82 protein-coding genes, 5 pseudogenes and 1 riboswitch (1 of these 88 cut by a window edge) are annotated in these 106,545 nt (G+C 70.4%); of the genes and pseudogenes, 53 read left to right on the top strand and 34 right to left on the bottom strand.

The genetic code is table 11. The features are described 5' to 3' along the window. Nucleotides 1–146 precede the first annotated feature (146 nt). The 6 genes from POF73_RS20165 to POF73_RS20140 all read left to right on the top strand — a co-directional run bounded on the left by POF73_RS20165 (nt 147) and on the right by POF73_RS20140 (nt 4,768). A complete protein-coding gene (locus POF73_RS20165) occupies nt 147–1,514 on the top strand; it encodes a condensation protein (protein ID WP_272117298.1) in 1,368 nt (455 codons plus the stop codon). Further along, nucleotides 1,511–2,263: a class I SAM-dependent methyltransferase gene (locus tag POF73_RS20160; protein ID WP_272117296.1), complete on the top strand. Its 753-nt coding sequence runs from the start codon at nt 1,511–1,513 to the stop codon at nt 2,261–2,263. Before POF73_RS20165 ends, POF73_RS20160 begins: the two co-directional genes overlap by 4 nt. A gap of 4 nt (nt 2,264–2,267) precedes the next feature. Next, the gene (locus POF73_RS20155; RefSeq protein ID WP_272117294.1) at nt 2,268–3,173 is read left to right on the top strand and encodes a DMT family transporter; all 906 of its coding nucleotides are present in this window, start codon (nt 2,268–2,270) and stop codon (nt 3,171–3,173) included. Beyond that, a complete protein-coding gene (locus tag POF73_RS20150; RefSeq protein ID WP_272117292.1) occupies nt 3,170–3,382 on the top strand; it encodes a Trm112 family protein in 213 nt (70 codons plus the stop codon). Before POF73_RS20155 ends, POF73_RS20150 begins: the two co-directional genes overlap by 4 nt. A 37-nt stretch (nt 3,383–3,419) precedes the next feature. After that, nucleotides 3,420–4,160, top strand: coding sequence for a TetR family transcriptional regulator (locus tag POF73_RS20145; RefSeq protein WP_272117290.1), 741 nt, complete (start codon nt 3,420–3,422; stop codon nt 4,158–4,160). Nucleotides 4,161–4,354: 194 nt separating this feature from the next. Further along, a complete protein-coding gene (locus POF73_RS20140; protein WP_272117308.1) occupies nt 4,355–4,768 on the top strand; it encodes a Zn-ribbon domain-containing OB-fold protein in 414 nt (137 codons plus the stop codon). Here the strand turns inward: POF73_RS20140 and POF73_RS20135 are convergent. The 3 genes from POF73_RS20135 to POF73_RS20125 all read right to left on the bottom strand — a co-directional run bounded on the left by POF73_RS20135 (nt 4,750) and on the right by POF73_RS20125 (nt 7,188). Further along, nucleotides 4,750–5,256, bottom strand: a complete 507-nt coding sequence (locus POF73_RS20135; protein ID WP_272117288.1) for a hypothetical protein — start codon at nt 5,254–5,256, stop codon at nt 4,750–4,752. The two genes, POF73_RS20140 and POF73_RS20135, sit on opposite strands and share 19 nt — an antisense overlap. A 468-nt stretch (nt 5,257–5,724) precedes the next feature. Continuing rightward, the gene (locus tag POF73_RS20130; protein WP_272117286.1) at nt 5,725–6,444 is read right to left on the bottom strand and encodes a GTPase family protein; all 720 of its coding nucleotides are present in this window, start codon (nt 6,442–6,444) and stop codon (nt 5,725–5,727) included. A 252-nt stretch (nt 6,445–6,696) separates the two neighbouring features. Further along, nucleotides 6,697–7,188, bottom strand: coding sequence for an RICIN domain-containing protein (locus POF73_RS20125; RefSeq protein ID WP_272117284.1), 492 nt, complete (start codon nt 7,186–7,188; stop codon nt 6,697–6,699). Nucleotides 7,189–7,454: 266 nt separating this feature from the next. On the opposite strand from POF73_RS20125, the gene POF73_RS20120 reads away from it, so the two are divergent. Together POF73_RS20120 and POF73_RS20115 are read left to right on the top strand one after the other, a co-directional pair. After that, nucleotides 7,455–9,416 (top strand): sensor histidine kinase, encoded by a 1,962-nt coding sequence (locus POF73_RS20120; protein WP_272117282.1) that lies wholly within the window; start codon nt 7,455–7,457, stop codon nt 9,414–9,416. After that, nucleotides 9,413–10,087, top strand: coding sequence for a response regulator transcription factor (locus POF73_RS20115; protein WP_272117280.1), 675 nt, complete (start codon nt 9,413–9,415; stop codon nt 10,085–10,087). Before POF73_RS20120 ends, POF73_RS20115 begins: the two co-directional genes overlap by 4 nt. A 250-nt stretch (nt 10,088–10,337) precedes the next feature. On the opposite strand, the pseudogene POF73_RS20110 reads toward POF73_RS20115, so the two are convergent. Further along, nucleotides 10,338–10,898 (bottom strand): annotated as a pseudogene (locus POF73_RS20110) (Gfo/Idh/MocA family protein); the annotation flags it as partial. A gap of 193 nt (nt 10,899–11,091) precedes the next feature. Between POF73_RS20110 and POF73_RS20105 the strand changes: the two are divergent. After that, complete coding sequence (locus tag POF73_RS20105) at nt 11,092–13,863, top strand: alpha/beta hydrolase family protein (protein WP_272117279.1); 2,772 nt, start codon at nt 11,092–11,094, stop codon at nt 13,861–13,863. Between the two features lie 26 nt (nt 13,864–13,889). Here the strand turns inward: POF73_RS20105 and POF73_RS20100 are convergent, their stop codons facing one another. Continuing rightward, nucleotides 13,890–14,276: a PPOX class F420-dependent oxidoreductase gene (locus POF73_RS20100; protein ID WP_272117277.1), complete on the bottom strand. Its 387-nt coding sequence runs from the start codon at nt 14,274–14,276 to the stop codon at nt 13,890–13,892. A 217-nt stretch (nt 14,277–14,493) separates the two neighbouring features. On the opposite strand from POF73_RS20100, the gene POF73_RS20095 reads away from it, so the two are divergent. The 3 genes from POF73_RS20095 to POF73_RS20085 are packed head-to-tail and all read left to right on the top strand — an operon-like array spanning nt 14,494 to nt 18,709. Beyond that, the gene (locus tag POF73_RS20095; RefSeq protein WP_272117275.1) at nt 14,494–15,018 is read left to right on the top strand and encodes a DUF2690 domain-containing protein; all 525 of its coding nucleotides are present in this window, start codon (nt 14,494–14,496) and stop codon (nt 15,016–15,018) included. Nucleotides 15,019–15,077: 59 nt separating this feature from the next. Further along, nucleotides 15,078–18,020 carry a hypothetical protein gene (locus tag POF73_RS20090; protein ID WP_272117272.1) on the top strand — a complete coding sequence of 981 codons (2,943 nt, stop codon included), beginning with the start codon at nt 15,078–15,080 and terminating at the stop codon, nt 18,018–18,020. 32 nt (nt 18,021–18,052) lie between these two features. Beyond that, nucleotides 18,053–18,709 (top strand): hypothetical protein, encoded by a 657-nt coding sequence (locus tag POF73_RS20085; protein ID WP_272117270.1) that lies wholly within the window; start codon nt 18,053–18,055, stop codon nt 18,707–18,709. A gap of 64 nt (nt 18,710–18,773) precedes the next feature. Here POF73_RS20085 and POF73_RS20080 read toward each other — a convergent pair whose 3' ends face one another. Next, nucleotides 18,774–19,112 (bottom strand): hypothetical protein, encoded by a 339-nt coding sequence (locus tag POF73_RS20080; RefSeq protein WP_272117268.1) that lies wholly within the window; start codon nt 19,110–19,112, stop codon nt 18,774–18,776. A gap of 33 nt (nt 19,113–19,145) precedes the next feature. Next, nucleotides 19,146–19,778, bottom strand: a complete 633-nt coding sequence (locus POF73_RS20075) for a TetR/AcrR family transcriptional regulator (RefSeq protein WP_272117266.1) — start codon at nt 19,776–19,778, stop codon at nt 19,146–19,148. A gap of 70 nt (nt 19,779–19,848) precedes the next feature. Between POF73_RS20075 and POF73_RS20070 the strand changes: the two genes are divergently transcribed. Both POF73_RS20070 and POF73_RS20065 read left to right on the top strand, forming a co-directional pair. Further along, entirely contained in the window at nt 19,849–21,243 is a 1,395-nt protein-coding gene (locus POF73_RS20070; RefSeq protein ID WP_272117264.1) for an MFS transporter, read from the top strand. After that, nucleotides 21,240–22,460: an FAD-dependent monooxygenase gene (locus tag POF73_RS20065; protein ID WP_272117262.1), complete on the top strand. Its 1,221-nt coding sequence runs from the start codon at nt 21,240–21,242 to the stop codon at nt 22,458–22,460. Before POF73_RS20070 ends, POF73_RS20065 begins: the two co-directional genes overlap by 4 nt. A gap of 36 nt (nt 22,461–22,496) precedes the next feature. Here the strand turns inward: POF73_RS20065 and POF73_RS20060 are convergent, their stop codons facing one another. Next, a complete protein-coding gene (locus POF73_RS20060; RefSeq protein WP_272117260.1) occupies nt 22,497–23,675 on the bottom strand; it encodes a MalY/PatB family protein in 1,179 nt (392 codons plus the stop codon). A gap of 25 nt (nt 23,676–23,700) precedes the next feature. On the opposite strand from POF73_RS20060, the gene POF73_RS20055 reads away from it, so the two are divergent. Together POF73_RS20055 and POF73_RS20050 are read left to right on the top strand one after the other, a co-directional pair. Further along, a complete protein-coding gene (locus POF73_RS20055; RefSeq protein WP_443049565.1) occupies nt 23,701–24,717 on the top strand; it encodes a hypothetical protein in 1,017 nt (338 codons plus the stop codon). Nucleotides 24,718–24,813: 96 nt separating this feature from the next. Then, nucleotides 24,814–26,181 carry a S1 family peptidase gene (locus POF73_RS20050; RefSeq protein WP_272117256.1) on the top strand — a complete coding sequence of 456 codons (1,368 nt, stop codon included), beginning with the start codon at nt 24,814–24,816 and terminating at the stop codon, nt 26,179–26,181. Nucleotides 26,182–26,312: 131 nt separating this feature from the next. Here POF73_RS20050 and POF73_RS20045 read toward each other — a convergent pair whose 3' ends face one another. Together POF73_RS20045 and POF73_RS20040 are read right to left on the bottom strand one after the other, a co-directional pair. Next, entirely contained in the window at nt 26,313–26,498 is a 186-nt protein-coding gene (locus POF73_RS20045) for a hypothetical protein (RefSeq protein ID WP_272117254.1), read from the bottom strand. Nucleotides 26,499–26,597: 99 nt separating this feature from the next. Continuing rightward, the gene (locus tag POF73_RS20040; protein WP_272117252.1) at nt 26,598–27,758 is read right to left on the bottom strand and encodes an ROK family transcriptional regulator; all 1,161 of its coding nucleotides are present in this window, start codon (nt 27,756–27,758) and stop codon (nt 26,598–26,600) included. A gap of 168 nt (nt 27,759–27,926) precedes the next feature. Between POF73_RS20040 and POF73_RS20035 the strand changes: the two genes are divergently transcribed. Genes POF73_RS20035 through POF73_RS20020 form a run of 4 tightly spaced genes read left to right on the top strand, consistent with a single transcriptional unit; the run spans nt 27,927 to nt 32,432 of the window. After that, a complete protein-coding gene (locus tag POF73_RS20035) occupies nt 27,927–28,892 on the top strand; it encodes a carbohydrate ABC transporter permease (protein WP_272117251.1) in 966 nt (321 codons plus the stop codon). Between the two features lie 17 nt (nt 28,893–28,909). Next, nucleotides 28,910–29,830: a carbohydrate ABC transporter permease gene (locus POF73_RS20030; protein WP_272117249.1), complete on the top strand. Its 921-nt coding sequence runs from the start codon at nt 28,910–28,912 to the stop codon at nt 29,828–29,830. Between the two features lie 11 nt (nt 29,831–29,841). After that, complete coding sequence (locus tag POF73_RS20025) at nt 29,842–31,185, top strand: ABC transporter substrate-binding protein (RefSeq protein ID WP_272117248.1); 1,344 nt, start codon at nt 29,842–29,844, stop codon at nt 31,183–31,185. 44 nt (nt 31,186–31,229) lie between these two features. Next, on the top strand, nt 31,230–32,432 hold the full coding sequence (locus tag POF73_RS20020) for a Gfo/Idh/MocA family protein (protein WP_272117246.1): 1,203 nt from the start codon (nt 31,230–31,232) through the stop codon (nt 32,430–32,432). 32 nt (nt 32,433–32,464) lie between these two features. Here POF73_RS20020 and POF73_RS20015 read toward each other — a convergent pair whose 3' ends face one another. Next, complete coding sequence (locus POF73_RS20015) at nt 32,465–33,166, bottom strand: L,D-transpeptidase family protein (protein WP_272117244.1); 702 nt, start codon at nt 33,164–33,166, stop codon at nt 32,465–32,467. 119 nt (nt 33,167–33,285) lie between these two features. Here POF73_RS20015 and POF73_RS20010 point away from each other — a divergent pair, with 119 nt between their 5' ends. From POF73_RS20010 to POF73_RS20000, 3 genes are all read left to right on the top strand, one after another. After that, nucleotides 33,286–34,698: a pyridoxal phosphate-dependent decarboxylase family protein gene (locus POF73_RS20010; protein ID WP_272117242.1), complete on the top strand. Its 1,413-nt coding sequence runs from the start codon at nt 33,286–33,288 to the stop codon at nt 34,696–34,698. Between the two features lie 128 nt (nt 34,699–34,826). Next, nucleotides 34,827–36,470, top strand: a complete 1,644-nt coding sequence (locus POF73_RS20005; protein ID WP_272117241.1) for a PucR family transcriptional regulator — start codon at nt 34,827–34,829, stop codon at nt 36,468–36,470. A 196-nt stretch (nt 36,471–36,666) separates the two neighbouring features. After that, nucleotides 36,667–38,127, top strand: coding sequence for an amino acid permease (locus POF73_RS20000; protein WP_272117239.1), 1,461 nt, complete (start codon nt 36,667–36,669; stop codon nt 38,125–38,127). Between the two features lie 97 nt (nt 38,128–38,224). Here the strand turns inward: POF73_RS20000 and POF73_RS19995 are convergent. From POF73_RS19995 to POF73_RS19985, 3 genes and pseudogenes are all read right to left on the bottom strand, one after another. Then, nucleotides 38,225–38,392: pseudogene (locus POF73_RS19995) on the bottom strand (SDR family oxidoreductase); the annotation flags it as partial. 46 nt (nt 38,393–38,438) lie between these two features. Next, a complete protein-coding gene (locus POF73_RS19990; RefSeq protein WP_272117236.1) occupies nt 38,439–38,795 on the bottom strand; it encodes an ArsR/SmtB family transcription factor in 357 nt (118 codons plus the stop codon). A gap of 208 nt (nt 38,796–39,003) precedes the next feature. After that, nucleotides 39,004–39,378 (bottom strand): hypothetical protein, encoded by a 375-nt coding sequence (locus POF73_RS19985; RefSeq protein ID WP_272117234.1) that lies wholly within the window; start codon nt 39,376–39,378, stop codon nt 39,004–39,006. Between the two features lie 259 nt (nt 39,379–39,637). On the opposite strand from POF73_RS19985, the gene POF73_RS19980 reads away from it, so the two are divergent. After that, the gene (locus POF73_RS19980; RefSeq protein WP_272117232.1) at nt 39,638–40,186 is read left to right on the top strand and encodes a hypothetical protein; all 549 of its coding nucleotides are present in this window, start codon (nt 39,638–39,640) and stop codon (nt 40,184–40,186) included. On the opposite strand, the gene POF73_RS19975 is transcribed toward POF73_RS19980, so the two are convergent. The 4 genes and pseudogenes from POF73_RS19975 to POF73_RS19960 form a co-directional block, all read right to left on the bottom strand. Continuing rightward, nucleotides 40,177–41,091, bottom strand: a complete 915-nt coding sequence (locus POF73_RS19975; protein ID WP_272117230.1) for an SDR family oxidoreductase — start codon at nt 41,089–41,091, stop codon at nt 40,177–40,179. The genes POF73_RS19980 and POF73_RS19975 overlap by 10 nt on opposite strands. Nucleotides 41,092–41,186: 95 nt before the next feature. Then, nucleotides 41,187–41,468, bottom strand: a pseudogene (locus POF73_RS19970) (DUF4180 domain-containing protein); the annotation flags it as partial. A 30-nt stretch (nt 41,469–41,498) separates the two neighbouring features. Next, nucleotides 41,499–42,128, bottom strand: a complete 630-nt coding sequence (locus tag POF73_RS19965; protein WP_272117228.1) for an MBL fold metallo-hydrolase — start codon at nt 42,126–42,128, stop codon at nt 41,499–41,501. Continuing rightward, nucleotides 42,128–43,216, bottom strand: a complete 1,089-nt coding sequence (locus POF73_RS19960) for an S-(hydroxymethyl)mycothiol dehydrogenase (RefSeq protein ID WP_272117226.1) — start codon at nt 43,214–43,216, stop codon at nt 42,128–42,130. The genes POF73_RS19965 and POF73_RS19960 overlap by 1 nt, the downstream gene beginning before the upstream one ends. Before the next feature lie 228 nt (nt 43,217–43,444). Here POF73_RS19960 and POF73_RS19955 point away from each other — a divergent pair. The 3 genes and pseudogenes from POF73_RS19955 to POF73_RS19945 all read left to right on the top strand — a co-directional run. After that, a pseudogene (locus tag POF73_RS19955) lies at nt 43,445–44,788 on the top strand (MBL fold metallo-hydrolase); the annotation flags it as partial. Beyond that, nucleotides 44,786–45,118: a rhodanese-like domain-containing protein gene (locus POF73_RS19950; RefSeq protein ID WP_272117306.1), complete on the top strand. Its 333-nt coding sequence runs from the start codon at nt 44,786–44,788 to the stop codon at nt 45,116–45,118. The pseudogene POF73_RS19955 and the gene POF73_RS19950, both read left to right, overlap by 3 nt. Nucleotides 45,119–45,235: 117 nt before the next feature. Next, nucleotides 45,236–45,985 carry a sulfite exporter TauE/SafE family protein gene (locus POF73_RS19945; RefSeq protein ID WP_272117225.1) on the top strand — a complete coding sequence of 250 codons (750 nt, stop codon included), beginning with the start codon at nt 45,236–45,238 and terminating at the stop codon, nt 45,983–45,985. An 18-nt stretch (nt 45,986–46,003) separates the two neighbouring features. Here the strand turns inward: POF73_RS19945 and POF73_RS19940 are convergent, their stop codons facing one another. Further along, complete coding sequence (locus POF73_RS19940) at nt 46,004–46,291, bottom strand: metal-sensitive transcriptional regulator (protein ID WP_272117223.1); 288 nt, start codon at nt 46,289–46,291, stop codon at nt 46,004–46,006. Nucleotides 46,292–46,356: 65 nt separating this feature from the next. On the opposite strand from POF73_RS19940, the gene POF73_RS19935 reads away from it, so the two are divergent. Further along, nucleotides 46,357–46,950, top strand: coding sequence for a rhodanese-like domain-containing protein (locus POF73_RS19935; RefSeq protein ID WP_272117221.1), 594 nt, complete (start codon nt 46,357–46,359; stop codon nt 46,948–46,950). Here the strand turns inward: POF73_RS19935 and POF73_RS19930 are convergent. Next, nucleotides 46,943–47,536 carry a transketolase gene (locus POF73_RS19930; RefSeq protein WP_272117219.1) on the bottom strand — a complete coding sequence of 198 codons (594 nt, stop codon included), beginning with the start codon at nt 47,534–47,536 and terminating at the stop codon, nt 46,943–46,945. The two genes, POF73_RS19935 and POF73_RS19930, sit on opposite strands and share 8 nt — an antisense overlap. A 174-nt stretch (nt 47,537–47,710) precedes the next feature. Between POF73_RS19930 and POF73_RS19925 the strand changes: the two genes are divergently transcribed. The 4 genes from POF73_RS19925 to POF73_RS19910 are packed head-to-tail and all read left to right on the top strand — an operon-like array spanning nt 47,711 to nt 53,100. Next, nucleotides 47,711–48,481 carry an isopentenyl transferase family protein gene (locus POF73_RS19925; protein ID WP_272117217.1) on the top strand — a complete coding sequence of 257 codons (771 nt, stop codon included), beginning with the start codon at nt 47,711–47,713 and terminating at the stop codon, nt 48,479–48,481. Continuing rightward, nucleotides 48,478–49,806, top strand: coding sequence for an FAD-binding protein (locus POF73_RS19920; protein ID WP_272117216.1), 1,329 nt, complete (start codon nt 48,478–48,480; stop codon nt 49,804–49,806). The genes POF73_RS19925 and POF73_RS19920 overlap by 4 nt, the downstream gene beginning before the upstream one ends. Then, nucleotides 49,803–51,317, top strand: a complete 1,515-nt coding sequence (locus tag POF73_RS19915) for a TIGR00730 family Rossman fold protein (protein ID WP_272117214.1) — start codon at nt 49,803–49,805, stop codon at nt 51,315–51,317. The genes POF73_RS19920 and POF73_RS19915 overlap by 4 nt, the downstream gene beginning before the upstream one ends. A gap of 28 nt (nt 51,318–51,345) precedes the next feature. Continuing rightward, complete coding sequence (locus tag POF73_RS19910) at nt 51,346–53,100, top strand: ABC transporter ATP-binding protein (protein ID WP_272117213.1); 1,755 nt, start codon at nt 51,346–51,348, stop codon at nt 53,098–53,100. A 42-nt stretch (nt 53,101–53,142) separates the two neighbouring features. Here the strand turns inward: POF73_RS19910 and POF73_RS19905 are convergent, their stop codons facing one another. After that, nucleotides 53,143–53,988, bottom strand: coding sequence for a (2Fe-2S)-binding protein (locus tag POF73_RS19905; RefSeq protein ID WP_272117211.1), 846 nt, complete (start codon nt 53,986–53,988; stop codon nt 53,143–53,145). 206 nt (nt 53,989–54,194) lie between these two features. Here POF73_RS19905 and POF73_RS19900 point away from each other — a divergent pair, with 206 nt between their 5' ends. The 9 genes from POF73_RS19900 (at nt 54,195) to POF73_RS19860 (ending at nt 65,536) form a co-directional block, all read left to right on the top strand. Further along, nucleotides 54,195–55,187 carry a FecCD family ABC transporter permease gene (locus tag POF73_RS19900; RefSeq protein WP_272117304.1) on the top strand — a complete coding sequence of 331 codons (993 nt, stop codon included), beginning with the start codon at nt 54,195–54,197 and terminating at the stop codon, nt 55,185–55,187. Then, on the top strand, nt 55,184–56,233 hold the full coding sequence (locus POF73_RS19895; protein ID WP_272117209.1) for a FecCD family ABC transporter permease: 1,050 nt from the start codon (nt 55,184–55,186) through the stop codon (nt 56,231–56,233). The genes POF73_RS19900 and POF73_RS19895 overlap by 4 nt, the downstream gene beginning before the upstream one ends. 145 nt (nt 56,234–56,378) lie before the next feature. Beyond that, complete coding sequence (locus tag POF73_RS19890; RefSeq protein WP_272117208.1) at nt 56,379–57,245, top strand: ABC transporter ATP-binding protein; 867 nt, start codon at nt 56,379–56,381, stop codon at nt 57,243–57,245. A 96-nt stretch (nt 57,246–57,341) separates the two neighbouring features. Further along, nucleotides 57,342–58,361: an ABC transporter substrate-binding protein gene (locus tag POF73_RS19885; protein WP_272117206.1), complete on the top strand. Its 1,020-nt coding sequence runs from the start codon at nt 57,342–57,344 to the stop codon at nt 58,359–58,361. 87 nt (nt 58,362–58,448) lie between these two features. Beyond that, the gene (locus tag POF73_RS19880) at nt 58,449–59,624 is read left to right on the top strand and encodes an ATP-grasp domain-containing protein (RefSeq protein WP_272117204.1); all 1,176 of its coding nucleotides are present in this window, start codon (nt 58,449–58,451) and stop codon (nt 59,622–59,624) included. Beyond that, nucleotides 59,621–61,300 (top strand): IucA/IucC family protein, encoded by a 1,680-nt coding sequence (locus POF73_RS19875; RefSeq protein WP_272117203.1) that lies wholly within the window; start codon nt 59,621–59,623, stop codon nt 61,298–61,300. The genes POF73_RS19880 and POF73_RS19875 overlap by 4 nt, the downstream gene beginning before the upstream one ends. Then, nucleotides 61,297–62,493: an MFS transporter gene (locus POF73_RS19870; protein WP_272117201.1), complete on the top strand. Its 1,197-nt coding sequence runs from the start codon at nt 61,297–61,299 to the stop codon at nt 62,491–62,493. The genes POF73_RS19875 and POF73_RS19870 overlap by 4 nt, the downstream gene beginning before the upstream one ends. After that, nucleotides 62,493–64,328, top strand: coding sequence for an IucA/IucC family protein (locus tag POF73_RS19865; RefSeq protein WP_272117199.1), 1,836 nt, complete (start codon nt 62,493–62,495; stop codon nt 64,326–64,328). Before POF73_RS19870 ends, POF73_RS19865 begins: the two co-directional genes overlap by 1 nt. After that, nucleotides 64,325–65,536, top strand: a complete 1,212-nt coding sequence (locus POF73_RS19860; RefSeq protein WP_272117197.1) for a type III PLP-dependent enzyme — start codon at nt 64,325–64,327, stop codon at nt 65,534–65,536. Before POF73_RS19865 ends, POF73_RS19860 begins: the two co-directional genes overlap by 4 nt. A gap of 74 nt (nt 65,537–65,610) precedes the next feature. On the opposite strand, the gene POF73_RS19855 is transcribed toward POF73_RS19860, so the two are convergent. Next, on the bottom strand, nt 65,611–65,871 hold the full coding sequence (locus POF73_RS19855) for a hypothetical protein (protein ID WP_272117195.1): 261 nt from the start codon (nt 65,869–65,871) through the stop codon (nt 65,611–65,613). Nucleotides 65,872–66,042: 171 nt separating this feature from the next. On the opposite strand from POF73_RS19855, the gene POF73_RS19850 reads away from it, so the two are divergent. Continuing rightward, complete coding sequence (locus tag POF73_RS19850; RefSeq protein ID WP_272117193.1) at nt 66,043–66,408, top strand: nuclear transport factor 2 family protein; 366 nt, start codon at nt 66,043–66,045, stop codon at nt 66,406–66,408. Nucleotides 66,409–66,465: 57 nt separating this feature from the next. On the opposite strand, the gene POF73_RS19845 is transcribed toward POF73_RS19850, so the two are convergent. After that, nucleotides 66,466–67,650, bottom strand: a complete 1,185-nt coding sequence (locus tag POF73_RS19845) for an alanine--tRNA ligase-related protein (protein WP_272117191.1) — start codon at nt 67,648–67,650, stop codon at nt 66,466–66,468. Between the two features lie 272 nt (nt 67,651–67,922). Beyond that, nucleotides 67,923–68,006, top strand: a riboswitch (ZMP/ZTP riboswitch). A 53-nt stretch (nt 68,007–68,059) separates the two neighbouring features. Here POF73_RS19845 and POF73_RS19840 point away from each other — a divergent pair. After that, nucleotides 68,060–68,422: pseudogene (locus POF73_RS19840) on the top strand (bifunctional 5,10-methylene-tetrahydrofolate dehydrogenase/5,10-methylene-tetrahydrofolate cyclohydrolase); the annotation flags it as partial. Here the strand turns inward: POF73_RS19840 and POF73_RS19835 are convergent. Next, nucleotides 68,423–69,418: a CU044_5270 family protein gene (locus POF73_RS19835; protein WP_272117189.1), complete on the bottom strand. Its 996-nt coding sequence runs from the start codon at nt 69,416–69,418 to the stop codon at nt 68,423–68,425. Continuing rightward, on the bottom strand, nt 69,411–69,944 hold the full coding sequence (locus POF73_RS19830; RefSeq protein ID WP_272117187.1) for an RNA polymerase sigma factor: 534 nt from the start codon (nt 69,942–69,944) through the stop codon (nt 69,411–69,413). Before POF73_RS19830 ends, POF73_RS19835 begins: the two co-directional genes overlap by 8 nt. 75 nt (nt 69,945–70,019) lie before the next feature. Between POF73_RS19830 and ctaD the strand changes: the two genes are divergently transcribed. Together ctaD and POF73_RS19820 are read left to right on the top strand one after the other, a co-directional pair. Continuing rightward, nucleotides 70,020–71,669 carry an aa3-type cytochrome oxidase subunit I gene (ctaD, locus tag POF73_RS19825; protein ID WP_443049564.1) on the top strand — a complete coding sequence of 550 codons (1,650 nt, stop codon included), beginning with the start codon at nt 70,020–70,022 and terminating at the stop codon, nt 71,667–71,669. After that, nucleotides 71,666–71,998, top strand: a complete 333-nt coding sequence (locus POF73_RS19820; protein ID WP_272117183.1) for a hypothetical protein — start codon at nt 71,666–71,668, stop codon at nt 71,996–71,998. The genes ctaD and POF73_RS19820 overlap by 4 nt, the downstream gene beginning before the upstream one ends. A 1-nt stretch (nt 71,999) precedes the next feature. Here POF73_RS19820 and POF73_RS19815 read toward each other — a convergent pair whose 3' ends face one another. Next, entirely contained in the window at nt 72,000–73,964 is a 1,965-nt protein-coding gene (locus tag POF73_RS19815; RefSeq protein ID WP_272117181.1) for a ricin-type beta-trefoil lectin domain protein, read from the bottom strand. A gap of 249 nt (nt 73,965–74,213) precedes the next feature. Between POF73_RS19815 and POF73_RS19810 the strand changes: the two genes are divergently transcribed. Together POF73_RS19810 and POF73_RS19805 are read left to right on the top strand one after the other, a co-directional pair. After that, a complete protein-coding gene (locus tag POF73_RS19810) occupies nt 74,214–75,422 on the top strand; it encodes a glycosyltransferase (protein WP_272117302.1) in 1,209 nt (402 codons plus the stop codon). A gap of 113 nt (nt 75,423–75,535) precedes the next feature. Next, nucleotides 75,536–75,865 carry a PepSY domain-containing protein gene (locus POF73_RS19805; protein ID WP_272117179.1) on the top strand — a complete coding sequence of 110 codons (330 nt, stop codon included), beginning with the start codon at nt 75,536–75,538 and terminating at the stop codon, nt 75,863–75,865. A gap of 35 nt (nt 75,866–75,900) precedes the next feature. Here the strand turns inward: POF73_RS19805 and POF73_RS19800 are convergent, their stop codons facing one another. Beyond that, nucleotides 75,901–76,566 (bottom strand): TetR/AcrR family transcriptional regulator, encoded by a 666-nt coding sequence (locus POF73_RS19800; protein ID WP_272117176.1) that lies wholly within the window; start codon nt 76,564–76,566, stop codon nt 75,901–75,903. Between the two features lie 207 nt (nt 76,567–76,773). On the opposite strand from POF73_RS19800, the gene POF73_RS19795 reads away from it, so the two are divergent. Next, the gene (locus POF73_RS19795; RefSeq protein ID WP_272117173.1) at nt 76,774–78,024 is read left to right on the top strand and encodes a YncE family protein; all 1,251 of its coding nucleotides are present in this window, start codon (nt 76,774–76,776) and stop codon (nt 78,022–78,024) included. 26 nt (nt 78,025–78,050) lie between these two features. Here POF73_RS19795 and POF73_RS19790 read toward each other — a convergent pair whose 3' ends face one another. From POF73_RS19790 to POF73_RS19775, 4 genes are all read right to left on the bottom strand, one after another. After that, complete coding sequence (locus POF73_RS19790; protein WP_272117170.1) at nt 78,051–79,250, bottom strand: glycosyltransferase; 1,200 nt, start codon at nt 79,248–79,250, stop codon at nt 78,051–78,053. Further along, a complete protein-coding gene (locus POF73_RS19785; RefSeq protein WP_272117166.1) occupies nt 79,247–80,035 on the bottom strand; it encodes a MerR family transcriptional regulator in 789 nt (262 codons plus the stop codon). The genes POF73_RS19790 and POF73_RS19785 overlap by 4 nt, the downstream gene beginning before the upstream one ends. A 65-nt stretch (nt 80,036–80,100) precedes the next feature. Next, the gene (locus POF73_RS19780) at nt 80,101–81,960 is read right to left on the bottom strand and encodes a cellulase family glycosylhydrolase (RefSeq protein WP_272117163.1); all 1,860 of its coding nucleotides are present in this window, start codon (nt 81,958–81,960) and stop codon (nt 80,101–80,103) included. Between the two features lie 74 nt (nt 81,961–82,034). Then, the gene (locus tag POF73_RS19775; RefSeq protein ID WP_272117160.1) at nt 82,035–84,056 is read right to left on the bottom strand and encodes an elongation factor G; all 2,022 of its coding nucleotides are present in this window, start codon (nt 84,054–84,056) and stop codon (nt 82,035–82,037) included. Nucleotides 84,057–84,332: 276 nt separating this feature from the next. Between POF73_RS19775 and POF73_RS19770 the strand changes: the two genes are divergently transcribed. The 5 genes from POF73_RS19770 to POF73_RS19750 are packed head-to-tail and all read left to right on the top strand — an operon-like array spanning nt 84,333 to nt 90,059. Then, on the top strand, nt 84,333–84,803 hold the full coding sequence (locus tag POF73_RS19770; protein WP_272117158.1) for a (2Fe-2S)-binding protein: 471 nt from the start codon (nt 84,333–84,335) through the stop codon (nt 84,801–84,803). Beyond that, nucleotides 84,800–87,160: a xanthine dehydrogenase family protein molybdopterin-binding subunit gene (locus tag POF73_RS19765; protein ID WP_272117156.1), complete on the top strand. Its 2,361-nt coding sequence runs from the start codon at nt 84,800–84,802 to the stop codon at nt 87,158–87,160. The genes POF73_RS19770 and POF73_RS19765 overlap by 4 nt, the downstream gene beginning before the upstream one ends. Then, on the top strand, nt 87,157–88,011 hold the full coding sequence (locus POF73_RS19760; protein WP_272117154.1) for an FAD binding domain-containing protein: 855 nt from the start codon (nt 87,157–87,159) through the stop codon (nt 88,009–88,011). Before POF73_RS19765 ends, POF73_RS19760 begins: the two co-directional genes overlap by 4 nt. A gap of 15 nt (nt 88,012–88,026) precedes the next feature. Then, nucleotides 88,027–88,902, top strand: coding sequence for an AAA family ATPase (locus tag POF73_RS19755; RefSeq protein ID WP_272117151.1), 876 nt, complete (start codon nt 88,027–88,029; stop codon nt 88,900–88,902). A 5-nt stretch (nt 88,903–88,907) separates the two neighbouring features. Further along, the gene (locus tag POF73_RS19750; protein ID WP_272117148.1) at nt 88,908–90,059 is read left to right on the top strand and encodes a vWA domain-containing protein; all 1,152 of its coding nucleotides are present in this window, start codon (nt 88,908–88,910) and stop codon (nt 90,057–90,059) included. 154 nt (nt 90,060–90,213) lie between these two features. Here the strand turns inward: POF73_RS19750 and POF73_RS19745 are convergent, their stop codons facing one another. The 3 genes in view from POF73_RS19745 to POF73_RS19735 are tightly spaced (at most 41 nt apart) and all read right to left on the bottom strand, a layout consistent with a single transcriptional unit that may run on beyond the window. Then, entirely contained in the window at nt 90,214–93,606 is a 3,393-nt protein-coding gene (locus POF73_RS19745) for a hypothetical protein (protein ID WP_272117145.1), read from the bottom strand. A 41-nt stretch (nt 93,607–93,647) separates the two neighbouring features. Then, nucleotides 93,648–101,012: a neuraminidase-like domain-containing protein gene (locus POF73_RS19740; protein ID WP_272117143.1), complete on the bottom strand. Its 7,365-nt coding sequence runs from the start codon at nt 101,010–101,012 to the stop codon at nt 93,648–93,650. 31 nt (nt 101,013–101,043) lie between these two features. After that, nucleotides 101,044–106,545 carry the 3' portion of a SpvB/TcaC N-terminal domain-containing protein gene (locus POF73_RS19735; RefSeq protein WP_272117141.1) on the bottom strand. The gene runs 2,319 nt beyond the window's last position, so 5,502 of the gene's 7,821 nt are visible here — the last part of the coding sequence; its start codon lies off the right edge, out of view — the gene reads right to left on this strand; it ends in the stop codon at nt 101,044–101,046.

The following is a 106,545-nucleotide window of genomic DNA, read 5'->3' as shown; positions in this document are numbered from 1 at the left end:
GGCGCGTTCGGCGCGGTCGCGCAGGTGCTGGCGATCGTGGCCCTGTCGGCGGCCGTGGTGACGACCGGCGCGAGTTGGCCGGGACCGCGCGGCCGTGAGCGGGCGGACGGGCCGAGAACCCGCGCCGGCCGGAAGGGGGGCGAGCGGTGACCGCGCTCCCGGCCGACCCCCGGGCCGGGCGCGGCAGGGTTCCGGTGCCGACGCGGCTGGCGTTCCCGACCGTCGACGAGGTGTCCCGGCACTTCCTCAGCGACGACGAACCGGAGACGGTCCACATCGAGGTCCATCTGCCCGGCCGACCGGAGCCGCGGCGGCTGCGGGAGGCGTTCCACCGGGCGCTGCTCCTCCACTCCCGGATCCTCGTACGCCAGGCGCCGCACCGCTGGTACCGGCGGTCCTACGAGTGGGAGCTGACCGGCACACCGGACGTGGATCCGGTGACCTTCGCCGGGCCGGGCCCGGACGCGCTTGCCCGTGCCCGCGCCCGGGCGCTCGCACTGTGCCCGCCGCTGTCGCAGTCGCCGCCGGTGCGTCTGGAGGTGGTGGCGGTGGAGGGCGTACGGTCCGCGCTGGTGCTCACCGTCCATCACACCGCGCTCGACGCACCGGCCGCGCTGCGGGTGCTCGCCACGACGGCCGCGCTCTACGGAGGGGAGAGCACGGCCGCGGGGCGGATCCCGTCCCAGCGCCGGGCGCACGACGGTCAGCAGGGGGACGGCCGGATGCGCTGGGCCCGGCCCGCACGGCTCGCCGCGTACACCGTCGCCGCCCGCCCGCGGCGCGCGGGCACCGCGGCCGCGGCCAACGGCATGCTGCTGCGGGAACTGCCCCTGCCGCAGCCGGATCCGGCGGCTCCCTGGACCGTGAACGACCGGCTCCTGGTCGCCGCCGCCCTGATGGTGGGCCGCTGGAACCGGTCCCACGGCAGATCCGGCCGCCCGGTGCGGATCACGATGCCCGTGGACGACCGTTCCCGCGACCTGGCGATGCCCATCGGCAACGGGACGCGGCTCGTCGAGGTGCCGGTGACCCCGCAGGACCGCTCCGACACGGAACTGCTCCTGGCCCGGCGTCCCGATCCGGCGGCCCTGGCCCGGCTGCTGCACACCACGGCGCGGCGCACCCGGGCACTGAAGGCACAGCCGCGCGCACCGCTCGGCGCGGGGGCGTCCCTGCTGACGGCGCCCGTGCTGCCGGTCGGGGTGCGCGGCGCGCTTACCCGTGGGGTGCGCCGGGCCGTCGCCCCGTGGACGTCGACGCTGCTGCTCAGCAACATCGGGCGGGTGCCGTATCCGCTGGACTTCGGTGATGCGGGGCGGGCCCGTGCGGTGTGGTTCTCGGCGCCCGCTCGCATGCCCCGCGGACTGAGCCTCGCGGCCGCCTCCACCGGAGGCCGGCTGCATCTGACACTGCGCTGGTCGCACGACCTGCTCGACGACGCGGCCGGCGCCTCCCTGGCCCGCCTCTTCGAGGAGTGCCTCTCCCTGACGTACGGCCTTCGGAGCGAGCCATGACCACCTCCCCCACGACCGCGCCCGCCCCCGCCCCAGGGCTGCGCGACTTCTACGAGAACCCCGCCGTCCCGGTCGCCTCCGGCGCGGAGCGCAGCCTGCGGCAGGCCCGGATGCTGGCCCGCGCACTCGGTCCCGTACGACCGGGCCGACAGCCCGCCGTCGTGCTCGACGTGGGGTGCGGGGACGGATCGGCGGCGGCCGTCGCGGCGCGTGTGCTGGACGGGCACCGGATCGTGGGCGTCGACTGGTCGCAGGACGCGCTGCGCCGGGCGGCCCGGCGGCTGCCGCAGGTGGTGCGGGGCGAACTGTCGGGCGGCGGGCTGCCGTTCGCGTCGGGCAGTGCGAACGCGGTGCTCTTCAGCGAGGTCGTCGAGCATCTCGTCGACCCCGACGGCGCCCTCGACGAGCTGCGCCGGGTGCTGCGGCCGGGCGGTCATCTGATGCTCTCCACGCCGAACCTCGCCGCCTGGTACAACCGGGCGCTGCTGCTCGGCGGCGTCCAGCCCGTCTTCTCGGAGGTGAGCCTGCGCCGGGTCCACGGCAGACCGGGCAGCCAGGTGGTGGGCCATCTCCGGCTGTTCACGCCGCGCGCACTGCGGGAGTTCGTGACCGCGTCCGGCTTCGACGTCGTACGGATGGAGGGTGCCCCCTTCCACGGGGTGCCGGGCCTGCTGCGCCCGCTCGACCGGCTGGCGTGCCGGCTGCCGTCGCTGGCCTCCATCCTGCTCGTGCACGCGCGCCGGAGGTAGCGCGATGGCGTGGGGAGTGGCCGCGGCGCTGCTGGCGAACGTCCTCTACAGCACCGGGTTCGTGCTGGAGAAGCGGGCGCTGGCCGGACTGCCGCCGCTGCACGCCGGACGGCCGGGCCGGGCGGTGCTCCTGCTCGCCGGCAGTCCGCTGTGGATCGGCGGCGCGCTGGCCCTGGCCCTGGGCTTCGCCGCTCAGCTGGCCGTGTACCGGGTGCTGCCGATCGCTGCCGCGCAGGGGCTGTTCGTCTCCGGCCTGGTGCTGCTGCTCCTGCTGTCCTCGCTGGTGCTCGGCGAGCGGCTGACGGCTGCCGAGCGGCGCGGTGTCGCCGTCATCGGGGTGGCGTTGCTGATGCTGGTGGCGTCCCTGTACGACGGTGGCGAGCCGGTCGCCCGCACCGCTCCGGCGGGCACGTTGCTCGCCCTGTGCGTTCCGGCGCTCGCCCTCGGCCTGTGGCTGTTCGGCACGGCCGAGCGGCGGGCGCGGCGCCGTCACCGGCCGCCGCCGACGGGTGTGGTGTACGCCGTGGCGATCGGTCTGTTGTACGGGGTGAGCTCGCTCGCGATCAAGGGCGTGTCGGGACGCCTGACCACCGCGGCGCCCGGCGAAGCGCTGCCGGCTCTGCTCGCCTCCCCCTACCCCTACCTGCTGCTCCTCACCGGAGCCTTCGGCCTGGTGCTGTCGCAGACCGCACTGCAGCGCTGCCGGGCCTCGCTGATCGTGCCCGTGTGCACCACCGTCACCTGTGTGTTCGCCGTGGCGGGCGGCTCGGTCGCGTTCGGCGAACCGCTCCCGCAGGACCCGCTGCGGCTCACCCTGCGCCTGGGCGGCACCGCGCTCGCCCTGGCCGTCGTACTCACCCTGCCGCGGCACGACACCCACCGCCCCGCCCACGAAGGGAACCGCTCATGAGGCACGACGACCCGCTGCTGAGGATCCTGGTCTGTCCGCTCGACAAGGGCCCGCTCGTCCTGGACGCACCGGGTTCCGCGCTCTACAACCCCCGGCTGCGGCGCCGCTATCCGGTGCTCGACGGCGTGCCGCAATTGCTGCCCGGTTCCGGGGAGCCGGTCACGGACGAGGAGATCGCAGCACTCAGTACCCCGCCTGGGGCGCACTGAGTGCCATCGGCCTCGCTCTGGTGCTACGTTCCCGTCCATGAGCTCCAGCAGTGCGGCGCCCGGTCGTGACGAGAAGACGGAGGCCGGGACGGCGAAGCCCCCGATGCGGGAGGCGCTGATCGCGGCGGCCTTCCAGCTGTTCCTGGAACGGGGTTACGAGCAGACCACCGTCGACGACATCGTGGCGCTGGCCGGTGTCGGCAGGCGGTCGTTCTTCCGCTACTTCCCGTCGAAGGAGGACGTGGTCTTCCCCGACCACGAGCGGTGCCTCGCCGACATGACGGCCTTCCTGGCCGCGAGCGACGAGGAGCACGAACCGGTGCGCCGGGTCTGCGACGCGGCGCGGCTGGTGCTGGGCATGTACGCGGAGAACCCGACCTTCTCGGTGCAGCGCTACCGCCTGACCAAGAAGGTGCCCGGTCTGCGCGCCTACGAGCTGTCGGTGGTGTGGCGCTACGAGCGTGCCCTGGCCGAGTATCTGCGCGGGCGTTTCGCCGGCCGGCGGGACGGGACCCTGCAGGCCGACGTGATCGCCGCGGCCGTGGTGGCGGCGCACAACAACGCGCTGCGTTCCTGGCTGCGCTCGGCCGGGAAGAGCGACGCGAGCGCCGGGGTGGACCACGCGCTCGGCTATGTGCAGTCCACCTTCGGTGTCACCCCTGCCGCGCACCCCGTTCCCGACGGGCCCGCCGACGACGTGGTGGTCGTGGTGTCCCGGCGCGGTGCGCCGCTGTGGCGGGTGGTCCAGGAGATCGAGACCACGCTCGGCCGCGACTGACCCGCACCCGCCCGCGGCGCCCCTCGTCACGAGATCCGGAAATCATTCGGAAATCCAGGGAACGCAGTGCCTTTACGAGTGGCACTCAGTGCCATACGCTGAGGCCGTGCGCGGTGGCACCTGGAACCGGGCACGTGCGTGCACGGACGACCCGCGCACGTGGGATTCCGGCCGAGCGCAGGGAGTTGATCAGCGTGTACCACCACTCAGGAAGCGTTGCTCGTCCGACCACCGGTTTCGCGGCCGGTCTCCTCGAACCCACGGCCCCGGACACCGAGGCCATGCTCTTCCAGCGCTGCACCTGGTGCGGCACCGCCATGTACCACCGGCTGCTGTGTCCGGTCTGTCAGGGCAGCGAGCTGCGCACGGAGCGCAGCGAGGGGGTCGGGACGATCCGCCACTCCACGGTGGTGCACCGCAACACCCCTGCCGCGCGCAATGTGTCGCTCGTCGAGATGGCCGAGGGGTTCGTCGTACGCGGCCGGGTCATGGGCCCGCCCATCGGCATCCACAGCGGGGACCGGGTCCGGCTCTCCACGGCGAAGGACCCGGTCCGGGGCGAGCCGGTGTTCCAGCTGGTCGACGAGCCCTACCGGGCCTGGACCTGAGCCACCCCCTGCGGACCGCCTGAGTCCTCCCACAACCCCGGCACCAACTCCCGCACGGCGACGGGCAGTCCCGTCTCGAAGCACCGGTTGGCGGCGAGCCCGACGACCAGGGCCAGCGCGCCGTCACGTTCGGTCGCCGTGGGGTGCTGAGCCGTACGTCCCTCGCCACCCGCCCCGGCCGGGTGCGCGGGATCGACCGGGCCGAACAGGGCGTCGAGCATGCGCGGATCTCCCCCCCCGTGCGCCTCGTGGGCGGTGACGAGCGGGACGTCCACCGGAGGCCGCCACAGCGGACGCAGCGTGAGCCGTGCCCCGCCCGCGTGCTCGGCCGCCGTGTCCCCGTGCAGCGCCCCGCTCGCGGCGCCGATCCCGGTCGTCGGCCGCTGCCAGCGGCTCTCCTCGACCTCCAGTTCCAGCCGTCCCGCGCTGCCGTTGAACATCACCCGGTAGCCCTCCCACGGGGAGTACGCGGTGAGGTGGTAGATCATCGTCGCGCCCTTGGCGTGGAGGGTGTCTGAGAAGCCCCGACTCGTGCACCAGCGAACGGTTCCCGCTCAGCAAGGCAGCCATCTCCTTCGCATCGCGACCGTGCAGAAGGTGTAGCAGGAGGTCGAGAGCAGCCGTTCCATGGACGGCCTACAGGGTGGCATTCCCATTCCAGGCCCCGGTCCTCGTCGAACATGACGGTCCACCCGTTCGGTCCCTGTTCTTGCCGGGCGTGATTCCGTTCACGTAAAGATCCTATAGTAGAGCCACTTGATACCGTCCCATGCCAAGTTGGCACTTTGAATTGATGCCGACAGCCACTCGAATCCCGCGGAATTCAGCCACCCACAGAAGGTGTCGAGGGCCCTTGCCTTTTCTTGGATTAGGGAGCCACTTGCCCTTGAGGCGGCCCGGACCAGTCGGCCCAGCTCGGCGTCAGTCAGACTGTCGATGTTCGGCACAGATTCCTCTCAATCATCGGTTCGCGCATCGATTTGCTCCATTACCCGACCTCGGACCCCCTCAGGGATAAAGTCGAATGGCCCGAAGGCTTTAATGGGATCAAAGATCCAAGCGCGCTTTCCGTCGGGACAGGATGCGATCATCCCGGAAAATAGCTCCTGAAGTCCGTAGAGATTTCCCGCAGAATACGGGTACATCTCGACAGCTCGCCCCAGGGTCGCTGAAATCTTCACGGATCGATCTTGAGCGATCTCCGCGATGATCTTCTCTTGATCTTTACTAGGCAGATTGAGGCGGCAATTCCAGTTCATTGGATCGACGAGATCGATCTGATTCAGCCCGAATACGATCTTCTCGTGATGATCGGCCAGGAGTTGCAGATAACCTTGGTCGAGCGCGATCGCGCGCTGGCGTGCGGCCATCACCCATAGCACGATGTCGCAGCGGCCCAGGTGAGCCTGATACATGTCGAGGTAGTCGGGATCGCGCGCCAAGTCTTCTCCGAGGCCCGGCGCGTCAACTACGCAAAGCTTCAAACTGTCACCTGTGATCGATGTGGATGTCGCCGTTACATTCAGGTCGACGTTCAGGAACTCTTTCGTGCAGGCCATCGCATGACTGATCGGCAGATTCGTCTTGAACATCGCATTGATCGTCGAGGACTTTCCCGTCCCTGAGGCTCCGATGACGCCGATGGTGGGAGGGTGGTCACGAAGGTAGGCCACCATCGCACTGCTTATTTGCTTCGCGGCCTCTAGAGGGACTTCGGCTTCGATTGTTTCATCTACGATCCCTCGGGAATTCTTCTGTTTGCTACCTCGATATGTCATGGCACCCTCGTTGTCGATGTCATCGATGCAGGTAGGACGCTGGGCTTTCGTGCCCAGTTCCGAATGGTGGCGCGGATATCCAGGCGTCAGGCCACTGAATATCCGCGCCGGTCTCTTATATGCTGACGCTGTACGCCGCATTGAGCACGGTCATCGCTCTGGGATGCGGTGCCAGCGTTGGTTGCCTCCGTGATGGCAGTCCCACTGCAGCGCCTTCGATCCATTGCCGCCGTGGGCGATATCGAGGCAGCGTCCGCTGTGGCGGGCCACCAACTCGTAGCGGTCTGCTTCGACGAAGTTGAGATGCCACTGCTGCCACTTCCCTTCGTGGCAACCGGCACCTACCACCGAAGTCCCGTTCTGGGGCGAACCGCCATAGACGTCAAGGCACAGCCCATCGCGCTTGTTGACGATCTGGTAGTAGCCGTCGCCCTTGCTCACAAAGCGCCACTGCTGGTGATCGCCGCTGTGGCAGTCCCACTGGTAGACAGAGCCTCCCCATTCCTCCAGGCACCGACCGCCCCACTCCAGTACCAATTCGTAGTTCTGGTCGGCGGATACCGCGGCCGCCCCGTCAGTCGCGTGAGTGCTGCCCGCCGGCTCTGCGGGTACCGCGTACGCCGTTGAGGCCATGGAAGTCATGGCGCTCCCCCCGATGACGGCGGCCGCAGTCATGTATCCGAGGCTCCGTCGGATTGATCGGCTTCTCATGGAGATCTCCTTCGGCACTGTCGAATGTCGACGGGTGAAACGGGTGAACGCCTCCCGCCGCGTGGCATCAAGCACTGTGCGGCGCCCGGCCCTTGCTCCGCCTGAGGCGTCTGTCCCGATTGCCTCGGGCTCATTGCCCGGACGTTGAAGGACACGTCGTATGGCCTTCGGGACGTGGAGAGCGGGACGCTGGGCGCATGGCTGCACGCACGGTTGCCTGGGTGGTGGTGCTCTCCAGCGCCGCCGTACTGGCCTGCGCGGGCTGGATTTCGACGCTGCCCCATGCCGATCGTCTGGGAGACAGCGTCTACTTCGTGTGGGTTGTCGGCGGCGCGAGTCTGGAGTGGCAACTGACCGGTGCAGTGCTCATCGGGCTGCGCCCTCGTAACGTGCTGGGGTGGTTGTTCCTGGGCGCGGGGGCTTCTTCCATATGGCAGGTGGGCCTCGCTGGCTACGGCGGCTACGGCGTCGCGGTGGCGCAACCCCAGTGGCCAGGAGCGCAGTTAGCCGCAGCAGTGGGCAGCGGGCTCTGGGTCCCCTCCATGCTTCTCACGCCGACGATCGTGCTGGCCTTGTATCCGAACGGTCACTTGCCGAGCCGGTGGTGGCGGTGGCCTGTGGCCGGATCCGCCGCAGTGATGGCGCTAACGGTGTGCGTCGCGTCGTTCGACCCGCAGGCATACGACGACGTCGCCCCTGGTCACGCTCCCGCGGTCGCACTCCCCCCTGAGGTGCTGGCGTGGCTGACGCTCGGCGTCTGCCTGCCGCTGCTGGTGCTCTCGACCCTTGCCATTTGGGTGGGCACGATCGTTCGTCTTGTCCGTGCCAGGACGCCCGAGCGACAGCAGCTGGCCTGGTTCGTATGCGGGGCCGGGCCATTGCTGGTCGTCATGTTCATCGACGTGCCCAAACCCGTCACAGCAGCATGTGTGTACCTCGTTCCTGTGGTCGTAGCGGTTGGGGTGCTGCGCTATCGGCTGCTCGGCATAGAGACGGTGCTGCGTCGTGGTCTCGTCTACGGGACGCTGACCATCGCAGTGATTGCGGTCTATCTGTCGGCGACCGCGCTGGCCGGCTCGGCTCTGGACCGTCGCCCACTGCCCGGGGTCGTGGCGGCTGCGCTGGTGGCGGTGTTGCTGGCGCCGGCGCGGGATCGGCTGCAGCGGGCAGCGGACCGTCTCGTGTATGGCGCTCGCCGGGACCCACTGCGTGCGATGACCCGGCTCGGTGACGAGGTCGCCACCGCAGGCCAGTTGGACCTGCTGTCGGCCGCGCTCAACGTCGTCATGAACGCTCTTCGTGCGCCTGCCGCCATGGTCGCGGCACCGGACGGCCGGGTGGTGAACGCACAAGGGGAGATGACGGTCACCGGCCCGGTGATACCACTGCGAGTCGGCGGCCGTGACGTCGGCACCCTCACCCTGGCCGCCCGCGGCCCGGCAGAGAGCTACAACGATGCCGACACTCGACTACTGACCGCGCTGGCATCACAAATTGCCGTGCTCGTAAGGGCGTTGGAACTCACTGACGCCCTCGAAGCCGAACGCGACCGCGTGGTGGCGGTCACCCGCGCCGAACGCAACCGTCTCCGCCACGACCTGCATGACGGCCTTGGCCCCTCACTGTCCGGCATGGGCTTGGGTCTGCAGGCCCTCGCTGATGCGCTGACCGCTGGTGACATGCCCACGTGCACCGCTCTGCTGGCCCGGGTCCGTATCGAGGCCACCACCGCCATCGGGGAGATCCGCCGCATCATCGACGCCCTCCGCCCGACCGTCCTGGACACACGGGGACTGGCCGACGCTGTGCGCGAGCACGCCCGGACGGTGGCTCTGACCGTGCCTGTCGACGTAACGGCCGCGGCACTGCCAACCCTCCCGCCGGACGTGGAGACCGCTTCCTACCGCATCATCACGGAAGCGCTGACCAACACCGCCCGGCACGCGCACGCCCACCACGCCCACGTCACCATCACGGCCGACACCGGCTCGCTGCGGATCGTCATCAGTGATGACGGCACCGGCATCGGCGCAGCAGCCTCAGGCATCGGACTGATCTCGATGCGCCGACGGACCGAAGCACTGCACGGCGACCTCACCGTGCACTCCACGAAGGCCGGAACCACCGTCGTCGCCACTCTGCCTTTGGAGGACCCGTGACCGCTACCGCTCCGGTCCGAGTGGTCATCGCCGATGATCACCCCATGTTCCTCTACGGCCTCAAGGCCGTCCTCGCCGCAGCCCAGGAGGTAGAGGTCGTCGGCGAGGCCGCCACCGGCGAAGAACTGCTCAGGGTGGTCGAACAGACATCGCCTGATGTCGTTCTCACTGACCTGGCCATGCCCGGCCTCGACGGCACCGCCGCCACCCGAGCCATCCTCAACCGTCACAGCAGCACGGGCGTCCTCGTACTCACCATGCACGAAGACGATGAGACGTTGTTCGGCGCCCTCCGTGCCGGCGCCCTCGGATATCTGCTCAAGGGCGCCGACCGAGCCGAAATCATCCGCGCGATCCTGGCCGTTGCATCCGGGGAAGCGCTGTATGGCGCTGCCGTCGCACGCAGGATCGTCAACTTCTTCACCGATGCGCAGCAGCAGTACGCCGCCCAAGTCTTCCCCGAACTCACCGGTCGTGAAAGGGAAGTTCTCGCTCTGGTCGCCGCGGGCTACGGGAACCACGAGATCGCCCGTCGACTCGTCCTGTCCGAAAAGACGGTCCGCAACCACGTGTCCGCCATCACCTCGAAGCTGCAGGTCCATGACCGGGCCGCCGCTGTTGCCGCGGCCCGCGATGCCGGCTTGGGCAAAGGAAGCCCTCCACGAGACTGAACGGCAGGAACACCTGCCTGCTCGGGGAAGCCTTGTGGCCTGAGTCTGCTCATTTGGCGGGGCTTCCGTCTGTCCGTCGAGGGCGAGTGGCATGACGTTCTTCTCCACTGCACTATGTCCTGGTCGGCAATCCGCCCGGCCTCGGCGTGGGCTGGCGAGTTCCGTTTCAAGGTCACGGATCGCGCGCTCAGTTGCTGATCCTCCGGAGCCGATACGGCGACCTTGCAGGCGATTCTGCAGTTCCTCGACTCAGCCCGCCGCTGCGGTCCTTCTCCCGGTGCCAGCGGCGGAAGTAGTCCGCGCCGTGCCGGGTGTCGAGCAGCCACTCGAAGTGGACGGAGAGGACCTCTCCGACTGCGCCGTCGGCGAGCAGTGCGCGGACCGTCTCGTGCACGGGGTTGAAGCGGTAGTTGAAGGCGACGGTGAGGGAGTTGCCGGTCGCCCGGACCGTGTCGAGGATGCGGGCGCAGCGGTCGGCGTCGATCGTCATCGGCTTCTCGGTGACCACCCGGCAGCCCGCCTTGAGCGCCGGGACTATGTAGCGGTCGTGCTCGGCGTCGACGGTGGTGACGACGACCTCGTCGATGTCCTCCTTGGCGAGCATCTCGGAGAAGCGGTCCGGTGCCCACTGGGTGGCGGTGGGTTCGCCGGCCCCGGCCAGCAGCCGGTTGTGGAAGGCCATGCGGGTGGGGCTGGGGTCGCAGAGGGCGGCGACGACGTGGTCGGGGCGTTCGGCGAGGGCGTGGGTGAAGGTCCGGGCACGGTGGCCGGTGCCCACAACGGCGGTGCGGTGGCGGGGAGTTCGGCTCATTGAAGTGGTCATGCGGATGGCCATGGGGATGGCCTTTCCCATCGAACGTCCGCCCAGTCCTGCCCGTGGCCGATTCACCACGGTCGCCATACCTTTTCTCTTTCGTCACAGGCAACGCACAACTGACCCCTTCCGTCCTCTCGCAGTGAGAGCCCGGGACCGTCCGTCCCGGAGCGAGCGGAAGGAGGGGCACGTGATTCGTGCCCGGCGAATATGGGTCACCGCCGTGGCGGTGCTCGCGATCGTGGGGTCGTCGCCAGGATGGGCCCAGGCTCAACCGGCGTCCGGGACACGGCCGTTGGCGGCCGACCGGAGTGAAGGGCTGCCGCCGGACTGGAGCATCACCGGCGAGGGAGCGGCGCGGCAGCTGGTGTGGCAGTCCGACGAGCGGGTGCCCATGGGGGACGCCCGGGTCGAGTTCTACGCCGGTGACCGGCTGCTCGGCCGGCCGGCGCAGGCGAAGGACGGGCGGACGTTCCGGCTCGGCCTCGACGGGGTCCGCCTCGACTCCGTGCGGGACCTGCAAGTACGGGCCGCGGGGCGCCGGTTGGACGCGCCCGACACCGCCGCCGGCACCTCTTCGGGTGCGCGCTCGGGAGTGCCTGTCCTGGAGCGGCTGCCCGCCAATCCGGTCGACCCGGGCAAGCCGGGCGCTTACCGGACCGTCACCGGCAAGTACGACCTCCCCCCGGTGCGGCTGCCTGGATTCACCCAGCCGGTCGAGATGCGGGCCGTGGTGGTGGCACCCAAGAACGCCGACGGCCGCCGCCCGCTGGCCCTGTTCCTGCACGGGCGGCACTTCACCTGCTACACACCGCAGGGCGAGATCACCGGCGACTGGCCCTGCGCCGCCGGCGCCAAGCCGGTGCCGAGCCACCGGGGTTATCTACGCGACCAGCGGCTCCTGGCCTCCCAGGGCTATGTGACGGTGTCGATCTCCGCCAACGGCATCAACGGCCAGGACTGGAGCGCCGAGGACGGCGGCGCGCAGGCCCGTTCCTCGCTCGTACGGCAGCATCTCGCGCGCTGGGCCGACTGGTCCGACCGGCCGGGCTCGGCCCCGGCGGCGGTACGTCAGGCGCCTCGCGCCGATCTGTCCCGGGTGCTGCTCGTGGGGCACTCGCGAGGCGGCGAGGGCGTCAACCGGGCGGCGATGGACAGCCTTTACCCGGCGCCCGCCGACCAGGACGGCTACCACGGCCGGGTGCGCTGGCACATTCGCGGCACCGTCCTCATCGGCCCGACGATCTTCGGCCAGAATCCCGTCCCGGACGTGCCGTCGATGACGATCCTGCCGGGCTGTGACGGCGACGTCTCCGATCTGCAGGGACAGGTGTACGTCGACGGCACCCGCCGGGTCAGCCGTGGCTCCGCCCTGCACAGCGCGGTGTACGTGGTGGGCGCCAACCACAACTTCTTCAACAGCGAGTGGACGCCGGGGCAGGCCGCGGCGCCCGCCGACGACGACTTCTGGAACGACGAGGAGCAGCCCGACCCGGTCTGCTCCCCCGGCACCCGCACCCGGCTCACGGCCGACCAGCAGCACCGGGCCGGAGCCAGCTACATCGCGGCGGCGGCACGGCTGTTCGTCGCCAAGGACGACCGGGTACGCCCGCTGCTCGACGGCTCCGGCCGCCGCGCCCCCTCGGCCGATCCCGCGCGCGTCCTCACCAACGCGGTCGGCGCGGGCCGTGGCGCCGGATTCCTGCCGGACGGCAAGGTGACGGTGAGCGGCGGCCGGCTGTGCTCGGCGGTCGATCCCTCCGCGGCCAAGGCCTGTCTGTCGTCGGAGACGGCCGGTGTGTCACCGCACTTCGCAAGGTGGGCGACCGCCCGTGAACCCGGCCGCCGCGCGGTCGCGCTGAGCTGGTCCTCGGCGGGGTCCGCCGCCAGGATCCGCCCCGACCGACCGCTGTCCCTGGCGGGCGCCAAGTCGCTGGCGCTGCGCGTCATCGTGCCGCCGAACACCACCGGCACCCAGCTGGACGTCTCCGTCACCGACAGCGCCGGACGGCACCGGACCCTCGGCCGCGTCAAGGCCGACGGTCTGCCCGGGTCGGACCGGACCGCCTCGTACTGGGCGCACGAGGTGCGGGTGCCCATCGGGTCGGACGACGCGGCAGCGCTCGACCTCAAGCGCATCAAGTCCCTTGAGCTGACGCCGCGTTCACGCTCCGGGAAGGCGTGGCTGATGGACGCCTGGGCCTGGCGGCCGGGCACACCGGTGGTGCGGGAGGCTCCGCTGCCCCGGGTCGACATCGGCCGGGTGACCGTCAAGGAGGGGAACTCGGGCGTACGGAATTACCAGGTACCGGTGCGGGTCGCAGGGCAGGGCAGCGGGCAGGTGCGGCTGTTCGTCTCCGACCCGGTCACGGGCAGGGGCACGGACCGGCTGGTGACGGTCCGGCCGGGCACGCACGCGCTGGACGTACCGGTGAAGGTCGAGGGCAACCCCCGCTTCGGCAACGACATCGAGCACGACGTCTTCGTGAAGGCGGTCCGCACCGCCGTGGTCGGCTCGCATCTGGGCGGGGTGACCGTGGAGAACGACGACCCGATGCCGTCGCTCTCCGTGGCGCCGATCGCCGACCGGGTGCCCGAGGGCAAGCCTCTGAAGTGGCTGGTGTCGCTGTCCTCGGTGGCCGACGCGGACATCGGCGGGATGTTCACCCTGCTGCCGGTCACCGACGGCCCGGAGCTGTCGACGAAGGACGTCGACCCGCGCTGGCTCCTGGAGAACTCGGGCCAGTCCCCTGATCCGGAGCGCCCGTTGTCCCAGATGGACGGTCTCTCGCTGGGGGTGTCCGTCCAGGCGGGCAGGACAAGTGCGGAACTGGTGGTGCCGACGCTCAAGGACGGGGTGGCCGAGCAGCCCGAGTCGGTGCGCCTGCGCCTGGCCGACGACTCCGGTGAGCCCCGGCCCGGCGCTCCCGTGGTGACAGGGACGGTGGTCGACACCCCGTGACTCTGCACCGGACGTCCTGACCCGGGTCAGGACGTCAGTGTGATCCGGATGCCGACTGTGCCGTTCACACCACGGCGCAGTCGGCTGCCGAGCAGTGTGAGGCGGCCGGTGATCCCGTACTTGCCGGCGATGAGCCGGCGATAGCGGGCACCGGTCGCCTCGTCGCAGATCTCGGCGGTCGCGGGGACCTGCTCACCGGTGGGTCTGCCGCGCAGGTCACAGGGGCCGACGAGGACATCCCCACGAGCCCTGATGCGCTTGACCTTCCAGGAGTCGGCGACGGTCCACACGCCGAGCGCGTCACCGTCGCGGACCACCCACACCGGCGTGGGAACGCCGGTGCCGTTCTTGCGGTAACTGGTGACGAGCAGGTACTTGCCCGCTCCGAGCTGCTCCAGCGACGTGTCGTCCATGGCGGGAAGTGTAGGCCGCGGGGTGGGGCACGGACGCACCCCGGCAGGGTCTGTCAGCGCAGGTAAAGGGCACCCCAACTCCCCTGGTTCGCGCATGTGTTCGCGTAAGCTCCGCGTGTCTTCTGATGCCGAAGTTACACAGGGACAACAAGGATGAACACGGGCATAGGTGCTGCGCATGATGCGCTGCGGCGAAGAAAGATCTGAGGTGATACGTGTGCACGGCATACGTAGATGGGGCCCGGCGGCGGCTGCCCTGACGCTGCTGGCCGGAGCCTTTCAGGGGATTCAGGCGTCCCCGGCGTCCGCGGCCGACTGCTGGCGGGCCACCTGTTCGGGCAAGGACCCCATTCAGATGGGGTGTGACGACGACGCCGAGATTCTCCAGCAGGAGACCGAGGCGGACCAGTCGGTCGTGGTGCGGCTGATGTGGTCGCCGAAGTGCCAGGGGGTGTGGGCGAAGATCTCACGCGATCTCGACACCTCCCCCGACTACGTGTACGGGACGCTGTGGACCACGCGTGATCCCGACGGCGGCATCCAGGACTACGACACCACGGGTCTTCTCGCCGACGGTGTGGCCGGTGCCTACACCAAGATGCAGAACTGGAAGACCACGACCGCGAAGGCGTGCTGGAACGACGTCAACGCCCAGTACGACCCGGTGCCGCTGAGGTACATCAAGAACAACAACGACGCGAGCCTTCCGATCGTGCACGGCATGTGCACGGACTGGATGTGAGGAAGATGATGCGTACTAGAGGGCTCCGAAGATACTTCGCCACGAACCCGCTGATAGCCATGAGCGTGGTGGCGGCATCCGCCGCGTTAGTCCCGCTGGCTTCCCAGGACACCCCGGCGCAGCCGACCCCTGCCGCCGCGGACGCCACGACGCCCCGTCTGTTCTCCGCCCCCGGCAAGGACCTCGGGTCGGGCTACGCCTCGTCATCGGACGCGATCGTGCAGGCCACCGGCGACGCCGAGGGACTGCACATCCTCGCGGCGCGGGAGAGCGACGGGTTCTCCTTCTACGAGATCGCCCGCCTCAACCGCAAGAGCCTGTCCGACGTGGGCCCATGGACGGGCTACGTCTGCACCACGGGATCGGGGAACTACGCGGCAGCGGTCTACGCCCCGTCGGCCTGGGCGAACGAGCCCGGCGCGTACGAGAGCGGCGCGTTCGCCGCGGTGATCCGTCTCTCCGACGGCAAGGTCACCGAGGTTCCCGACCGGGTGCAACTGGCGTACTTCACGCCCGGCTGCGGAGCGGCCGACGAGGTGGCGTTCACCTCCAGTTCGGCCACCGACAAGTCCGCCGGGTCCACCACGGTGATCTCGGTCGACGCGGCCACGGGATCGGTCTCCTCCCGCCGCACGGTCAAGGGCTATCTGACGCACGTCACGCCCACGCAGAAGGGCACCGTCGGTGTGCTCGGGGGCAACCTCGTCGACCTCAAGGGCAGCGGCAAGAAGCTGTCCGCCCGCAAGCTCGCCGCGCTGCCCGGCCCGATGTTCGCGCTGACCGCCTCGAAGAACGGCGCCGTGGACGTCGGCACGGTCGACGACAAGAGCAGCGTCATCTCCCGCTTCAACGGCAAGGACTTCACCGAACTGGGCCGCGCCCCCAAGGGGAAGGTCAAGCTCCTCCCCGTGGCCGGCGGCGACGCGGTCGTCGGCGACGTGAAGGGAATCGACACCGGCAAGGCCCCGGGGCTCGCCAAGCACGCGGTGGACGGCCGGGTGGCCGGGATCTCCCGCCACGGTCATCTGGTGACCAACTCGGTGTTCTCCGAGCAGATGAAGGGCATCACCACCCGGATCGGCTCGCCCTCGAACAAGGGCGCCGGACCGCTGACCGTCAAGGCGACCGCGCTCAAGAGCGGTGCGAAGGCCACCACGCTCGTGGACGCCGACCGCAAGCGGCCCAAGCCGGACTCCTCCGTGCCGCTGGACCCCGCCGCGTTCGCCATGGCCGATGACGACGACCCGCTCACCTGTGGTGAGGGCGGGCCGGAATCGCAGTGCCTGTCCGGCTCCGGTGCGGCCGTGTGGGGCAAGGTCGGGACGATGGAAACCCCCTGCATCGTCAAGCGCAACGACCCCAAGCGCCAGGCGCTCCAACCCAGCGCGAACATGGTCGAGTGGGCCGTGGACCAGGCCGTGCACGGCGAACTGAAGGTCTCCCGCCCGCAGAACTGGCACGACACCGGCCTCGCCGCCTACACCCCGCAGGGCCTGTTCCCCAAACCGCCGCTGACCGGCGGAGGCGACATTCCCGCACAGGTCATGCTGGGCATCCTCGCCCAGGAGTCCAACTTCAAGCAGGCGTCCTGGCACTCCATGAACGGTGACTCGGGCAACGTCACCAAGTCCGACTGGTACGGCAACGCGAACGGCATCCACGGCTACCCCAACCGGGAGAAGGCCGACTGCGGCTACGGCATCGCCCAGGTCACGACCGGCATGTCGGAGAAGCACGCCGAGCAGCTCGACCCCCTGCGCGCCGGTGCCGTCACCACCGACTACGCGGCGAACATCGCTGCCGGGCTGGGCATCCTGGCCGAGAAGTGGAACCAGCTCAAGGCCCTGGGCATGAACATCAACAACGGCAGCCCGGCCTACATCGAGAACTGGTACACGGCGCTGTGGGGCTACAACTCCGGCGTCTACACCTCCGGCGCCGTCGGCCTGGGCTTCTTCAACAACCCGATCAACCCGCGCTACCCGGCCGACCGGCAGCCGTTCCTGCGCTACAGCTATGACGACGCCTCCCACCCCGGCGACTGGAACTACCCGGAGAAGATCTTCGGCTGGGCGGAAGTCCCGCAGATGACCTGGGACAGTGAAGCGTCGTACGTCAAGCCGTCCATGCCGTTCGGCGTCATCAAGGTCGCCCCGCGCACCCTGTTCTGCGACCCGTCCCTCAACTCGTGCAACCCGAGCGCGGCCGACCCGTGCCCGAGCTGGGACTCGTCGTGCTACTGGGACGGCAGCGTGGACTGGATGGGGTCGCAGAGCACCGCCAACTCCAGCACCGAGAACCTCCGGTACTCGCTCGGCTCGGGTGAGCCCGAACTCAAGAGCAAGTACGGTCACGGCCCGTGCATCGACCACCCGAGCGTCTACCCCAACGCCATCATCGTCGATGACCTGGGCCAGCACGAGGACACCTACGGATGCGGGGACTTCGAGGGCGCCGACGACGGCAAGTTCACCCTTCAGGCCGGTGACAACATCACCATGCTCAGGGACAACGGCACGTTCCGCGCGACCCCCTACCTCGCCCCCATCGACCTCCACCAGCTCGGCGCCGGGTACGACCACCACGTCTACTTCACGCACAGCTACCCGGACACCGACTACTTCCACAAGATCACCGGTCGGTGGGAGGTCAACCAGGCGAAGCTCCCCTCCGGAGACCAGCCCGGCCAGCGCTACAAGATCTATCTCCATCTGCCCAGCCACGGCGCGGAAGCGATCGTCCGGTACAACTTCATCCCGGGCGACAACACGGCCGGCGCCAAGCCCGACTACTGCCGCGTCAACCAGGCGACCCGCAGCGCGGGCAAGGACACCTGGTTCGAGATGGGCACCTTCAGCTTCTGGAAGGGCGGCCGGATCGAGGCGGACAACCTCCACGACGCCGGCACCGGAGACGACAACGTGGTGTTCGACGCGATCGCCTTCGTTCCGTTCAACTACGCCGAACCCGGTGCGTGCAACCTCGTCGACGGTGGCCTGTGATACGCGCCGCCCTCCGTGTTCCCGTCGTGCTGATGACCATCGTCATCGGCGCGGCGGGAGCCGTCTCCTGCAGCCAGAACAGCCCCGAACCGGCGGCGTCCGACCGGGCGCGGGCGGCGGCGCCTCACCCCGAGCCGTCCAAGACACGGACCGCGCCGCGGGCCGCCGATCTGCCGAAGCATGCGGTGACCGGCGACAAGCAGCCCAGCCTCGGCGCGGCCAGGGCGATGGCCGACGGATACACCGGGAAGGGCTTCCTCACCGAGCTCTCGAAAGCCTGGAAACTGAAGCTGGACAAGCCCGTTGAGCAGGAGATGCCCGACGGGAAGAAGAGAACCTATGTCCACGGGCGCGGCGGGAACGGGTTGACGGTTTCGGCCGGATACGCCGATCACGAGAACATGTCGTCCCTGCTGTGCAGAACCGGCACGAAGCAATCCGACGGTTTCGACTTCCTCGCCGCCTGCACTGGTCTGGACGTGGCCGGAGTCGACCACGGCAAGGCCTCTTCGTGGCTCAAGCAGGCGAGGGAGGAGACCGATTCCCTGTATGCGAAGAGGGTTGCCGAGACGGGCAACAAGAAGGAGTACGTGGTCAGCGGGGTGTTCACCTCGGGTCCGGTGACGATGATTCTGCACCGGGCGCAGGACAAGTACTCGCTGAGGATCCTCGGAGGCGCGGTGGCGTAGCGCAAGCTGTCGACCTGCAGGGTGAAGGTCCCCGCCGTCACCGGCGGGGACCTTCGCTGCGCAATCACCGCGCGGGCGAGCAGATCAACCGCTCCGACTTTTCCTTGTACTCCTGCATTTCGCCCGCCTCGTAGCCGGCGTCCTTCAGGCTCTGCATCAGCGCCGCCGTGTCACCGCACAGGCGGGAACGCTGCTGTTCAAAGTAGGACTTGACGCCTTCCGCGGTCAGTTCTTCCCACGCCCGTCTGGTCGCGTCGTCCTTCTCATGCGCGTAGGAGAAATCGACCCATTCCTTTTCCCGGTCCGTCAGCCGGGACGTGTCAACGGACTTGTCGCCGCCACTGCATGAGGTGGCCATGAGCGTGCATGCCACCACGACGAGACATAGGCGCGCCTTCTTCACGATGCTCTCTTCCGTCCCGACATCCTGATTCGACTACTTGGCCTGGTACGCCCGGAGAAAGGTCCGCACTCCCTCGACGATGAGGGGCTGGACGCGGGGGTCCTCCGCGGCATTCGCGGAACCGTACCTGTTGAGCGCGACTCCGAAGGTCAGCGCGATGAACTGGTCGGCCGCGAGCCGGGCGTCGGGGACGTCGAGCAGTCCGGCCGCGGCGAAGGCGGCGAACCGCTCGGCGAGTGCCTCGTCCGGGGTGTCGGCCATGGAGTTCTCGGCCCCGTCCGGCAGGTGGCGGGCCTGCGCCCGGACGAGTCGTTGCAGCGTTGCGTACTCCGCCGAGCCGAGCATGTCGGTCGCGATGCGCATAGAGAACGTGACCAGGGTGTCCTCAAGGTCGGCCGCTTCGGTGGGGTCGGTGAGGGTGTCGTCGAGGATGCGCCGGATCGTGGTGATCAGTGACTGGCCGACGCCGTCGGCGACTGCCTGCAACAGCGTCTGCTTGTCGCCGAAGTAGTCGTAGACCGTCCGCTTGGACACCCCGGCCCGGGCGGCGACCGCATCGACGCTGGTCCGGTCGAAACCGTCGGCGAGAAACAGTTCCCGGGCCGCGGTGAGAATGGCGGCCCGCTTCTGCGTGGACCCCTCGCGCAGTGTCTTCGTGGTCGGCATGGCCGCATCCTATCCCGACTTTACTACACCGTGTAGTGTAGTTGCTTCCGGCGAAAGGAAAGGACGCTTCATGACCACAACCCTGGCTCCCCCGGTCCGCGTCGGGAAGGCCGCTGTCGGCGCTCTCGGCATGCTGGCGGCCGCCACCGGGGCCCTGGAGTCGGTGGTGACACCGACGCTCCCGCTGTTGCAACGCGAGTTATCGATAAGCCCTGCTCAAGGGGCGTTGCTCAGCATCACGATGCTCATCACCGGCGCTCTCGTCACGCCCGTCGCGGGCAATCTCGGTGACCGCTACGGCGGGAAACGGGTCATGCTCCGGCTGATGGCGGTGGTCTCGGCCGGTGGCCTGGTGTCCTCGCTGGCGCCGAACCTGCCGGTGCTGCTGCTGGGTCAGGTGCTGGAGGGCGCGATGGTGGGCGCGATGCCCCTGTCGTTCATCCTGGTGCGCAAGCATCTGTCGAGCGGAGAGTCCCAGGTGGCCATCGGGGTGGTCAGTGGGTTGTTCGTGGGCGGCGGCATGCTGGGCACGCTGATGGCCGGGCCCATCGCCGAAGGGCTGTCCCGGCACTGGATGTTCGCGCTGCCGACGATCGCGATCGTGGCGGCGACCCTGCTCGTCCACCGGCTGATGCCGAACGATCCGCCGGCCCGGTCGGACGCCAGGATCGACTGGCCCGGCCTGGCTCTCCTGAGCGGCATCCTGCTGACGCTCATGCTCGGGCTCTCGATGGCACCCGAACTCGGCGGCCGGCCACTCGCCCTCGGCGCCCTCATCGTGCTCCTGGCCCTGCTCGTGACCGGATGGATCTCCGTCGAAGGCCGGTCGCCCTCGCCGATGGTCGATCTGCGCCTGGTGACGAAGCCCGCGATCTGGAGCTCTTACGCCATCACCTTCGCCGTCTGCGTAGGGACCGCGGTGTCGATGTTCCTCGTCCCGCAGCTGTTCGCGGTGTCCGCCGACGGCTACGGCTTCGGGGCCGGCGCCACCGACATCGGGCGGTACCTGTTGCCCGGCGCCGTCGCGGGGGCGGCCGGCGGACCGCTCGGCGGGGCCGCGGCCCGGCGTTTCGGCTCGACTGCCGTGGTCACGGCCGGAATCGGCGTCATGACGGCCACGCTGCTCGGCCTGGCGTTCCTGCACACCGAGGTCTGGCACCTCGTCGTCGGGAAGGCGCTGGTCGCGCTGGCCAGTGGTGTCTGCATCACGGCGATGGTCGTCAAGACCGCCACCTCCGTCGATCACGGCCACACCGGCACCGCCACCAGCCTGGTCCTGGTGACCCGCGTGATCGGCTTCGCCGCGGGCGCACAGGTCAGCGGCGCCTTCCTCGCCGCCGGGACCCGCCCCGGGGCGGAGGACCCGGTCGAATCGGCCTTCGTCACCGGCTTCCTGATCGCCGGCGCCGTCACGGCGCTGTCCCTGCTCGCCGTCCGCACCCTGCGCAAAGGAGTCAAGGAATGACCCGCACCGATCCATTGACGGACATCCGGCCCACGCCCCGCCGCAAGGTCCTGATCTCGGGGGCCGGCATCGCGGGTCCGGCCCTCGCGTTCTGGCTGCACCGCTACGGATATTCGGTCACGGTGGTGGAGAAGGCGCCCGCATTACGCAGCGGCGGCTACCCCATCGACATACGCGGCACCGCCCTGGAGGTCGTCCGGCGGATGGGGATCCTGCCCCGACTGCGGGACGCACACATCGACTTGCGCCGGTTCACCTTCCTCGACGGGGACGGCGGCGAGGTGGCCTCGGTCAGCCCGCACAACGTCGCCGGCAGTGCCGTGGGACGGGACCTTGAGGTGCGGCGCGGGGATCTCACCGAGGCGCTCCACTCGGCGGTCCGTGACGACGTGGAGTTCCTGTTCGACGACTCCATCGACACCCTCGACCAGTCCGGCCACGGGGTCGATGTCACCTTCCGCGGGGGCGGCAGGCGTACGTTCGACATGGTGTTCGGTGCGGACGGTCTGCACTCACGTACCCGAGAGTTCGTGTTCGGCCCCGAAGAGCGGTTCCACCGATATCTCGGGTACTGCTTCGCCGGGTTCACCATGCGCAACACCTTCGGTCTCTCCCACGAGATCACGATGTGGAACACCCCGGGCAGGGCCGCGGCTCTCTACGCCGTGGGGGACGCCGACGAAGTGCACGCCTTCCTGAACTTCGCCCACCCAAAGCCCCCCTTCGGCGCGTTCCGTGACCCAGGAGCCCAACGAGACCTGGTCGCCGGGATCTTCGCCGACACGGGATGGGAGGTACCGGGCATGATCGCCGCCATGCGTGACGCGGAGGACCTGTTCGTCGACGTGGTCAGCCAGATCCGCATGCCCCGCTGGTCCAGCGGCCGGGTCGCGCTGGTGGGCGACGCCGCGTACGCACCCTCGTTCCTCACCGGACAAGGCTCCAGCCTCGCACTCGTCGGCGCGTACATGCTCGCCGGTGCCCTGGCCGACCGGGACGCCGCCGCGGGCTTCGCCGCCTACGAAGACACCACCCGTGGGTTCGTGACCGTGAACCAGGACCAGATCGGTGAGGGCGACGCCGCGCTCTTCCCCACCACCGCTCAGGCTCTGGAGCAGCGCAACGACATGCTGCGCAGTCTCCGCACCATGCCCGCCGCGCAGGGACGGCCGGCCCACTCGGCCCTCACCCTGCCCGAATTCACGCCCTTGAGGTGATCGCGGACCGATGTGCCGGGCCCGGGCCGGGCGCGGTCAGCCGAGTGCCGTCACCATCCGCCGTACCCCCTCCGCGATCAGCTCGGGTGATGTCGCCAGGTTCAGCCGCACGTGCCCCGCGCCGCCGGTGCCGAACGGGATGCCGGAGTTCAGGGCGACCCGGCCACGGTGCAGGAAGACGTCCGCCGGGTCCTCGTCGAGGCCGAGGGCCCGGCAGTCGAGCCAGGCGAGATAGGTGGCCTCGCCCGGCCGGTAGGTGATCGCGGGGAGGTGTTCGGCGAGGAGGTCCACGAGCAGGCGCCGGTTGTCGTCGAGGCCGGCCAGCAGGGCGTCGAGCCAGCCCGTGCCGTCGCGCAGGGCAGCGCTGTGCGCGATGATGCCGAGGTGGCTGGGCCCGTGGCTGACCTCCTCGGGCAGCCGGGCCAGGTCGGCGGCCGCCGCGGGGCCCGCGATGGCGAGGGCCGCCTTGAGGCCGGCCAGGTTCCACGCCTTCGACGCCGACATCAGCGACAGCCCGCTCTCGGCGCCCGGGACGCTCAGATACGGCACGAACTCGGCGCCGCCTGCGGTGAGCGGGGCGTGGATCTCGTCGGCGACGACGCGCACCCCGTGGCGGTCGGCGAGGGCGGCCACGACGGACAGTTCGTCGGCGGTGTGCAGGGTGCCGGTGGGGTTGTGGGGGCTGCACAGCAGGAAGGCGGCGCGACGGCCGCCCTCGGTCGCCCGCCGGAAGGCCGCCTCCAGCACATCGAGGTCGATGCGCAGGTCGGCGCCGAGCGGGGCCTCGATCACCTGCCGGTCCATGTGCTCGACGAACTGGTAGAACGGCGGATACACGGGGGAATTCACCACGACCGGATCGCCGGGCCCGGTGACCAGTTTGAGCATCTCGACCACACCGAGCATCACGTCGGGCACGATCGCCGTCCGCTCCACGACCGGCCCGTTCCAGCCCCACCGCTTGTCGGCGAACCCGGCCAGCGCCTCGGCGTAGCCGGTGCCCGCCGGGTAGCCGGTGTCGCCGAGCGCGAGGGCCTCGGTGAGGGCGCGGACGACGGGTTCGGCCACCGGCACGTCCATCTCGGCCACCCACAGCGGCAGGACGTCCTCGGGGTAGGTGCGCCATTTCATGCTCGTCCGGCGTCGGAGGCGGTCGAGGGTGAGGGCGCGAAAAGGATTTGGCTCACCGGACGTCTCGTGCGGGATCCTGGTCATGGAGCACAAGATAGGGGGCTGTGCGGTGGCCGGGAACGGCGAGGACGGGGAGTGGCCGGGGACGGTCGGCGCATTCCTGGAAGTGGCCTGTGACGAGTCGGGGTCGGACGGTGAGAATCTCACCGGCGGTAACACCGATGTGTTCGCTCATGCCAGTGTGCGGATGCCCGTGGATTCGGCCGCCGCGTATGTGCAGGAGATCCGGGACCGTATTCGCTCGCCCGCGGAGGAGTACAAGGCGAACCATCTGCTGCGGGAGAAACACCGGACGGTGCTGGAATGGCTGCTCGCGCCGACCGGACCCATCCACGGGAACGCCCAGGTGCATCTGGTCGAGAAGGCGTACTTCGTCGTGGACCGGGCCGTCGACCTGCTGCTCGGCGGCGGCACCGAGGCGCTCGGCCTGTACCGGGCCGGGCGGCAGGATTTCGGCGACGGACCCTGGCAGGAATTCCTGGCGGCGGCGAACCAATTGCTGCGGGTCAGGAACGGCGGTGCGCCCGGGGAGCCCGTCGACGCGTTCTTCCGGATGGTGGAGGTGCTGCGGCGCGCCGATTGCCGTACGGAACTGGCGGAAACGCTGCGGCAGATCGCGGCGTCCCGGTCGCTCGCCGATTCCTATCGGGCCCGGCTGCTGGACGGCCCGCCCCTGATTCCCGTCCTCAATCCCCTGCTGCCGTCCATCGTCAGAACGGCCGCGCACTGGAGTGCGGTAGGGCGGTCCGTGTGCCTCGTGCACGACCGGCAGAACATGCTGACGCCGGAGCGGGTCGCCTGGATCGAGGACACGGCCCGGCGGGCCGGGGTCGGCTTCGGCGGGCTGCGGCTGGTGCACTCGCGCCTCGATCCCCGCGTGCAGCTGGCAGACTTCCTCGCCGGGATCGCGCGCAAGATCGCCTCCGACGAGCTGAACGGGCACGGCGATCCGGTGCTCACCACACTGCTGCGCCCGTATGTGGATCCGGCGTCGATATGGGGTGAGGAGCGCAGCTGGGCCGTGCTCCAGGTGGAGCCGTCGCGAGAAGGATCACCTGTGCGGTGAACACGGGCGGGCCGGGCCACGTATGGAGAGAGGGTGCTCAACTCCGGGAGGGCCCCGCGGCTTTGCTGCCGCGCTGTACTGGTTCGGGAGCCATGCATGAGGCACGCACGACGACGTCTCGTCCGGCGAGTGACACGGCTGGCGGCCGTCGGCGGACTCCTCCTCGGCGGAACGATGGTCACACGCGCCGTGGCGAGCGAACCACCGGACCCCTCCGCCGTCCCCCGCACCTACGCCGCCTCGGCCGCCGGCACCGGCAGCGATCTCGTCGCACGGCTGGGGACGTCCCGTACGGCGGGCAGCTGGATCGGGGCCGACGGAAAGCCGGTCGTCGCCGTCACCGACGAGCAGGCGGCGGCCGAGGTACGCAAGGCCGGCGCCCAGGCGAAGATGGTCGACCACAGCATGGACGACTTCAAGTCGGCGACGTCGACGCTGCGTTCGGCGCCCCGGGTGCCCGGCACGGCGTGGGTCATGGACTACCGCTCCAACCAGGTGGTCGTACAGGGCGACAGCACGGTCTCGTCCGCCGACTGGTCCCGGATGACGGACGTCGCGGGCGACATCGGCGGCTTCGTGCGGATGGAGCGCACCGAGGGCACGTTCACGACGCGGCTCAACGGCGCGCTGCCGCTGCTGTCCACCGCCGGGCGCTGCTCGGCCGGCTTCAACGTCACCGACGGACAGCGCGACTTCATCCTCACGGCCGGACACTGCGGGCCGAACGGTTCCGTCTGGTTCGCCGACAACCAGGGTTCCCGGCAGATCGGGCAGACCGTGCAGCAGAACTTTCCCGGCGGTGACTTCTCCCTGGTGCAGTACGCGAGCGGGGACGCGGGCGCCGGCGCCGACGTCGTGTCCATCGGCGACGGCAAGGGCGTGCGGATCACCGGCGCCGCGGATCCCGCCGTCGGACAGCGGGTGTTCCGCAGCGGCAGCACCAGCGGGCTGCGCAACGGCGAGGTGACGGCGCTCGACGCCACGGTCAACTACCCCGAGGGCACCGTCACCGGCCTCATCGAGACGAACGTGTGCGCCGAGCCCGGGGACAGCGGCGGTCCGATGTTCTCCGAGGGGGTCGCGCTGGGCGTGACGTCGGGCGGCAGCGGCGACTGCAAAGCGGGCGGTACGACGTTCTTCCAGCCCGTTACCAAGGCGCTGACCGCGCTGAACGTCAAGCTGCTGGTCGCGGCCGGGAACGGCTCGGGCCAGCAGGGCGCCGCCCCGTCCACATCACCGACCCAGAGCGCGATCGCCCCCGGCGACGCCTCCCCCGGTTCTTCTGCACCGATCACGGGTGTGACCGCCACGACGCTGCTGTCCCGCCTCGCGGACCCGAAGAACGTCGGCCCCGGCCTGCTGGTGGTCGCGGGCAGCCTGGTCGCCCTGGTGGCGACCCGCTTCATCCGCGCGGAACAGGACCGCAAGGCGTACCGGCGCTACTACTCGGCGACGTGGGGCTGATGCTCTGAGTGGACCCGGCACGCGAAATGGCGATCGCCTCGCGCCGGGGCGAGGCGATCGTGAACAGGGTCGTGGATGGGGCGAGGGCAGGCCGAGGAGGGTTTTTCGGGGGCGGGGCCGAAGGCGCCCGGTCAGGCCGCCTTCTCCGACTGCAGGGCCGCTGCGGCCCACTCCAGAACGAGGCGCTGATACTCCTCGCGCTGCTCGCCGCTCAGTGTCCCGCCCGACCGGCGCCACAGCGCCCGGATCTCCTCGTTGACCTCGTCAGCCGATCGATCGGAGGCGATTTCAACAGTGGTGGACATGCTGTGAAGCATACGGTGCAAGAGGTGAAGGCGCTGTGAGTAAGGTCGCATAAACCCGGCATACCGGACGTGTTGCTGATCACGTCCATCTGTCAAAGCAGATCGCCGAGTTCAGGCGTCCGCCGCCCCCAGCACCAGCACCTGGATCGCCAGTACGGCGGCACCCCGCGCCCAGTCGTGAAAGTCGGACACCTTGGTCTCCAGGTCGATCGGCGCCGCGAGCGGGTGCCGGTGGGCGCGGATGGTCTCGGTCACGGTCTTGCCGGCGACGCCCATGAGCCCCACCCCCTCACCGGCGAGCAGGATCTTCTGCGGCAGCACGAAATTGCCGATCTGGGCGACCAGGGTACCCAGGGCGCGGGCCGCCTCCTCGATCACCCGGGCGGACAGCGGCTCACCCGCCGCGGCGAGCTCCAGGATCTCCTCGTACGTCCGGTCCCGGCCGGTGGCTGCCTGCACCTGATACCGGATGCTGGGGATGGTCAGCAGCGAGACGGCACTGCCGCGCGCCCCGTCGGGGGTGAGCGGTCCGTTGGGGTTCACGATCCAGTGCCGCCCGAAACCGCGGTCCTCCTCGGCGTACGGCACCCGATGTCCGCCCAGGACGAGGCCGTAGCCGATGCCGGCGCCGATGGTGAGGACGACGAAGCGGTCGAGGCCCCGGCCCGCACCGAACCAGGTCTCGGCCTCGACCAGGGCGGCCACGTCGTTCTCCACGACGACCGGCAGCCCCGTGCGCTCCTCGACCAGCTCGGCCAGGGGAACGTCGCTCCAGTGCAGAAACGGGGACTCGCCCACCACGGCACGGCCCTCGACCAGACCGCCCACACCGATGCCGATACCGGCGAGGCGGGGGTGGTCACCGGCGAGCCGTTCGGTCATCTCCCCCAGCAGATCCACGACTTCGGCGGGATCATTGCTGGTCAGAGGGCGGTCATGGCGGGCGACGATCTCACTTCTGAGGGTGGTCACGACGCCGTAGACCATGTCCTCGGTGATCTTGAAGCCGACGAAGGAGCGGGACTCGGCGACGACGTCCAGCGGCTGGGACGGGCGCCCCTGACGCACCTCGGCAGGGGCGCCCGCCTCGGGGACCTCGACGAGGAGGCCCGACTCGATGAGCGGCTTGGTCAGCCGGGTGAGGCTGCCCGCGGACAGGTCGAGCCGCCGTGCCAGTTCGGTGCGCGACAGAGGGCCGCCGAGGAGTACCTCGATCGCCACGGAGCGTTCACCGGGGCTGAGGGGAAGCCAGCTGGCGGCTAGTGCGGTCATGGTCGTCAGGCTCCCACATGATTTTTTTCTTCATGAAAGCAACCCAGCCATTGTAGGCCGATCGGAGCGCCAGGAAGAAGATGTTCCCGCACCCCTTGACGACTGGATTCTTTCGCCCCAAAAGTAAGTGGCCGAGGACGAGCGAGCCGCAGACGAGGGAGTCTCCCGATGACCATCGCCTCCAGCAGCCCTCCGTCGCGTCTGCCCTTGGGCGACGCCATGGGGACCGGGACAAAGTCGAGGACCCGGCGGGCGGCGTCCCGCGAGAACCAGGGGGACGGGCGGCTCGCCGCGGTGTTCATCGCACCCGCGATGCTGGGCTTCGTCGTCTTCCTGCTCTGGCCGACGCTGCGCGGCATCTACCTGAGCTTCACCCGCTTCAACCTGCTGACGCCGGCGGAGTGGGTGGGCCTGGACAACTACGTGCGGATGGTCCACGACCCGATCTTCTGGGACTCGTTGGCGGTCACCGTCGAGTACGTGCTCATCAACATCGGTGTGCAGACGCTGGCGGCACTCGCCATCGCCGTGCTGCTGCACCGGCTGACGCAGTCGGCGGTGCTGCGCGGCATCGTCCTCACGCCGTATCTGATGTCGAACGTGGTCGCGGGCCTGGTCTGGCTGTGGATCCTGGACACTCAGCTGGGCATCGGCAACGAGATCATCAGCGCGCTCGGCGTCGACCGGATCGCCTTCCTCAACGACGAGACCTGGGCCATCCCCACCATCGCCCTGATCAACGTGTGGCGGCACGTCGGCTACACCGCGCTGCTGCTGTTCGCCGGCCTCCAGGCGATACCCGGCGACATGTACGAGGCGGCCAAGGTCGACGGCGCGAGCGAGTGGCGGATGTTCTGGCGGATCACCATGCCCCTGCTCCGGCCGGTCCTCGCGGTCGTGCTGATCATGACGGTGATCGGTTCGTTCCAGGTGTTCGACACGGTCGCCGTGACCACCGCGGGCGGTCCGGCGAACGCGACCAACGTGCTCCAGTACTACATCTACGGCTCCGCCTTCGGCCGCTTCCAGTTCGGCTACGCCTCCGCGATGTCCGTCGCGCTGCTGGTCGTGCTGAGCGCGATCACCGTCCTGCAGTACCGGCTCACCCGGGCCGGCCAGACGGATCTCGGCTGAGGAAGGGAGACATCGACATGGCCGCCGTGACCGCCCCCACCCCGACCGTTCGACCGCAGCGCCGCAGGTTCTCCCCCGGCCGGGCCCTCGCCTGGACCGTGATGGCGCTGATCGTCCTGATCACCCTGCTGCCGTTCTACTGGATCCTGCGCACCTCGCTGTCCACCAACGCGGGCCTCAACGCCGGCCCCGCCGACCCCCTGCCCGTCGATCTGAGCACCAGCGGATTCGAACGGGCCCTGGGCCTGCAGTCCGCCCAGGAGGCCGTCGCCCAGGGAGGCGCCGGCGGCGGGCTGGACTTCTGGCGCTATCTGCTCAACTCGGTGATCGTCTCGACCCTGATCACCGGCTGCCAGATCCTCTTCTCGGCGATGGCCGCGTACGCCTTCGCGCGGCTGCGCTGGCGCGGCCGGGACAAGGTGTTCGCGCTGTTCCTGGCCGGGCTGATGGTGCCGACCATCTTCACGCTGCTGCCGAACTTCGTGCTCATCAAGGAACTCCACCTGGTGGACAGCCTGTTGGGCATCGCGCTGCCGAGCCTGTTCATGACGCCGTTCGCAGTGTTCTTCCTGCGGCAGTTCTTCATGAACATCCCGCACGAGGTGGAGGAGGCCGCACTGCTCGACGGCGCCGGGAAGGTACGGATCTTCTTCCGGGTGATCCTGCCGATGGCGTCCACGCCGGTCATCACCCTGTCGGTGCTGACGTACATCACGTCCTGGAACGACTACTTCTGGCCGCTGATGGTCTCCTACAGCGACAGCTCGCGGGTGCTGACCGTGGCACTGGCGATCTTCCGGGCGCAGACCCCGGCCACCGGCGTCGACTGGTCGGGGCTCACGGCGGCGACGCTCATCGCCGCGCTGCCGATGCTGGTGCTGTTCGCCTGCTTCGCCCGCCGCATCGTCAGCACCATCGGCTTCACCGGGATCAAGTGAGGGACTGGAAGATGCGACTTCGTACGCTGACCGCGCTGGCCGGAGCGCTCACGCTGTCCCTGGCTTCGGGCTGTGCGCAGGGCGACTCGACCGGGGCCTCGTCGAACACGGTGACGTACTGGCTGTGGGACACCAACCAGCTGCCCGCCTATCAGGCCTGTGCGAAGGGGTTCGAGAAGGCGAACCCCGGACTGAAGGTGAAGATCACCCAGTTGGGATGGAGCGACTACTGGACCAAGCTCACCGCCGGGTTCATCGCGGGCACCCAGCCGGACGTGTTCACCGACCACATCCAGAAGTTCGGGCAGTTCGCCGATCTGAAGGTGCTGGAGCCGCTGGACGAGCTGGGCATCAAGGACTCCGACTACCAGCCGGGCCTGGCCGCCAACTGGATCGGCCAGGACGGCCATCGCTACGGCACCCCGAAGGACTGGGACACCGTCGCGCTCTTCTACGACGACAAGATGGCGAAGGCCGCCGGGCTCAGCGCCGAGCAGCTCAACTCCCTGGCCTGGAACCCGAAGGACGGCGGCACCTTCGAGAAGGCGATCGCCCATCTCACCGTCGACGCCAAGGGCCGACGGGGTGACGAGCCGGGCTTCGACAAGGACAACGTCAAGGTGTACGGGCTGGCCACCAACGGCGGCGGCTTCGGCGACGGCCAGACCCAGTGGAGCCCCTTCGCCGCCTCCGCCGGATGGAGCTACACGGAGAAGGCACGCTGGGGCACCCGGTACCAGTACGACAGCAAGACCTTCCAGTCGGTGATCGACTGGTACTTCGGCCTGGCGGAGAAGGGGTACATGGCCCCCTTCGCCGACTACAACGTCCAGTCGAACCAGGCCAACACCCAGGTCGCCGCCGGCAAGGCCGCGACCGCCCTCGACGGGGCCTGGATGATCTCCACCTACGACGGCTTCAAGGGCCGCGAGATGAAGAGCGCGCTGACACCCGTCGGCCCGACCGGCAAGCGCGCCACCATGATGAACGGGCTCGCCGACTCCATCTCCAAGGCCTCCAAGAACAAGGCGGGCGCCCGCAAGTGGGTGGCCTATCTGGCGTCGGACGAGTGCCAGAGCGTCGTGGGCAGGGCCGGAGTCGTCTTCCCCGCCACCCCGGCGGGCACCGAGGCGGCCATCGCCGCCTACCGGAAGAAGGGCATCGACGTCACGGCGTTCACCGAACCCGTGGCCGACAAGAAGGGCTCCCGGACCTTCTCCTACCCGATCACCAACTACGCGGCCGACGTGACCGCCCTGATGATGCCGGCGATGGAGGACATCTACGGCAACGGCAAATCCGCCGGCAGCCTCGACCAGACCAACGACCAGATCAACCTGATCCTCTCCCAGTGATCTCTCGACCAGTGATCCCTCGACCAGTGAAGGGCATGCCTTACATGACGTTCTCCCTCGGCATCGTCGGCGCCGGCCAGTTCTCCGGCCAGTTCGCCACGCTGTTCCAGGCCCACCCCGGTGTCAGCGACGTGTACGTCACCGATCTGCTGCCCGAGCGGGCCGAGCAGCTCGCCGAAGCGCAGGGACTGGCCGGCACGTTCCCGTCGTACGAGGCCATGCTGGAGTCGAAGGCGGTCGACGCGGTCGCCGTCTTCACCCAGCGCTGGACGCACGGCCCCCTCGTGCTCCAGGGCCTCAAGGCCGGCAAGCACGTCTACTCCGCCGTCCCGATGGCGATCACCACGGAGGAGATCGCGGCGGTCATCGAGGCGGTCAGGGCGACCGGTCTGACGTACATGATGGGTGAGACCAGCCAGTACAACCCGGCGACCGTGCACGCCCGCAACCAGATCGCCGAGGGCGCCTTCGGGCGCCTCTTCTACGCCGAGGGCGACTACGTCCACGACATGGATCTGGGGTTCTACGAGGCGTACCAGTACAGCGGCGGTGAGAGCTGGAAGGCGACCGCCTCCTATCCCCCGCTGCTCTACCCGACGCACTCGGTGGGCGGGGTGCTCGGCGCCTGGCAGACGCACGCCGTCAGCGTCTCGGCGATCGGGGTCGTGGACGACCGGGGGGACGGCGTCTTCGACAGGGGTGTCAGCCAGTTCGACAACGATGTGTCCAACGCGACCGCGCTGTTCGAGGTCGCGGGCGGCGGCTCGTTCCGTACCAACGAGTTCCGGCGGGTCGGCTACCCCTCGCACATACGGGAGTCGCGGTTTCGGTTCTTCGGCACCGAGGCCAGCATGGAGCAGCTCGCGACCGTGGCCATGTGGCAGGACAAGAAGGGTGTGAAGGACATCAGCGAACTGCTGGAGCCCAAGCCCACCATGTCTCCTGACGATCCGTCACTCCAGCACATCGCGCCGGAGCTGCGGGCCGCCTTCACCTCGGGTTCGGCGCCGGTGCACGACCGGGCCCGGCTGCCCCGGGAGTTCGACCATCTGCACAACGGCCATGAGGGCAGCCACCACTTCCTGGTCGACGACTTCGTGACCGCCGTCAACTCCCGCACCCTGCCGTCCGTGAACGCGTGGGTGGCGGCCCGTTACACCCTGCCGGGCATCATCGCGCACGAGTCGGCGCGGCAGGGCGGGGTCAGGCTGGAGATCCCGGACTTCGGGGACGCCCCCGAGGCGTGACGTTCCCGCGGGAGCCGGGTGCCTGGGGTGTGTCAGGTGCCCGGCTTGCGGCCGTACACATAGACGTCGTCGCCGTTCTTCAGCAGCGACCAGTACTTCTTGGCGTTGGTCTTCGTCATGTTGACGCAGCCGTGCGAGCCCGGCGGGTTCCACATGCTGACGCCGACCGAGTGGAAGGCCTGGCCGCCGTCGAAGAACTGGGCGTAGGGCATGGGCACGTTGTAGATGGTCGACACGTGGTCGATGTTGCGCCAGTAGATCTTCTTCAGACCGGTGCGGGTCTCGTAGCCGTTACGGCCGGTGCGGACCGGGACCGGGCCGTACACGAGCCGGCTGCCGTCCTGGATCCAGCTCAGCTGGAGTGTGAGGTTCACGCAGGCGATGCGGCCCTTGTTGGTGGGGCACTTGCCGTCCTTGTTGGGATTGTTGCCGACGGCCTTCTGCTTCAGCATCAGGTCCATCACGCCCCAGGTGACGGCACCGGCGTAGCCGGCGTTCGGGTTGATGCCGTGCTTGGTCTGGAAGGCCTGGATGGCCTTGCAGTCGCCCGCGGACTGCTTGCCGTCGACCGGCCGGCCGAGGAACTTCTCCACCTGCTTCTGATACGGCCCGGTCTGCGTCGTACAGCTCGGCGCCGCCTGCGCCGGACTGGCGGCGAGCGTGAGTGCGAGCGGCGCGACGAGTCCGCCGGTGATGCCGAGTGCGACGGCGCGCCGTCTGCGTATGTCCCCCATGGCCGGGCCTTTCCCTTGCGTTGTGTGGTCTCTGCTGGCTAGACCCGTGCGCCCTGGGATCGGTTGTCCGAGCGGTTCGGTCTGTGACCGAACGGTGAAGTTGTGCCTACGCTGCCGCAATGCACCCATTACTCGCCGACGATCTCTCCCGTCTCCCCGAGATCCTGCGATCCGCCCGCGACCTCGCGACGCGGGAGCTGGCCGCTCTGGCCGAGCGGCCGGTCGTACGCCTGGACGACGCTCCCGATCACGAGGACCTCCCGGCCGAGGGTGTCGGGGCCGCGGATGCCCTCGCCCGGTTCGCCGAGCGGTGGGCGCCGGGCTTCTCCGGCTCGGCCGGTCCGCGCTACCTCGGCTTCGTCACGGGCGGTACGACACCGGCCGCGCTCGCCGGGGACTGGCTGACCAGCACATACGACCAGAACGTGATCAATGGCGCCGACTCCTGGGCGACGGCACTGGAACGGGAGACGGTGAGCTGGCTGCGGGCGCTGTTCGGGCTGAGCGACGCACACAGCGGGGCCTTCGTGACCGGTGCGACCGCGTCCAACACCGTGGGACTCGCCATCGCCCGGGAATGGCTCGGCGAGCGCGGCGGCGTCCGCGTCGCCCGGGACGGGGTCGCGGCACTCGGCCCGGTCGACGTGCTGTCCGGCAGCGCCCACTCCACCGTCCTCAAGGCGCTGGCCGTCCTCGGCATCGGCCGGGACCGGCTCCGCCGGGTACCGGTACTGCCCGGCAACCGCGAGGCCGTCGACGTCGGCCGGCTCGCCGAAGCCCTCGACGCGCTGGAGGGACGTCCGGCGATCGTCGTGGCCAACGCCGGGACCGTGAACACCGTGGACTTCGACGATCTGCGGGCCATCGCCGCGCTCAAGGAGCGGTACGACTTCTGGCTCCACGTCGACGCCGCCTTCGGCGCTTTCGCCGCCCTCTCCCCCAGGTACGCGCATCTCGTCGACGGTCTCGACGCAGCCGACTCGGTCTGCGTCGACCTGCACAAATGGCTGAACGTGCCCTACGACGCGGCGGTCCAGTTCACCCGCCGACAGGACCTGCAGGTGAACGTCTTCCACAACGCGTCGCCGTACATCGGGCTGCCCACGGAGGACCCCGACCTCCTGCACCTCACGCCGGAGAGCTCCCGCCGGCTGCGGGCTCTGCCGGCCTGGTTCTCGCTGATGGCGTACGGCCGGGAGGGGCACCGCGAGATCGTTGAACGCACGGTCGTCCTCGCGCGCCGCCTCGGCGAGCGCATCGCCGGCCTTCCCGGGCTGGTGCTGCTCGCGCCGGTCCGGCTCAACGTCGTCTGCTTCACGCTCGCCGACCGGCCGACGCCGGAACGCGTCGACTCACTGGCCCGGGCGGTCACCGCGTCCGGCGAGACGTTCCTGACGCCGACCGTGTACGACGGCACCCCCGCGCTGCGGGCCGCGTTCAGCAACTGGCGTACGTCCGAGGCCGATGCGGATCGGGTGCTCGACGCGATCGCTTCCGGGCTCGACAGCCTGCACGGCGCCGGGGGGACCTGACCGGGGCGACGGATACGCCTGGGGCCGTCGACGGGCGTCATGCCCCATGGAGCCCCTCTCGCACGGGCGGATAGCATCGGGGTCCGCCATGGTTCCCAGCAGAGGCGACGTTCATGGATCCGGCCGCGGTGTCTCCGCCCCCAGCCGGCGTCAGCCTGCGCCAATTGCTGATGACCCTGGGTGACTCCCTGGTGGAGGTACAGGCCGCTCCCGCCGGGCTCGACGTCGAGATCCGGGGGGTTGCCCTGCTCGACCCCGAGGACCCTCCGACCGCCCGGCCGGGCGAGCTGGTCCTCGTCATCGGGGCCCGTGGCCGGGCCGCCCTTCCCGCGCTGCGAGCCGCCGCTCGTGACGGAGCCGCCGCCGTCGTGGTCAAGCTGGACGGTCCCGGTCAGGCCGGGGCCCTCAGCGAGACGGCCGCCGAGGCCGGGGTGGCCCTGCTCTCGCTGCGCGGTGAGGCGCGCTGGGAGCAGGTGAACGCGCTGGCCTGCGCCGCCCTGGACGACGCCCCTGCGGGACACCCCGGTGAAGGTGCTGGCGAGGGCGACCTGTTCTCCCTCGCCCAGACCACGGCCATCCTCACCAACGGCATCGTCAGCGTCGAGGACGTCGCCAACCGGGTGCTGGCCTACTCCCGCTCCACCGACTCCGACGAGATCGACGACCTGCGGCGGCGCTCCATCCTCGGCTGGCAGGGACCCGAGGCGTACCTGGCGAAGCTGCGCGCGTGGGGCGTGTTCCAGCATCTGCACTCCAGCGACCAGGTCATCGGCATCGACAGCCACCCGGAGCTGGGGATCCGCCGCCGGCTGGCAGTGGCCATCAGGTCCGGGGACCGGCAGCTGGGCACCATCTGGGTGCAGGAAGGCTCGACGCCCCTGTCCGAGCACTCGGAGCAGGCGCTTCTGGGCGCCGCCCGGGTGGCCGCGCACCACCTGGTCCGCCGCCGCCGGGAGCTCTCCGAGGACCTGACCCTCACCCGGACCCTGCTGGCCGGACTGCTGGAGGGAAGCACCGGGCCGCAGCCGCTCGCCACGCACCTGGGATTCGACGCCACCCTGCCGGCCGCCGTCCTGGGCTTCTCGTACGGCACCGCGGAGGTAGTCGCCGCGCCGGACACCAGCCATGCCGGCGCCGCACCCGAGCTGACCCACACCGAGGTCACCAACCTGATCTCGGTGCACATCGCCGCGCGCCACCGCAGCGCCCTGGTCACCCAGCTCGACCCCCGCATATACGTACTCCTGCCCCAGCTGCCGCGCAGCATCGACACGGACACGCTGCGCGGCTGGGGCCAGGAGATCACCGACGCCGCGCGCCGCCATCTGGGCCTGCCGCTGCGCGGCTCGATCGGCTGCCTGGTGCCCGTGCTCGGCGACGTCCCCGAGTCGCGCCGGGAATCCGACCGCATCCTCGACGCCATGATGAGCACCGGCCTGCCCACCGCGGTCGCCGCGCTGCCCGACATCCAGGCGGAAGTACTCATCAGCGAGATGCTGACCCTGTTCGCCGCCCACCCCGAGATACGGGATCCACGGCTGACCGCCCTGGTGGCGCACGACAGCCGACACCAGGGCCGACTGGCCGAATCCATGCTCGTCTACCTCAACGCCCTCGGTGACGTTCGGGAAGCCGCGGCCCAGCTGCATGTGCACCCCAACACACTGCGCTACCGCATTCGCCGGGCCGAGGAGCTGACCGGTCTAGACCTGAGCCGTCCCGACCAGCGTCTGCTGGCCATGCTCCAGCTGCGGCTGCCGCCGGGCGCCTGACGCCGGCTCCGCATTGTCCGGTCCCACAGGCATTGCGGGCGAGTTTGTTCGTCTTTCACAAACACGACGCCCCACGGCCCCCCATACGCTTGCGCAAATCCAACTCCGCAAGTGACACGGCTCACCCCATGCCGTGAACGCTGCCCCGGGCGCCCGCTCCCCGCAAAGCTCTCCCAACCACTCAACGGATGTCGACATGACTACACGTCCCCCCGGATCTCTCGCCCCAGACACCGCTCCACCCGCAGGTGGTCAGCCTCCGGAGCAGGCAGGTCTGCGGGCCGGTCTCAAGAACCGCCATCTGTCGATGATCGCCATCGGCGGGGTGATCGGCGCCGGTCTCTTCGTGGGATCCGCATCCGGTATCGCCGCCGCCGGACCCGGCATCCTGGTGTCGTACGTGCTGGTCGGCGCGCTGGTCGTCTTCGTGATGCGGATGCTCGGCGAGATGGCCGCGGCCAACCCGTCCTCCGGCTCCTTCTCCGCCTACGCGGACCGGGCGCTCGGTCGCTGGGCCGGGTTCTCGATCGGCTGGCTGTACTGGTTCTTCTGGGTCGTCGTGCTCGCCGTGGAGGCCACCGCTGGTGCCGTGATCCTGGAGGGGTGGGTACCGGCCGTACCGCAGTGGGCCTGGGCTCTGATCGTGATGGTGGTGCTCACCGCCACGAACCTGGCCTCGGTCGGCTCCTTCGGCGAGTTCGAGTTCTGGTTCGCGGGCATCAAGGTCGTCGCCATCTCGGGCTTCATCGTCCTCGGCGGCCTGGCGATCTTCGGTGTGCTGCCCGGCTCCGACCACGCCGCGACCGGCTTCGGCAATCTCACCGAGCACGGCGGCTTCCTGCCCAACGGGCCCGGAACGATCCTCACCGGCATCCTGCTGGTCGTCTTCTCCTTCATGGGCAGCGAGATCGTCACCCTCGCCGCCGGTGAGTCCCCGGACGCGCGGCGGGCGGTCGCCAAGGCCACCAGGAGTGTCATCTGGCGGGTCGGTGTCTTCTACGTCGGCTCGATCCTCGTCGTGGTGTCCCTGCTGCCGTGGAACGACCCCTCGATCAAGAAGCACGGCTCGTACGTGGCGGCGCTCGACTCGATCGGCATCCCGCACGCCGGGCAGATCATGAACTTCATCGTGCTGACCGCCGTACTGTCCTGTCTCAACTCCGGCCTCTACACCGCGTCCCGGATGGCCTTCTCCCTCGGGCAGCGCGGCGACGCCCCGCCGTCCTTCGTCCGCACGAACGCCCGCGGTGTCCCGCACGTCGCGATCCTGGCCTCGGTGGCCTTCGGCTTCCTCGCGGTCGCGTTCAACTACCTGTGGCCAGACACCGTCTTCCAGTTCCTGCTGAACTCCTCGGGCGCGGTCGCCCTGTTCGTGTGGCTGGTCATCTGCTTCTCGCAGCTGAGGATGCGAGGGATCATCCTGCGCGAGAGCCCGGAGAAGCTCGTCGTCCGGATGTGGCTGTTCCCGTATCTGACGTGGGCGACGATCGCGATGATCTCGTTCGTGCTCGTCTACATGCTCACCGACGACAGCAAGGGCGGCGGCCGCAGTCAGGTCCTGCTGTCGGTGCTCGTCGCCGCACTGGTCATCGGGATCTCGTTGATACGGGACCGGATCCGCACCAACGGCACCAAGGACACCGTCTCGCCAAGGTAGCCACCGGAAGCCGCCCTACGGCGTTGCAGGCTCCCCGCCAGGTTCGGCGGGGAGCCGTCCTGTGCGCGTGCTCAGGTGGCTCGGCGCCGCTGTATCCCCGTATCCCCTCGTGGAACCCCGAGTTCACCGCCGTCAGGCCGCCGTCGACGGTGAGCGTCGTTCCGGTGATCCAGGCGGCGTCGTGGGACGCCAGGAAGGCGACCGCGGCGCCGATGTCCTCGGGCTCGCCCAGGTGATCAGAACTCCGTACCCCGCGAAGTGCGCTGTGTCCGTCATGGGCCGAACCGTAGTGGCGGTGCCTTCGTGCGGTCTCACCCGGTGCGGTCCAGGGCGGCCGGGGTGTCGGCCTGTTGGAGTTCGGTGAGGAGCTGGTTCTGGCCGGTGAGGAGCTCGGTGAGGATGCAGCGGGCGGCACGCAGGAGTTCGGCGACGTCTCCGCCGGCGAGCGCGTACCGGACGGTGGAGCCCTCCCGGATGGACACGATGATGCCGGAGCGTCTCAGGACGGCCAGCTGCTGCGACAGGCTGGACGGCTCGATCTCGATGTCGGCCAGCAGGTCCCGTACGGGCACCGGCCCGTGCTGGAGGAGTTCCAGCACCCTGATGCGCACGGGGTGGCCGAGCATGCGGAAGAACTCCGCCTTGACCTGGTAGAGGGGGGCCTGCATGGATGCTCGCTCCTGGTCGGATGGGTGGGACTGCGACCGCCGCGCTGCGGCGGCATCCGGGGACACCGCCGCAGCACAGGCCGCCTTCGGAAGCCGATCCTTCACGCCTTGGGCCCGGTAGGAACGCACTTTGGAACCATGCTGATGTGGTGACTTGAAGAAGTCTTCACATGATGGGCAGGCGTGGCCACCGACGTCCTCGGGCGGGTCAGATCTCGATCTCCTCCTCGACGCGCTTGAGTTGGTGGCGGGCCATCGCCAGGTTCGACCGGGCCTTGTCGAGGACGAGGTAGAGGAAGAGCCCGTTGCCGGTACGACCCGTCACCAGGCGGATCAGGTGGTACTGGCGGTCCAGCGTGATCAGGATGTCCTCGATCTGGCCCTTGAGGCCCAACTGCTCCATGGTGCGGACCTTGGCACGGATGACATCCGTGTTGCCGGCCGCGGCGACGGTCAGGTCCAGGTCCTTGCTCCCGCCGAGGGTGCCCAGCGCCATTCCGCTGGTGTAGTCGACGACAGCAGCTCCCAGGGCTCCCTCGACCCCGGCCATCATCTCCTTCAGCGACACTTCCACACTCGCCACAGCGCCTCCCATTGCATGTGCCGTTGACTGCGCGGGCCGGTGCTGGCGACCCGCCTCGGTGCCGGGACCGTATGCGCGCCGTCGTCCCGCCGTGAGGCACTCTCTGGGACTGACCCGTGACGACCGAACAAGGGCACGACCGGACCGTTTCGACGGTCGGCAAGTGCCGTGAGTGGCCGAGAAGTTGACACCTGGGCCGCGGTCCGTGGCAGTCGGGGGCGCGGGCGGGGCGGCCCGGACGGGCGGGTACCGTGCGTCCATGTCCGCGTTCCTTCAGCAACTCCCCGCTCTGCTCGGCGTCGTGATCGGCGCGATCGGTTCGTATCTGGTGGTCGTGCGGGGCGATCGGATGAGGTTCCGGCGGGAGCAGACGGCGCGTTGGGAGGAGCGGCGGCTGGCGGTGTACGCCGACTACGCGCGGTCGGTGAAGAAGACGGTCACGGTGACGTACCGGGTCGCCGCCGGGCTGGGCAACGACCCGCACCCGGATCCCCTGCCTCTGGAGGAGGCCAAACCGCTGCTGGCGGATGCGACCACCGGCCGGGATCCCTCGGGCGAGGCGTTGATCATGCTGGGCAGCCCCGAGGTGGTGGACAGGGCACGGGCCTGGGTCGTGGTGGCGATGGAGATGGAGCGGTTCGTACGCGACGGCCGCCGGGATCCGGAAGCCTGGCAGGAGCTGCTGGAGCGGCAGCGCGCCGGGCGTGAGGGCTACTACGCGGCGGTGCGGGAAGACCTGGGTCTCCCGCCGGGCCACTCCGCGCGCTGGTCGCTGCACGCGACCGACCCGGTGCCCGCTCAGCGGTAACCCGTCGTGTCGGCCGGTTTCCCCGCGTCCTGGACCTCGACGAGGTACCGCCAGGCGTCGGGGCGGCTGCCGTCGAGGTCGGTGAAGCCGTAGACCTGCGCGAGCTGTCCGCCGGAGAGGGACTCACCGTTCCAGCGGGCCACCTCGGGGTCGGCGGCGAGTGCGGCCACGGCGCGGCCGACGTAGCGCGGGGTCTCCGAGATGGCGAAGTGCGGGACGCGTTCGAGGGCGTCGCGCCAGTTGTCCTCGCGCACACCGAAGGCCTCCAGCATCATCTCCGAGCGCAGCCAGCCCGGGGTGAGCGCGACGGCGGTGGCGCCGCGTGGTCCGAGTTCGTGGCCGAGGGAGAAGGCCATGCGCAGTACGGACGCCTTGGCGAGGTCGTAGAAGAAGGAGTTGCGGTAGTGGGCGCCGTTGTACTCCGCGGTGCCGTCGGTCATCTCGACCACCAGTCCGCCGGGGTGGCGCAGGAGCAGCGGCAGGGCGTGGTGGTTGGTGATGGCGTGGGTCTCGACCGCGAGGCGGAGCAGCCGGAGTCCCTTGTCGAGGTCGTGCTCCCAGACGGGGCTGTCCCAGGCGAAGAGCTTCTCGCCGCCCCAGATGTCGTTGACGAGGACGTCGAGGCGGCCCTGTTCGTCCGCGATGCGGTCGACGAGTGCGCGGACCTGCGCCGGGTCGAGGTGGTCGGTGGGTACGGCGACGCCGTGGCCGCCGGCCTCGGTGACCAGGTCGGCGGTGTCCTCGATCGTCTCGGGGCGGTCGTACTCCGAGCGGCGCCCGCGTGTGCTGCGTCCCGTGACGTAGACGATGGCGCCGGCCGCGCCGAGCTCCACGGCGATGCCGCGCCCGGCCCCCCGTGTCGCCCCGGCGACCAGTGCGACCTTGTCCTTGAGCGGCTGTGACATGTCCGGCCTCCCGACCCTCTGCGAGCGATGTCGTCTCCGAGGGTGCCGGGTAAGCCGGACATCTTCTGTCGTCTTTTACTGGTCGTGTTTCGGGGTCACCCGGCCGGGCGCAGTCGCGCGTCGAGTGTGTCGTAGGTCGGCAGGAACCAGCTGTGGCGGCCGCTTTCGGTCGCGTGGACGAAGCCGCGCAGGGCGGTGCTCTCGGCAATGTGGTGGGAGATGTCGCCGACGAGGACGAGGCGCAGCCGGTAGTGCGCGAACTTCTGCATGACCGCGCCCGCGACGCCCGACCGCAGCCGGAAGAACTCGTCCCGGACCCGCTCCACGGGCACCGCGATCAGCTCGGCGTCCTGCCCGAAGGCGTCGGCGATCAGATCGAGCGCCGCGCGGCCGCGGCGGCGCTCGGCTCAGTGGCCGCGGTCGATCCACTCCTGCGCATGTGGAGCCTCCGCGCCGATGGTGGTCGGGTCGCCGTGACCGGTGAAGACCTTGGTCTCGGGCGGGAGGGTGAGCAGGCGGGCGCGGATCGAGTCGATGATCGTCGGGAAGTGGGAGTACGAGCGGCCGGTGGCGCCGGGGCCGCCCTGGAACAGGGTGTCGCCGGTGAAGACGACGCCCAGGCCGGGGTCGTGCAGGCATACCGCGCCCGGCGCGTGGCCCGGGGTGTGCAGGACGGTCAGGTCAGCGCCCGCGGCTTCGATGATCTGTCCGTCCACGAGGTGGGCGTCGGGGGCGCGGTCGGGGTGGGTCTGCTTCCACAGCGGCAGGTCGTCGGGGTGGAGCCAGATCGTGGCGCCGGTCCGGTCGGCCAGGGCGGGCGCGGCGTCGATGTGGTCGTTGTGGGCGTGGGTGCACACGATCGCGGTGAGGCGCCGGTCGCCGACGGCCTCGGCGATGGCGTCGGCGTCATGGGCGGCGTCGATGACGATCGCCTCGTGGTCGTCGCCGACGATCCAGACGTTGTTGTCGACGTCCCAGGTGCCGCCGTCCAGCGAGAACTGGCCGGAAGTGACGAGGCGTTCGATGCGGGCGGCCATCACAGCATCACCACCGAGCGCAGCACGTCGCCGTGGTGCATCCGCTCGAACGCCTTCTCCACCTCGTCCAGCGCGATGGTCTCGGTGACGAAGGACTCCAGGTCCAGACGCCCCTGCAGGTGGAGGTCGATGAGCATCGGGAAGTCGCGCGAGGGCAGACAGTCGCCGTACCAGCTCGACTTCAGCGCGCCGCCCCGGCCGAAGACGTCCAGCAGCGGCAGTTCCAGCTTCATCTCGGGCGTGGGCACGCCGACCAGGACGACGGTGCCGGCGAGGTCGCGGGCGTAGAAGGCCTGCTTGTACGTCTCCGGGCGGCCGACCGCCTCGATGACGACGTCGGCGCCGAAGCCGCCGGTCAGCTCGCGGATCGCCTCGACCGCGTCGTTCTCGCGGGAGTTGACCGTGTGCGTGGCGCCCATGGTGCGGGCCGTGTTCAGTTTGCGGTCGTCGATGTCCACCGCGATGATCCTCGCCGCTCCGGCCAGGCGTGCCCCGGCGATCGCGGCGTCCCCGACGCCGCCGCAGCCGATCACCGCGACGGTGTCGCCGCGGCCGACGTTCCCGGTGTTGATCGCCGCGCCGATTCCGGCCATCACGCCGCAGCCCAGCAGGCCGGCGACCTGCGGCGCCACCGACGCGTCGACCTTGGTGCACTGCCCGGCCGCGACCAGCGTCTTCTCCGCGAAGGCGCCGATGCCGAGCGCCGGGGACAGTTCCTGTCCGGTCGAGGCGAGGGTCATCCGCTGCTTGGCGTTGTGGGTGTCGAAGCAGTACCAGGGGCGGCCGCGCAGACAGGCCCGGCACTGACCGCACACCGCACGCCAGTTGAGGATCACGAAGTCACCGGGGGCGACGTCGGTGACGCCCTCCCCCACCGACTCCACGACGCCCGCGGCCTCATGACCCAGCAGGAACGGGAAGTCGTCGCTGATGCCGCCCTGCTTGTAGTGCAGGTCGGTGTGGCAGACCCCGCACGCCTGCACCTTCACGACGGCCTCGCCCGGCCCCGGATCGGGCACCACGATCGTCTCCATCCGCACCGACTCGTCCTTGCCCGGTGCGATCACGCCGCGAACTTCCTGCGCCATGGTGCTCCACCCTTCCCTCGGCGGCTCTCGTTCCACTCCCGACCCTAGATGTGACTGATCAGTAAAGGGCTGGATCCGAGCGCTTCACGTCCCCTTTCCGGCCATCGATCCGGGCTTCTCGACCACCACTCCCGAATACCCCCAGGGGTACCTCTGCTACCTTTGCCACATACCCCCGGGGGTAATAAACCCAGGGGTGCACGAGAGGACCAGGAGAGGAGCACTGCCGTGTACTTCGTCGACACCATCGACGTACCGGGGCTCGGCAACCGCAGCTATCTGGCGGGGGACGCGCGCAGCGCCGTGGTGGTCGATCCGCCCAGGGACATCGACCGGGTGATCGCGGCCGCCGCGCGGCGGGGCGTGCGGATCACGCACGTCGCCGAGACGCACGTCCACAACGACTACGTGACCGGCGGCCTGGAGCTGGCCCGGCTCACGGGCGCCGTCTACCTGGTGCCGGCCGCGGCGCAGGTCGGGTACGACCGGGTGCCGGTCGCCGACGGGGACCGTACGGAGATCACGGACGGCCTGGTGCTGCGCGCCCTGGCCACCCCCGGGCACACCCCGCACCACACCTCGTACGTCCTGGAGGAGACCGGGCGCTCGGTGGCCGTGTTCACCGGCGGTTCCCTGCTGATCGGCACGGTGGGGCGGCCCGATCTGGTCGAGCCCCGGCTGACGGGACGGCTGGCGCGGGCGCAGTACGACTCCGCGCAGCGGCTTGCCGCCGAGCTGCCGGACGAGACTGCGGTCCTGCCCACGCACGGCTTCGGCAGCTTCTGCTCCGCCACGCAGGCCGCGGGCGGGGCGACGACGACGATCGGGCGTGAGCGTGCCGTCAACGACGCCCTGGTGAAGGACGTCGACGCGTTCGTCGCCGACCTGCTCGCCGGGCTGGACGACGTCCCGGCGTACTACGCGCACATGGGTCCGGCGAACGCGCGGGGTCCGGCGCCGGTGGACCTGACCCCACCGCGCCCGGCCGGCGCCGAGGAGATCGCGGCGCGGCTCGCCGCCGGGGAGTGGGTGGTGGATCTGCGCAACCGGGTCGCGTTCGCCGAGGGGCATGTCGCCGGTTCGTTCAACTTCGAGGCGGAGGGGCAGCTCGCCACCTATCTGGCCTGGCTGCTGCCGTGGGGCAAGCCGGTCACCCTGCTCGCCGAGACCCCGGCCCAACTGGCCGACGCCCAGCGGGAACTGGTCCGGGTCGGCATCGACCGGCCGGCCGCCGCCGCGACCGGCTCCCCCGCCGACTGGACACGCCAGGGCGAGCGGCCGCGCTCCTTCCCGCGCGGCACCTTCGCCGAACTGGCCGCGCAGAATCACGTGGTGGTCCTGGACGTGCGCCGCGACTCCGAGCGCGACGCCGGTCACCTCAGGGGCTCGGTGCACATACCGCTGCACCAGCTGCGCGACCGTCTCACGGAGATACCCGACGGCACCGTGTGGGTGCACTGCGCCGGCGGTATGCGGGCCGCCATCGCCGCCTCACTGCTGGACGCGGCGGGACGCGACGTCGTCGCCGTCGACGACGGGTTCGCCGCGGCGCAGGACGCCGGGCTCCCCATGGCGCGCGTCACCGCGGCCGAGGCCCACCGGCTGGCGGAGGCAGATTCCGTCCTCGTGGATGTGCGCGAGCCCGACGAATGGGCCGCGGGGCACGCTCCGGGCGCCGTGCTCGCGCCGCTGTCCGCACTGACGTCGGGTGAGCTGCTGCCGCCGGCCGCGCAGGGCCGCTCGGTCGTCGCGATCTGCCGCTCCGGCAAGCGCTCGCGTGCGGCCGCGGCCCTGCTCACGGCACGCGGCGCGGATGTCGTGGACGTCATCGGCGGGATGCGGGCCTGGGCCGAGGCGGGACTTCCCGTGGTGGCGGAGTCGGAGGCGCGCGGTGGTGTGTGAGGTGGCCCGCAAGGCGCGGGAGTCCCTGGTCGCGCCCGCCCCTGCCCTTCGCCCCGGTCGCACCCGAGCCCTGCCCGCGGGCCGCCTCGCCGGGTCCCACGCCCCGGGCCACCCCCGGTGAGCGCCCTGGTCCTCGGTCTGCTCGCCGGTGCCGTCACCGGGCTCGCGCTCGGGGCACTGGGAGGTGGCGGCAGTGTGCTGGCCGTGCCCGCGCTGATGTACCTGCTCGGCTTCACACCGGCCGCGGCCGCCACCGCGAGCCTGGTCGTCGTCACCGTCACCTCCGTGACCGCGCTCGGCGCGCACGCCCGTGAGGGCACGGTGCGATGGCGCGCCGGGGCACTGTTCGCGGCGGCGGGCCTGGTGCCCGCGGCGGTCGGCGGGGCCGTGTCCGGACGGCTGCCTCCCGCGCTGCTCACGGGGGCGTTCGCGGTGATCGCCGCTGTCGCCGCGCTGCGCATGCTGCGGCCGCCGGCCGCCGTACGGCACGACGAGGTGCCGGTGCGTCCCGGCCGGGTCGTTCAGGCCGGGGCGGGGCTCGGCGCGGTGACCGGCCTGCTCGGGGTCGGCGGCGGCTTCCTCGCCGTACCCGCGCTGGTGAACGTGGTCGGGCTGCGCATGCGGGCCGCCGTGGGCACGAGCCTGCTGGTCATCACCGTCAACTCACTGGTCGCGCTGGCGGCCCGGGCGGGTGCGGCGGCGCCGGTCGACTGGGGAGCCGTCGCGCCGTTCGCGGCGGCCGCGGTGCTCGGCGCGTGGGACGGCAAGCGGCTCGCCGGGAAGGTCTCCGGCGGCACGCTGCAGCGGATCTTCGCGTGCGCGCTGCTGGCGGTGGCCGTGTTCATGCTGGCCGACGCCGTCGTATGACCCCCCGCGGTCGTGCCCCTAGGCCAGTGACAGGAACAGCTTCTCCAGCCGTGCCTTCATCTGCTCCGTCGTCTCACCGTCGCGTGCGCCCTTCTCGGCGTCGGTGAGGCACTGCTGGAGCCCGGTCGCGATGATCGCGAAGCCGGCCCGGTCGAGAGCCCGGGAGGCGGCGGCGAGCTGGGTGACGACGTCCTCGCAGTCGCGGCCCTCCTCGATCATCTTGATCACTCCGGAGATCTGCCCCTGCGCCCGGCGCAGGCGGTTCAGCACCGACTTGAGCTCATCGCCCTCGAACTGCAGCTCCACGATCACTCCTCTGCATACCCTTGGGGGTATTTTACCTCCTCCCCCTCGAAAGGATCTCGCTTCCCGTGAACCCGCCCCCTGAACCCCGCGCCCTCGACGCCGACCAGGCCCGCACCCGCCTGCCCGGCCTCACCGTCATCGACGTGCGCATCCCGGGTGAGTACGCCGCCGGACACCTGCCCGACGCCCTCAACATCCCCCTGGACCGCCTCGACTCGGCCCTGCCCGCGCTTCGGCGGCTTCCCGGCGAGTTGCTGGTGGTCTGCGCCTCAGGCGCCCGCTCGGAGCGAGCCTGCCGCATCCTCTCCGGGCACGGCATACCGGCCATGACCCTGGCAGGCGGCACCCAGGGCTGGGCAGCACGCGGGCACGAACTGCGCCGGCCGGCGCCGGGCCGGCGCCCCGTCTGGGCGATGGAGCGTCAGGTGCGCTTCACGGCGGGCGCGATCGTCCTGCTCGGCCTGGCCCTCGGACTGCTGCACCCGGCCTGGCAGGTGCTCTCCGCGGGGATCGCGGCCGGGCTGGTGTTCTCGGCCCTCACCGACAGTTGCGGCATGGCCGTCCTGCTGTCGAAGCTGCCGCACAACCGCCCGCGCCCCGCCGACTTCGACGCGACGCTGGCCGCTTTGGGCCGGCGCGGGCGATCGCCGCTCACCTGAGAAAGTCCCGGACGGCCCGGGCGAGGGCCGCCTCGTCCAGGCCGTCCGCGCGCCCCAGCGCCAACACCCGGTGCGGTACGTGGATCAGGGTACGGGCGACCTGCTGGGCCGACAGTCCGGACGAGCCGGGTTCGACGAGGATGACGTCGGCGTGGTCGGCGGCGAGCACGGCCGTGCGCAGGGCCACCTCGTCGAAGGGCCGGACGGTGGCCGCGTAGAGCACGGCCAGGTCGAGACCTTCCGTGGCGCGCAGGACCGGGTCGAGGGTGGCGCCGATCGCCAGGACCACGCCGCCGAGGCCCTCCCGGACGAGTTCGAAGCCCTCTCCCAGAGCACGCGGTTCGGCGTTGGACTCACCGGAGAGATGGACGTACGTCCGCTCGCCGCACTCCACGGCGCGCCGGACGGCGGCGCGCACCTCGGCCGGATGGCCGGGGACGTGCACGGTCCAGTGCGGGTCGGCGGCGAACCTGGTCAGTTCGTCCGCGGCGCCGTAGCCGATGAGGACGGTGGCGCGTTCGGCGGCGGCGCCGGGCTGCGCGGCGGGCAGGGAGGCGGCGACAGCCTCCAGCATGTCGAAGTGCATGGCAAATCCTTCCGGGCGACGGCATCAGCGGCACGTCATGAATTCGGTAAGAACTCGATGTGAATGCCGCTCTTACGGCCTTGGTTTTTCAAGCTACCCCATGATCATATGTACTTGAAGCCTCAACCGTCTCGTGGGAATTCCAAGTGAAAACCCCGGAAGGGAACAGCCCGTATGACCGACGATGAAACGCCTCCCTCGGTCCGTCCGTTCGTCCATCTGATCGCGGGGCCGACGGGCGTCGGCAAGAGCGCGACAGCCACCGAGCTGGCCCGGCGGACCGGCGCCCCGATCGTCGTCGCCGACCGCCTGCAGTGCTTCACCGACCTCGCCACCACGAGCGCACGCGCCGGAGCGGACGTCCCCGGCGTGCGCCGGCACTGGCTCGGCGACCGGACGATCGCCGACGGCGACCTGTCGGCGACGGATGCCACGGATGCGCTGGTGGAGACGGTGGAACGGCTCGCCGAAAGGCATCGGCTGGTGATCGTCGAGGGCGGGTCGATCTCCCTGCTGCGGGAGCTGTGCGCCCGTCGGCCGGAGCTGTCCTGGCAGCTGACGGTGCAGGTCCTGACCCTTCCCGAACGCGACGAGTACCTGGCCGCCCTCACCCGCAGGGCGCGCGCGATGCTCACCCCCGACCCGCCCGGCCCCGGCCTGCTCGAAGAACTGGCCGCCCTCTGGCGCGACCCCCGGCAGCGGTGGCTGGCAGCCTCCGTCAACGGATTCGAGGCCGTGCTCGAATGCTGTGCGAAATATGGACTGGATGTGAAGACCATCCACGAACAGCACATACCCGAGCGCATTTTCAACCGGATTGCCGAGCTGATCGCCGAACGGCACGCGGAGCACGGTTTTCTGCAGCACCGGGTGTTCGCCGAAATTTTCGACGATTCCATGAGGAGCCCCGGATTCGACGTCGATATGCTGGAACGTGCAGCGTGAAAGTAACCGCGGACATACAGCGTGCCGCCACCGACTTCGGGCACATAGTCGGCTCCCGCCCGCTCGACGTCATCACGGCCCGCTCCCCCGTCGCCGTGAGCCGGCTCCTCTCCTTCGCCGGGCCGCGCGGGCTTCCGGTCTCCGCGCGGGGCGGCGGACAGGCCCTGTACGGGCAGGGGCAGGCGCACGGCGGCTATGTCGTCGACATGACCGGGCTCGACGAGGTGCGCTGTGAGCCGGCCGGGCGGACCCTGACCGCCGGTGCCGGCGCGCTGTGGCGTGACGTCGTACGGGCCGCGCTCGCCGAGGGGCTCACGCCTCCGGTGCTGCCCGACCACCTCGGCGGCAGCGTGGGCGGTGTCCTGAGCACCGGCGGCTTCGGCGGCTCCAGTCACCGGTACGGTCTGGTCGCCGACCGGGTGCGGGAGGTGGAGGTCGTCACCGGCACCGGCGAACGGCTGACCTGCTCCCCCGACCGGCGTCCGGACCTCTTTGACGCGGTCCTCGCCGGGCTCGGCCAGTGTGCCCTGATCGTCAGGGCCACCCTGACGCTGGTGCCCGCACCGACCCGTGTGCGCCGCTACCGCCTCTACTACGACACCCCGGACACCTATGTCACCGACCAGCGGCGGCTGGCCCGCGACAGCCGCTTCAGCCATGTCGCCGGCCAGGTGCGGCCGGACCTGGGCGGAAGCTGGCGGTACATGATCGAGGCGGTCGCGCCGCACCCCGGCGGCCCGAGCGCCGGGGAACCGCCCGTCGACGACGAGCCGCTGATCGGCGGCCTGGGCCACGACCGGGACACCGAGGAGATCACGGACCTGTCGTACGGCGAGTATGTGCACCGGCTGGACCGGGACGAGCGGCTGCTGCGCGCCACGGGTGAGTGGGACCGCCCGCACCCCTGGTTCACGCTGCTGCTGCCGGAGGAGGCCGTGCCCTCCTTCGTTCCTGCGGTGCTGTCCGAGGAGGCTCAGCAAGGCCTGCGCGTGTGCGGAACGGTCCAGCTGCGCCCCCTGACGGGGCACGCGCTGCGCGCCCCGCTGCTGCGCAGGCCCGAGGGCGAGTCCTCGTGCCTGTTCTCCCTGATGCGCACGGCACCGCCCGGCGCCCCGGACGTCGTACGGCGGCTCGTCGACGCCAACCGGGCGCTGTACGAGCGGGCCCGGGCCCTCGGCGGTGTCCTCCTGCCGGGCGGTGCGCTGCCGATGACGCCGCAGGACTGGCGCTCCCACTTCGGCCCGATGTGGCCGGATCTCGTCCACGCCAAGGACCGCTACGACCCGTACCGGGTCCTGACCAGGGGGTATGGGCTGTGGCCGTGACGACGGTGACCGTCTTTTGCGGATCCTCACCCGGCAACCGGCCCGACCACATGCGGATCGCCGCCGAACTCGGCCGTGCCCTGGCCGAGGCGGGCCTGCGACTGGTCTACGGCGGTGCGCACATCGGTCTGATGGGCGCGGTCGCGGACGCGGCCCTCGCCTCCGGTGGCGCGGTGACGGGGGTCATCCCGAACCTCATGCTGCCGTACGAGATCACCCATACCGGTCTCACCGAACTCGAGGTGGTCGAGGACATGCATCAGCGCAAGGCGCGCATGGCCGAATCGGCTGACGCCTTCGTGGCACTGCCCGGCGGCCTGGGCACGGCCGAGGAACTCCTGGAAGTGCTGTCGTGGGCGCAGTTGCGGATTCACCGCAAGCCGTGTCTGCTGCTCGACCCGTTCGGCTTCTACCGTCCCCTGGTCACCTTCCTGGAGCACGCGCGCGACGAGGGCTTCCTGCGCCCGGGAGATCTGGAGCGGATCATCGTGTGCCGGTCGGCGCAGGAGGTGGTCGCACGGCTGACGTCCGGCGCGGCAGCGGCGTCGGGCGAGCCGGCTGCGGCGGCGCTGCCGCAGGGGCGTACCGCGTTCCTGTTCTCCGCGACCGGATCCCAGCAGCCCGGCATGGGCCGCGACCTGTACGAGGCGTTCCCGTACTTCGCCGACGTCCTCGACGAGGTCTGCGCTCTGCTCGACCCCTACCTCGACGTGCCGTTGCGCGAGGTGATGTTCGCCCCCGCCGGGACGCCCACGGGCGCACTGCTGGACCGCGCCGTGTTCGCGAGGCCGGCGATCTTCGCGCTCCAGGTGGCGCAGTACCGGCTGCTGGAGAGCCAGGGAGTGGTGCCGGACGTGCTCTTCGGCTACTCGGCCGGGCACATGGCGGCCGCGCATGTCGCGGGCGTGTTCTCGCTGCCCGACGCCTGTCGCGCGGTCGGCACGATGTCGCAGCTCCTGCGCACCCTGCCCCCCGGGGGACGGATGGCGGCGGTGGAGGCCTCGCCCGAGGAACTGCGCCTGGGTCCCGCGACGGTGATCGCGGCGGTCAACGGGCCGCGGTCCGTGGTCGTCTCGGGTGATCAGGAGGCGGTGGCCGAGGTCTGCGCCCAGTGGGCGGCCCGGGGGCGCCGGACGCATGTGCTGCGTGCGGACATGGCGCCCCATTCCCCGCAGCTGGACCCGTTGCTGGACGACTACCGCCGCGTCCTAGGCACGATGGATCTCCGTGCCCCGCGCATCCCGCTCGTCTCCGACACCACCGGCAAGCCCACGGGTGCCGAGGCTGCCGGGCCGGACCACTGGGTGCGGGCGCTGCGGGAGCCCGTCCGTTTCATGGACGCGGTCGACAGTATGCGGCGGGACGGGGTGGCCGCCTACCTCGAACTGGGGCCGGGCGAGGTCCTGGCGGGCATGGTGCGGGACTGTCTGTCCGCCGGGGACGACCGGCCGGTCGTGCTCTCCGTCTCACGGAACTGGCCTGCGCCTCACAGAGGTGCCGACGTAGCCTGATGGCTCCCCGCCGACTCGGAGGAGCACCGTGAGCATCGCGAAAGCGCCGACCGACCAGCCCGCGTGGCGGCTGCTCCTCGGATACGTACGGCCGCACAGGTGGACCCTGTTGGCAGGGGCCGTCCTGTCGCTGGTCACGGGCGCCACGGGGCTCCTCCTTCCGCTGGTGGCACGGGGGCTGATCGACGACCTGTCCCACGACCGGGCCATCACCGGAGCGCTGCTGCTCATGTCCGGGCTGGTCGTGGCCAACGCCGCGGTGGGCGCGCTGGGCTCGTACGTGCTGCGGCGCACCGCCGAGTCGGTGGTGCTCGGCGCGCGGCGCGCCCTTTCGTCGTATCTGCTGCGGCTGCGCATCACCGCCGTGGACCGCAGCGAACCGGGCGATCTGATGGCCCGCATCACCTCGGACACGACCCTGCTGCGCGAGGTCACCACCGACTCGCTGGTGGGCCTCGGCACGGGCGGGCTCACGCTGGTCGCGACGGTCGTGATGATGGGCCTGGTGGAGCCGGTGCTGCTGCTGGTCACGCTCGCCGTGATCCTGGCCGCCGGCACCGTCCTCGGCGTGATCGTGCCGCGCATCAACCGGGCCAGCCGCCAGGCGCAGGACGCGGTCGGGGTGATGGGGGCCTCGCTGGAGCGGATACTGGGCGCGCTGCGCACCGTCAAGGCGTCCGGGGCCGAGCACCGGGAGGAGCGGACCCTGCACGACGCCGCCGAGGAGTCGTGGCGGCAGAGCGTACGGGCCGCCAAGTGGTCGGCCGCCGCGGGCAACACGGCCGGGCTCGCCATGCAGATCGCCTTCATCACGGTGCTCGCGGTGGGCGGCGCGCGGGTGGCGACCGGGGCGATCGACGTCGGCACGCTGGTCGCCTTCCTGCTGTACGTCTTCTATCTGATGTCGCCGATCCAGCAGGTCGTGGGAGCGATCACGCAGTACCAGACGGGCTCGGCCGCGCTCGCCCGGATCCAGGAGGCGCTGCGGCTGCCCGCCGAACCGGCCGCCGCGCCCGCGCCGTTGCCCTCCGCCGGGGCGGAGCCCGCCGCTCTGGCCTTCGCCGACGTCCGCTTCCGCTACGCCGACGACCTGCCATACGTCCACCACGGCGTGACGTTCGCCGTCCCCGCGCAGGGCATGACCGCGTTCGTGGGCCCGTCGGGTGCGGGCAAGACCACCGTCTTCTCCCTCATCGAGCGCTTCTACGACCCCGAGGCCGGGACCATCACCCTCGACGGGCGGGACCTGGCGGACTGGGAGCTCCCCCAACTGCGGTCCGCCATCGGCTATGTGGAGCAGGACGCCCCGGTGCTGTCGGGTTCCCTGCGGGAGAACCTGCTGCTGGGCAACCCCGACGCGGCCGACGACGACGTCACCCGCGTGCTCAAGACGACCCGGCTGGACGGTCTGGTCTCCCGGCTGCCCGGCGGTCTGGACACGCTCGTCGGGCACCGCGGCACCAAGCTGTCCGGCGGGGAGCGGCAGCGCGTCGCCATCGCCCGAGCCCTGCTGCGCCGCCCCCGACTGCTGCTGCTCGACGAGGCCACCTCGCAGCTGGACGCGGTGAACGAGGCGGCGCTGCGGGACACCGTCGCCGATGTCGCCCGCACGACGACGGTGTTGGTCGTCGCGCACCGGCTGTCGACGGTGACGATGGCCGACCGGATCGTGGTGATGGACGCGGGACAGGTGCGCGCGGTGGGCACCCATCGCGAACTCGTGGCCGAGGACCCGCTCTACGCGGAGCTGGCGGCGACGCAGTTCCTGGCGACTGCCGAATAGGCCGAGCCGTCACCGGCCCTCGTCCCCCGCTCGGCCGTCGTCTCAGCCCTGGAGTCTGCGCAGCCGCTCCGCGTCGCAGGTGCGGGGGCAGGTGGCGCACGCCTCGTCGGGGCGGATCGTGTAGTACATGCAGCAGCCGGCACGGGTGCGCGTCGGGTGCCGGCGGCCGTCCTGCGTGGTCAGGTGGCGGAAGTCGGCGCCGCTCGGGTACGGGGCCACCGCGGTCGGCAGCAGTCGGGACGCCGCCCGCACGGCCTCGTCCTCGCGGCCCAGCGTGCGGCCGAGGTACCAGATGCCGGAGACCAGGTCGTCGCAGACCATGCCCCACAGGGCCCGCGAGCCACGGCGTGCGACGGGGCCGATGACGTCCAGCAGCGGACCCATGTGATCGGCGACGGCGGCCCTCAACTCGGCGCACAGGGCCTCTTCGTGAGGGACCGTCAGCACACCGGGCAGGGCGGCGACCGGATCGTCGGTCAGGCAGGCGAGGTCGCTGCCGGGCGTCACGGTGAACTCGGCCGTGGCGAGGTCCAGGCGCAGGTCCTCGGGCCGGATCCGGGGCACGCGGCGTTCGAGGTACCAGGCGCCGCTCATCAGCAGCGAGACCGACCAGACGTAGTCGTGCAGGGCGCGCGAGGCGGCGACGTGACGGCGCGCCACGGTCCCGTGGCGATCGTGAATCCGGGCCGCCTCCGCCGCCACGAAGGCGTCGAGCACGGCCTCGTCCTTCACCAGCTCCGCCGCCGAGACCCCCGCCCGCGCACTCCGGGCACCGGGCTCGGCGACCCGCACGGACAGGACGTCGCAGAGGTCGGTGAGCCGCGTGTAGACATCACCGAGCGCATGCGCGACGGCGCCGGCCGGCGGTGTCGTCGGGGCCACGGACATCGGTGCTCCTGTGCGAGGTTTCAGCGAAAGCAGGACAGGTAAGCCTTACCTTACACTGACGATCAAGCCCAGAATGCCAGGCGGGCGCGCCGCAGGTGAGCATCTATCGCGCAGATCACAGTGAACCCACAGCAGTTGAAACGTAAAGGAAGGCTAACCTAAGCTCACGGCTTGTGATTGCGACCCAACGGGACGCACCGACCGGTGTGTCCTTCCGTGCCTTCAGGCACATACCGCTCTTCCTCGCCGGACTCGCCGCCCTCGTGCTCTGCACCGCGCTGAGCCTCGCTCTCGGCGCCCGCTCGGTGCCGCTGGGCACCGTGGCCGACGCGCTGTTCGGCAACGCTCACGGACGCGAAGCCCTCGTGGTGACCGGGCTGCGCCTGCCGAGAACCGTCATCGGGCTCGCGGTCGGGGCCGCGCTCGGGGTCGCCGGGGCCGTCGCCCAGGGCATCACCCGCAATCCGCTCGCCTCGCCGACGACGCTCGGCATCAACGCGGGCGCCGGTTTCGCGGTCGTCGTCGCCATCTTCGCGCTGAAGCTCAACAGCCCCGCCCAGTACGTGTGGTTCGCGTTCGCCGGTGCGGCCGGCGCCGCCCTGTTCGCACAGGCGCTGGCCCGGCGCGCCGGGGACATCGACGCCGTACGGCTGGCGCTCGGCGGCACCGTCCTGCAACTCGTGCTGCTGTCCTGGACGTCGGCGGTGATGCTGATGAACCAGCGCACCCTGGACGAGGCCCGCTTCTGGCTGGCCGGGTCGCTCTCCGGCCGCACCCTCGACGTCCTGTGGCCGGTCCTGCCCACCCTGCTGCTCGGTCTGGTCGTGGCGCTGGCCGTCTCCCCCGCCCTCAACGCCCTTGCCCTGGGCGACGACTCGGCGCAGGCGCTCGGCGTTCCGGTGGCCCGGATCCGGCTGGCGGGCGGCATCGCGGTCGTCCTGCTCGCCGGGTCGGCGGTAGCGGTCGCCGGCCCGATCGCCTTCATCGGGCTCGCCGCGCCCCATCTCGTACGGCCGCTGCTCGGCGGCGACCACCGGCTGCTGGTGCCCGGCTGTCTGATCGCCGGTCCCCTGCTGCTGCTCGCGGGCGATGTGCTCGGGCGGATGGTGATCCGCCCCTCGGAACTGGAGGTCGGCATCGTCACCGCCTTCCTGGGCGCGCCGCTGCTGGCGCTGCTGGCCCGGCGGGTGGCCCGATGAGCGCCGCGGTCGTCCCCGTGCGGACGACGTCCACGGCCCGTGCCCGGGTCCGGCGCCGAGTCCTGCTGTACGCCGCGACCGGTCTGGCCCTGCTGTTCGTGCTGCTCACCGTCTCCCTGACGACGGGTGAGATCCCGATGCCCGCGGCCACGGCGCTGCGCGCGCTGGTCGGGCTCGGCGATCCGGGCGACGTGCTGGTGATCCAGCAGTTCCGGGCACCGCGGTCGGTGGCCGCGATCGTCGCCGGTGCCGGTCTGGGAGCGGCAGGTTGTGTGCTGCAGCGGCTGTTCCGCAATCCGCTGGCCTCCCCGGACGTCATGGGCATCACTGGCGGCGCCTCCCTCGGCGCGGTCGCGCTGATCGCCGCCGGGGCCTCGCAGGCACTGGTCCCGGTCGGCGCCCTCGGCGGCGGGCTGCTCGCGGCCCTGCTGCTGGGCGTGTTCGCCTGGGGTTCCGGGATCGCGGTCACCCGGCTGGTGCTCACCGGCCTGGCCGTACAGGCGGGTCTCGCCGCCGCCGTGAACCTGATGATCGTGCGCTTCCCGGCCGAACTCGCCGGATCCGCGCTGCAGTGGATCACCGGATCGGTGTACGGGCGGACCTGGACCGAGGTGTGGGGAGCGGGCGGCGCCATGGTGCTCGCGCTCGCCGCCGCGCTGGTGATGAACCGTCAGCTGGCCGTGCTCGACCTCGGGGACGACTCGGCGGGCGCGCTCGGGCTGCGCACCTCACGAGCCCGGCTCCAACTGCTCGTCCTCGCGGTCGTGCTGGCCTCGCTGGCGGCGGCGCTCGCCGGGCCGGTGACGTTCGTGGCGCTCGCCGTCCCGCACGTCGTGCGGTTCGTGACCGGGCCGCCGACCGCCGCGTCCCTCGCCCTGGCCGCGCTCACCGGGGCGGTCCTGCTGCTCGCCTCCGATCTGATCGTGCAGCACCTGCTGCCGATCGAGGGCCTGCCCGTCGGCGCGGTCACCGCCACGCTGGGCGCGCCCTGGCTGCTGGTGCTGATGCTGCGGCAGAGCTCGCCCGTCCAGAGGAGCCAGGGATGACGGAACGCTCCGCTGGGAAAGCCGCGACGGATCGTCGTTCGGCTGCGGCGCCGTTGTGGCCGGTCGCGCAGTTCCCCGCGCCCCTTGGGGGCGCGCCACCTCGCCCGACCTGCACGAACCCTCCCTCGCCCGTCAGGAGCCACGCATGTCCGTGACCGCCAACCAGCTCTCCACCCAGCGTCTCGACCTGCGCTACGGCGACCGGCTCGTGGTCGGCGGGCTCGATCTGACGTTGCCGGGCGGTGCCGTCACGGCCATTGTCGGGCCCAACGCCTGTGGGAAGTCGACCCTGTTGCGGGGGCTGAGCCGGCTTCTGGCCCCGGCCGCCGGGAACGTCACGCTCGACGGGGCCGACATTCACCGGATGTACGCGCGGACGCTGGCCCGTCGTATGGGTCTGCTTCCGCAGCAGCCGGTCACCCCCGAGGCGATCACCGTCGAAGCGCTGGTACGCCTTGGCCGGTACCCGCATCAGCGGCTGCTGAGCCCCTGGTCCGCGGCCGATCAGAAGGCCGTCGACGAGGCCCTGGAGCGCACCGGCACGGCGGCCCTGCGCGACCAACCCGTGGACCAGCTGTCCGGCGGTCAGCGGCAACGCGCCTGGATCGCGCTGGCGTTGGCGCAGGACACCGAGCTGCTGCTGCTCGACGAGCCCACCACCTTCCTCGATCTGCGGCACCAGCTCGACGTCCTCGACCTGGTCGCCGCCCTGCACGCCGAGGCCGGCCGCACCGTGGTGATGGTGCTGCACGACCTCGGACAGGCCGCCCGCTACGCGGACCACATGGTGGTCCTCAAGGACGGCCGCCTCGCCGCCGCCGGCGCCCCGGCCGACGTCCTCGACGCGGAGCTGGTCAAGTCCGTGTTCGACGTCGACTGCCGGGTGATTCCCGACCCGGAGACCGGTACCCCGCTGGTCGTCCCAATGAGCCGAGGGGCGCGCCGGTGTCGAGAGCCCGAGCGCGCGGAGGCCCGAAGGGCTGAGCACGGTCGGGCTCTCGACATCGGCTGAGAGCGCCCCAGAGGCGAATCAATCAAGAGAGGCGCAGCGCGGTGCGGCACACCGCCGCGACCGCCTGATCCGTCCCCACTCACAGAAAGACCCCTCATGTTCAACCGATCTCCCCTACGCGGAATCGGCCGGCTGATCGCCGTGCTGCTCGCCGTCGTGCTCGGTACGGCCGTCCTGGCCGCCTGTGGCAGCGAGGACTCCGCCAAGGACGGCGACACGGCCCAGGCCGCCAAGAACGGCTCGGCCTTCCCGCGCACCCTCAAGACCGTGATGGGCGACGTGAAGATCCCGTCCCAGCCGAAGCGGGTCGTCGTGCTCGACACCGGTGAGCTGGACGACGTCACCCTGCTCGGCATCGACCCGGTCGGCGCGGTCGCCCCGCACTTCAAGACGTCGGGCGGCTTTCCGACGTACCTGGACGGCGAGTTGAAGGACACCGTCGACGTCGGCCCGCTGCTGGAGCCGAACCTGGAGAAGATCGCCTCGCTCAAGCCCGATCTGATCCTGTCGTCCAAGGTCCGGCACGAGAAGGTCTACGACAAGCTCAGCGCGATCGCCCCGACCGTGTTCACCGAGACCACCGGCGGTGTCTGGAAGGAGAACCTCAAGGTCCACGCCGAGGCGCTGGGCCTGGAGAAGGAAGCCGCGGCCAAGCTGAAGGAGTACGAGACGCAGGCCAAGGCGCTTGGTGAGGCGATCAAGAAGAAGGACGGCGGCACGATGCCGACCGCGTCCGTGGTCCGCTTCATCGCCGGTCCGACCCGCCTGTACCAGTCCAACTCCTACAGCGGTGTCGTGCTGGACGACATCGGCTTCCAGCGCCCGAAGTCGCAGGTCTCGACCGACCCCGAGGTCACGATGAAGGACGTCAGCCCCGAGGAGATCGACCAGGCCGACGCCGACCTGATCTTCGTCACCGCGGCCGACGCCGAGGACAAGACCCAGAAGAAGCAGGTCGTCTCCAACCCCGTCTGGAAGAGCCTGCCGGCGGTGAAGGACGGCAAGGTCTTCGAGGTCCCGGACGAGACGTGGATGTCCGGCATCGGCGTCCAGGCCGCCGAAGAGATGCTCAAGGACGTGGCGAAGGCCACCGGCGTGGAGCTCCCGGCGAAGTAGCTGCCGCTCACCTTTCGGGGCGGGCCGTGCGCCACCGGCCCGGCCCGCCCCAACCCCCCACCCGCCAGCGGAAGTTGTCTGTCTGCCATGCGCCTGTATCTGCTCGCCCTCAACCCGACCGACGCCGTCACCGAGGGCTTCCTGCCCGCCGCCGCCCGTCTGGGCCTGGACGTCACCGTCCTCACCGACCAGCCCGACGCCCACCGCCGCACCTACCCGGACATCGAGGTCCTGGAGTGCGACGTGCGGGACTTCCGGGCCGTGATCACCCGCATCTCCACGCATCACAAGCCGGACGCCGTCTTCACCAACAGCGACCACCTGCAGACCCAGGCCGCCCTGGCCGCCGCCTACTTCGACCTCCCCGGCAAGGACTGGCGGGCCGCCCTGCGCTGCAAGGACAAGGCCGAGATGCGCCGCCGTCTCGCCGCGGCCGGAGTGGACACGGTGTGGTCGGCCGAGCTCACCGAACCGGTCGCGCCCGCCGGAACCCCCTACCCCTGTGTGCTCAAGCCGCGAGAGGGGGTGGCCAGCGAGGACGTCGTCCTCGTCGACGGGGCCGAGGAACTCGTGGCCCACGCCAAGGAGATCCTGGAGCGCCGCCCGGATGCCGTACTGGTCGTCGAGGAGTACCTCCCGGGCGAGCTGTACACCCTGGAGACCCTCGGCGACGGGAACGTCCGCCATGTGCTGGGCGGCTTCCACACCGAGCTGTCGCCGCCGCCGTACTTCATCGAGGAACGCCTCACCTTCGTCCCCGCCCACCCCGAGCCGGTCGTCGCGCAGGTCCTGGCGCAGCTGGACGCGCTGGGCGTCGGGTTCGGTGCCTGTCACACCGAGTTCGTGGTGCACGGCGGTCGGGCGCGGATCATCGAGGTCAACTACCGTGCCATCGGCGACCAGTGCGACCTGCTGCTGGCCCGGCTGCTTCGGATCCCGCTGTTCGAGCACATCCTGCGCACCCACCTGGGCGAGTCGCTCCCGGCCGATCTCGGCGCCCGCCGCGACGGCGCGGCCCGCCTGGAGTACCCGTGCGCCGACCGCGCCGGCACCCTGGTGGGCGCCCCCGCCGCGACCGACCTGGACGTCGAGGGTGTGCATCTGACCTACCGTCCGCTGCGGGCGGTGGGCGAGCGGCACGAGCTGTACATGACCAACCGGGACTATCTCGGGGTTCTGCGCGCCACCGGCACCGACCAGAGCACGGTGGACCGGGTGGTGGCCGCCTTCCTGGCCGAACGGCAGTGGGAGATCCAGCCGTGACCGCCGCCGTCGTGCCGGACACCTGCGAGGCGGAGCTGCTCACCCGTGTGCTGAGCGCCCTGTTGCGGGAGGACGTGGCCGGGCTGCGCACCCGCAGCGCGCCGGTGCACCGCCCGGACGGCGCCTGGCTGCGCCTGCCCACGCCAGATGGCGACGCGCTGCTGCTGCCCGTCGAGGACGACGGCTACCAGTGCGAGCACGCCGCCCGGCTGCCGCTGCTCGTGCGGGAGGCCGACGGGACCGAGCTGACGTCGTACGACACCGTGCTCGGCGCGCTGCGTGCGCTCGCCGAGCCCGTGGACCGGGACGGCTACGACGCCTTCGCCGAGGAGTGCCGGCAGACGCTGGCCACCGTACGGCTGCATGCGGCGACGCGGGCGGAGGTCCTGGAGCCGCTCGCGCCGGGGACCGGTGTCGGCGGCAGTCTGGTGTACGACACCCTCGCCGCCCGTCTCGACCACCCCGTCTACCCGACCGCGCGCGGCCGATCCGGGCTGACGGAGGAGCAACTGCGGGCGTACGCACCGGAGTTCCACCCGCGATTCGCGCTGCGCTGGCTCGCTCTGCCCCGGGAGACGGTCACCCTGACCGGCACCCTCCCGGAGGTCTGGCCCACGCCCGCGACGCTGGGTCTGGACGGGTTGCGGGACACTCATGTGGCCCTGCCCGTCCACCCGTTGACGGTCGGGGCCCTGTCCGAGGCCGGGCTCCCGGACGGCTCCGTACTCGCCGACGGTACGCGGCTGGACGTCATACCGACCCTGTCGATGCGCACCGTCGCCACGGTCGCGGATCCGACCCTGCATCTCAAACTGCCGCTCGCCACCGCGACGTTGGGCCTGCGCAACAAGCGCACCGTCAAGCCCGGCACCCTGGTCGACGGCGCGGCAGGGCAGCGGCTGCTGGAGGCGGTGATCGCCCGTGAGCCCCGCTTCCGGGACACGATCCTGCATGCCGACGAGACGACGTACGCACACGCCGGTCACGAGCTGCTGGCGGTCCTGTGCCGCCGCTACCCGGCCGGGCTCGACGACGCGACGGTCGTGCCGCTGGCGGCCCTCCTCGCCGAGGCCCCCGACGGACGGCTGGTCGTGGAGCAGTTGGCCGACCGGTTCCACGGCGGTGATCCGCTCGCGCTGCTGGACGCCTGTCTGACGCTGCTGTTCGACTGGCAGACCACGCTGTTCGGGTACGGCATCGCGCTGGAGTCGCACCAGCAGAACATCTCGCTGGTGCTGCGGCCGGGCGAGCTGCGGCTGCTGTTCAAGGACAACGACGGGCCGCGTATCAACACCGAGCGGCTGGCCGCCGTGCTGCCCGGGCCCTGGGGCTTCGACGACGCGCGGATCTTCGGTACGGACGACGGGGCGGTGGCGGACGTGTTCGCGACCATCACCGTCCATCTGTGTGCGGGGTCCTACGCGTTCGGGCTGCCGAAGCACCGCGCGGCCCTGCTGGAACTGATCCGCGACCGGCTGTCGGAGGCGGTGGACCGGCTCGGCGGCGACGCGGGAGCCGTGCTGCGCGCCCGTGTCCTGGAGGCGCCGCGGCTGCCGGTGAAGGCGATGGTGACGGCCGGGACGCTGCTGTCCAAGGAGCGCTCGGGCGCGGCCGACATCAACAAGCACTACACGACCGGCCCCAACTACCTGCTGTCCGGCGGTGGTCCGGCATGAGCGCACAGGCGCTGCGCATACCGCGCACCGGATTCGGGCGCGGGCAGGTGCAGGCGGTGGCCGGCTGCTACTTCGTGGCGTCGTTCGCTGCGCTGGGGCTGCCGCCGTATCTCACCGAGATCCTGCCGGAGCTGGGCGACCGCCAGGCCCGCTGGGCGGGGGTGCTCTACATCGTGCCGACCGTGTTCGGCGCGCTCGGCGCCCCGCTGTGGGGGCGGCTCGCGGACCGGTTCGGCCGTAAACGGCTGCTGCTGCGCGCCCAGTTGGGGCTCGCCGTGTCCTTCCTGCTCGCCGGCTGGGCGGACTCGATGGCCACGTTCACGGTGGCGCTGGTGCTGCAGGGCATCCTGGGCGGCACGTTCGCCGCGTCCAACGGCTATCTGGGCGCCGCCCTGGAGGGCCCCGCGCTGTCCAGGGCGCTCACCCTGATGCAGGGCAGTGCGCGGGCGGCGCTGGTCGTCGCACCGATAGTGGTCGGTTCGCTGTCGGGCTGGCTGTCCCCGCACCGCCAGTACGCGCTGCTCGCCGTACTGCCGCTGACGGCCGCCCTGCTGCTGGCGGCACTGCCCGAACCGGAGCCCGTCGAGCGATCGCAGGCCGAGCCGGAGACGGTCGACGAGGTGGTTCCGGTGGTCTCGCTGAGGGTGCTGTACGCCCTGGAGTTCGCCTTCGTGTTCTCCACGGTCATCTCCTTCCCGTACCTGATCCAGCTCGTCGACGACCGGGTCCCGGGGACCTCGGCGGCACTGTCCGGTGTGCTCTTCGCCCTTCCCCACCTGGTCTATCTGGTGGCGGCGCTGGCGGTGCACGCCGCCTTCCGGGACCGGCCGCGGGCCGGGATCGCGCTCGGCTTCGCCTGTATCGCGCTCGGGCTCGCCGGACACGGCGTCGCCGGTTCGCTGACCTCGCTGATCGCCGTACGACTGCTGCTGGGCGTGGGACTCACCCTGGGCCTGGTGTGTCTGTCGGTGCTGGCCGCCGACTGTGCCAGGGGCCGTGCGCCGGGCGGCATGTTCGGCTCGCTCGAATTCTTCTCCAAGGCCGGCGCGGTCGCCGCCGGCCTGGCCGCGGCGGCGGGCAGCGCCCGCTTCGGGCCGGCCGCACCCGTGCTCATAGGTGGCGCCGCTGCCGCCGTCACCGTGTTCGCGACCCTCCTCCCCACACTGAACCACCGCACCCGCCGGAGCCGCTGATGCCCTCCCTGACCGACTCGCTCGGCAGCGCCCCCAAGCTCTCCACCCCGCCCGGGCAGGGCGGCACGGGCAACGCCCGCGCGAAGCTGCCCACCGCCGACGAGGCCGTGGCCCACACCCTCCTCAACTGCCTGCTGCGCGAGGTGTCCGGCCCCGAGCACCAGACCGTGGTCACCGACGGCCGACTGCTGCTGCGCCTGCCGCGGCGCGGGGTCCTGCTCCGTGTCTCCCTGCGCCGTACCTCGCTGCTCGGGGCACACCGGTTCACCGGGCCGGTGAGCGAACAGCGCGACGGCGACTGGACCGAGGTGGACTGGCGGCGCCTCGCCGAGTACACGCACGACGAGCTGTCGCTGCGGACGGGCGTGCGCAACGAGGAGTTCCTGGAGCAGATCGCGTCCAGCCACGAGGCCGTGGCGACCTCACTGGCGGCGATGCGAGAGGCCTCGGACCCGGCCTCGCCTTCGTCGTCGGCATCGGCCTCGGCCGCGGGCGACCGGCTCTCCGCCTACCTCTCCTCCGAGCAGTCCCTCCTGTTCGGCCACCGCTTCCACCCCACGCCCAAGGCCCGTACCGGCGATCCGCGCGCCTGGTCCGCGTACGCCCCGGAGGTCGGTGCCTCCTTCCCGCTGCGGCACCTCGCCGTGCGCGCCCACCTCGTCGCCGAGGAACACGCCGACCCCACGGCCCTGCACGGACTGGACCGACAGCGCACGGACGTCCCCGAGGGCTACCGTCTGCTCCCCGCGCACCCCTGGCAGTACGAGACGCTCAGCGAGCACCCCCTGCTGCGCGCCGCCCTCGGCCGCGGCGACGTCATCGACCTCGGCCCGGGCGGGCGGCCCTTCGCCGCCACCGCGTCGGTGCGCACCCTGTACGACGGTGAGAGCTTCCTGAAGTTCAGCCTGAACGTGCGGATCACCAACTGCCTGCGCAAGAACAGCAGTTACGAACTGTCGGGTGCCGTCGCGCTCACCCGGGTCCTGGCCCCGGCCCTCGCCGACCTGGCCGACCGCTTCCCCGGCAGCGCGGTGCTGCGCGAGCCCGCCTATCGCACGCTGGCCCTCCCCGGCCCGGACGGCACGCCGGACCGCGCGCTGTTCGAGGGCTTCGGCGTCATCGTCCGCGAGGGCCTGCCGCAGCGCCTCGCGCCGGGCACCACTCCCCTGCTGGCGGCCGCCGTCGCCGACGAGTACCCGACCGGCGCCGCCCACATCTCCCGTCTCCTCGACGGCGCCGACGAGCAGAGCGCCCTGGACTGGTGGTCGGCGTACCTCGACCTGCTGCTGCCGCCCGTGCTCGCCGCGTACTTCGATCACGGCCTGGTCCTGGAACCCCATCTGCAGAACGTCCTGATCTGCGTCGACGGCGACGGCAGGCCCGCCCAGGTCCTCTTCCGCGACCTGGAGGGCACCAAGCTGGTCCCCGACCACCACGCCGACACGCTCGCCGCGCTGCCGCCCGAGGTCGCGGGCCCGATGACGTACGACGCCCAGCGCGGCTGGGACCGGGTCGTCTACTGCCTGCTGGTCAATCACGTGGCCGAGTTGCTCGCCGCCCTCGCCGACCTGCACCCCGGCGCGGAGGCCGCGCTCTGGGCGCGGGTGCGCACCACGCTTGAGTCGTACAGCGAGCGGTTCGGCTGCCCGCCCCGGATGGCGGCCCTGCTCGCCGGTGTGCCGCTGCCCGCCAAGGCCAACCTGCTCACCCGCTGGGAACGCAAGGCCGACCGCGAAGCCGGGTACGTCCAGCTGCCCTCCCCGCTCGCCGAGGACGTCCTGGGCGGCCCGGCCGGGGCCCAGGTGCTGCGCGACACGACCGGGGGTGCCCGATGACCGAGCCGACTGCCGCGGTCCGCGAGCGCGCCCTGTCCCTGCCGTCCAACGAACTCCCCGCGTACGTCTACGACTTGGCGGCCCTGCGCGACCACGCCGCCGCCGTGCGGGACGCCCTCCCCGAACGGGTCGAGCTGTACTACGCCGCGAAGGCCAATCCGGAGCCGGAGATCCTCGCCGCGCTCGGCCCGTACGTCGACGGCTACGAGGTCTCCTCGGGTGGCGAACTCGCCCACGTCGCCAAGGCGGTGCCGGGCCGTCCGCTCGCCTTCGGCGGTCCCGGCAAGACGCCGGACGAGGTGACGGCCGCGCTGGAGACCGGCGTCGAGCGGTTCCACGTGGAGAGCGCGTACGAGCTGCGCATGCTGGCCGAGTCGGCGCGTCGGGTGGCGCCGGGCCGGCGGGTGGCGGTGCTGCCGCGGGTCAACCTTCCGGTGGCCGACGGGTCGTTGGCGGGCAGCTCGCTGGCGATGGGAGGTCGCCCGACGCCCTTCGGCATGGACCCGGCGCAGGCCGCCGAGGTCGTGCGCGCCCTCACGGACGGGACGTATCCGCAGCTCGAACTGCGCGGCGTCCACGCCCACTTGGCCAGTGGCCTGGAGGCGGCCGAGCAGGTCGCCGTGGCGGAGTCGATCGTGGCCTGGGCGGCGGGTCTGAGGGTGCCACTCGCCGAGGTGAACGTCGGCGGCGGTATGCACGTCGACTACGGAACCCCGGAGCGCCGCTTCGACTGGGCGGCGTACGGCCGCGGGCTGGCCCGTCTGGCCGAGGAGCATCCGGGGCTGACCCTGCGGATCGAGCCGGGCCGGGCGCTGACGGCGTACTGCGGCTGGTACGCCACCGAGGTGCTGGACGTGAAGCACAGCCACGGCGAGGAGTTCGCCGTGGTGCGGGGCGGCACCCACCATCTGCGGACCCCGGCGACGAAGGGCCACGACCAGCCCTGTTCCGTGCTGCCGGTCGACGCCTGGCCGCACCCCTGGCCGCGGCCGGCCGCGGCCGGCGAGCAGGTCACCCTGGCCGGTCAGCTGTGCACCCCCAAGGACGTGCTGGCCCGCCGGGTGCCGGCGGCCGGGCTCAGGGCCGGGGACCGGGTGCTGTTCGCGCTCGCGGGCGCCTATGCGTGGAACATCTCCCACCACGACTTCCTGATGCACCCGAGGCCGGGATTCCACTTCCTCTCGGCGGCCGCCGACTCCGCCGGGTAGGGAACACATCACTCTCGGCACACACCAAGGGCCGCCCGGCACGATCCGGGCGGCCCTTGCGGTGTGTCGGCGGTCTATCGGCGGCCGAGCGGCGCCGGAGCCAGCCCCTTGATCTGGTTGAGCGGGCCGCCCAACTGCTGCGACACCCGCGGGACACGGTGCTTGTGCTGCTCGGGGATACCGGTCTGGGCGAGCTGGTCGAGCGTGGTGATCGGGTTCAGCCGGGCGCCCGCGGTCCGGGTGTCCGCGGGGTGCGCGTTCGCGAGCGGGGCGGCGAGGCCGGTGAGACCGGCGGCCAGACCAACGGCGGCTGCGATACGTCGTGTTGACATCATGCCTTCAGCAACGCGGGCGGGCCACCGCCGGACACGGCCGCCCGGCGGCGCTCACCCGTCAGGCCCAGTGGCCCCACTGCGCTTGCCGAGTCCGGCGGGGCGGAGGAGGCTCTTCAGGAGAGGCTCTCGCGGCCGTCTCTCGTCCTGCCGCGGGCCTCGGAGGAGGTCACCATGGGCACCGCCACTAGCCCCTCGTTCGACACCGAGACACTGCGCCGGGGTATCGAAGGACAAACCCCGGAGACACTTCTGTCGCTGTACACGGACGACGCGGAACTGCGCGTCGTGAACCGCAACGCCCAGCCCAGCCATCCCAAGGTGCTGCACGGCCGGAACGAGATCGCCGAGATGCTCCTCGACGTCTACAGCCGCGACATGACGCACAAGCTGGAGGGGTGCGTCATCCAGGGGGACCGCGCCGCCTACAGCGAGTCCTGTGAGTACGCGGACGGAGTGCGTGTCCTGTCCGAGTCGATGATCACGCTGCGCGACGGCAAGATATCCCGGCAGATCTTGATCGAGGCATGGGACGAGTAGGAAAGGATCGGCCGAAGGTCCAGGCCACCTGTCGGCTGACCTGGACCTTCTCCATGATCAAGGCGTCCTCAGCGTCGTGACCAGGTCGCGCGGCAGGCCGTGGGTGTCGTGGAGGTAGTGGTAGTCCTCGTCGCTCAACGGGCCCTCGAACTCCGGCCTTCCGAGCACACGCCGTCCCCGTTCCAGGAGCCTGCCGAACCGTCGTTCCTCGTCCAGGAGCACCTCGCGCACCAGCCCTGTCCCGCGGGGCTGGCGGAAGTGGTCCAGCGTGTGATCGAGGACCTCCTCGGGCAGGTCGGAGAGGGTGCGTGAGGGGTCGTCGCGCCACAGGGTGGTGAGGGCACGGCGGATCAGCCGGCGCAGGACGTAGCCGCGTCCGGTGTTGGAGGGCCGTACGCCGTCGCCGATCACGACGACGGCGGACCGCAGGTGGTCGCAGACGAGTCGCCGTGACCTGCCGTCCAGGTTCCACAGCGGCGGCAGGATCCTCGTCCAGGGCTCGAACAGGTCGCTGTCGTAGACGGAGTCGTGGCCCTGCAGAACCGTCACGAGCCGCTCCAGTCCCATGCCCGTGTCGACATTGGGCTGCCGGAGGGGCTGCAGACTGCCGTCCCCGAGCCGGCGATGGCGCATGCTCACGTGGTTCCACACCTCCACCCACCTGGGGTCGGTGGTAGGAGTGCCCTGAGGTGGGGTGCCCGGGGCGCCGGTCCAGACGAAGATCTCGGAATCGGGGCCGCAGAGGCCGACGGGGCCGTGGGACCACCAGTTCTCGTCACGGGTCGGTTCGACGGGCAGGCCCAACTCCCGCCAGGTGCACAGGGATTCACTGTCGGGACCGAACTCGTCGTCGCCCCCGAAGACGGTGACGTACATCCGGTCCGACGGGACCCCGAACCCGTCGCGCAGCAGCTCGTATCCCCAACGCAGGCTCTGCGAATGGTCGTAGTCGCCCAGGGACCAGGAGCCGAGCATCTCGAACACCGTCAGATGGGTCGGGTCGCCCACCTCGTCGAGGTCGCTGGTGCGCAGACAGCGCTGGACGTTGACCAGACGCCGGCCCTGTGGATGCGGACGGCCTTCCAGGTGGGGAGTGAGCGGGTGCATGCCCGAGGTGGTGAACAGCACCGGGTCGGAGGGCGGTGGCAGGAGTGTGCCGCCGGTGATGAGTTCGTGTCCGCGCTCGCGGAAGAAGTCGGTGAAGGTGCGGACGATCTGGTCGCCGCTCGGCGTGGTGGTCATCGCGGTGTTCCTTCGGGTCGTCGGGTCACGGGGACCGGAACGAGCCGCGGAACAGGTGCGACGGGAGTGGAAGAGAAGGCCGCACACCGACGGTCCGTTTCCGACCGCCGGGAGGGTGGGATCAGGCGTCGGCAGCCGAGGAGCTGGTCGCTCGCGCGGCTGCGGTGCGGTGGTGCCTGATGACCTTCATGACACCGACGCTAACAGCCGGCCCCCGCCCCGTCGCCCGAATTTCACCCCGGCGCCGGCCTCGAACAGCCTCGGTTAAGGTGGCCGTGGGCCGTGACTGGCGCTGAGGTGGAGTACCACCGGGGAGCGGCCCCGCAGAGTCGATGCCGTGCGCCTGGGCGAACCGGACATCCCAGCCCAGGAGTGGATCATGGCCCAGGCTCGACTGGGGGCACCTCCCGCCGTGGTCGTCGGCCGCAGCGCGATCCTCGGCAAGCCGGCCGGCATGCTGCTTCTCGCGCGCGACGCGACGGTGACGTACTGCCACTCCCGTACGGCGGACCTGTCGGCGGCCGTACGGGAGGCGGACATCGTCGTCGCGGCCGTGGGGCGGGCGCGGCTGATCCGGGGGCAGGACGTCAAGCCAGGCGCCGTGGTGATCGACGCCGGGTACAACCCGGGGAACGTCGGTGACGTCGGCTTCGACTCCGCGGTCGAGCGGGCGTCGCTGATCACTCCGGTGCCGGGCGGCGTCGGTCCGATGACGATCGCCACGCTGCTGGAGCAGACGGTGGACGCGGCGGCCCGGCAGCTCGGGGTGTGATCAGCGCATCCAGGCGCTGTACGACATCACGTCGCCCGCCTTGACGCCGTACTCGGGCTCGGCCCGGGTGAAGGTCGTCTCCAGCCCGAGGACGGCGCCGGTGCCGGGGTCCATGATCAGCATGCGGCGGGTGCCGGACGTCTCGTAGACGTACGCCTGCCCGCTCCGCCCCAATCGGTCCGTCACCCGGCCGACGGGCCGCAGCCCCTCGGTGTCGGCCAGGAGCCGGGCGAGCGCGGCGGACTCGCGGGCACCGAGGGTCCAGCGGTCGAGCAGGGTCTCGGTGGCATCGAGGAGTTCGGACGTGCTCAACGGCTTGCTGTGGTCCGACAGGTAGGCACGCACGGCTTCTTCCAGATACGCGCTCAGTCGTACCGAGTCGTGCGGCGGCGGTGCCGCGGGCGGGGCGTCGCTCCAACTCGGCGGGTACGTCTGCCTGCTGAGGACATGGCCGTCGTCGACGACCCGCGGCTCACCGCCCCCCTCGACGAGGACCGGCCGGCCCGGATGACGCGGGTCGGTCGCCACGACGATCTCCGTGTGGCTGTCGTCGGCGTTCCAGCGGACGATGCGCTCCTCGGGGAGGGTGATCGGCGGCTTGTCCTCGCTCATCCCCATGCTCCACGACTGCACATGTGTGCCCTTGCGGAGTTCGGGCGCGCCGTCCTTCGCGTCGGCTCGCGCGCGTTCGGCCAGTGTCTTCAGGGACACGGGGGTGGAGTCGGCGCGCACGACCAGTGGGCGGGGTGCGGCGACCGCGGGTGCGGTGGTCTGGCCGGTGAGCAGCAGTGCCGACACGAGCGCGGCGACCACGGCCGAGGCGGCGAGGCCCCAGGCCAGTCGGCCCCGGGTGGGGCGGCGGGGCGCGGCGGGGCGGTCCCGCAGCAGCCGGTCGAGGTGGCGTTCGGCGGTGTGGTCCAGCGGTCCGTCGCCGAAGTGCGGGCCGTCGGCCGGCACCGGGTTGGCGCGGCGCAGGAGTTCGAGTTCGTCAGCCATGGCCGTGTTCCTTCGCTGCGGTCGCTGGGCTCATTCGGTCGATCTCGGCTCTCAGGCGCCGGCGGGCCCGGTGCAGCCGCATCGAGGCGGCCCGGCTGCCGCAGCCGAGGACGACGGCGATCTCGTCGATGCCGAGTTCCTCCCACGCGGTCAGGCGCAGCACCTCCCGGTCGGCCGGGGAGAGCCGGGCGAGCGCCTCGTGCACCCAGGCACCCGGTGCCTCCGTCTCGGGGCCGACCTCGATGTGCCGGCCGTGCGCCGCGTCGTCGTTGCCGAGCCGGTCGACCAGTCGCCGACGGCGCCCGTAGCCGCGTACCGCGTTCGCCAGGCAGTTGCGTGCCACGCCGTACAGCCAGGGCAGCGCGGCGTCCGGGAGGTCGTCCCGACGCCGCCAGGCGACGGTGAACACCTCCGCCACCACTTCCTCGACCTCACTCGTATGCCCGTCCAGTCGCCGCGCGACATAGCGGCTGACCGCCCAGTAGTGCTCGCGATAGGCAGCGGCGAAGATCTCGTCGTTGCTCATGTTCCGTTCGTGTCCGGCACCCGCCGGATCGTCACACCCGCTTCCGTGATTCTTGTCGCGTCGGTCGAGTGTGACGTGCGGGTGGGCCGCGGACACAGGCGGGGCGTGAAGAGGATCAAAGACTCCAAGGCCGTCCAGTGGCTGACCACCACGGATCACAAGACCATCGGCACGCTCTACCTGGTCACGTCGTTCGCGTTCTTCTGCCTCGGTGGCGTGATGGCGCTGCTGATGCGTGCCGAGCTGGCCCGTCCGGGCCTGCAGATCATGTCGAACGAGCAGTTCAACCAGGCGTTCACGATGCACGGCACGATCATGCTGCTGATGTTCGCGACACCGCTGTTCGCCGGCTTCGCGAACTGGATCATGCCGCTGCAGATCGGCGCGCCGGACGTGGCCTTCCCCCGGCTGAACATGTTCGCCTACTGGCTGTACCTGTTCGGCTCGCTCATCGCGGTGGGTGGCTTCCTGACGCCGGAGGGTGCGGCCGACTTCGGCTGGTTCGCCTACTCGCCGCTGTCGGACGCGGTCCGCTCCCCGGGCATCGGCGCCGACATGTGGATCATGGGTCTGGCCTTCTCCGGATTCGGCACGATCCTCGGCTCGGTCAACTTCATCACCACGATCATCTGCATGCGTGCGCCGGGCATGACCATGTTCCGTATGCCGATCTTCACCTGGAACGTGCTGCTGACCGGTGTGCTGGTCCTGCTGGCCTTTCCGGTCCTGGCCGCGGCGCTGTTCGCGCTGGAGGCGGACCGCAAGTTCGGTGCGCATGTCTTCGACGCAGCGAATGGCGGGGCGCTGCTCTGGCAACACCTCTTCTGGTTCTTCGGCCATCCAGAGGTGTACATCATCGCCCTGCCGTTCTTCGGCATCATTTCCGAAGTCATCCCGGTCTTCTCCCGTAAGCCGATGTTCGGCTACATGGGTCTGATCGCGGCGACGATCGCCATCGCGGGTCTGTCCGTGACGGTGTGGGCGCACCACATGTACGTCACCGGCGGTGTGCTGCTGCCGTTCTTCGCCTTCATGACGTTCCTCATCGCCGTACCCACCGGGGTGAAGTTCTTCAACTGGATCGGCACCATGTGGAACGGCTCGCTGTCCTTCGAAACCCCCATGCTCTGGGCCTTCGGATTCCTGATCACCTTCGTCTTCGGCGGCCTGACCGGCGTCATGCTGGCCTCACCGCCACTGGACTTCCCGACATCCGACACCTATTTCGTCGTCGCCCATTTCCATTACGTCATTTTCGGCACCGTCGTCTTCGCGATGTTCTCCGGATTCCACTTCTGGTGGCCGAAGTTCACCGGCAAGATGCTCGACGAACGCCTCGGCAAGATGACGTTCTGGACACTGTTCATCGGATTCCACGGCACGTTCCTCGTCCAGCACTGGCTGGGTGTGAACGGCATGCAGCGCCGGATTCCCGACTATCTGGCGGTGGAGGGGCTGACGCCGCTCAACTCACTGTCGACGGTCTTCTCGTTCGTGCTGGGGCTGTCCCTCCTGCCGTTCTTCTACAACGTCTGGAGGACCGCGAAATACGGGGAGAAGGTCGAGGCCGACGACCCGTGGGGCTACGGCCGCTCCCTGGAGTGGGCGACGTCCTGCCCGCCGCCGCGGCACAACTTCCTCACGCTGCCGCGGATCCGTTCCGAATCCCCGGCGTTCGACCTGCATCACGCGCCCGCGGCGGAGAGGGAGTTGACCACTCAGTGAGCATCACGGACAAGTTCCTGAACGACATCGAGGGGCATCTGCTGCTCGCCGCGACCCGCGAGGAGGGCCGGACGGCAGCCGCACGATTCAGCGCCCCGCTGGACTGGCTGACGGACGCTCAGCGGTGTGAGGTGGAGCGGCGGTTCGAGGCGGAGTACCTCGCACTCGCCCGAGCCTCCTGGCAGCACAGCGCGGAGCGTGCCGGGAGACTGCGGGACGAGTACGAGGCGACGTACCGCCGGCTGCGGCACCGACTGCTGGCCGGCTGGCTGCTGACCTGCGCCCTGGTCCTCGGTGTCCTGGTCGTGGGCCTCGCCCGGTCCTGTTGAGCTAACTCACCGTCCACTTCTGGTTGGCCTGGCCGTTGCAGGTCCACAGCACCAGCTTGGTGCCGTTGGCCGTGGCCGCGCCGTACGCGTCGAGGCAGAGCCCGGAGTTGACGTTGGTGAGGGTGCCGTCGCTGTTCAGGTTCCACTTCTGGTTGTTCTGGCCGTTGCAGTCCCAGATGACGACACGGGTGCCGTTGGTGGTGCCGAGGTCGTAGGCGTCGAGGCACTTGTTGCCGTACACCACCAGTTCCTTGCGGGTGCTGTTGTACTGCCACACCTGGTTCTGGCCGCCGCCGCAGTCCCACAGCTGGGCGTCGGTACCGTTGGCGATGGTGTTGTCGTTGATGTCGACGCAGCGGCCGGATCCGGTACCCGTGATCAGGGTGCCGTTCCTGCCGGGCAGCGGCCGTACGACGATCCCTTCGAGGGTGGGGGCGCCGGAGAAGGAGATCGTGTTGCTGTTGCCCTTGGCGAGGGAGACGTTGACGGAGATGTTGCCCGGGCCGGCGCCGGTCGGCGGGAAGGAGACCTTGGTCGAGGTCTGGCCGTTGACCGTCAGGGTCGCGGTGCGGGCGGCGGACGTGTTGTTGGTGTAGGAGACCTCGACCGTCTTCAGGCCGGCGTTTCCGGCGGCCACTCCGGAGAAGCTCGCCGTGCCGTTGTAGGTGCTCGCCGACTGCTCGGTGCCCCCGGTGACGGTGAGCATCACGGAACCGCCCGCCGGGACGCTGGTGGTGTAACTCGTGCCGGTGGTGGCGACGTTCTGCCGGGCCCACAGGTCACGGACGGTCGCGGAGGCGTTCGTCAGGCCGAGGTCGGACCAGCGGACGGTCATGTTCTGCGTGGTCGACGTGCGGTTGAGCAGGACGACGGCGCGGTTGCCGTTGCCGGCCAGGACCTTGCCGTACACCTGGAGTCCCGAGGTGTCCTCGGCGACCTCGACGCCCTGGAGGCCGCGCGGGTCCTGGTCGACGGCGATGACCTCGGGGTTGGTGAGGATGCTCGTCGTCTCGGCGGTGAGGGTGGTGAGGTCGAGGCCGGTGAGGAGCGGGGCGCCGGAGATCGCCCACAGGTTCATGTGGCTGCGGTTCTGGGCGCCGGTCAGTCCGGTCATTCCGGCGACCATCATGTCGGCGTCGTTGTAGTAGCCGGTGTGCTGGGCCGTGGGGTGAATGTTACGGTCGAAGGCGGTCAGCACGTTGCTGTACGACGGGGTGCCGCCGTGGAAGAAGATGTCCGTGTTGGTGCGCCACATCGGGCCCATGCCCGGCGCCCAGTTCCACGGGTCGGAGTAGCCCCAGTTGCACAGGGAGAGGGCGAGCGGGCGGCCGGTGGTGGCGGTTGCGGCGGCCACCGCGTTGCTGATCGCCTGGTAGGTCGTCTTCGGGTCGAGTTTCTCGGCGTCACCACCGCACCAGTCGACCTTCACGAAGTCGAAGCCCCACTTCGAGAACTGCGTCATGTCCTGCTCGTAGTGGCCCTCGCTGCCCGAACCGGGCGCGGCGGGGCGGCCGGTCGGGAAGTAATAGCCGCAGCCGTCCTTGCCGGCGTCGGTGTAGATGCCGGCCTTGAGGCCCTTGCTGTGGATGTAGTCCGCGATGACCTTCATACCGCCCGGCCACTCCGCCTCGTCGACGGTGATGTTGCCGGCGCTGTCGCGGGTGCCCTGCCACCAGCCCTCGTCGATGTTGATGTACCGGTACCCGGCCGCGGGAAGACCCGCCGCCACGAACGCGTCGACCTGCCGCTTGATGACGTTGTAGTCGACCTTCGCGGCGAACGCGTTCCAGGACGCCCAGCCCATGGGCGCGGCGGGCACCGGTATCTGACGGGCCGTCGTCGCCGCCTGCGCCGGGGCCGGTCCCGCGAACAGCAGGGCGGCGGACGCGGTGAGTGCGAGGGCCAGGGCGCGTATGACCGCGGATCTGCAGCGGCGTACGAGATTCATGCGGGGCGGGGGGTACATGCGGCTCCTAAGTGCGGGGGAAACACTCAGCTGTGTGCGGGAGGGGCATTGATTCGGTCCGGCATTTCGACCCGATATAGGGTCCGATATTTCGAACATTATTCGTAACATCGAACGTTTGGCGCTGAAATTAGAGGCGCGAGTGGGCGAAGTCAACGGACGGGACAGACCTGAAGTGGCCCCTTCCCACGATCCATTGGGGCGCGGTGCGGTGCGCGCCGCCATACTGGCCGCGTGCGCGTAGCGATCATGACGGCGGGCTCCCGGGGCGACGTGGCCCCCTACACCGGCCTCGGACACGCCCTCGCCCGGGCCGGACACGAGGTCACCCTGGTCACGCACGGCCGCTTCGAGCCGCTGGTGGCCGCCTCGGGCGTGCGCTTCCATCCGCTCCCGCTGGATCCCCGGGCGGAGCTGGAGTCCGCGCGCGGGCAGAGTCTGCACCGGAGCACGACCGGTGTGGGCAAGCTGGCGCGCGTGGTGGCCATGTCGCGGGAACTGGCCGGGCGGATGACGGACGACCTGCTGGCGGCGGCGCGGACCAGCGATGTCCTGCTGCTGGCCGCCTCCACCGCACCGCTGGGTCAGGCCATCGGAGAGGGCCTCTCCCTGCCCACCATCGAACTCCCGCTGCAACCGCTCACTCCCACCCGGGAGTTCGGGCCGCCCATGCTCGGCGACCGCTCCTGGGGGCGCCTCGGCAACCACATCGCCGGACACGGCGTGACCCTGGCCGTCGAGATCGTCTTCTCGGCGGCCGTACCGGATGTACGGGCGAGGCTCGGACTGTCCCGCCGCAGAGCGCCCGGCACGCGAAAGCGCCGCGTGCTCCACGGTTTCAGCCCCCTGGTCGTGCCCCGGCCGCGCGACTGGCGGCCGGACCTGGAGGTGGCGGGCTACTGGTGGCCGTACGACGGTGAGGCCCGGCTCCCGGCCGAGCTGCGGGACTTCCTGGCCGCGGGGCCGCCGCCGGTGTTCGTGGGCCTGGGCAGTGCGACCGTGCCCGATCCGGCGGGGCTGAGCGCCGAGGTCGTGCACGCGCTGCGCCGGGCCGGGCTGCGCGGGGTGGTCCAGCGGGGCTGGGGCGGTCTGGAGGCCACCGGCGACGACATCCTGACCATCGACGAGGTGCCGCACTCCGCCCTGTTCCCGCGGATGGCCGCCGTGGTCCACCACTGCGGCGCGGGCACGACCGCGGCCGGGCTGCGCGCCGGGGTACCCGCGGTTCCCGTGCCGATCCAGTTCGACGAGGGGTTCTGGGGCGGCCGGCTGGTCGCGCTCGGCGTGGCGCCCCGGGCCGTGCCGCTGCGGAGGTTCTCGGCTCAGGCACTGGCGTCTGCCCTGCGGCAGGCGACCGGAGACCCGTCGTACCGCCGTCGCGCCCGGGCGCTGGCCGACGCGCTGCGTGCCGAGGACGGTGCGGCGCCCGTCGTCGACGCGGTGAACCGGCTCGGCTGAATCCCCGTTCAGCTTCGTTCAGCAGGCGTTCAGCAGGCGCGTCGCATCCTGGAACCGCAGGTCGGACCGTACGACAGAGCGGCACCGCACCCGCGCGGGCACAGGGAGCGGACATGAAGCGCAAGGGCAAGTGGATCGTCGCCGGCGTGATCTCGGCCGCGCTCATCGGCGGCGGCACCGGACTCGCCGTGGCCACCGCCGGCGGGGACGACTCCGAGCCGCCCATCACGGGCAGCGCGCTCCCGAAGGCGAGCTCCGCCGCACTGGACCACACCGGTGGCGGCAGGGTCACAGGCACCGAGGTCGGCGACGAGGACGCGTACTACGAGGTCGAGGTCACCCTCGACAACGGCAAGCGGACCGACGTCCATCTCGACAAGGACTTCAAGGTCGTCAGCAGTGCGGCCGACAGCGGCGGCGACGAGGGGACCGGCGAGGACTGACCTCTCTCCGCCCCGCGTTGGTCCCAGCGGTACCGTCAGGCCCCGGCGATCCGCGGATCCGACGGCTGAAGGATGACGCCGAGGAGCAGACGGACGAGTTCGTCGACGACCTCGTCCAGGGTCGCGTCCACCCACCCCGCGCTCCAGTCGTGCAGCAGCCCGTTGACGCTGCCGATGAACGCGGTCACGGCGAGGCGGTAGTCGCGGGGCGCCGCCTCCCCGCGCGCGACGGCGGCCGCCACCTCGGCGCAGACGAGGTCGATCCACTGGGCGCGGCGGGCGAGGCGCTGCTGCTCCATGCGTGGGCTGACGCCGACGATCTCGACGAACGTGATGCGAATGCGGCGCGGGTCGGACGTGACGTTCGCGGCGTACGCGCGGAAGATCGCGGTGGCCCGCTCGGCGAGGGGCAGTTCGGTCTCGTCGGCGGCCACCGCCAGGACGGCTTCCTGCGCCCACCCGTTGACCTGGAGGTGCAGGGCGGCCAGGACGTCCTCAAGGGTGCGGAACTCCTCGTAGAACTGACGGGTCGACAGGCCCGCGGCCTCGCTCAGCGCCGCGACCGTCGTGCTGCGGTAGCCGGGGCCGTCGCCGAACATCTGGAGCGCCGCGTCCAGGAAGCGGCGACGCCGCTCGGCCTGTCGTTCCTCGGCCGACTTGCCGCCGTAGCGGCCGGTGGGCGCCTTGATCCTGCCCGCCACACTGTCCTCCCACCACCTCGCCGACCCGACGGCCAATTTTGTCGTGTCCGCAGTCTTGTGGAGAAGGGACCCCCTTCCTTACTTTTCAGTAAGTTGATTCTGAAAGCACTGGTGTTCAGATTCACCGCCCTGCTTCGCCGTTCCGCCGCACCCTTCTTCCTTTGGCATGCCCCACTCATGACGCCCACCCAGAGAAAGGGAGCAGTCATGCCTGCCATCAGATCCAGGCACCTGTGCTCCGTAGCCGCCGCGCTCGCCCTGACCGTCACCGCGCCCGCGACCACCGCCACCGCCGCCGGCTCCTCCGCCGCCCTGCGTGAGGTGCTGTTCGTCGGCAACAACTGGGACGGCACCGCCGACGTCATCAAGTCCTCCGGCGACTTCGCGAAGATCGGCCGTATCGACGTCGTCCCCGACAAGGACGAGCGGATGGCGGAGATCAACGTCGATCCGATCAAGTGGATCTACTTCATGGCGATCCGCAACAGCGTCGGCGAGGGCCACGACCAGTTCGTGGACGACATGTACTCCACGCCCGACGGCACCTCGATGGTGGTCTCCCGGCCGAGCTTCGCCGACGTCGTGTCCATCGACCTGGCCACCGGAGACATCAACTGGCGCTTCCCCGTGACCGGTTACCGCGCCGACCACATGGCCGTCTCCCCCGACGGCAAACGGGTCGCGGTGTCGGCCTCCACCTCCAACACCGTGCATGTGCTGGACATCGAGACCGGCAAGCAGCTGGGCAGGTTCGCGACCGGCGACAAGCCGCACGAGAACATCTTCACCAAGGACGGCAAGTACATCTACAACATGGCGATCGGCGATGTGAACACGCAGACCGACGCCCCGTGGCTGGACTGGACGAAGGGCGACCGGCGCATCACCGTCGTCGACGCGACGACGTACCAGCAGGTCAAGGTGATCGACATGCGTCCGCGGCTGGACGCGATCGGTCTGACGGACCACTCCGACGCGGTCCGGCCGGCCGTGTTCTCGCCGGACGAGTCGAAGCTGTACTTCCAGGTGTCGTTCTTCAACGGCTTCTTCGAGTACGACCTGGCCACCGACAAGATCACCCGTACCAAGACCCTGCCGAAGAACCCGGCGACCAGCGACGACCGCACCACCTTCGTCAACGACTCGCGCCACCACGGCATTTCGATGAGCCCCGACGGCAGCAAGCTGTGTGTCGCGGGCACGATGGACGACTACGCCACGGTCGTGAACCGCACCACACTCCAGGAGGGGCCGCTGGTCACCGCGTCCAAGCCCTACTGGGCCACGGTCAGCGGTGACGGCAAGTCCTGCATCGTCTCCGAGAGCGGCACCGACCAGGTGACGGCCATCGACTTCGCCACCGGCCAGAAGACCGTGTCCGTCCCGGTCGGCGACCACCCGCAGCGGGTCCGGCCGGCCCAGGTGCCGGCCGGTTGGACCAGTCCGTCGGCCGGCTGATCACCCCGGCTGGTCGGCCCGGCTGATCAACCCAGCGCCTTGAGCACCGCCCCCACGCCGTCCTCGGTCGCCATGTGCTGCGCGGCGACCGAGGCGGCCCGGGCGTACGTCTGCTGCCGTACGGCCCGTCCGAGCGCGTCGGCGAGCCGCTCTGCGGTGAGGGACGCGAAGGGGATCGGGTCGGTGGCCGCGCCGATCGCCGCCAGCCGTGCCGCCCAGAACGGCTGGTCCGCCGTCACCGGCACCGGTATCCCGGGCGCCCCCGCCCGCAGGGCTGCCGCCGCGGTGCCCGCCCCGGCGTGATGGACCACGGCGGCCACCCTCGGGAACAGCAACGCGTGCGGTACGTCGCCGATGGTCAGGACATCGTCGCCGTCGGCCGCGAGTCCGGCACCGCCCGACTGGAGGATGCCGCGCAGCCCGGCCCGGCGCAGTGCCCGGACGGCGATCCCGCTCAGCCGCTCCCCGTGTCCCGCTCCCATGCTGCCGAAGCCGATGAACACCGGGCGCGCTCCGGCCGCGAGGAAGTCCTCCACCTCGGCGGGCAGCCGACGCTCCGGCGCGACGTACGGCCACCAGTTTCCGACGACGTCGAGTCCCGCGCGCCAGTCGGCCGGGCGCGGCACCAGCGCCGTACTGAAGCCGTGCAGGACGGGCTTGTTCGCGCGCTCCTGGCGGCGGCGCATCCCGGAGGGGGCGAGCGAGGGCAGGTCCAGGCGGCTGCGCAGTTCGGTGACGGCCTCGGTGTAGACGCGGTCGGCCATGCGCAGGGCGAAGCGTCCGGCGATGCGGTTGCCGAGGCGGCCGAGGGAGCGGGTGCCCATGACGTTGGGCGGGAAGGCACCGGTCGCGGCGGTCGGCTGGAGGTAGGCGCCGATCGTCCGGATGCCGAGGGCTTCGGCCACATGCGCGCCGAGCGGTGCCGTCGTCACCGAGAGCAGAAGCAGGTCCGTGCCCGGGTCCACCGCGTCGGCGAACCCCCGGCCCAGCTCCGTGACGAACGCGGCCGCCGCGCGCATCAGTTCACGCCTGCCCTCGACTCCGCCCTGGCCCTGGGGCCGGGTGGGCAGACTCCGAAAGCCCAGGCCCGCCTCCCGTACCAGCGGTGCGAAGGCGTCCGTCGTGGCGAGGGTGACGTCGTGTCCGGCCTCGCGCAGGCCCGCCCCCAGCCCTGTGTACGGTGCGACGTCGCCGCGTGAACCTGCGGCGGCGATCAGAATCCTCATCCGTGCTCCTCATGGTGCGCGCGGCGGGCCGCGTTCGCGTGGACGGCCTTGCGCAAGTAGGCGGCGAGGCCGGGCCGTTGCCGGGACGGCGGTACGACGAGCGCGAACGCGCGCGGGTCGGCGGCGAAGTCGTCCGCGATACGCCGGTGCATGTCGGGCGGACAGGTGGTGAACCAGCGGGCGATGTGCAGCCGGTGCTCCTCGGCGAGGTCCGTCGCCCGCTCACCGTCGGCGGGTTCGCCCTCGTCGAAGGCGGCGAGCAGCTCGCCACGCCAGGCGGCGGCCTCGCCCATGAGCTGCCGCCAGTCCTCCTTGGTGTGGGCGGCGGCGCGGGCCATGGATTCCTTCTGGCCGGGCGAGTCCTGCCACTTGAGCTGTGCCTCGGTGGCGTAGGAGAGGTCGAAGCCGATCTCGCCGAAGACGTCGAAGCGTTCCTCGGGGGTCAGCTCGACGCCCGTCTGCTGGACCTCGATGGCCTGCTCGGCCACCTCGGCCAGCCGCTGGAGCCGGCCGATCTCCTCACTCAGCTGCCGTAGCCGGGCCCGGAGTTGGTCCAGGGCGTTGGCCTGCGGGTCCTTGAGGATCTTGGCGATCTCGTCGAGGGAGAAACCGAGTTCACGGTAGAAGAGGATCTGCTGGAGCCTGGCCAGGTCGGTGTCGTCGTACAGCCGGTAACCGGCGCCGCTGCGGCCACTGGGCGAGAGCAGTCCCGCCCGGTCGTAGTGGTGCAGCGTGCGCACGGTCACCCCGGCGAAGGCCGAGACCTGCCCCACGGAGTAACTCATTCACCTGCCCTTTCGTCGGGGTACAGAGTGCAGCCTGACGTAAGGGGAGGGTCAATCGGCGGTTGTTATCCGGCGTTCCGCGCGGCCCACGCGGAGAGTTCGGACCTGGCCGCGTTCAGCAGAGCGGCCGACGGCGCGGTCGCTCCGTTCGTCACCAGCGCGTAGTGCGCGACCCCGGAGTCCGAGTCGGTGAGCAGCAGCCGGCGGCTGCCCGTGCCGCCCGGTTCCGCGGCCACGCCGACGGGGGTGGCCGAGGTGTAGGACGGTGGCGCGAATGCCGTGCCCAGGTCGGAGACCACGGTCGTGGAGCCGGTCGGGAAGGACGCCGGAAGGTGCAGTTCGGTCGGTGCCGTGCCGCTGCCGGAGCGCCACAGCAGCAGCCCGTACTGCCCGGATCCGACCAGCCGCGCGACGTTCGGCAGTGAGCTGGGTACCGGGTTCCAGGTCAGGGTCGTCGAGCCGTCCCGGGAGCGGTCCTCGTAGGTGAAGGCGATCGTCGAGCCGGAGGTGGCGGTCGGGTAGATCCGGTCGAGCAGCCGGGCGTCCTGGCGCAGCGCCGCGGCGCCCGAGTCGTCGAGGCGTACGGCGGAGAGGTCCTCGCCGTTCCAGGCGTCGCCGTCGGTCTGCACCTTGTCGGGGTTGTCGTTCATCAGCTCGTGGTGACGGCCGTTGTAGATGTCCCACTGCCACTGGGAGCCGGAGAGGACGGGACCGGATCCCGCCGGGTTCGACCACCAGTCGGCGCCCTTCACCCGGGAGTCGAGGGCCTGGTACATCGCCTTGTGGACCGTCGGCGCCTTGTCGGAGACGGATCCGGTGAGCGGGTGCCCGAACTCGCTGATGATCGCGGCCGTCCCGGTGGCGGAGGCGCGGTCGCGGACGGTCCCGAAGTCGCCCGTGTACTGCCCGTCCTGCGCCTTGCCCCACATGAAGACGCCGGAGATGGCCTTCTGGTCGTAGAAGTGGGTGTTGAAGACGTAGCGCGGGCCGAGTGTGCCGGCGTCCAGCAGTCCGCCCTCCTCCTTCTGGAAGTCGATGTTGGCGTTCCAGAAGAGGTTGGGCTCGACGAAGGCCGGCTTGGCCTGCCAGCCCGCCGCGTCCATGCGGGCGCGGAACTTGACGTAGAACGGCCACAGCACGTCCTTCTCCCACTTCCGGCTGGTCTGGCCGGAGTCGTAGCTGCCCGCGTGCGGCTCGTTCCACGGGTCGAACCCGACGACGCCCGCGAACCGGTCGGCGGTGAGGTTCTGCCTGAGGTACGTCATCGTCTTCTGGGCGGTGTCGAGGAAGGCGTCCTGGAGGCCGTACTTGTTGTGCCAGAAGTCGTACGTCGACCGCTTGACGGCTTCGTTCGAGGTGATGTTCTGGCCCCAGAACGGGCAGATCCCGCAGTATTCGTCGGGATAGTTCCCGAGGTCGACCGCCCACCTGGGGGCGCCGTCGCCGGTGTACCAGCTGTCGGTGTCGAACAGCCAGCGGGAGTAGAGGTCCTGGTGGAAGTCGGGGTACACGCGGATCCCGGCGTCCAGGAAGGCGCGTATCTGGTCGGTGGCCTTGGCGAGGTAGGCGGTGTCCACCTGGCCGCGCACGGGCTCCGCGTAGGCCCAGGAGAGCAGGAAGCGCACCGAATTGCCGCCGCCGAGGGCGCGCAGCGCGGTCGCGGACTTCTTCGCGTCGGCGGTCGACGCGAAGGGCAGACCGTTGTTCTCCTTCAGCTTCGTCTCGCCGGAGACGTTGTAGCCGCGCAGCACGACCTCGCGGCCGTTGCCGTCGACGAAGCGGCCGTTCTGCACGGTGAGGGGCGTTTCGTCGAACCAGAGGGAGTCGGGGAGGGGGGCGGCGGTGGCGGGAGTGGGGCCCGCCACCGACAGGGATCCGAAGAGGACGACCAGGACAATCAGTAGACGCGTCCGAATGTTCGGCATGTCCACTACAGTCCGGCGATATCAGGACACCGTCAATACCACCTGACCCATGAGTAAGTTCCCCCTCTGTCGGCTCAGTTACTCACTCTGCGCGTCAGATTGAGCAGATACTCCTTACGGTTCAGCGGATTGAGGTCGGTGCGCCGACGCTCCGGGACCGTGCCGCGCGGGGCGGGCGCGTAGTGGTCGAAGGCGCTCTCCAGCTCGCCCTCGCCGCGCGTCAGCCCGGGCAACTGCTGCTCCAGTTCGTGCACATGGGCCGCGGGCACCGAGCCCTCCAGCGCGCAGGACGCACCGCGCGTCTCGGTGCTCTGCGGCACCGCGCGCAGCCTGGCCAGCACCGGCAGCACGGCGGCCAGGGTGTCGGCCGGGGCCTCCAGGCGGAAGCGGTGCATGGGCTCGTGCACCCGGGTGCCCGCGCGGCGCAGGGCCTCGATCAGCACCAGCGGGGTCAGGCCCCGGAAGTCGTAGCCGGTGCTGGACATGCTCTTGTCGAAGCCCTGGTGGGCGTGGCTCTGCCGGGGCGAGTAGCCGGAGTGGGTCATGGTGACCGTACAGTCGGGGACCTGCCAGCCGTGCAGACCCTGACCGAGACTCTCGCGGACGGTGTCCTCGACGGCCTTGAAGAAGGCGTACGGCATGGAGCCCAGCTCCACCTCCAGCCGGAACCGCACACCGGATCCGACGGGCGCCGGGTCGACGCGCAGGCCGACCGTCGCGAGGAAGGGGTTCGCGTCCTTCTTGTTGAACTCGACCGCCGCGCCCGGGCCGACCGGCCGCTCCACGCACAGCGGTGTCGTCTCGCGGAAGGTGACGTCGAGGCCGAAGTCGTCGGCGAGCGTGGCCTGGATGACCTCCTTCTGCACCTCGCCGTACAGCGAGACGAAGGTCTCCTGCCGTACCTCGTCGTGCCGCAGGCCGATCAGCGGGTCCTGTTCGGCGAGCCGGGTGAGCGCGCGGTGCAGGGCGCGCCGGTCCGTGCCGTCGGCCGGGGCGACGATCGTTTCGAGGGTGGGCGGCGCGAAGTAGTGCCCGTACGCCTTGCGGGGCTCGCCGATCGCGTCGCCGATCCGGATGTCGGCCAGCCCCCACAGCTTGGCGATCCGGCCCGCCGGCACCAGGTCGTCCCTGCTGTCCGTGCCCTGGTCGAAGACGCTGATCGCGGTGATCCGGCCCTCGGCGCGGGTGTCGCCGTCGCTCGATGCGCCGTCTCTCGATTCGTCCTCGCTCGGCTCGCCGGCGCCGAAGCGGATGCGGTCGCGGGTGCGCAGGGTGCCGGAGAACATTCGCGCGTACGCGACCTTCTCCCCCGCCGGGCCGCGCTCCACCTTGAAGACGGTGCCCGAGACCGGCGCCTCGGGGTCGCCGCCCGCGGCGGGCAGCAGTTCCCTGATGCCGTCGACCAGCGCGTCGACGCCGGCGCCCGTGACGGCGGAGCCGAAGTACACGGGGTGGACCAGCGCCTGCCGGGTCTGGTCGGCGAGGGCGGCGCGGAGGCGGCCGTGGGAGACCGTGCCCTCGACGTACGCGGTCAGCAGCGCGTCGTCGTGGTCGGCGAGGACGTCGAGGGCCGACGGGGCGAGGCCGGGGACGAAGCGGGCGGCGCGGGCGCCGAGGGCGTCGGCCGTGCCCATCGGGACGACGTCCGCCGTCAGCCGTTCCCGGACGGCCCGCAGGACGGCGTCGTAGCGTGCCCCGCGTCGGTCGATCTTGTTGACGAAGACCAGCGTGGGGATGCGCAGCCGCTGCAGCGTGCGCATCAGGACGCGGGTCTGGGGCTGTACGCCCTCGACGGCGGAGACGACCAGGACGGCCCCGTCGAGCACGCCGAGCACCCGCTCCACCTCGGCGATGAAGTCGGGGTGGCCGGGGGTGTCGATGAGGTTGACCGTCACGTCGCCGAGCGCGAAGGAGACCACGGCGGACTTGATGGTGATGCCGCGCTGCCGCTCCAGCGCGAGGGAATCGGTCTGCGTGTTTCCGGCGTCGACGCTGCCGATCTCGTCGATCACGCCGGCCGAGTGCAGCAGGCGCTCGGTCAGGCTGGTCTTACCCGCGTCGACATGGGCGAGGATCCCGAGGTTGAGCAAATGCACGAAGCGTCATGTCCTTCGATGAGGGGGTGGTGCCTTCCTGGGTGGACATGAACGCAGTGCGCATCTTTGCTCCTCGATGGGTGACGACGGGGACCCGTTCTGTGTACCGACGGGGCCCGTGAAGTGGACCAGGGGCGGGCCCCGACAGGCAATGGATTAACGCTCAACGAACCCGGTCGCAGCACTCGCCGTCACACCGGACCCGCCCTAGAGTGACGTACATCACGCCCGGCCGATGTTTCCCCTCTTATCCCCCGATCGGCCTTTGGAGGGCACATGACCCACATCTCGGTGAAGGTGGACGGCACGACATACCAGGACGACGTGGAACCCCGTCTCCTGCTGATCCACTATCTGCGCGACCGACTCGGCCTGACCGGCACCCCGATCGGCTGCGACACCTCCAACTGCGGGTCCTGCACGGTCGATCTCGACGGCGAGAGCGTCAAGAGCTGCTCGGTGCTGACCGTCCAGGCGGACGGCGGTGAGGTGACCACGGTGCAGGGGCTCGCCCGGAACGGCGAGTGGACCGATCTGCAGAAGGCGTTCCACGAGCGGCACGCGCTGCAGTGCGGATACTGCACCCCGGGCATGATCATGGCGGCCCGCGATCTGCTGCGCGAGCACCCGCATCCCACGCCGGACGAGGTGCGGCACGGTCTGGAGGGCAACCTCTGCCGCTGCACCGGCTACCAGAACATCGTGGAGGCCGTCCTGGCCGCCTCCGAACAGGAGGTCACGACATGACCGGGACGGCGGAGCGAGAGGTCGGCCGTGCCCGGCCCCGCAAGGAGGACGCCCACCTGATCACCGGCCAGACCAACTGGACGGACAACATCAGCGTCAACGGACTGCTGCATTTCGCGCTTCTGCGCAGCCCGATGGCACACGCCCGCATCGAGCGCGTCGACGTCTCCCCCGCCCTCGAACGCCCCGGTGTCATCGCCGCGTTCAGCGGCGCCGACCTGGCAGAGGGGCTCGGCTCGATGCCCTGCGTCTGGCCGGTGACCGAGGACATCGTCATGCCCGACCATCCGCCGCTCGCCGTCGACGAGGTGCGCCACGCCGGCGACCCGGTGGCCGTCGTCGTGGCCCGCGACCGGTACGCCGCCGCGGACGCGCTGGAAGCGATCGAGGTCGACTACGAGCCGCTGCCCCCGGTGCTCGACCTGGAGGCCGCGCTGGAGCCGGACTCCCCGCTGGTGCACGCCGACAAGGGCACCAACCGCTGCTACACCTGGCCGCTGAAGACGGGCGAGGACTTCGGCTCCGTTCGGCAGCGCGCCGAGCTGACGCTGAAGCGCCGCTACCACCAGCAGCGGCTGATCCCCAACGCGATGGAGCCCCGCGCGGTCGTGGTCACGCCGATCGCGGCGTCCGGCGAGTACACGCTGTACTCCTCGACGCAGATCCCGCACATCGTGCGCCTGCTGATGGCCATGGTCACCGGCATCCCCGAGAACAAGATCCGGGTCATCGCCCCGGACGTCGGCGGCGGCTTCGGCTCCAAGCTCCAGGTCTACGGCGAGGAGGCCATCGCCCTCGCCATCGCCCGGCACCTCGGCCGGCCGGTCAAGTGGACCGAGTCCCGGTCCGAGGGCTACCTCGCGACCCACCACGGGCGCGGCATGATCCAGGACGTCGAGATCGCCGCGAACCGCGACGGCAAGGTCCTCGGCCTCAAGGTCGACCTGCTGGCCGACATGGGCGCCTACCTGATGCTGATCACGCCGGGCACGCCGCTCCTCGGGGCGTTCATGTACCCGGGCATCTACAAGATGGACGCCTACGAGTTCACCTGCACGGGCGTCTTCACGACCCGGACGCCGACGGACGCCTACCGCGGTGCCGGACGCCCCGAGGCGACGTTCGCCATCGAGCGCACCATGGACGAGCTCGCCGTCGAACTCGGCATGGACCCGGTCGAGTTGCGGCGCCGGAACTGGATCCGGCACGAGGAGTTCCCGCACACGAGCGTGGCGGGTCTGACCTACGACAGCGGCAACTACGAGGCGGCGACGGCGAAGGCGCTGGAACTGTTCGACTACGACAAGCTCCGCGCCGAGCAGGCCGACCGCAACGGGCGGGCGGACACCGTACGGCTGGGCATCGGCGTCTCCACGTACACCGAGATGTGCGGTCTCGCACCGAGCCGGATCCTGAAGGACCTGCGGTACGCGGCCGGCGGCTGGGAGGCGGCGAGCATCCGGATGCTGCCCACCGGCAAGGTCGAGGTGGTCACCGGCACCAGCCCACACGGGCAGGGCCATGCGACCTGCTGGAGCCAGATCGCCGCCGATGTCCTCGGGGTCCCCTTCGACGACGTCGAGGTGGTGCACGGCGACACCAAGGCGGCCCCGCAGGGCATGGACACCTACGGCTCCCGGTCGCTCGTGGTCGGCGGGATGGCCGTCCACCACGCGGCGCTGAAGGTGGTGGACAAGGCCCGCAAGGTGGCCGCCCATCTGCTGGAGGCGAGCGAGCAGGACCTGGACTTCGCGAACGGGGTCTTCTCGGTGAAGGGCTCCCCCGAGGCGAGGAAGACCATCCAGGAGGTCGCCTTCGAGACGTTCTCCTCGCACGACCTGCCCGACGGCATGGAGCCCACCATCAACGCCGAGCACCTGCTCGACCCGGACACCTTCTCCTTCCCGCACGGCACCCACCTGTGCGCGGTCGAGGTCGACACGGAGACCGGGCAGACCCACATCCGGTCGTACGTGGCTGTCGACGACGTCGGCCGGGTGATCAACCCGGTGATCGTGGAGGGCCAAGTGCACGGCGGGCTGGCGCAGGGCATCGCCCAGGCGCTGTACGAGGAGGCCGTCTACGACGACGAGGGCAACCTCGTCTCCGGCACGATGGCCGACTACCTGGTGCCGTCGGCCGCCGACCTGCCCGACTTCGTGACGGACCGGACCGAGACCCCGGCGACCTCGAACGCCTTGGGCGTCAAGGGAGTCGGTGAGACCGCGACGATCGCCTCGACGCCGGCCGTCGTCAACGCGGTCCTGGACGCGCTGCGCCCTCTGGGCGTGACGGACATCCGGATGCCCTGCACGCCCGAGCGGGTCTGGAAGGCGATCGAGGAGGCACGGTCATGATCCCTCCGGCATTCGACTACGCCCGTCCCACCAGCGTCGCCGACGCGGTGCGCGCGCTCGCCGAGGGGGGCGAGGACGCCAAGGTCCTGGCCGGCGGGCAGAGCCTGCTGCCGCTGCTGAGGATGCGGCTGGCCTTCCCCGAACTCCTCGTGGACGTCGGCCGCGTCCCCGAGCTGCGCGGGGTGCGCGAGGACGACGGCACACTCGTCATCGGCGCCATGACCACGCACCACAGCGTGATCCACGACCCGCTGGTCCGCCGCCACGCCGCTCTGCTGGCCGCCGCGACGGCCACGGTCGCCGATCCCGCGGTACGGCACCGGGGCACCCTCGGCGGTTCGCTCGCGCACGCCGATCCGGCCGGGGACCTGCCCGCGGTGGTGCTGGCCCTGGACGCCGAGCTGGTGGCGGTCGGCCCGCGCGGGCGGCGCGTCATCCCGGCGCGGGAGTTCTTCGTCGACTATCTGCAGTCCGCGCTTGCCCCCGACGAGCTGCTGATGGAGGTGCGGGTGCCGAAGGCGGACGGCTGGGGTTTCAAGTACGAGAAGTTCCACCGGGTCGCCCAGTCGTGGCCGATCGTCGGTGTGGCCGCTCTGGTGCGGCGCGACGACGGGCAGGTCGCCGAGGCGCGGGTCGGGCTGTCCAACATGGGCGCCACGCCCCTGCGCGCCTTCTCGGCCGAGGAGGCCCTGGCCGGCGCCTCGGATCCGGACGCGGTGGCCCGGGCCGCCCAGGAGGCGGCGGACGGCACCCAGCCGTCGCAGGACACCTCGGCCTCACCCGAGTACCGGGCGCATCTGGCCCGGGTGCTCACCAAGCGGGCGGTGCTGGCGGCCGCCGGGATGGGGTGAGCGGCGATCACCGGCATGGACGGCCCGGAGCAGGTGCGGGCCCGCCTGGAGGAGACGGGGTACCTCGTCGACGACGGGCTGGCCATCGCCTGCTTCCTGGCCCTGCGGCTGGGCCGGCCGCTGTTCTGCGAGGGCGACGCGGGCGTCGGCAAGACCGCGCTCGCGTCCGCCCTCGCCGAGGCGCTGGACGCCCCGCTGATCCGGTTGCAGTGCCATGAGGGCATCGACGCCTCACAGGCCCTGTACGACTGGGACTTCCCGCGTCAGCTGCTGCATCTGCGGGCCGCCGAGGCCGCCGGTGTCACGGACGCCGACCGGCTGGAGAGCGAGCTGTACGACCGGCGGTTCCTGGTGGCCCGGCCACTGCTCAAGGCGCTGCAGACGCAGCCGTCGGTGCTGCTGGTCGACGAGATCGACCGCGCCGACGACGAGTTCGAGGCGTTCCTGCTGGAGCTGCTGTCGGAGTTCTCGGTCACCATCCCGGAGCTCGGCACGCTGCGCGCCGAGGCGCCGCCGGTGGTCGTGCTGACCTCCAACCGCACCCGCGAGGTGCACGACGCGCTCAAGCGGCGCTGCCTGTACCACTGGTTCGACCATCCCGCCTTCGCGCGCGAACTGGCCATCGTACGGCGGCGGTTGCCGGGGGTGTCGGCGCGGCTGGCGGAGCAGGTGACGGCGTTGGTGCACGCCCTGCGCGCACAGGACCTGCTCAAACCGCCGGGTGTCGCCGAGACGATCGACTGGGCCGAGGCGCTGGACACGCTGGGCGCGGGCGAGGTGGACGCGGAGCTGGCGATGGCCACGCTGGGGTCGGTGCTGAAGTACCGGGAGGACGCGGAGCGGGCGCGGGGGCTGGACTTCGCGGCGATACTCGCGGCGCGAGGGGCGTGACGGGCATGGCTGGCGGCACCGGCATGACGGGCCGGACCGGGGTGCTCGCCGCGGACGCCGCGCTCCTGGGCTTCGCCCGTGCCCTGCGTGCGGCGGGTGTCGACGCGAGCACCGAGCGGGTGCACGCCTTCCTCGGCGCGGTGGACGCCCTGCGGCCGGGGATGCGGGCGGACGTCTACTGGGCGGGGCGGCTGACGCTGTGCGGCGACCGGGACGACCTGGAGCGGTACGACAGGGTGTTCGCGGCCTGTTTCGACGCCGGGAAACCCGCCGAACGGCACGGGACGCAGACTCCCGCGCCCCGGCTGCGGCTCGTCGTGCGGGAGGCGCGCGCGGACGGCCGCAGGGAGGAGGCGGACGACGCGGCGGAGGCCCCGCCGGTGGCCGCCTTCGCCAGTTCCGCCGAGGTCCTCCGGCACCGCGACGTCGCCGACCTGGACGCGGCCGAGCGCGCGCAGGTGCGGCGGCTGCTGGCCGCGTTCACGCTGCGCGGCGAGACACGGCGCTCCCCGCGGCGGCGGCCGGCCCGGCGCGGGGCCGTCGATCCGCATCGCACCGTGCGGGAGCTGCTGCGGCACGGCGGTGAGCCCGCCCTGCTGCGGCGGCACACCCGCACGGAGCGCCCGCGCCGGGTGGTGCTGCTCGTGGACGTCAGCGGTTCCATGACGCCGTACGCCGACGCGCTGCTGCGCTTCGCGCACGCCGCCGCGCGGGGCGGCCGTACGGAGGTGTTCACGATCGGCACCCGGCTGACCCGGGTGACGCGGGAGATGTCGCACCGGGATCCGGACCTGGCGATGGCGGCGGTCGCGGCGGCGGTGCCCGACTGGCGCGGGGGTACCCGGCTGGGCGAGCTGCTGCGGGCGTTCCTGGACCGCTGGGGGCAGCGCGGCCTGGCGCGCGGCGCGATCGTGGTGGTGCTGTCCGACGGCTGGGAGCGGGACGACCCGGAGCTGCTCGGCACCCAGATGCGCCGCCTGCACCGGCTGGCCCACCGGGTGATCTGGGCCAACCCGCGCAAGGCACGCCCCGGCTACGCGCCCCTCGCGGCGGGGATGGCGGCGGCACTGCCGAGCGTGGACGCGTTCGTCGAGGGGCACAGTGTGATCGCGCTGGAGCGGCTGGCGGGCGTGGTGAGAGGAACGGACGATGTGTGACAACGCAGTCGTCTGCCCTTGACCGACTGACCGGGGCGACGAAGCCTGCGGCGAGCGTCGTCCGCAGGTGGACGACGTCGACCACCTGCGCAGGCGCCGCCTCTGGAAGATCTCCCACAGCCCGGCTTGGCGAGTTCAACCTGATAGGCGTCCTCTAAAGTGCCGAGTCCCCCGTGCTCCAGGTCAGCAGGACGAAGAGGTCCTTCATATCGGTTTTTTCAGAGTATAAACTGAAACTTTCCACTGGCTCCGGTAGATCATCCCAAGCCCGTTTCCCAGGAATGGCCGGGTCGTCGCGCAGAACACCACGAAGCAGCCCCTTCAGCTCCGGGCGGCTGGTCAGCCTCACCGCTCGGGTCTTCTTGTCCTGTTCGTCGCCGGGATTGTCCGTGTCCCACGCGCGATCGACCAGGACCAGTTGCTGTTCGGCCGTGGCCGAGCGGGCCACCAGTTCCACGCTGGTGAGCCGGGCCGGGCCGGTCCCCGCGAAGAAGGGGTAGTGCTCCGCGCGCAGCGGAAGTTTCAGCTCGGCCCTGGGGTGCTTGGCCGAACTCCCGTTGCCGGCCTCACTGCTGACGAACCGCGCCCAGGCCGTCGGGAACTCGTGCCGCACTGAGAGAAGCCGCACCGAGCCCGCTGCTGCTCCCCTGGTGAGAAGGTCCCGCAGGTGGGCGCTGGCTCGGTCCCGCAGGGCCTGGCCGCCGTCCCTGGCGGTGTATCGCACGTGCAGGACGATGTCGGTGATGGTGTCGTAGTCGAAGGGCCGGGGGCCGTCCGGCAGTTCGACCTGCCACTCGCTGATCGCACCTCGGTACTCGAACGGCAGCAGTCGTTCGTCGCCCGGGCCGGGGTCGAACAGGCCGCTGTCGTTGGTTGCGGAGCTGGTGACCATTGCCTCGGTGGACCCGAGTTGGTCGTGGAAGCGGTCCTCACCTTCGGCGACCGGTGCGTACTGGCCGTCCTTGAGCAGCGGGCTGGTCCGCACGCGACTGCGCAGGAGCCTGACGGTGCAGGCGACGCCGGTGTACGGGCCGGTGACGCACGGAATGCTCAGCGACACCGACCTGATCCGGCGGAAGTAGTGGCCCGGGGTGTCGAGGTCGAACAGTTCCTCGGGGATGGTGAACGTGCATCGGCCGGTCGCCCGCAGCGTCACCAGGGCCCACGGATCTGCCTGGAGCAGGCTGATGTGCTTGGTGAGTTCGTATTCGCGTCGGTTGAGGTCGAGGTGGGCGACTTCCATGCGGCGGATGTCCAGGTGCAGTTTCTCCCCCGCCAGCAGCCCTTCCGGGCCGGCGAGGTAGCTCGGCCGGACGAACGTCAAAGTCGGATCGCCGAGTTCGTTGCGCAGCGCGCGTTCGGCTTTGCGGGCGGTGTCGATGGCCAGCTCGTAGCACTGGTTGTACAGCCCGCGGACCTCGCGCCGCAGCAACGCGTAGTAGGCCGTCGTGGTGGTCCTGCCGGTGGGCCTCTCGCCGGCGAGGAACGTCTCGATCTCCCTGGCCTTGTCTATCTGCTTGTCGTGGTTGTGCACCTCCCGTTCGGCCATGAACTCGCGGATCTGGGCAGCGCGCAGCTGTTTGTTGAGCTGTGTGATGTCGCCCGCGGCGGCGTTGCTCTGGAACATCCAATCCTGTTCCCGCCGTGCGTACCCGCCGATCTTCGCGGCCTTTCCGGCCTCATGCGCGATCCGGGAGGCCACGCCCCTTGCTGCGGCTGCGGCCCCGGTCATCATTCCCGAGAGATTGGAGCCGCCGAACGAAATGCTGGCACCGACGCCGAACGGCTCCCCGGAAATCGACCCTGTCGGTATCAGGTTCAGGAAGGCCCCGGCCGCCTCATGGAATGCTGCCACGTCTTGCAGAATCTGGGAGGCATCAAGGAGATCCAGCTCCTTCGCCTCGTACGAGCTGATCTTGTTCCCTCCCGCCGGACCTCCGCCCTCCGCCCTCGCGGACGCGTCGATGTCCACCTGCATCGGGCGCAGCCCGACGGAGGGCTCGGTCCCGGTGAAACGACCGGTATCCATGGCGGCGTTGTCGAGTGCGCCGACGTCTTCGAAAGTGATCTCGGCTTCGGGGCGACCCAACAGCCGTTCGTAGTAGGTGTAGCGCGCGCGGGCGATGGCGAGTGAGGCCTCCAGCGCCTCTCGGTTCTTGACGGCTTCCTGCCACTGGGCGTAGCGGACGCTCTTCGCGAGTTCCAATGCCGAGGTCTCGTGCCGGGCGCGCAGTGCCGCCAGCGTTTCGCCGTCCTGTTTCTCCACTGCAGACAGCAGCGCCCCGCCGAGGCTCTTGACCTCCTGGCACAGCTCGCCGGTCTTGGTGACGAGGGCCGCGAACCGGACCAGCGGCGCGGGCTGGTTCACCCCTGCGACCACGGCCGCCACGTCGACTCCGGCCGCGGTGGCGCGTGCGAGGAGGGCCGGGTCGATGGGCGGGTCGAACGTGGGGAGTTGGCGGAAGACGCCGGCCAGGCTCAGACTGTTGCGGATCTTGAAGAGTCGGTCGGCGACGGTGTCCCAGTAGCCGATCACCTTGTCGTTGCGCGGCACGCAGAAGTACAAGGTCTGGCCGAGTGCCCCGAAGCGCACCGCGCCGTCGGACGAAGCCGACGCGGCTCCCGGCGGGGACAGGTCGAAGGGGATGGCGGTCTCCAACTTCACCAGGGCGTTGGAGAACGGGTCGAGGCGGTTCTTTTTCAGCGTGGCGTAGGTCTGGGTGGCGGTCGTGCCCTTTGTCGGCACCGCCTGGGGGCGCGGGCCCAGGAGATTGGCGGCCAGGATGTAGAGCTGGGTGGCCTCGGCCACCGACTCCCCGGTCTCCTGGGCGAACAGGGCATCGCCCCAGGCGATCAGGTTGTCCAGGTAGGCCATGAGTGTGTAGAGCATGTACGCGGACGGCCGGAGCCGGGCGACGAGGTGCGGGCGGAATGGGTTGCGCTGCCACTCGTCGATGCTCGCCATGGTGCGTTCACGCAGCTCGGGGACGGCCTCGCTGGACAGGTTGGTGAGCACGTCCTCGATGGATTCGACGTCGGTCGTGCGGAAGGGTGCCGTCTTCCAGAACCGTTGGGGTGTGGCGCCGGGCTCTTCCGTGGTCGGGTCGAAGACGTGGTGGAACCAGAGTTGCGCCTCGGCGTACCGCCCGTTGCGGCTGAGGTGCACCGCGATGGTGAGGGGGACATGGAAGAAGAGCTCCCAGTTGTAGACCGAGTAGGCGCCGGTGGAGGAGAAGTCCAATTCGGCGACCGGCCATGATTCTTTGGGGACCAGCTCGGTCGGCTGATAGGCGCCGCTGGAGCTGAACAACTCCCGGTACAGCTTGGGGCGCGGTTTTCCATTGGGGAGATTCACGGGGGGCACGGCCGGTTCGGTGTCGGCGTCCTGCAGCCCTCGCACAGAGTCGGCGATCAGTCGTTCCAGCAGCTCGGGTGCGTAGGGGTGGAAATGCGGGCTGAAGGTGTAGGACAGGCTGGTCTCCGTCCAACGCCGTATTTCTGTCAGGTCGGACCTGACATGACGGCCCGGGTATGCGGGGTCGGCCATCGCACGAGACCCTTCCTCGTTGTCCAGCGGGACCAGGGGATTCAGCGGCCGGGGAGGCCGCGAGGGGAGCGGGGCAGTGGAGTGGGCCGGACGCCGTCGGCGCCCACCGCCACCTTGCCGATGGTCACCACGCCGTCGGCTTCTGCGGTCCAGTCGGGCGACCGGGAGAGGGAGAATACGGCGCTCGCGTCGATCGGATCGGTCACCGCCGCCACGCGTGTGCCCGTCGTCAAGGTCAGGTTCTGCGTGGGCAGTGCCGCTTCGACCCTGATGGTGCGTGCTTGGGCCACTGGGTCGATACCCAGGGCCTTGGGGACACCGAACGAGCCCTGGTATTCGACGAAGCTGCGCTGGGTCAAGGTCGGCAGCCCGAACAGCGACTCTCGTTCGTTCCCGCAGAAGAACGGCTTGAGCAGGTACGACAGCAACACATCAGGGCTCAGGGGCAGGGTGGAGGAGTCGGGCAGGGTCGGCAGCTTGACCTGCAGCGGGTTCTGCTGGCTGGTCAGGACGTACGGGGACGGCTGCTTGAAGATCTGGCTCGACGCCGCCTTGATGCCCATCTGCGCAAACCAGGACGGGTCGAAGTTGGGGACGAGACCGGCGCCGTAACTGGAGACCGCGCCCTGGAAGGACGGGTCGGCCTTGAAGAGGGTGTGGCCCGACACGACCTCGGGGCGTCCGTTGCGCGAGACGAACTTGACCCGGGCCCAGGGCACACCGGGCATGGCGCCCACCAAGTTGATGGTCACGGAGCTGTCATCGCCTGCTTTGGTGACGTACAGCACCAACTGTTCGGGGGCGAGCCGGAGGCTGCTCGGCCCGGTGATGGTCAGCGGGTCGCTGGACGCGCGAGGTGTCCACTGGCCGGCCACGAGTTCCGTCCAGTGCAACTGCACGTCCACCGTGGTGAGCGGTTGAGTGGCAGGTTCTTGCTGCGCCTGCTTTGCCAGGCTGGTGGTCGTATTGGACGGTTTACCCTTCTCCACGGGGGTGATCCAAAAGAGGTGCAACCGTCCGCGGTAGAACACGGCGCCGACGTGGTCGCCATCGATCTGGGCACCGACCGGCTCCCAGGGGGTCCATTCACTGCGGCTGCGACGACGGTAGTAGTAGGCGCGCGGCGCGCTGTGGTCGCGGCCGATGACGTGGAGGACGCCCCGCTCCGGTGCGTCGGGGTATTGCTCGCCCCAGACACTGACGATCTCCAGCCGGGAGATCGCGGTGAGCCCGCGCACGTACGTGGCGAAGGCATCCTCGGCGAGTCGGTCGGTGACGTCGCCCTGCAGCAGTGCACCGATGAGCGCCGTGAACAGGTGGGTCTGGTCGTCGCGCAGTTCGGGGACGAGCCAGTTCTCCGGGAACAGGAAGATCTTCCGGTTGGCCTCCCAGACGCGGTACCGCTTCTTCCATTCCCACTGCTCGGTGTCGATCGCGGCGGGCGGGACTCCTGCGTCCTGTTCGAGGTTCAATGTGCTGCGCTGGACGAACAGTTGGACCGAGGCGATCGCCTGCCGGATTCTCGTGGTCTGCACCACCGGCTCGGTCGCCGGGTCCAGGAGCAGAACCTCGTAGAGCTCCTCGACCCGCTCCAGCCCCAGGGTATGCAGCAGGTGGGCGACGAGCGCGTCCCTGCGACGCCCGCGCAGCGGATCGTTGACCGCGCGCGCCACCGAGCGCCACGCGTCCAGGTCGTAGCGGGCGCGGACCGCATCGCGCAGGCTGTGGGCCGTCGCCGCGTCCGGGGCGGGCGTGGCCGCGCCGATCGCCGCCGCCGCGCCGATTCCCAGGCGTTCGACCAGCATGAGGGCGTCCCACAGCCGCCGCACCCCGCGCTCGTCGGTGAAGCTCAGCATGCCGCTACCGACGCCGGGCGCGCCGATACGGAAGCCGCCGTCGACGGGCGTGACACCCACGCCGAGCCGGAGAGCGGACCTGACCGTCTCGACCGTCGACCGCTCGCGCCGAGTCAGGGCCGCCACCCGCGCGCACAGGTCGTCCAGGGCCAGCTCCTCCGCCTGTGCGGCGCTCGTGGCGACCGTGTGGGGCACGGTGCGGTGGGCCAGCTCGAACACATCGATCAACTCGTCGGTGCCGCCCGCCATTTCCGACCGCAGCCCGGCGTACCCGAACAGCCTGCCCAGCGCCGGGAAGGAGCCGGCGGCGACAGCAGCACCGACCGGGGAGGTGGGAAGAGCGGCGAGGTCGAAGGCATCGAAATCGTCCGGATGGCGGCGGATGTGCCGCAACTCCCGTTCGGTCAGGGCGAGCCGCTGCAGCAGCATCAGGGACTTGGTCAGCCGCGTGTGGGCGCGCACGAAGGCCTGAAGCCGGACCGCCGGACGCAGGGTGAGCCGGCCGAGAGGACCGAGCGGGAGCGTGTCTGCCGAAACCTGTACGGACACCGGGCCGCTGAGCTCACTGAGGGCCCCGCCCACGCGCTTCCCCGTCGCGGTCAGCGTGAACCGGTAAGGGACGCCGGACTTCAAGTCCACGGCTACCTGGCCGGGCGCCGCGGGCGCGGGCGCGCCGACAGCCTGCAGGACGGGGTCCGCACTGGGGCCGAGCCGGACTTCTCCCAGATCTCCGGCGCCGGCGACGGACAACGCGAGCACATACGCACCGCTCTGCGGTACCTCCAGATACCCGTCCAGAACGACGCGCGCCGCCCCCGCGATACCGGCGGTGGTGGCGTCTTGTCCGGCATTCGCGGGAACAGCCACTCCGCCGCCGGCGCTGTCCAATGCGCTGACCGACAAACCGCCCTGCGCCACCTCGGCAAAGACGTCGGCCAGAGGGCGGCGCGTGCCCCCGCTCACTTCGGCCAGCAGGACGGGATCGGTGAGCAGGCCCTCCACGAGAGCGGGCGCGACACCGGCGGCCTGCGGTGCGAGGGCCCTGCTGAGCGCCGTAACTACGAGCCGCCGCCGCGCGTCGGCAAGGATTCTCGGCATGATCGTGCCGGCGAAGTAGGCGCGACGGGCCGTCTCATAGGCCTGCAGCGCCTGTGCCCGCACGGCCGGATCCGCGCTGTCGGGATCGGGCGGCGGCTGGAACAGCGGCCCCACGTCCGCCGGGTGGATCAGTCGGCCGAGTGGCAGCAGGGCCTGCTCTTTCTGCTGGACGATCTGGGCGAGGAGCTCGCCGAGCAGGGTGCCGGCACCTGCGCCGGCAGCAGTGATCCGGGCGATCCGCTCGGGCACCGGCACGCCGCGGTAGGCCACCTGCTGGGTGCCGGTGCCAGGGGTGCTGCCGGTATCCGGTGCGTAGGAGATGGTGAGCTCCGGGAAGCCTTGGAAGGGCCGCGGGTCGATCTGCTCGGCGCGAGGCACCGCCCTCTTGGTCGCCGTGTAACTCACCTGCCGCTGCCACATCGCGCTCACCTGGGCGGCGAGCTCCGCAGGCAGGACCAGACCCAGCTCACGGGCCACCATGTCATCCGTCAAGGACGCCGCGTCCTCGGGAGCGGCGTGCTCGGCCGCCAGACTGCGCAGCGCGTCCGCGATCTCGGCCGCCAGCCGCAGGATCGCCGTCTCGTCCGACCGGTAGGGCCCCAGCGGGTCGACGGAGTGCCGCAGCACATAGCCGAGGTCGGCAGGGGTCATCGAGACGGCCCGCAAGGCGTCGACGGTGTCGAGGAAGGCCAGGGTGCCGACGCGCGGATAATCCACGCCGGCCCCCTTCGCACCGCCGGGCAGCGGCAGTGTCCTCCGGGGTGTCGCTCCTGCCGCCGGTTTGTCGTACAGGGCGTGGAACGGGTCGATCCCGGTCAGCTCGCGCAGGGCGATCACCTCGCGGACCGGCAGGCGCAGCCCTCGGGCGAGCAGGGCGTGACGGTACAGCAGCGAGACCGTCTCCAGCGTGAGCAGCGCCGCGTCGGGGGCCCGCCCCACGGACTGCAGCACGGCGTCGATGTCCGCCGCCGTCATCCCGAGCGCCGCCTCCACCGCCGGGCGTTGCGAGGCAAGGCTCGTCTTGGTGCTCTCGGCGAGGTAGTCGCCGGTCGGATGGTCGAATACCGGATGCGGGGAGCCGGTGCGCGGCGTCAGGAACAGCCGGGCGTACGTCGCGTCGCGGCCGGCCGTCGGCATGGGCTCCCACAGGGTGAGCAGGTCGATTTGCCGGTTGGCCGCGACACCGAGCCGGTCGGCGATCTCACCGGTGTGCGCCAGGTAGATCAGCGCGGTGCGCAGCGCCTCGCCGAAACCGGCCGGCAGGGACTGGCCCGCGCCGGGCAGCAGGCTGCCCCGTCCGCCGGGCAGCAAGGTGCGCAGGGACACGTCCAGAGAGTCCAGGGGCTTGCCGAGCCGTCGCCACAGCCGTACGAGCAGGTTCAGGCGCAGGAACGCCGCGTCCAGGGTGGTGTCGGTCGCCTGCTGGTCCGGGGGCGGCTCCGGGGTGCCGATCAGCCGCAGCCGGGTGTGCTCGAAGCTGCACCCCGGATCGCTGTCGCCCAGCACCAGAACCTGGGCGAACCGCCCCTTCGCCCAGGCATCCTCGACCCACACGGCGGCGTCGAAGTCGTCCCGGTGGTACCGCTGCGTCGCCGCGGCGAGGCGGGCTTCGAAGGCGTCCCGCTCGGTCGGCGTGAACGGTGCCACACCGGGCGCCTCTTTGTAGCGCAGGACGTCGAACGGCTCGACGCCGATGGTGCGCAGCCCCGCGAGCGTGTCCAGGTGCGGATTGACGAACCAGGTGCGCACGAGAGCGACCAACTCGACGTAACTCACACCCAGTCGGCGCGCGAGCGTCTTCGCACTGCGCAGTGCGGGCCGCGCACTGCGCGCATCGGCATAGCCGTAGAGCCGATACCACGCAGCGTGCTCCCCGTCGTCGGTGAGGACCGCGACGTCGGACGGGGACAGCCCCAGCTGCTCGAAGAACACCGAAGCACGACGGTAGGGCGGCTCGATGGCCGGGAGGGTGTCCGGGGCGAGCAGCTCGTCCGTACGCCGCAACGTGTCCAGCAGCCCGGCCAGGTCGGTGTCCGCCCGACCGAGGTAGCCGCGCACCATCTCCAGCCAGAGGTCGAAGGGCGCGGTCAACGGATACCGGTCCGCGGCCAGTTTGCTGTACGCCAGCGGCTCGACGTACTGGGGCTCCGCCAGAAGGTCGGCCGTGCCGGCAGGCCCCGTGTCGCGGGCCGCTCCGGCATCCAGCGCGCCGTGCGCCATCCGGTATTCCATGATCTCGTTGGCGAGGTCGATGAGCGGAAGCGTCGTATTGGTGTTCTCGCACGACAGCGGCAGGTGCTCAAGGTCAGGGCGGCGCTTGAGGAGCGCGTCCAGCGGCCGGACACCCGCCCGCTGCACGTCGAGGAAGTGCAGCAGATCCACCAGGTACGCGGCGGGGCTGAGCACGGAACGGCAGTGCTCACAGGCGCAGAAGTCCTGCTCGCCTATCAGGTCCTCGACGGTGGGATACTTCCGCTTCAGCGCCTGGGTGACTTCGTCCCGGCGGGCAGCCGACGGCGAGATCCCGTACAGCGACGGCTGGCCCGGCGCCTGCGCGGCACCGAAGAACGTGTAGGCGGTCGCGGCCACCTGGTCGACCCAGCGCAGCACCACCTCTACCTCGCCGGGCCGGAACTCGTGTCCGTAGCGTGCGATGAACTCGCGCTTGCCGTACGCGTGGATGGCGTGCGCCGAGGGAATGCGGAGCTTGGCCAGGACGGCGAGGGCTTCGTTGGACGGGGAGATCTGAAAGAGGCGTTGCAGACGCTCGAACTCGGCGAGAGTGGTCGTGGCGGTCCGCTCGTCGAGCCCGTCGACCAACTCCGCTCCATGGGTGCGCAGATACGGTCCGAGCGGTGTCGACGAGAACGAGAACCCACGGCTCTCCGCCCTGGCGATGACTGCCGCGACGTGATCGGCGACGGAGTCCCCGCCGGGTCCGAGCGGAATCTCCCGTGCGCCCACCATCCGGCCGACGACCGTGGTCGGGAAGCTCACCCGCACTTGCCGGGCCAGGTCTTGGGCGTAGGCGTCCGCCGCGTCCTTGCCGGACATCCTCTCGCCTCGGAAAGCCGGCGGCACGAGTGCACGCAGGCGTGCGTCGAAGCCGGAGTCCGCCGGATCGCCTCCGGCGAGCTCGTCGAGGCGTGACCGCCACCGCTCCGGCTTGTGCAGATCCGCGTGGACCAGGGCCCGCAGGCCCGCCGTGCTCGGATCGTCGCCGTCGCGCAGCACCTCGCGTGCGATCAGTTTGGACAGCGGGAGGTTGTGGCCGGTGAGTGCCGCGAGCTTGCCCTGGGTCTGCAGTCGGCGGATCTGCGGGTCGTCGATGCCCGCCTTCTTCGCCGCCGCCCACAGCCTCGCCGGGTCCCCGGCGTGCTCGGCCACGACACGGTCGAAGGCATCCCGCTTGGGCCGTGGCTCGCCGGGCCGCGCGGCGCCGTCGAGTTCGGCCGCGTCCAGGAACTCGCCGTAGGTGGACAGTCCGCCGGTCGGCCGCCGGTCCAGGCGCTTGCGAGTCGTGAAGGAGTCAAAGGTGTCGGTGGCGGAACGCAGGGCGTCGTCGGACAGGTCGACGACACCGTCGTTACGCGCACGGGTCAGGGCCGTCCGGACCGCGTCGGCGCCGGCCACAGCGAGGTCGTCCGGACTGGTCGGCAGCCCGTAGCGGACCAGGGCGTAGGCCGCGGCGTGCTCCAGACCGCTGGCCTCGGCGAGATGGGCGGCGACGCCGCCGAGGGCGAGGATCCGGGCATCCCACCCGGTGGCCCGGGCGGCGGCGGCAAGCGGATCCGACCCGTCCATGGGCGGATCGCCATTCCCGCCGTCGGTCACTACGCGTGTGAGGGGACCGAACCCGCCGATCACCCGGTTCACATCGGCACTGAGCCGGACGAACTCCGACTCCGGCGCGGGGGCCAGGGCGGCCGGTACGACGAGGTTGAGGACCTCGTGCCGCGCGCCGACGAACTTCGGTGCGCTGAGGGGGATCTTGCGGCGCCGTGGGGGGCCGACGAGGCGTAACTCCAGGGAGGCGCCGACGGCATCCGCGCCGTCCAGCGGTGGATATTCCATCCGGTAGAAGCCGTTGCTGTCGCTGACCGCCTCCGCGATCTGCCGGACACTGCCTCCAGGGGTCCGGCGGAACATCTCCACGGCCACGTCGGCGGCCGGGGCCCCGCGCTCCGTGAGCAGCCGCCCTTCCACACGGGGGGTGGGATAGGCGAGCAGCAGCAGTTCGTCGTCGATCGCCGCGCGCGTCTCGGCGTCGACAACCGCGGACGCCACGATCCCGGCGGAAACCTGCACCTGCCGCACGGCGGCCGCGGTGCCGACGCCGAACACCGCTTCGTCGATCTCCGAGCGGGGTACGGCGATGCCGAGTCGGACCAGATCCTCATGCAGGCGTCGGACGTGGTCCCCGCGGCTGTTGAGCCGGATCGCGTCAGCCATAAAGCACCTTCTCCGCTCCAAACTGAATTGCTTACCGCAGGGGTGGGGTCTTCGTGGGTACGATCACCGTGACCAATTTCCCCGTCTCTGGATTGACGACCACTTGTGGCCGACCGGGAGTGTTCGGAACTTCAAGCGTCACTGAAGGTCGCCAGGTGGCGGGATTGGTCGGATCCACCAATCCGGGTGGCGCGTTCTCGCCGTAGATGTCATATTCGAGCTTCTTGAACTGTCCGCGTTCCAGCAGTGTGTCAACCTCGGATGCGCTAACCTCCCTCCGCCCCTTAGGTGGATTCCCCATTCGTTCGGCTATATGCGGTTGCACTGGAACTCCACCCGGAGTCTTGGCCGGCACCAACTTCCCGTTGCTCGTGCCATAAAAGTCTGTTTGCGGCGCGGGAGCTCCTTGGAAGTTTTCGGGGGTTGCATTGGGTTCTCCGCCTGCTGGCGAACTAGGGGGTTCGGAGGGTGCAGTCGGCTCCTTGAGTGGACCCGTTGAAGCCTGAGGAGGATTTGTTGACTGCGGTGCCGTTGGCGCTTGCCCGCGAGACGGCACATACAGCGACGGACGGTTGGAGATCGAATTTGAACGTGCCCCAGCCCAGCCGAGAAGCGCCGAGAGCGCATACATTTTGGCAATGTTCTTGGCGGTATCCGAAATCTTCGTTCCAAAAATGGAAGCCCCGAATGCCTCTATGACTCCCGGTGCAATATGCCCTATCGCTGATCCGTAATTCCCATGCTCCCAGTTCGCAGCAAAGGCGGATCCGCGAACTGTAGCGTATCTCTCGGCGGTATCTCTTACCAGTATCCCTTGTTGAGGAATCTTGGCTTCGACGTAGACGGCCATAAGATTCTCGACGGATCGATTATCGAATCCGCTCCGTTCGGCGAGGTCCCACGCCTCTCTTTCTGCGCCTGTCATTGGTTTGGCTTCTTGGAGGCCGTTCGGGTCGAGGAATTTTATCGGGTTTGCGCGAACATATAAGAACGCGTTGCATCCTGTGGCGTGTCCGGCAGGGTCAGGGGATATCCACCGGGTCAGCCACGGTGCAAAGTAGCGTGCACCGTGGTAGGCAAGCCCCGTTTCCTCATCCCGTTCCTTCCCCGTATACCGATACCGCTTCGGCGGCACCCCGCCACGCGCAAAAGACAGCGCCGTACAGCCGTAGGAGTGAAGCTCCTCGTAAGAGATCAGCGCGCCGCCCTGATCCAACTCGACAGTGGCGGAGCCGAGATGATTCGTGTGCTGGTAGCGGATTACGCGGCGGTCGGGGTCGTCCAGGGTGATCGCGTCGTCCGTGCGGGTCTCGACCAGGGCGATGCGCTGTTCGCCGTCCATGATGTGGACGGTCGTCCGTATCAGCGACTCCTCGCTGCCAGAGAACTCGCGGTACAGCTCGAAACCACCGAGATAGATCCGCTCCTTGGTGCGTTTGGCGTCAGCGGCATCGGCTGCCGAGCCGTCCGTGACCTTGCGTACGCGCTCGCCGCCCGCGTCGTACACGTAGTAGGTGGTCTCCGGGACGCCCGAGTTCACCTTCTGTCGGGAGCTGGACCGTAGCCGGTCACGATAATCCCAAGCCATGTGTTCCATCGGAGCCAAAGTGAGCATGTTCCCGCGCGCGTCGTACGCGTACTCCTCCGGAGTTCCGGCACCCACCTGTGTGGAGGAAAGGCGGTTGTTGTAGTCGCGGTGGGGTGCGGAGGGACGCGGCCGGCCGGGTATCGAGGGAGGGGCGAACGCGCTTCGCTCCTCGCACCGGAATGTACGTGTCCAGCCCGCGTGCGCCAGGTCGGTGCCTCGGTGTTCCAGACGGGTCATGTTGCCGGCAGCATCGTACGAGTACCGATCCCGGTAGCGGGCGAGCGCCTGGCGGTCCGAGACGTTCGGCAGGTTCGCCCGTGGGGCATCGTTCCAACTCGTGGGCGGTTCAGTCCCGTTCGTGATCCCGGGGTGCTCCCGGCCGGTGGCCTCGACCAGGCGGTACACCGCGTCGTACGCATAGCTGTTGCTTGCCTCGATGGCCGTGTTGAGGCGGAACACCCTTGGTTGTGCGTCGTCTCGTATGTGGGTGATGTTGCCGACCGGGTCGTACACGTAGCGCAGGTTCTGTACGCCGACCCGGGCATCGTCCGGCCGTGCCCGGTCCTCTGTGAACGTCGGCGGTCGGCGGGTGTTCATCGCGGTCAGCCGGAAAGTGTCGGGGTCGTAGGCGTACGTGGTGGTGACGCCGCTGCCGTATTCGATGGCGGTGCGCTGGCCCCGCGCGTTGTAGTCGATGTTCTTGACGAAGGCCGTGGCGGCCGCGTCGCCCGCCAGGGTCGCCCGTAACCCTTCCAGTAGTCCGGCCTCGTTGTAGGTCTGCTGCACGAGCGTGCCGTCCGGATGGGTCTGTTCGTAGGGGCGGTTGAGTGCGTCGTACCGGGTGCGGCCGGTCCAGGTCGTGACGTCCATGGCGACCGCCGCCGGATCGGACCAGTCGATGACGTTGTGGTAGTCGGTGGTCAGTTTCCGGCCGGTGCTGACCGCATTGCCCTGCACGTCGTAGGTGTGGGTGACGATGCCCGCGTCGTCGTGGACGCGCCACACCTGGCCGCGCAGGTTCGCCAGGGCCGGGTCGCTGCCCCCGGCGGACTGCGCGCTCTCGCCGTAGAGCGTGCGCCCCACCGTCATCGCACCCGCACCCGCTCCCTCGTCGAGGACGACGGCGATCGGTCGGCGCAACTGGTCGTAGAACATGGCGAGTTGACGCTCGGCCCCCGTGCCGGTGTCGAGCACTTCCCAGACGCCCACCGGCTTGCCGGAGATATCGGCGAGTTGGCGCCGTGTGCCGCCCTCCATGCTCTCTTCTCGCAGCAGGGTGCCTGCCAGGTCGTAGCGGTAGCGGGCGACGAGGCGGTCGGCGTCCGGCGTGGTCAGGCCGGGGGCGCCGTCGACGCAGTCCAGGACTTCGAGCTGGTTGCCCTGGATGTCCCACACCACGTGGGTGCGATGCTCGCTGCTCACCGTAGGGCCGACCCCCGCCGTCGCCGGGGTGCGGTTGCGTGACAGGGTGAGGATCGGGCGGCCGAGTGGGTCGAAGCAGACCAGGGTCGGGGTTCCGGCATGCAGTTCCGTCCCCTTCGCGGCGGTGTTCTCCGCCTCGGCAAGGTCGCCGAAGACGGTGAGGTCTCCGGCCGTCCGCCGCGCGTACCACGTCGGCGTGTGCGTGTCCCGGCCCAGCTTGCCGATGTACGCGCCGACATCGGGATCCGCCGCGGGATCCGGGACGGGCGCGGTGTCGTTGGCGTCCCATGTCTCCTGGTGCCAGGGACCGAAGACGACTTTGTCGTAGGTGTGGTTCGGGTGCACGGTGGCTATGACCCGGCCGACCGGGTCGTAGCAGAGGATGGGGCTGACGCCTTCCTCGACGGCGAATTCGAAGTGGTGGCTCGGGGTGAAGAAGGGCTCATACTGGCGGACCGGTTTGCCCTTGTTGTTGCGGACGACCCAGCCGGAGCCGACCCACCGCGGCGGTTTCGGACCGGACAGGAGCGGGTCGGGCTCGGCCGGCAGCTTGCGCTGCACCTCTTGGCCCATGCCGTCGGAATAGCCGAAGGTCACCTGCAGTGCGCTCGGTGCCCCGCCGCCCACCGGGGTCGCACCCACATGCCGCTCACGAGCGATGGTGGCCACGCCGGGCGGCTGGATGCCACCAGTGGCCTTCCTCTCGCGCGCGTAGGCGTGGACGTCATACACGAAGCGCGTCGTCGCGGCACCCAGCAACGCCCTTGCCGACGCGGCCAGGTCGGGATTCGCCGAGCGGCCGAGCGGATCGGCCCAGAACGCCTCGACGGTCGCGGTGGGGAGATCGGCCGCGACCGCGTCCAGCCGGTCACCGGTGTCGTCCTCGGGCTTGCCGCACACCGCAGTCGCCGCGATCCGGCCGAGCGCGTCGAAGCAGACCTCGGTGCGGTTGCGGTTTGCATCGGTGACCGTCGTCGGTGCGAGCACACGGTAGTCCAGGCGTAGCCCGACGCGGACGTCCGTGGCGTTGCGCTCTCCGGCGGTGATCCGGTTTCCGAGCGGGTCAGTCACCTCGACCGGCAGCAGATCGTAGGCGTCGTAGTCGATGGAGGTGGCGTACTCCCCCGCCGGATCAGTGGTGGCGGCCGCTGCGGCGAACGGATCGACAAACCGGCGCGGGACGAAGAAGTGCCGACGGGCGTACGCCGCCACGACGGCCGGGCCGGTCGCTGCCGAGGGCGCATAGCGAACGGTCCCGGACGGCGCCCACCAGGCATCCGGCTCGGGCAGGAGGCTTGGGGGCGCATCGGCGAGCTGCACGTAGCCGGCAGCGGTGAGCCGGCCGGTTCCGGCCCGGGCGCCGAACACCGCGCCGAGCTGGGCGGCAGTCAGCAGCATCCGGTACGCCTCATGTGTCAGGCCCCGCTCTCCCGCCACCCCCCAACCCAGCGGCTGCGCCAGGGTGTCGGCGCAGAACCGGGTGAGCGTCCGTGAGAGCAGCCTTCGTGCGGTGCCGGCGGGCAACGTGCCGCCCAGGACCTTGCCGAGCCAGTCCGCGCCGAGCTTCGGGACCGCCGTGTCGAAACCGGTCCCCGTGAGCTCGAAAATCTGAGTGTCGTACGGGACCGGGGTGCGGTAGGCATCCGCTTCCCGTGGCGTGCCGGCGGGCGGGTCATCGGCTTCGGTGCTGATCAGGGCGGTGACAGCGGTCCGCGTCTCAGTGACCCGCGTGGTTTGCTGCACCGCATGGGTGCGGGTCGGAAGCGCCGGCAGTGCGGGCGGGACAGCGCGGCCGTAGGCGATGGACACGCTGTGGGTGGGAGTGCCGAACGGGTCCACTGCCAGCACGAGTTCGTGCGCGATACGCGGGTCCGAGGGGTCACGCTCGCAACTGACGGTGACCGTCTCGCGAGGGTGGACGGAGAAGACCCCGCTGCGACCGTCACGGGGGTCCTGTAACACCTCCACCGTGTAGTTGCGCTCGATGACGGTGTACGGGTGCGGCTGGTCGGCGGTGCCGTCGAGGGCGTACACCTCCTGCCGCAGCAGCTGGCCCTTCAGCGCCCGGTACGCCTCACGCTCGGCGTCCGGCCCCAGCGTGTCCACGGGTGCGAGGGAGCCACCCGGTGCCTTCCGTCGCTGCGGTGGTGGGCTGTCGTCGAGCAGCCAGTGCGTCGTGCCCGGAACCGCATGGTCATCGGGCGGATAGTACTCGTCGGCGAACAAGGCCGAGATCCGTTTCCGGTCGGTCTGCGCCCCGGTGTGGAACCAGCTGACGGTCTTCACCGGTGGCAGCTGTGTGGCCGCATCGATGTTGTCGTCGGCCGGGAAGTGATCGCTGCGGGACAGGGCGGCGATGTGATCGGTGTCGTACCGGTCGACGCGGCCGAAGCCGCGGAACTCGCGTTCGGTGCCGTCGAAGTAGCCGTGGTGATAGCTGTAGCGGGTGACGAACCGGTTGCGGTTGATCCAGTCGAAGGTCTCGGTCTTCTCCACCACGTGCACCGGAAACGGCAGACGTGT

Source organism: Streptomyces sp. HD (genome assembly GCF_028369295.1).
GTDB lineage: Bacteria > Actinomycetota > Actinomycetes > Streptomycetales > Streptomycetaceae > Streptomyces.
Note: the sequence above shows the minus strand (reverse complement) of the source record. Positions and strands in the feature narration are given on the sequence as shown.

Excerpts from the sequence above, each read along its gene's own strand:
- POF73_RS20160 (WP_272117296.1), top strand. The coding sequence starts at position 1,511 with ATGACCACCTCCCCCACGACCGCGCCCGCCCCCGCCCCAGGGCTGCGC.
- POF73_RS20155 (WP_272117294.1), top strand. The coding sequence starts at position 2,268 with ATGGCGTGGGGAGTGGCCGCGGCGCTGCTGGCGAACGTCCTCTACAGC.
- POF73_RS20150 (WP_272117292.1), top strand. The coding sequence starts at position 3,170 with ATGAGGCACGACGACCCGCTGCTGAGGATCCTGGTCTGTCCGCTCGAC.
- POF73_RS20145 (WP_272117290.1), top strand. The coding sequence starts at position 3,420 with ATGAGCTCCAGCAGTGCGGCGCCCGGTCGTGACGAGAAGACGGAGGCC.
- POF73_RS20135 (WP_272117288.1), bottom strand. The coding sequence starts at position 5,256 with ATGATCTACCACCTCACCGCGTACTCCCCGTGGGAGGGCTACCGGGTG.
- POF73_RS20130 (WP_272117286.1), bottom strand. The coding sequence starts at position 6,444 with ATGGTGGCCTACCTTCGTGACCACCCTCCCACCATCGGCGTCATCGGA.
- POF73_RS20125 (WP_272117284.1), bottom strand. The coding sequence starts at position 7,188 with ATGACTTCCATGGCCTCAACGGCGTACGCGGTACCCGCAGAGCCGGCG.
- POF73_RS20120 (WP_272117282.1), top strand. The coding sequence starts at position 7,455 with ATGGCTGCACGCACGGTTGCCTGGGTGGTGGTGCTCTCCAGCGCCGCC.
- POF73_RS20100 (WP_272117277.1), bottom strand. The coding sequence starts at position 14,276 with ATGGACGACACGTCGCTGGAGCAGCTCGGAGCGGGCAAGTACCTGCTC.
- POF73_RS20090 (WP_272117272.1), top strand. The coding sequence starts at position 15,078 with ATGAGCGTGGTGGCGGCATCCGCCGCGTTAGTCCCGCTGGCTTCCCAG.
- POF73_RS20085 (WP_272117270.1), top strand. The coding sequence starts at position 18,053 with ATGACCATCGTCATCGGCGCGGCGGGAGCCGTCTCCTGCAGCCAGAAC.
- POF73_RS20075 (WP_272117266.1), bottom strand. The coding sequence starts at position 19,778 with ATGCCGACCACGAAGACACTGCGCGAGGGGTCCACGCAGAAGCGGGCC.
- POF73_RS20070 (WP_272117264.1), top strand. The coding sequence starts at position 19,849 with ATGACCACAACCCTGGCTCCCCCGGTCCGCGTCGGGAAGGCCGCTGTC.
- POF73_RS20065 (WP_272117262.1), top strand. The coding sequence starts at position 21,240 with ATGACCCGCACCGATCCATTGACGGACATCCGGCCCACGCCCCGCCGC.
- POF73_RS20060 (WP_272117260.1), bottom strand. The coding sequence starts at position 23,675 with ATGACCAGGATCCCGCACGAGACGTCCGGTGAGCCAAATCCTTTTCGC.
- POF73_RS20050 (WP_272117256.1), top strand. The coding sequence starts at position 24,814 with ATGAGGCACGCACGACGACGTCTCGTCCGGCGAGTGACACGGCTGGCG.
- POF73_RS20045 (WP_272117254.1), bottom strand. The coding sequence starts at position 26,498 with ATGCTTCACAGCATGTCCACCACTGTTGAAATCGCCTCCGATCGATCG.
- POF73_RS20040 (WP_272117252.1), bottom strand. The coding sequence starts at position 27,758 with ATGACCGCACTAGCCGCCAGCTGGCTTCCCCTCAGCCCCGGTGAACGC.
- POF73_RS20035 (WP_272117251.1), top strand. The coding sequence starts at position 27,927 with ATGACCATCGCCTCCAGCAGCCCTCCGTCGCGTCTGCCCTTGGGCGAC.
- POF73_RS20030 (WP_272117249.1), top strand. The coding sequence starts at position 28,910 with ATGGCCGCCGTGACCGCCCCCACCCCGACCGTTCGACCGCAGCGCCGC.
- POF73_RS20025 (WP_272117248.1), top strand. The coding sequence starts at position 29,842 with ATGCGACTTCGTACGCTGACCGCGCTGGCCGGAGCGCTCACGCTGTCC.
- POF73_RS20020 (WP_272117246.1), top strand. The coding sequence starts at position 31,230 with ATGACGTTCTCCCTCGGCATCGTCGGCGCCGGCCAGTTCTCCGGCCAG.
- POF73_RS20015 (WP_272117244.1), bottom strand. The coding sequence starts at position 33,166 with ATGGGGGACATACGCAGACGGCGCGCCGTCGCACTCGGCATCACCGGC.
- POF73_RS20010 (WP_272117242.1), top strand. The coding sequence starts at position 33,286 with ATGCACCCATTACTCGCCGACGATCTCTCCCGTCTCCCCGAGATCCTG.
- POF73_RS20000 (WP_272117239.1), top strand. The coding sequence starts at position 36,667 with ATGACTACACGTCCCCCCGGATCTCTCGCCCCAGACACCGCTCCACCC.
- POF73_RS19990 (WP_272117236.1), bottom strand. The coding sequence starts at position 38,795 with ATGCAGGCCCCCCTCTACCAGGTCAAGGCGGAGTTCTTCCGCATGCTC.
- POF73_RS19980 (WP_272117232.1), top strand. The coding sequence starts at position 39,638 with ATGTCCGCGTTCCTTCAGCAACTCCCCGCTCTGCTCGGCGTCGTGATC.
- POF73_RS19975 (WP_272117230.1), bottom strand. The coding sequence starts at position 41,091 with ATGTCACAGCCGCTCAAGGACAAGGTCGCACTGGTCGCCGGGGCGACA.
- POF73_RS19965 (WP_272117228.1), bottom strand. The coding sequence starts at position 42,128 with ATGGCCGCCCGCATCGAACGCCTCGTCACTTCCGGCCAGTTCTCGCTG.
- POF73_RS19960 (WP_272117226.1), bottom strand. The coding sequence starts at position 43,216 with ATGGCGCAGGAAGTTCGCGGCGTGATCGCACCGGGCAAGGACGAGTCG.
- POF73_RS19950 (WP_272117306.1), top strand. The coding sequence starts at position 44,786 with ATGGCGCGCGTCACCGCGGCCGAGGCCCACCGGCTGGCGGAGGCAGAT.
- POF73_RS19930 (WP_272117219.1), bottom strand. The coding sequence starts at position 47,536 with ATGCACTTCGACATGCTGGAGGCTGTCGCCGCCTCCCTGCCCGCCGCG.
- POF73_RS19925 (WP_272117217.1), top strand. The coding sequence starts at position 47,711 with ATGACCGACGATGAAACGCCTCCCTCGGTCCGTCCGTTCGTCCATCTG.
- POF73_RS19905 (WP_272117211.1), bottom strand. The coding sequence starts at position 53,988 with ATGTCCGTGGCCCCGACGACACCGCCGGCCGGCGCCGTCGCGCATGCG.
- POF73_RS19895 (WP_272117209.1), top strand. The coding sequence starts at position 55,184 with ATGAGCGCCGCGGTCGTCCCCGTGCGGACGACGTCCACGGCCCGTGCC.
- POF73_RS19890 (WP_272117208.1), top strand. The coding sequence starts at position 56,379 with ATGTCCGTGACCGCCAACCAGCTCTCCACCCAGCGTCTCGACCTGCGC.
- POF73_RS19885 (WP_272117206.1), top strand. The coding sequence starts at position 57,342 with ATGTTCAACCGATCTCCCCTACGCGGAATCGGCCGGCTGATCGCCGTG.
- POF73_RS19880 (WP_272117204.1), top strand. The coding sequence starts at position 58,449 with ATGCGCCTGTATCTGCTCGCCCTCAACCCGACCGACGCCGTCACCGAG.
- POF73_RS19870 (WP_272117201.1), top strand. The coding sequence starts at position 61,297 with ATGAGCGCACAGGCGCTGCGCATACCGCGCACCGGATTCGGGCGCGGG.
- POF73_RS19865 (WP_272117199.1), top strand. The coding sequence starts at position 62,493 with ATGCCCTCCCTGACCGACTCGCTCGGCAGCGCCCCCAAGCTCTCCACC.
- POF73_RS19860 (WP_272117197.1), top strand. The coding sequence starts at position 64,325 with ATGACCGAGCCGACTGCCGCGGTCCGCGAGCGCGCCCTGTCCCTGCCG.
- POF73_RS19855 (WP_272117195.1), bottom strand. The coding sequence starts at position 65,871 with ATGATGTCAACACGACGTATCGCAGCCGCCGTTGGTCTGGCCGCCGGT.
- POF73_RS19850 (WP_272117193.1), top strand. The coding sequence starts at position 66,043 with ATGGGCACCGCCACTAGCCCCTCGTTCGACACCGAGACACTGCGCCGG.
- POF73_RS19845 (WP_272117191.1), bottom strand. The coding sequence starts at position 67,650 with ATGACCACCACGCCGAGCGGCGACCAGATCGTCCGCACCTTCACCGAC.
- POF73_RS19835 (WP_272117189.1), bottom strand. The coding sequence starts at position 69,418 with ATGGCTGACGAACTCGAACTCCTGCGCCGCGCCAACCCGGTGCCGGCC.
- POF73_RS19830 (WP_272117187.1), bottom strand. The coding sequence starts at position 69,944 with ATGAGCAACGACGAGATCTTCGCCGCTGCCTATCGCGAGCACTACTGG.
- POF73_RS19815 (WP_272117181.1), bottom strand. The coding sequence starts at position 73,964 with ATGTACCCCCCGCCCCGCATGAATCTCGTACGCCGCTGCAGATCCGCG.
- POF73_RS19810 (WP_272117302.1), top strand. The coding sequence starts at position 74,214 with ATGACGGCGGGCTCCCGGGGCGACGTGGCCCCCTACACCGGCCTCGGA.
- POF73_RS19805 (WP_272117179.1), top strand. The coding sequence starts at position 75,536 with ATGAAGCGCAAGGGCAAGTGGATCGTCGCCGGCGTGATCTCGGCCGCG.
- POF73_RS19795 (WP_272117173.1), top strand. The coding sequence starts at position 76,774 with ATGCCTGCCATCAGATCCAGGCACCTGTGCTCCGTAGCCGCCGCGCTC.
- POF73_RS19790 (WP_272117170.1), bottom strand. The coding sequence starts at position 79,250 with ATGAGGATTCTGATCGCCGCCGCAGGTTCACGCGGCGACGTCGCACCG.
- POF73_RS19785 (WP_272117166.1), bottom strand. The coding sequence starts at position 80,035 with ATGAGTTACTCCGTGGGGCAGGTCTCGGCCTTCGCCGGGGTGACCGTG.
- POF73_RS19780 (WP_272117163.1), bottom strand. The coding sequence starts at position 81,960 with ATGCCGAACATTCGGACGCGTCTACTGATTGTCCTGGTCGTCCTCTTC.
- POF73_RS19770 (WP_272117158.1), top strand. The coding sequence starts at position 84,333 with ATGACCCACATCTCGGTGAAGGTGGACGGCACGACATACCAGGACGAC.
- POF73_RS19765 (WP_272117156.1), top strand. The coding sequence starts at position 84,800 with ATGACCGGGACGGCGGAGCGAGAGGTCGGCCGTGCCCGGCCCCGCAAG.
- POF73_RS19760 (WP_272117154.1), top strand. The coding sequence starts at position 87,157 with ATGATCCCTCCGGCATTCGACTACGCCCGTCCCACCAGCGTCGCCGAC.
- POF73_RS19755 (WP_272117151.1), top strand. The coding sequence starts at position 88,027 with ATGGACGGCCCGGAGCAGGTGCGGGCCCGCCTGGAGGAGACGGGGTAC.
- POF73_RS19750 (WP_272117148.1), top strand. The coding sequence starts at position 88,908 with ATGGCTGGCGGCACCGGCATGACGGGCCGGACCGGGGTGCTCGCCGCG.
- POF73_RS19745 (WP_272117145.1), bottom strand. The coding sequence starts at position 93,606 with ATGGCCGACCCCGCATACCCGGGCCGTCATGTCAGGTCCGACCTGACA.
- POF73_RS19740 (WP_272117143.1), bottom strand. The coding sequence starts at position 101,012 with ATGGCTGACGCGATCCGGCTCAACAGCCGCGGGGACCACGTCCGACGC.